Source organism: Streptomyces sp. HmicA12 (assembly GCF_000373565.1).
In the GTDB taxonomy this organism is placed as follows: Bacteria; Actinomycetota; Actinomycetes; order Streptomycetales; family Streptomycetaceae; genus Streptomyces.
The window spans coordinates 1-112,265 of sequence record NZ_KB891814.1 but is presented as its reverse complement, the minus strand read 5'-3'; the positions used below and the strand labels follow the sequence as shown (position 1 = coordinate 112,265).

Genomic DNA, 112,265 nt, shown 5'->3' with positions numbered 1-112,265 from the left:
ACGGGTTCCACGCGCCGACCATGTCGTTCCCCGTGGCCGGGACGCTGATGATCGAGCCGACCGAGAGCGAGGACATCGGGGAGCTGGACCGGTTCTGCGACGCGATGATCGCCATTCGGGGCGAGATCGAGCGGGTCGCTTCCGGTGAGTGGCCCGCCGAGGACAACCCGCTGCGGAACGCTCCGCACACGGCCGGGATGCTCGGTGCGGGCTGGGAGCACGCGTACAGCCGGGAAGAAGGTGTCTTCCCGGCCGGGGTGGTGCCTGCTGACAAGTACTGGCCGCCGGTGCGGCGGATCGACCAGGCTTTCGGCGACCGGAACCTGGTGTGTTCCTGCCCGCCTCTGGACGCCTACGAGGCGTGAGGGTTGGGGTGGCTGCGCGGCCGCCGGTTCGTTGCGGCCGGTCGCGCAGTTCCCCGCGCCCCTGACGGGCGCTGCTAGGCCGCCGTGACCACTGCGCCCAGTGGGCGGTGCGGGGCGATGATCGTGCCGTTGGGCAGCAGTTCGCCGGTGTCCTCGAAGAGCAGGACTCCATTGCACAGGAGGCTCCAGCCCTGCTCCGGATGATGGGCCACAGGGAACGCGGCCTCCCGGTCCGCGGACTCTGCTGTCGGGCACGAAGGCTGGTGCTGGCACATGGGTGGGATCTTTCGCTGCGTAGTGATGTCGATGACGGTGGCGTCGCTGTCCGTGCTGTCTGCGCTGCGGCTTGAAGACTCGTTCATGGCCGCCCCCCGTTTTCAGTCGGTCCGGAACCCAGTGTTGCCCTGTGGGCGTCAATCCGCAGGGATTTCGTAGCAGCGGTCCTCACAGGATGGAGACGCGTCACCCGTGCGGACGGTTCAGTTCAACTGCACTGTCCCTTCGGGTGGTTCGGGGTGACCGGATGGGGCTAGTCCGGTCGGGATGAGTGTGTATCGAGCACCTTGTATCGCGCGTACGGACAGGGCTGTGCCCCGCGACCGGACGGCGGACGGTGCGGGGCACAGGTCTTTTTCGCGGTGGTGCGGTGGTGCGGTCGTTTTCGGGTCCGGTCGCGTCAGGCGAGCAGGGTGGTCGCCCTGGCGGGCGTCAGGCGGTGGGTGAGGACCGGCAGCAGTTCGGCCACGCGGTGCGGCCGGTGGGCCGCGATGCCGGGCGGGGCCGGCGCGAGCGGTACCAGGATGTCGTCGGCCTCCGGGTGCCCGGTCGCGGCGTCGGCGGTGCAGTCGCCGTGCAGCCACAGGGTGAGCATGTAGAGCTCGGGTACCGAGAGCAGACGGGGCTGGTAGGGCTTGGTCAGGGTTTCCGCCTGGCGCAGGGCGCGCTCGGTGGACGCGACGTAGGGGCCCTCGAAGAAGTGCGAGAAGGCCCAGCCGTCGGGAGTGAGCATCGTGTCGGCGGCCGCCACCGCGCGTTCCCCGCAGCGGATCAGGAAGCGCCAGCCGGTGAGCCGGGCGCGGGAGGGGCCGGTGGTCTCGGTGATGTGGTCCAACACGTGGACGGGCAAAGGGAGTTCGGGGCTTGCCGGCCCTTGGGCGGCACGCAGTGACGGGGTGCGGGCCTCGCGGACGGCGGTGGGGGAACCGAGGGCCGTGAGGACGGTGCGCAGGGCGGGCGCGGGGGCCGGAGGGACATGCAGCGGCATGGTGGGTCGCCTCTCATTCGACAGGCACGTGGTGCTGGGGCGATGCGGGACGAGCGGACGGCGCTGTCTGCTGCGGGGGCACGTGAGTACACAAGGGATGCGCGACGGGCCAGAGGGGGCGGGGCCTCGGCCTCGAGTGCCAACTCTCTGTCTCGTTCGCGGAGTTTATACGACGTGTGTTCACACGGTGTTTCTGCTAGCAGTCCGAGATGTGACGGCAAGGCGTTATCCGGTCGTCGTTCCAGCGGTGTTTTGCGGGTGTCCTTCCCGATTTACCGGAGTCGCTCGTCCGTGACCTGCATGTCTTTAAGTCAAGCGGTCGGCTGAATCCAGTCGGTGTTTTTCACCAGGTGCTCGGTAGATAAATCTGCGAAGTGCCGCATGCCTAAGGAATGTGCCGCTGGGTAACTGCCTGGAGCGTACTGCTCCGCGGGCCCGCGCGGGGCGTTATCGATCACATTGCCTGGGCATCATCCACCGTGACATGCGGCCGGGTGGTCGGGTCGCCCGTGCGAGGAGGGACGCTTCCATGGGGGAGAAGGTCGTTGCCGGCAGGGTCGATCTGGCAGACAGGAGGCGCTACCGGGGCAAGCTCAAGGAGTGTCTGGAGGGGCTCCAGCGGTTGTTGGACGAGAAGCGGTTCGACCGGCCCAAGAATCTGATGGGGCTGGAGATCGAGTTGAATCTGGCCGGACCCGACGGCATGCCGAGAATGATGAATGCCGAAGTGCTGGAGCGCATCGCGAGCCGCGATTTCCAGACCGAACTCGCCATGTTCAATCTCGAAGTGAATATTGCCCCGCACCGGATCGGCGGGCGTGTTCTCGACCAGTTGGCGGAGGAGCTGCGGACCGGCCTCGGCTATGCGCACCGCAAGGCCAACGAGGTCGATGCGGGAATCGTGATGATCGGCATTCTGCCGACGCTCGGCGCGGAGGATCTCGTCTCCGCGAATCTGTCGGACGTCGACCGGTACACCTTGCTCAACGACCAGATCGTGGCCGCGCGCGGCGAGGAGTTCCAGCTCGACATCGACGGGGTCGAGCGGCTGACCTGCACGTCCTCGTCGATCGCGCCCGAAGCGGCGTGCACGTCCGTGCAGTTGCACCTCCAGGTGACGCCGGGGCGCTTCGCCGATGTGTGGAACGCGGCGCAGGCGGTCGCCGCCGTGCAGATTGCACTGGGTGCCAACGCGCCGTTCCTGTTCGGCCGCGAGCTGTGGCGGGAGTCGCGGCCCCCGCTGTTCCAGCAGTCGACGGACACCAGGCCGCCCGAACTCGCGGCGCAGGGGGTGCGGCCGCGGACCTGGTTCGGGGAGCGGTGGATCGATTCGGCGTACGACCTGTTCGAGGAGAATCTGCGGTACTTTCCGCCGCTGCTGCCCCTGATCGACGACGAGCGGCCGCTGGAGGTGCTCGACAAGGGCGGTGTGCCGAGCCTCGCCGAGCTGGTGCTGCACAACGGCACCGTGTACCGGTGGAACCGGCCGGTGTACGGAATAGCCGACGGAGTGCCTCATCTGCGGGTGGAGAACCGGGTGTTGCCCGCGGGGCCCACGGTCACCGACGTCATCGCCAACGCCGCCTTCTACTACGGCGTCGTACGCGCCCTGGCGGAGGACTCCCGGCCGGTGTGGTCGCGGCTCTCCTTCGACGCGGCGTCCCGGAACTTCGACACGGCGTGCCGGTACGGGATCGAGGCGCGCCTGGAGTGGCCGCGCCGGGGCCGGTTCGGTGGGACGGAACAGGTGCCGGCCGTGGCCCTCGTGCGGGACGAGTTGCTGCCGCTCGCCGCGGCCGGGCTCGACGCGTGGGGTGTCGAGCCCGCCGACCGCGACTTCTACCTGGGCGTGATCGAGGAGCGCTGCGCCCGGCGCACGAACGGGGCGCAGTGGCAGGCGGCGACGTACCACCGCGCCCGGGAGAGCGGCCTGGCCCGCGACGCGGCGCTGGCGGCGACCACGCGCCGGTACGCCGAGCTGATGCACCTGGGCGAACCGGTGCACACCTGGCCCGTCGGACTGCCGGAGCCGGCCGTGCCCCTGGGGTGATCAGTTGCTCTTGGCGCCGGCCTCGATGATGGCCTTGAGGATGACTTCCTGGATGTCGGCCGGGTCGCTGACCTTGTGACCCGAGCCGCCGGTGGCCTCGGCGATCTGCTCGATCTCGTCCTTGTCGGTGTCCGGGCCGACGGCGATGGCGATGAGCGGTACCGGGTGCTCGGGGTCCGTGAGCTCCTCCAACTGCTGGATCAGGCTGCTGCGGGAGATCGAGCCGGGGTCCTCGTTGACGCCGTCGGTCACCACGACGACGGCGTTGAACTTGCCCTTCTTGTACGTCGACGTGGCCTCCTTGTAGGCGGCGAGCGTCGTGTCGTACAGGCCCGTGGCACCGCCCGGCACCGGCTGCAGCGAGCGGAACGCGGACGACAGGCGGTCGCGCTGGGTGCCGGAGCCCTTGCGGTCGCCGAGGCGTGCCGTCGTGACGAGCTTCTTGTAGTCGCGGGTGCCGTCGAGGTGGGTCGAGAACTCCCACAGGCCGATGTCGTCCTCGTCGGTGAACGCCGTCGACAGGGCCGCCAGCATCGACGCCTTGGTCACCTCCATGCGGGACTCGCCGCGGCCCGGTACCAGGTTCGACATCGAGGCCGACGCGTCCACGACCGTGAGGACGCGGGCGCTCTGCACCGTGATCGTCCACATGCCGAGGGTCTGTTCCACCTGCTCGGCCGTGACCGGGTCCGAGGCGGGTGTGGCGTAGGGCTGCGGGGTGCGGGCGCCGGCGCCCTCGGCGACCGACTCCACCGCCGAGTCGTCCTCGTTGCGGAAGCCGTGCTTGCGCAGGATCTCGTGGCCCTCCGACGTGTTGAGCAGGGTCATGAACCGGACGGCCGCGCGGCTCTGCTCCGTGCTCAGCGAGGGCTCGTCGACCAGAGTGAAGGGGTAGGACAGCTCCGGCGAGCCGTCCTTCGGGTAGAAGAGGTCGAGGTCGCCCGAGTCGCCGACCTCGGCGTTGTGCGCGAAGGCGGCCTGCTCGGACAGGATCAGCGCCTGGTTGCGCTTCGGGTTGCCCTCTTCGGTGCCGGAGGAGTCGCGGGCCACCGTCTCCATCAACTGCGCGTCGCTGTCCGACGTGCGCTGCGAGAGGACCTTCGCCATGGCGGCGGCCTGGGTGCCGTCGCCGTCGCCCGCCTGCTTCGCGGAGGTGGCGAGCTTGGTGAGGGCGAGCAGCCCGGTGGCGCTGCGGGCCGGGTCGGCGGCGCCGAGGCGGAGCCGGTCGTCCTGCAGCGCGGCGCCCGCCAACTGCGTCCATCCGTACGTCTTCTTGGGCCAGCCGAACGACTTGGCCGCCGTCGGGACCATGCCCACGCCGATCGGGGACGTGGCGATGGTGCCCGTCGGTGTGACCTTGACGGCCTTGTCGTTCTGCCCGACCCGGTCGACCCAGAGGTCCGCGTCCGGCACCCAGACCTGGAAGTCCGGCTTGCCGGTCCCGGAGCGCAGCGTGTCGGCGACCTTGTACGAGTCGCGGGCGGAGACGGCCACGTCGATGCAGTTGCCGTCCGAGGTGAGGTCCTGCTTCCGGGCGCTGTCGGCGGCGGCGCGCAGCGCGGGAGCGATGTCCGGCGATGCGGCGACGGAGACGCGGACCGTGTTTCCGCAGGAGCCGCCGAGGCTGATGAGGTCGGTGCGGAGCGCCACGGCCGTGCCCGCCGCGACGACGAGGACGAGGGCGGTCGCGATGGCCACTGTGCGGCCGCGCGAGCGAGGTCGGTGGTCGGCCGTGGCCGTCCCGTACTCGTCGGGCGTGCTGCTGTGACGTCCCATGGCGGTGGTGCCCCTCCCTGAGCCATAAAGGCAGTTGCGATATAAGCGGTGAAGCAAGGGAGGGGAACGGTGCGCCGAACTGCGGCGCTCCGTCCCCCTCGGCCTGTCGCGCGCGATCTTCGTACTCGCATTCGAGACCATAGCGGGGTGGCGTGAGGGATGAGGCGCGATTACTGAAGTGGAGTCAGGTGTGCAGGTGGAGGCGGGGTCTGTGGCCGATTCTTTTCCCGAGGGAGGGCTTTCACGGCGATTTCTGCGGGACGAGACCTTGCTCGTTCTGGGGCTTTCGCTCGGTGCGAGTGGCGTGTCCGCGCTGATCAGCTTTGTCGGATCGGTCACCAAACCGGGGGGTCTGAAGGACCAGGCGGCGACCCTCAACGCCTCGGCGGCGCCGGGACGTCCGTGGCTGGATCTCGCGTGGCAGCTGTTCGGGATCGCGAGCGCGCTGGTGCCCGTCGCGCTCGTCGCACACTTCCTGCTGCGGGAGGGCGGGAGCCTGCGCACGCTCGGCTTCGACCGGACGCGGCCGTGGTTCGACTCGGCGCGCGGGGCCGCGATCGCGGCGGTGATCGGCAGCTGCGGCATCGCCTTCTATCTGGCCGCCCGGGGGCTGGGGTTCAACCTCACCGTGGTGCCGGAGGCGCTGCCCGACGTGTGGTGGAAATACCCGGTGCTGATCCTCTCCGCGGTGCAGAACGCCGTACTGGAGGAGGTCATCGTCGTCGGGTATCTGCTGCGCAGGCTGGGGCAGTTGGGGTGGACGCCGGGGACGGCGCTCGTCGCGTCGTCCGTGCTGCGCGGCTCGTACCACCTGTACCAGGGCATCGGCGGGTTCTTCGGCAACCTCGCGATGGGCATCGTCTTCGTCTATCTGTACCGGCGCTGGGGGCGGGTCGGGCCGCTGGTCGTGGCCCATTCCCTGTTGGACATCGGCGCGTTCGTCGGATACGCGCTGCTCGCGGGGAAGGTGGGCTGGCTGCCCACCGCGTGACCGGCACCCGCAGGGCACCGCACAGGAAGGGGTTTCATGATCGTGGAGGAGCGCGCGACGTCGGCCCGGGTGGTGGCCGCGGGGCGCATCGCGGCCGAGCTCGGGTTCGGGAAGAGCTGCATCCCTGAGGTGGGGCGACTGCTCGGGGCGGCCGCCGCTTCGAAGCCGGACGGGGTCGTCGCCGAGAGCGGTACCGGCTCGGGGGTCGGCACCGCCTGGCTGCACAGCGGGCTCGGGGCCGGGGCTCGCCTGGTCACCGTGGAGCGCGACGCGGAACTGGCCCGGCGGGCGGCCGGTGTCTTCGCGGACGACGCGCGGGTCGAGGTGCTGCACGGGGACTGGCGGCTCCTGGAGCGGCACGCGCCGTTCGACGTCTTCTTCTGCGACGGCGGGGGCAAGCGGGACGACGCCGAGCGGGTCGTCACACTGCTGGCTCCCGGCGGGCTGCTGATCATGGACGACTTCACCCCGTCGTCCGACTGGCCGCCCCGCTTCGAGGGCGAGGTCGACGCGTTGCGCCTGTTCTATCTCACGCACCCCGATCTCGCGGCGACCGAGGTGCTGACGACCCCCGCCAGTTCGGCGGTCGTGGCGACGCGCCGGTAGGGCCTGTCGCCGGTCCGCGCGCTCCCGTCGTCACCGGCGCGCCGAGTCGGCGTGCCTAGGGCCTGTCCGGCGGGTCAGGTCGCGTTCCGGGTGGCCCGCGTATTCCTGTGCTGGTGAGCGGTCTGTGGTGCGTGCGGCTGCAAGGCGGAGGAGGGCATCGACGCGGAGCGTTGGCGACCGACGACAACGCCGCAGCTGCGCGTGCCACAGACCGCGCCCGCGACAAGATCCGCCGGACAGGCCCTACTAGGGCTGTGCGTTCAGCTCGCCCTCGATCACCGTCACCGCGGTTCCGGTGAGCAGCGTGCGGTCGCCCTTCAGGGAGACGCGGACCAGGCCGGTGCGGGCGGAGGCCTGCAGGCCGGTGAGTTCGGTGCGGCCCAGGCGCTCGGCCCAGAACGGGGCGAGCGCCGTGTGCGCGCTGCCGGTCACCGGGTCCTCGTCGATGCCGACGTTCGGGAAGAAGCAGCGCGACACGAAGTCGTAGCCCCGGGCCGGGTCCTCGGCGGGGGCGGTGGCGATGACGCCGCGCGGGGAGTGCGCGGCGAGCGCCGTGAGGTCCGGAGTCAGGGCCAGGACCGTCTTCTCGTCGGGCAGCTCGACCAGCAGGTCGCCGACCGCGGGGCCGGTGTCGCGCACGGACAGAGGCCGCGCGCCGAGCGCCTCCGCGAGCTTGTCGGGCACCGGCTCCTCGGTGAGCGGGGCCGTCGGGAAGTCGAGGGTGAGCGAGCCGTCCGCGTTCGGCGTGGCCACGAGGACCCCGCTGCGCGTGGCGAACCGGACCGGGCCCCGCGTCGTCCCCGTGGAGTGCAGTACGTGGGCGGTCGCGAGGGTGGCGTGCCCGCACATGTTCACTTCGGTGGCAGGCGTGAACCAGCGCAGCGCCCAGTCCGCGGCGCCGCCCTCGGGGAGCGGGTGCGCGAAGGCCGTCTCGGCGTGGTTGACCTCCTTCGCGACGTCCTGCAGCCAGGTGTCGTCGGGGAAGGCGTCGAGGAGCAGCACGCCCGCCGGGTTGCCGGCGAAGGGGCGGTCGGTGAAGGCGTCGACGATACGAATACGCATGTCAGGAACGGTAGTTGAGCGCCGTCGGGCGCCACCAAGGCCAATTCGGCGCGGCTGGCATGGTTCCGCGCCCGCTGAGATGGCGTCGGGCGGCCCGGATCATGCCGGACGACCCCGTGATGGCCGCCTGACCTGCGCGGACGGGGAGAGTTCGGGGAGGTGTTGTCAAACGAACTGTTCCGATATATCGTTGAAGCATCGCGATCGGTCAACGATCGCGGCCAATGAAACCCCGATCGGTCACGAAAGGACTGATTCTCATGCGTACCCACGGACACGACCACGGACATGGACACTACGGACCCGGCCGCCGCGAAGGCCGGCCCGGTTTCGAGGGCGGCCCCGGATTCGAGGGGCGACGGGCGTTCGGACCCTTCGGGCCCGGCTTCGGCCCCGGCCCCGGCGGCCCCTGGGGCGGCCGAGGCGGTCGCGGTGGCGGCCCGCGCGGCCGGGCCCGGCGCGGCGATGTGCGCGCCTCGATCCTGGCGCTGCTCAAGGACCGCTCGATGCACGGCTACGAGATGATCCAGGAGATCGCCGAGCGCAGCGGCGGCGCGTGGAAGCCGAGCCCAGGCTCGGTCTACCCGACGCTGCAGCTGCTCGAGGACGAGGGCCTGATCGCCAGCGCGAGTGAAGGCGGCAAGAAGCTGTTCTCGCTCACCGACGCCGGGCGCACCGCCGCCGAAGAGGGGCCCGAGGCTCCTTGGGAGGAGGCCGGACGCGGCGTCGACTGGGAGGCCATGAACGAGATCCGGCAGGCCGGCTTCGGCCTGATGGAGGCGTTCGGCCAGGTCTGGAAGACCGGCAGCAAGGAGCAGCGCGAGAAGGCGCTCTCCGTCATCAACGACGCGCGCAAGAAGCTGTACCTGATCCTCGCCGACGAGGACTGAGCCCCGTGCGGGCCCAGGCAGAGGGCAGAGAAATGAAGAGGTGTCCCGTACTTCACGTACGGGGCGCCTCTTCGCGTGTGCGGCGGCACGGCGGGGTCAGGTGACCAGGCCGGCCAGCTTGCGCAGTGACTCGTTGAGCGCCGCCGTCGCCGAGTCCTTGAGCTTGCCCGCCATCAGGGAGACGGCCGCGCCCGTGAACTCGCCGTCGATGCGGACCGTCGTCGCGTCGCCGTCCGCCGTCACGGTGTACCGCGTGCCGACGTTCACGCCCATCGGCCCCTTGCCCCGGATCGCCAGCGTGCTGCCGTCCGTCAGGTCCTCGACGGTCCAGGTGACCTCGGCAGGGAAGCCCATCAGCTTCATGTTCTCCTCGAACTGACCGCCCACCTCCAGGGAGGTCGGAGCGCCCTTGGGGAAGCTGGTGTGGGTGGCGTTCCACTCTCCGTACGCGGAGAAGTCGGTGAGCTGGGCCCAGACCTTCTCGGCCGGTGCCTCGATGCGTGCTTCCGCGCTGACTTCGGCCATGCGGCCACCCCTTACGAGTAGTGAGCCATGACGGGCAGTGGTGCTGCGTCGTCGCGGAACGTAGCCGCATGGCCTCGAACATTCAATACTGATGAACCGTCAGAAATGCGGGGCGGAGTGCCTTGACCGTGCGCTCAGCTCTGCAGGTGGATCTCCGCCGCGTCGAACACGTCGTACGCGCGCGGGTGCGGCCCCTCGTCGTGGCAGTGCCAGGCCTCCCAGAACAGGTCCGCGGGCAGCGCGTCCTTGGGGGCGTACACCCGGTACACGTAGAGCCTGCCGTCTGTCGCGGGCAGGGCCACGAGCCAGCACCTGCTCTCCATGACTGTGACGGACGAGGGGCGCGGGGGCTGTGGTTGCGTGCGGGGCGCGGGGAGAAGGGTGCGCGCCCCTGGGGGTAAAGCCGCGGGTTCTCATCCGTAAGGAGGAGAAGCCGCTCGCCCGTGCCCAACTTGTGTCGGACGCGAAGATGCTTCCCGGTGGCGATGTTCCTGTGTATCGGGCCTGATGAGGTGGGGTACGTGCAGAGCCCTATCCCGTCGGACGCCAGCGCGTGCGGCCTCACCGGAGCAGATCCTGAAGACGCCCCGCTCAGCGACGAGCTGGCCCTGGTCGTCGCCGGGGCCAAGCGGCGTGCCGTGCGGGACGGGGACCGGCAGGTCGACTCCGCGCACCTGCTGCACTCCCTGCTCGAGGCCGACCCGGACGTGCGCGCGGCCTTCGCCGACACCGGACAGGTCGCGCGGCTGCTCGGCTATCTCGTGCAGCGCAGCATCGGCTACGGGCTGCGGTGGCAGGGCGCCCTGGAGGACTCGGGTGCCGTGCCCGTGGTGCGGGGCGCCCCCGGCTGGTCGCCCGTCGCGGCCGCCGCGATGGAGGCGGGCGCCCGACGGGCCGCGTCTCGCGGCGACGAGCGGGCCCGCGGAGTCGACGTCCTCGCGGCGCTCGCGGCGCCCGACGCATCGGAGGAGAACCGGGCCGTGCAGGTGCTTCGCCGAGCCGGGGTCGACGTGGAGAGGCTGCGTCAGCGACTGAATTGAGCGGGTATCGGCGGGTCTTGACGTCCAGGCCGCGAGACAGGGGTCATCGGGGGTGACGGTCATGACCGGCCCTGTCATGATGTGCCGATGCACGGGTCACAGGGATCTCAGGGATCCGCGGGGATACAGGCGACGCAGGAGAGCCGGGGAACGGCCGGGCGGGGATTCGGGCTCGGCCTCGCCCTGGTCTCGGCGCTCGCCTTCGGCGGTTCGGGGGTCGCGGCCAAACCGCTGATCGAGGAGGGGCTCGACCCGCTGTACGTGGTGTGGTTGCGGGTCGCCGGTGCCGCGCTCGTCATGCTGCCGGTCGCCTGGCGCCACCGTTCGCTGGTGCGTGAACGTCCCGTCCTGCTCGCCGGGTTCGGCCTGCTCGCCGTCGCCGGTGTCCAGGCCTGCTACTTTGCGGCGATCTCCCGCATCCCCGTCGGCGTCGCCCTGCTCATCGAGTACCTGGCGCCCGCGCTGGTGCTCGGCTGGGTGCGGTTCGTGCAGCGCAAGCCCGTGACGCGGGCCGCCGCGCTGGGCGTCGTCCTCGCCGTCGGCGGGCTCGCCTGCGTCGTGGAGGTGTGGTCGGGGCTGAGCTTCGACGCGCTGGGGCTGCTGCTCGCGCTCGGCGCGGCCTGCTGCCAGGTCGGCTACTTCGTCCTGTCCGACCAGGGCAGCGATGCCGCCGAGCACGGGCGGGCCGCGCCCGATCCGCTCGGCGTGATCGCCTACGGGCTGCTCGTCGGCACCGCCCTGCTCACCGTCATCGCGCGGCCCTGGGGCATGGACTGGTCGATCCTCGCGGGCAGCGCCGACATGAACGGCACATCGGTGCCCGCCTGGCTCCTGCTCTGCTGGATCGTGCTGCTCGCCACCGTCGTCGCGTACGTCACCGGGGTGGTCTCCGTGCGGCGCCTGTCGCCGCAGGTGGCCGGGGTGGTGGCCTGCCTGGAGGCGGTCATCGCGACCGTGCTCGCCTGGATCCTGCTGGGGGAGCACCTGTCGGCGCCGCAGCTGTTCGGGGGCGCCGTCGTGCTCGTCGGGGCGTTCATCGCGCAGTCGTCGAAGACGGCCGCGCCACCGGCCGCCGTCGAGCCGGAAACCGTGTTGTCCTCCCCGAAGAGTCCTGTCTAGGGTGGCGATCATGCACTCGCACTGGCTCGTTCTTCCGCCGCCGGCCGCCTAGGGCCTGTCCAGCCGTAGCGCTGGACCCGGGCGTCCTCGGCGATCCCGCCTCCGTGACCGTCACCGTCAGGTGCCGGTCCGTACGGTGCTGCCTGATCGGCCGGAGCGTTCGTGGGCGGGTGCCCCCTGGTTCTGTCCGTCGCTGATCGCGGGTGTACGCGGGTGACGGGCGGGCGGGGCGGCCCGCCGGGCCCCGACGCGGGCGGAGCGTGTTCTTCGAAGAGACCTTCCGGGGTCACGGCTGCCCGCTGACGACGGTCCGTGTCCTTCGGCCCCGCGCGCTGCGCGCGGGGGCCTTCTCCGTGGAGAACTACGTGTCGCATGTTGCCTCAGCGGCCGGCTCTGCCGTGCCCGCTGGTTCCGATCTGCCCGAAACCGTCCGACTGCCGGTCGCGCGCGCCCTGTTGTATCTGATCGTCGCCGGTGTCGCCTGGGGCACCGCGGGCGCGGCCGCCTCGCTGGTGTTCCAGGTGAGCGACCTGGGGGCCGGCGCCCTGTCGTTCTGGCGGTGCGCCGGCGGGTTCGTCCTGCTGCTCGTGGCGCGCCTCCTGCGCGGCCCCGCGCGACGAGCGGCGGTGCGCGAGCCGAGGGGTCGCGCGGCTCTCCGGCTCGGTGTCCTCGGGGTGTCGCTCGCCGTCTTCCAGACCGCCTACTTCGCCGCCGTGGAGGTGACCGGGCTCGCCGTCGGGACCGTCGTCACGCTCGGGGCGGGGCCCGTCCTGATCGCGGTCGGGGCGCGCGTCACCCTGGGGGAGCGGCTCGGCAGGGGCGGGCTGCTCGCCGTCGCCGGCGCGCTCGGCGGGCTCGCCGTGCTGGTCCTCGGCGGCGGGGGAGCGACCGTGCGCCCCTCGGGTGTGCTGTGGGCGCTCGCGTCGGCGGCCGGGTACGCCGTGATGACGCTGCTCACCCGCTGGTTCGGGCGGGGCGGCGGGGGTGGCGCCGGGCGCGGCACCACGGTCGGCACCTTCGCGGTCGCCTCGCTCGTGCTGCTGCCGCTCGGGGCGGCGGAGGGGCTGGTCCCGCACACCGTCCAGCTCGGGCAGGTCGTCGGCCTGTTGGCGTACATGACCTCCGTGCCCACCGCGCTCGCCTACGGCCTGTACTTCGCGGGCGCGGCCGTCGTACGGTCCGCCACCGTGTCCGTGATCATGCTGCTCGAACCGGTGGGCGCGGCCGTCATCGCCGTGACCGTGCTCGGCGAGGAACTGACCGCGACGACGGTGGCCGGTACGGGGCTGATGCTCGTCGCGGTGGCGGGTCTCGCCGTGGGGGAGGCCCGCACAGCCCGCTGACCCCGCCCGCTGGCCCCGCCCGGTGATCCGCCCCGTCAGGCCTCCTGGCGCCGCCGTCGCTGCACCGTCAGCGCGGCGGCGTCACGGGGGTCGCCACGTTCTGCGAGACCCTGGGCGATCCGGTCCTGCACCTCTTCCGGCTTGTGGCCCGCGTACTTGAACTTGGCCCGCACGTCGGTGACTTCGAGCCTGAGGCCGCGGATCCCGGAGAGCAGTCGCCCGTACGGTGCCTCGCCGACGGCCGCGTCGGCCGACATACCGGGCGGCTGGAAGTGGCCCACCTGGCGGTTGAGGAGGGCGGCCTTCTCCTCCGGGTCGTCCACGACGTGGGCGGTGCAACGGAGTTGGACGGCGGTGTAGACGCTGGTCGGCGTGCCGTGCTCGGGCGGGGCGCCGGGCAGCGCCTGCCAGGGGCCCTGTACGAACGCGTAGTCGTCGACGACGCTGAGCAGCACCTCGGGGTTCGCGTCGAGCGCGGGCCACACCGGGTTGGGGCGGGCCAGGTGTCCGAGGACCTCCGCGCGTTCCACGTCGTACGCGAAGTGCATCGGCTGGACGAACGGGGGCTCACCCGGGAGGCCGTTGACCGCGAGCTGCCCGAAGTCGTGGGCGGCGAGCCACTGTTGCCACTCGCCGTCGGAGCGCGCCGCGTCCCAGGGGTGGATCAGCATCAGAACTCCCGCAGGTAGGACGGGACGTCGATGCCGTCGGCGAGGTCGGTGGACGGGATCAGGGGGTCGTATCCCTTCTGCAGCGGGACGACGCCGGCCCAGTGCGGCAGGTCCATGTCCTCGGGCTCGTCGTTCGGGCCGCCGATGCGCAGCTTCGCCGAGACCTCGGTCAGGTCGAGGCGCAGCACGGCGGTCGCGGCGAGCTCCTTGGCGTTCGCGGGGCGCGAGTCGGCGGCGCGGCCCGGTACGACGTGGTCGACGAGCGCGTCGAGAGCGAGCCGCTTCTCCTCCGGGTCCGTGACCTGCCGCGCGGTGCCGTGGATGACGACCGAGCGGTAGTTGATGGAGTGGTGGAAGGCGGAGCGGGCCAGGACCAGGCCGTCGACGTGGGTGACCGTCAGGCAGACCGTGAGCCCCGGGTCCTGCTGCCCCGCCATGCGCAGCGGGCGCGACCCGGTGGAGCCGTGGACATAGAGGTGGTCGTCGACCCGGCCGAAGAGCGTGGGCAGCACTACGGGGGCGCCGTCGCGCACGAAGCCGAGATGGCAGACGTACGCCTCGTCGAGTATCGAGTGCACCAGGGTGCGGTCGTACGAGGCGCGTTCCTTGGACCGCGTCGGGACGGTGCGGTCCGTGGGGGTGTACGCGCCCTGCGGCGACTGCGACTGCTGCTCGGCGGCGACGCTCATGTTGCGAACTCCATTGCACTAGTGCAAACTACGGTTTGTGCTAGGAGAGTATCCGATCAAAGGGCGTGGCGCAGCGGAGATTGCCGCGAGCGTCGAGCGTGCGGTGGCCGACGGCGGCCTGGAGCCGGGGCAACTGCTGCCGCCGATGCGGGAGTTGGCGCAGCGGCTCGGCGTGAATCCCAATACGGTCGCGGCCGCGTACCGGACGCTGCGTGAACGCGGGGTCATCGAGACGGCGGGGCGGCGTGGCAGCCGGGTGCGCCCGAAGCCCGCCACCACCGCGCGCGAGCACATCCGCGTGGAGGTGCCGCCGGGGGTGCGGGACGTGTCGGACGGGAACCCGGACACCGCGCTGTTGCCGTCGCTGGCGGAGGTGTTCGCCGCCGCTGCCGCGGTGGGCGACGCGGAGCCGGTGCTGTACGGGAGCGATTCCCTGGAGCCGGAACTGGTGCGCCGGGCGCGGGAAGGGTTCGACGCGGACGGGGTGCCCGGTGGGCCCGTCGCCGTGACGTCCGGGTCGCTCGACGCCATCGAGCGGGTGCTCGCCGTGCACCTCAAAGCCGGGGACGCGGTCGCCGTCGAGGACCCGGGGTGGGGCAGCATGCTCGATCTGGTGCCCGCGCTGGGGCTGCGCGTCGTACCGGTCGGCGTGGACGACGACGGGCCGCTGCCGGACGACGTGGAGCGGGCGGTGCGGGAGGGCGCGCGGGCTGTCGTCGTGACCTGCCGGGCGCAGAATCCGACGGGGGCGGCCGTGGGCGCGGGCCGGGCGAAGGCGCTGCGCGAGGTGCTCGCCGGGCATCCGGACGTGCTGCTCATCGAGGACGATCACGGGCATGCCATCGTCGATCTGCCGTTGTGTCCGCTCGCCGGGGCGACGCGGCACTGGGCGTTCGTGCGGTCGGTGGCCAAGGCGTACGGGCCCGATCTGCGGCTCGCGGTGCTGACCGGGGACGCCGGCACCGTCGACCGGGTGCGCGGGCGGCAGCGGCTCGGGCCCGGGTGGGTCAGTCGCATCACGCAGCGGGCGGTGGCCGGGCTGTGGGCGGCCGGTGCCGTGGACTCGCGGGCGGTCGCGGCCTCGTACGGGGAGCGGCGCGACGCGCTGATCGCGGCGCTGGCCGAGCGGGGGGTCGCGGCGCGGGGGCGCAGCGGGATGAACGTGTGGGTCCCGGTGCCGGACGAGACCGGGGCCGTGGCGCGGTTGCTGCACGCGGGGTGGGCGGTGGCGCCGGGGGCGCGGTTCCGGATCGGGGCCGGGCCGGGGGTGCGGGTGACGGTGTCGCGGCTGGACGGGTCCGACATCGCCGGGGTCGCGGATGCGGTGGCTGCGGCGGTGGGGCCGGGGCCGGGGCGGTATTACGCCTGAGCCGGGGTGTGGGTGGGGCTGGGCCAGGCTCGGCGGGGCGGGGATGCGGGCCGGTTGAGCGCTCGCACCGGGCTGAGGGTGTTGTGGTGGGCCGGGCTGGGGTGCGGGCCGGTTGAGCGCTCGTCCCGCGCCGGGGTGCCGCCTTGCCCACCCTGCCGCCCAATGGGGTCTCCCCTGCTCGAGCGAAGTTCGAGCAGGGGAAGGCGGATTGCCAAGGCTCCGGCGGCGCCTATGACCTTGCCCGCGACTGCGTAAGGGCCGCGCCCGCCAGGACGATCGCCGCGCCGATCGGGGTCGACCAGGTCAGGGATTCGCCGAGCAGGGCGACGCCCGCGGCGGTGGCGATGACCGGGATGAAGTAGGTGACCATCTGGGCCGTCGTCGGGCCGACCTCGGCGACCAGGCCGTACTGGAGCAGCACCGCGAGGCCGGTGCCGAGGGCGCCCAGGGCCACGACCGCGAGCAGCGGGACGAGCGCGAAGTGCTCGGGCCAGGTGGTGAACAGCGGAGTGATGACGGCCAGTTGGACCGTCGCGAGCAGGAGCTGGGCGCCGGTCATCGACAGGTGCGAGTGGCCGGTGTGCGCCAGGGTGCGGCGGACGTAGATCCAGCCGACCGGGTAGCTGAACGACGCGAGCAGGGCCAGGGCCGTGCCGGTCACGTCCAGGCCGTGGAAGCCCTGCCAGACGCCGAGGACGGTGAGCACGCCGAGGAAGCCGATGCCCAGGCCCGCCACCCTGCGCCGCGTCGGGCGGTCCTCCGAGAGCGCCACCAGGGACAGCGCCATGCCCCACAGCGGCGACGTCGCGTTGCAGATGCCGGCCAGGGTGGAGGGGATCGTCCGCTCGGCGAACGCGAAGAGGGAGAAGGGCAGCGCGTTCAAAAGGAACGCCGCCACCGCGAGGTGCCCCCAGGTGCGGGCGCCGCGCGGCAGCCGCTGCCGCTTCACGGCCATCGCCGCGCCCAGCACCGCCGTGCCGAACAGCAGCCGCCCGAAGGTGACCTGGAACGGGGCGTAGCCGTTCGTGCCCACCTTGATGAGCAGGAAGCTGAAGCCCCAGATGAGGGAGAGCGCGCCGAACCGGATGCGCCAGTCCACGGTGCGGCGGACCGGGCTGGGGAGGGTGGGGGTCTGAGGCGCCCGGGAGGACGCGGTGACGGTGCTCATGCAGTCAGAGTGGCCGCCCGCATCCTCGTAGCACAAGCGAGACTTATTGCGAGGTAAGCCTTAGCATCGCTTACATGTTGAACTTGGAGCGGCTGCGCGTCCTCGACGCGCTCGCCCGGTACGGATCGGTCAGCGGCGCCGCCGACGCGCTGCATGTCACGACCTCCGCCGTCTCGCAGCAGATGACCAAGCTGGAGCGCGAGGCGGGCCAGCAGCTGCTCGCCAAGCACGGGCGCGGAGTGCGTCTCACGGACGCGGGGCGGCTGCTCGCCGACCACGCGGCCCGCATCCTGTCCCAGGTCGAACTGGCCCAGTCCGATCTGGAGGCGCAGCGCGGGCAGGTCGTGGGCGAGCTGCGGATCTCGGCGTTCCCGACCGCGGCGCGCGGCCTGTTCCCGGGCGCGCTGGCCGCCCTGCGCGTCGCGCACCCGCAACTGCGCGTGCGGTCGAGGGAGTTGGAGCCGGAGGCCGGGGTCGCCGCGGTGATCCGCGGCGATCTCGATCTCGCCGTCGTGCTCGACTGGTACAACAAGCCGATGCCCATGCCGGACGGGCTGGTCAAGGCGAGCATCATGGACGATCCCGCCGATGTCGCCCTGCCCGTCGGGCATCCCCTCGCCGGCCGCGCCGAGGTGGGCCTGGAGGACTTCGCCGACGACGAGTGGATCACCTGGGGCGAGGGCGAGTTCTGCCACGAGTGGCTGCTGTTCACGCTGCGCGCCAAGGGCGTCGAGCCGCAGGTCGGGCATCGCGCCGCCGAGACCCACACCCAACTCGGACTGGTGGCGGCCGGGTTGGGCGTGTGCGTCGCGCCGCTGCTCGGTCGCGACCCGATGCCGGAGGGCGTGGTGACCGTACCCGTTCGGCAGCAGGTGCGGCGCCACGTGTACGTGGTGTGGCGCGCGGACGCGGACCGGCGGCCGTCCATCCGGGCGGCCGTCGAGGCGCTGCAGAAGGTCGGAGCGGATCTCGGACAGGCCGCCGACGGGATTCTGTAAGGGGCGGTGCGGCGGGCCTACAGTTCGGCGAGCTTGCGGAAGTCCCAGGAGGCGATCTTCTCCGGGGTGAGCCGGGCCCAGGCGTGCCGTCCGTCGTGCACCATCGTCGTCAGGCCGAAGTTCTTCTCGAAGAACTTGACCTCCACCGGGTCGAGTTCGGGGCACGGCTCACCGGTGCGCGGCGACTCGCCGACGAACTCGATGCGCCCCGACAGCTCGACACCGCGCAGCTCCCCGTACTCCTCGCCCGCGTCGACCACCACGGCCACCCGCCCGTCGGCGCGCAGATCGGCCCAACGGCGGCTGCGGTCGAGGGAGTACAGCCACAGCGACGTGCCGTCCCACCAGAACCAGAGCGGACTGACGTGCGGCGTGCCGTCGGCCGACACCGTGGCCACGCGGCAGGTGCGCTGCTCGGCGAGGAACGCGTCCCGCTCGTCCGGCGACATCATGATCCTGCGGCCTCTGCGCTGGGTGACGGTCATGGGTACTCCTCCGCACACTTGCTGACGGTTCGTCAGAAATGCAGCATGAGGGCTCTTCCGTCGGCGCGCAATGGTGGCTACTCTCCAGCAGCCCGGACCGGTCGACGTCCAGAACGTACAGGGAGAAGCATGCCGACACCTGAGCAACTGGCCGAACTGCTCGCCCCGGCGACGACCGTGCTGCTGACCGTCGAGTGCCAGCAGGGTGTCGTCGGCACCGACAGCGCCCTGCCCGAACTCGCCCAGGAGGCACGGAAGTCCGGGGCGCTCGCCCAGGTCGCACGGCTCGTGGCCGCCGCCCACGAGAGCGGGGCGCAGGTGCTGCACGCGGTCGCGGAACGGCGCCCGGACGGACGCGGCGCCAACCACAACGGCCGCCTCTTCCGTGCAGCCGAACGCCTCCCCGTCCAGCAGCTCACCGGCAGCAAGGCCGTGCGGATCGCGCCGCCCATCGAGGTCGCGGACGAGGACCTCGTCGTGCGCCGGCTGCACGGGCTCTCGCCGATCGCGGGCACGGACGTCGATCCGCTGCTGCGCAACTTCGGCTGCCGCACCCTCGTCGTCACCGGTGTCTCGGCGAACGTGGCGATACCGAACGCCGTCTTCGACGCGGTCAACCTCGGCTATCAGGTCGTCGTCCCGAAGGACGCCATCGCCGGGGTGCCCTCCGACTACACCCCGGCGATGATCCGCAACACGCTCGCCCTGGTCGCCACCGTCACGACGACGCAGGACGTCCTCGCCGCCTGGAAGCGGCCTAGGCGAGGCTGATCGAGTCGCCGCTGACCGTGATCTGCTCGGCGGGCAGCGGCTTCGTCGCCGGCGGGTTCTTCACGCTGCCGTCCTCGATGGAGAACTTGCTGCCGTGGCACGGGCAGTCGATGGTGCCCGCCTCGACCTTCGTGACCTTGCAGCCCGAGTGCGTACAGGTAGAGGTGAACGCTTTGAACTCGCCCTTCTTCGGCTGTGTCACCACGACCCCCTGGTCGGCGAAGATCTTGCCGCCGCCCTCCGGGATGTCCGAGGTCTTGCCCAGCTCCTGACCGCCGCCCGCCGCCGAGGCGTTGCCCGCGGGCTCGGACCCGCCGTCGTCCTCCGAGCCGCACGCGGTCAGGGCCGCGGCGAGCCCGACCGCGCCGACCGCCGCGACGACGGTCCGGCGGGACGGGGCCGCGCGGTCGGGGTGCACGGGGCCGGTCTCCTGCGCGACGGCCGTACTGCCGGTCTCCTGCGAAACGGTCATGCTGCCGGTTCCTTTCGGTCGAGCGGGCCTGGATCCGTGGGGGGATTTCTCTTCGGTACGTGCCGTGATCCCGGAGCGTTCAACGCCCCGTCGATCTCATAACCTGGCCTCATGCTCACCGAAGTCACGGCGACCCGCTATGTCACCCCATTGAGGGAGGGCGGATCGCTGCCCGGCCTGGTCGAGGCCGACGATCTCCTCCCGTACGTCATGAAGTTCACCGGCGCGGGACAGGGCCGCAAGACGCTCGTGGCGGAGGTGATCTGCGGGCAGCTGGCGCGCCGGCTCGGTTTCCGGGTGCCCGAGCTCGTCGCCCTCGACCTCGACCCGGTGATCGGCCTCGGCGAGCCCGACCCGGAGGTGCAGGGGCTGCTCAAGGGGAGCGGCGGGACCAATCTGGGGATGCGGTTCCTCCCGCGGGCCCTCGGCTTCGATCCGCTCGCCTACGCCGTCGACCCGGTCCAGGCGGGCCGCGTCGTCTGGTTCGACGCCCTCGTCAACAACGTCGACCGGTCCTGGCGCAACCCCAACATGCTGGTCCGTGACGGCGGGCTGTGGCTCATCGACCACGGCGCCAGCATGATCTGGCACCACAACTGGCGCGGCGCCGCCGCCTGGGCCACCAAGCCCTACGACGCCACCGACCACGCCCTGGCCCGGTTCGAGCCCGACGTCGCGGCCGCCGCGGCCGAGCTCGCGCCGCGCGTCACCGAGGAGCTGATCGCCGAGGCCGCCGCCGACGTCCCCGACGTGTGGCTCGCGGACGAGCCCGGGTTCGACACGCCGGACGCGGTGCGACGCGCGTACGTGGAGACGCTCCTGGAGCGCGCGACGGGCATTCACGAACGGATCGAGCTGCCGAAGGCCGCCCCGCGGGCCACGGCCCGGACCAGCGGCTGGATCATGTACGAGGGAGCGGGCCGATGAGCGAGCGCGACGTCTTCGAGTACGCCCTGCTGCGCGTGGTGCCGAGCGTCGAGCGCGGCGAGCAGATCAACGCCGGAGTGGTCGTCTACTGCCGCGCGAAGTCCTACGTCACCGCCCTCACCCACCTCGACGAGGCGCGGCTGCGCGCGCTCGACCCCGAGGCCGACGTGGTCGGCGTCCGGGCGCTGCTCGGTGCGATCGAGCGGCACTGCGCCGGGGGAGACGCCGCGGGTCAGGCGGGGGAGGACGATGCCGGACGGCGCTACCGCTGGCTCGTCGCGCCGCGCTCGACCGTGGTGCAGCCGGGGCCCGTGCACACCGGTCTGACCGCCGATCCGGCCGCCGAGGCCGAGCGGCTCCTCGCCCTGCTGGTGCGCTGAGTGATCAGGGGCACCCGGTGGGTACGTTGACACCGGGTGCCAGGGCTTCTAGCGTCACCTGCACAGGGTACTAAGCGGTTGCTCAGCCAGCTTCGTGGCGGAGCGGCCGACCTCTAGGGCGAGGAGACCGAAGAGCATGTCCACCACTGAGCAGCGCGTAGCTATCGTCACCGGGGCCGCGCGCGGCATCGGCGCCGCGACCGCGATCCGGCTGGCCGAAGAGGGCCGCGCCGTCGCCGTGATCGACCTCGACGAGGCCGCCTGCAAGGACACCGTCGAGAAGATCACCGCCGCCGGCGGCAAGGCCCTCGCCGTGGGCTGCGACGTCTCCGACGAGGCGCAGGTCGAGGCCGCCGTCGCGCGGATCGCCGAGGAGCTCGGCGCGCCCACCATCCTGGTGAACAACGCGGGCGTCCTCCGCGACAACCTGCTGTTCAAGATGAGCGCCCTGGACTGGGACACCGTCATGAACGTGCACCTGCGCGGCGCGTTCCTGATGTCGAAGGCCGTCCAGAAGCACATGGTGGACGCCAAGTTCGGCCGTGTCGTGAACCTGTCGTCGTCCTCGGCGCTCGGCAACCGCGGCCAGGTCAACTACTCCGCCGCCAAGGCCGGTCTGCAGGGCTTCACCAAGACCCTCGCCAAGGAGCTCGGCAAGTTCGGCGTCACCGCCAACGCCGTCGCCCCGGGCTTCATCGTCACCGAGATGACCGCGGCCACCGCCGAGCGCGTCGGCATGGGCTTCGAGGAGTTCCAGGCCGCCGCCGCCACCCAGATCCCGGTGCAGCGCGTGGGTCACCCCGAGGACATCGCCAACGCCATCGCCTTCTTCACGGGCGACGCGGCCGGCTTCGTCTCCGGCCAGGTCATGTACGTGGCCGGCGGACCGCTCAACTAAGGCTGGGGGTACCAGACATGACCGCAGAACTCTCGGGCAAGGTCGCCCTCGTCACGGGCGCCAGCCGCGGCATCGGCTACGGCATCGCCGAGGCGCTCGTCGCCCGCGGCGACCGCGTCTGCATCACCGGCCGCGGTGAGGACGCGCTCAAGGAGGCCGTGGAGAAGCTCGGCTCCGACCGCGTCATCTACGTAGCCGGGAAGGCGCACGACGAGGCGCACCAGGCCGCCGCCGTCGAGCGCACCATGGAGGCGTTCGGCCGCGTCGACTTCCTCGTCAACAACGCCGGTACGAACCCGGTGTTCGGGCCGATCGCCGAGCTCGACCTGAACGTGGCCAGGAAGGTCTTCGAGACCAACGTCGTCTCGGCGCTGGGCTTCGCGCAGCAGACCTGGAAGGCGTGGCAGAAGGACAACGGCGGCGCGATCGTCAACATCGCGTCCGTGGCCGGTGTCTCCGCCTCGCCGTTCATCGGCGCGTACGGCATGAGCAAGGCCGCCATGGTCAACCTCACCCTGCAGCTGGCGCACGAGTTCGCGCCCACGGTGCGGGTCAACTCGATCGCCCCGGCCGTCGTCAAGACCAAGTTCGCCCAGGCGCTGTACGAGGGCCGGGAGGCCGAGGCCGCGGCCGCCTACCCGCTGGGCCGGCTCGGCGTGCCGGAGGACATCGGAGGCGCCGCCGCCTTCCTCACCTCGGCCCAGTCGGACTGGATCACCGGGCAGACGCTCGTCGTGGACGGCGGCATCTTCCTCAACGCGGGCGTCGCCTGACACCCGTGACACCTGTGAGGCCCGTGTGAGATTCCGGGCGTCGGATGACAACGTCTGACATACGTCCTCGCGCTTGAAGTACCCCGTCGGATCAGGCAGTTGAACCGGCGGGGTACTGCGATATGGTCGGCCGAATTCTTGGCATGTCCGATCGAGGAGCGTGCGCGTGTTCTGGAAGGTCTCCCTTGCTCGTGCGGTCGAGCTCGGGGCTGGATTGCGTCGGTTCGGCCGGGGGCCCGGAGCGCGTCCCCCGGGCGCGGGCGCCGTACGGTCGCTCGCCCCCCGCGCGTTGGCGGCGACGGTGACCGTGTCCCTGCTCGCCGGCTGCGGCCTGGTCCAGGCGAGTGACTCCGGGGACGAGGAACCGATCGTGGTGGGGACCACGAGTGCGCCGAGCACGCTGGACCCTGCCGCTTCCTGGGACGGCTCGTGGGAGCTGTTCCGCAACGTGTACCAGACCCTCGTCGCCTTCCCTTCCGGCGCTGCCGAGCCGGCGGCCGACGCGGCCGGGTGCTCCTTCAAGGACACCGACAACCGCGTCTACCACTGCAAGCTGCGTGCGGACATGACGTTCTCCGACGGGGACGCCCTCGACGCCGCCGCCGTGAAGTACTCGATCGACCGAATACGGAACATCGGGGTCAAGGGTGGCCCCGAAGGACTGCTCGGCAGCCTCGACCGGGTCACGACACAGGGCGACCGTGAGGTGACGTTCCATCTGAAGAAGGCGGACGCCACCTTCCCGTTCGTGCTCGCCACCCCGGCCATGTCGATCGTGGACCCCGACGAGTACCCGGCCAAGTCCGTGCGCGACGACGGCAAGGTGTCCGGCTCGGGCCCCTACGCCCTCAAGTCCTACAAGGCGGGCGACCGGGCCGAGCTCGTCAAGAACGACTCCTACAAAGGCTTCGCGGACCGCAAGAACGGTGCCGTGACGATTCGATACTTCAAGTCGTCGTCCGACATGGTCTCCGCCCTGAAGGCGAAGAAGATCGACGTCACCTTCCGCGGTCTCGCCTCCGACGACGTGGTGCGGCTCCAGGACAAGAAGGGCGCCGAGGGCCTCGAACTCGTCGAGGGAGCGGGCATGGAGACCAGCTACCTGGTCTTCAACCCCAAGGACCCGTGGGCGGGCAAGAAGGCGGTGCGTCAGGCGGTCGCCCAGGTCGTCGACCGCGGCGCCATCGCGCACAAGGTCTACATGGACACCGTCGACCCGCTGTACGCCATGGTCCCCGCGGGCCTCGCGGGCCACACGACCGACTTCTTCGACGACTACGGAGAGCCGAGCCCCGCCAAGGCCGCGGAGATCCTCTCCAAGGCGGGCATCACCGCGCCCGTTCCGCTCACCCTCTGGTTCACCACGGACCGCTACGGTTCAGCGACGGCACCCGAGTTCGCCGAGCTGAAGCGGCAGTTGGAGGCCTCGAAGCTGTTCAAGGTGACCTTGAAGAGCCGCCCCTGGAACACGTACGAGGCGGGGTACCGCAAGGGCGAGTACCCGGTGTTCGGGCGCGGCTGGTTCCCGGACTTCCCGGACGCCGACAACTTCATCGCGCCCTTCGTGGGCGAGGAGAACGCGGTGAGCACGCCGTACCTCTCGAAGGAGATCACCGACACGCTGCTCCCGCAGTCGCGCCGGGAGAGCGACCGGGGCACCGTGGTGCGGCAGTTCGAGCGGGCCCAGCAGATCATGGCGCAGGACGTGCGGCTGCTGCCGCTGTGGCAGGGCAAGCAGTACATCGCGGCCAGCGAGGAGATCGCCGGTGGCGAGCGGGCCCTCGACCCGTCGACGATCATGTTGATGTGGGAGCTGCAGCGCAAGACGAGCTGGTGACGGCACCGGCGGTCCGCGTTGTCAGTGGCCGCCGGTAGGTTCTGGGGTGTCGATGCGGCCGCACCCGCTCGCGTGGGTGGGAGCGGCCGTGGAAGTGCCCGTACCCCGGAGGTTGTTGACGTGACCGACACCGCGATGCTGCCCGAGTCCTGGAGCGGCGTCCTCGGCGAGGAGCTGCAGAAGCCCTACTTCAAGGAGCTCACCGAGTTCGTCGAGGACGAGCGCGCCAAGGGTCCCGTCTACCCGCCGCGGGACCAGGTCTTCGCCGCGCTCGACGCGACGCCGTACGACAAGGTCAAGGTGCTGGTCCTCGGCCAGGACCCCTACCACGGCGAGGGGCAGGGGCACGGCCTGTGCTTCTCGGTGCGGCCCGGTGTGAAGACGCCGCCCTCGCTGCGCAACATCTACAAGGAGATGCAGGCCGAGCTCGGCACCCCGATCCCGGACAACGGCTACCTGATGCCGTGGGCCGAACAGGGCGTGCTGCTGCTGAACGCGGTGCTCACGGTGCGGGCCGGCGAGGCCAACTCGCACAAGGGCAAGGGCTGGGAGAAGTTCACGGACGCGGTCATCCGCTCGGTGGCGGACCGGCCCGACCCGGCGGTCTTCGTCCTGTGGGGCAACTACGCGCAGAAGAAGCTCCCCCTCATCGACACCGACCGGCACATCGTCGTGAAGGGGGCGCATCCCTCGCCGCTGTCCGCGAAGAAGTTCTTCGGCTCACAGCCGTTCACGCAGATCAACGAGGCGGTCGCGGCCCAGGGGCACGAGCCGATCGACTGGCGCATCCCGAATCTCGGCTGAGGCCGCGCCTGCCCTGGATCACCGCCGACGGCGGTTAGCGTCGGGAGCCGTGACCGGCGGGGGTGCCGGTTCCCGAGCTTGGAGGAGCCAGTGGCACAGCAGCGCGAGCAGGCGGCGGACGACGCCCTGATGACCCGCATCGGGCAGGTGGTCATGCTGCATCACGCCGGTGACAGCGAGGAGGCCAGGGACCGTTTCCTCGGCCTGTGGTCGGAGGTCGGCGAGGACGGGGATCCGCTGCACCGCTGCACGCTCGCGCACTATCTGGCCGACACGCAGGCCGACCCGTCCGACGAACTGGCCTGGGACCTGAGGGCATTGTCCGCCGCGGACTCCTGCACGGGGCAGCGCTCCACGGAGCTGAGGGCCCTGTACCCGTCCCTGCATCTGAATCTCGCGGCGGACTACGTGAAACTGGGCCGCCCCGGCGCGGCCCGCAGCCATCTGACGCGGGCCCGCACGGCGGCCGGCGCGCTCGGCGACGGTGCCGCGGCGGACGGGTACGCGGCCGGCGTGCGGGCCACCCTGACCCGGCTCGAACGGCAGGTGGCGGGGTTGTCGGGGGAAGGCGAGGACGAGGCCGGAGGCCGGCCCGGTGGGGAACCGCTCGGGCCGCCGCGCAGCGGCTCCTGAGGCCGGGACGCCACCGGCCCGAGGCGCTCAACTCCCGTACGTGTCCTGGCAGATGACCGACTGAGGACTGTCCGGGTCCCAGCCGCCGTACTGGCGGCCGAGCGCGCAGACATCGGTGTGCGGGGGCGCGGGTACCGGGGCGGCGGGACGCTCGGCCTTCGGCGCGGTGGTGCGCCGGGGCGCGGCGGGTTTCGGCGCGGCCGGTCTCGGTGCCGTACGAGGTGGCCGCGCGGCCTCGTGGGCGGGCGCGGGGGGTGCTTCGGGGTGTGCGGCGGGGGAGCGGTGCGGGGTGGAGCCGGTCCGCCGCAGGGCCTCACGGGCGGGCCCCTGGACGAGCGGCCGGTCGTCGGAGTGGCCGTCGGGGCGCGGCTCCGGAGCGCTGACGGACGGCGAGGGAACGGCCGGCGGGGCGGGCGCACGGACGCTGACGCATCCGGACACGGTGGCGGCGGTGACGGCTGCCGCCGCCGTCAGCAGAAGCGTGGCTGAGCTGGTGGTTCTGAGCACCCGGGCAACTCTGGTGGACCGGACCCCGGCGGGGAACCGCAATCGGCGATGATGCCCCGCACGGGTGACGCGGGGCGGTGCCGTGCTGCCGATGGTGTCGCCCTCGGCAGGCTTCAGGTGTCCGCGGGGGATCCCGTGCGTGGCCCGGGGAGCGGGTGCGCTGACCGGGCCGGTGGCTCGTGTCCCCCGTATGCTGCACGGACGCGACGGGGGTCGGAGAGCAAGGAGTACAGGATCGTGAAGGTCGGCTGCATCGGACTCGGGGACATCGCGCAGAAGGCCTATCTGCCGGTGCTCGCCGCACAGCCCGGGATCGAACTGCACCTGCAGACCCGGACTCCCGCGACCCTGGCCCGGATCGCCGAGCAGCACCGGATCCCGGACGCGCAGCGCCACACCGATCTGGACGGGCTGCTCGCGCAGGGCCTCGACGCGGCGTTCGTGCACGCGCCGACGGTCGTGCACCCCGAGATCGTGACCCGACTGCTCGAAGCCGGTGTGCCGACGTACGTCGACAAGCCGCTCGCCTACGAACTCGCCGAATCCGCACGGCTCGTGGAGCTCGCCGAGGAGCGCGGCGTCAGCCTGGCCGTCGGCTTCAACCGCAGGTACGCGCCCGCGTACGCGCAGTGCGTCGAGCACCCGCGCGAGCTGATCCTCATGCAGAAGAACCGGGTCGGACTGCCCGAGGAACCCCGCCCGATGATCCTCGACGACTTCATCCACGTCGTCGACACGCTGCGCTTCCTCGTGCCGGGCACCGTCGACGACGTGAGCGTGCGCGCCCGGGTCGAGGACGGTCTGCTGCACCACGTGGTGCTCCAGCTCGCGGGGGACGGCTTCACCGCGCTCGGTGTGATGAACCGGCTCAGCGGTTCGACGGAGGAGATCCTCGAGGTCTCCGGGCAGGACAGCAAGCGGCAGGTGCTCAACCTCGCCGACGTCGTCGACCACAAGGGGCAGCCGAGCCTGCGGCGCCGCGGGGACTGGGTGCCGGTCGCTCGCCAGCGGGGCATCGAGCAGGTGGTGCTCGCCTTCCTGGACGCGGTGCGCGCGGGCAAGGTGCTGAGCGCTCGGGACGCGCTCGCCACGCATGAGTTGTGCGAGCAGGTCGTGCGTGAGGTGGAGCGCCGCGGGGCGTGAGAACTCCCCGCGCCCCATCGGCAAGCTGCGCGAAGAGCATGCTTCAGGGGCGCGGGGAACTGCGCGAGAAGCCCCACCGGCCCGCAGCCGGCGATGAGACCGACCGGCGCCGCAGCCACCGTGAAGCCTCCGCCGCCGCGAGCACCAGCAGTACGGCGGCAGCCGCGTGCACCGGCCAGTCGCCGAAGCGGGCGTACAGCGTCGTGCCGTGGGCGGTCGGAGTCTCGTAGACGCGGGTCGCGCTCGCCGACGTACCGAGCCAGGGGCCGGCGCGGGAGCCGTCCGGGCCGTACACCGCCGAGACGCCGGTGAGGGTCGCGTGCACCATCGGGCGGCCGGTCTCCGCGGCCCGGACCGCCGCGAGCGACGCGTGCTGCTCGGGTGCCCAGCTGTGCTGGAACGACGAGGTCGCCGACTGCGCGAGCAGCACCTGCGCGCCGTCCCGTGTGAGCTTGCGGGTCATGTCGGGGAACGCCGACTCGAAGCAGACCAGCGGGCCGATACGGAGCGACGTGCTGTTGTCCTTCGGTACGTCCATGACGACCTGGCGGGTGCCGCGCATCCGGTCCTCGCCCGCCGCCTTGCCGACCGAGGTCGCCCAGCCGAGCAGTGAGCGCGCGGGCACGTACTCGCCGAAGGGGACGAGCCGCATCTTGTCGTAGCGTGCGCCGGTCGGTCCTTCGGGGCCGATGAGGACCGAGCTCTTGTAGATGCCGCGGGCCGCGTCACCGCCCGCGCCGGCCGGGCGGCGCGCGTCCACATTGACCAGGATGTCCGCGTCGACCGCGCGCGAGAGCGCGGCGAGCCGGCGGGCCAGGTCGGGGCGTTCGGTCAGGTCGAAACCGACGCTGCTCTCGCCCCAGACCACCAGGTCGACGTCCCGCCCCGCCAGTCGACGGGTGAGCGCCTCCTCGCGGTCGAAGCGGCGCGTGGGACTGCCGACGCCGTCGATCACGCCCGGCTGGACGACGGCGACACGCGCCGTGCCGTCGGTCTGCGGGCGCGGTGCCCAGGCCCACGCCGTGCCGGTGACGGAGGCGGCGACGACGAGTCCCGCCACCGCCGGCGTACGGGCGCCCCGCGCGACCACGAGCAGTGCGACCCCGGTGTTCACGGCCACCACGACCAGGCTCACCAGCCACACACCGCCCACCGAGGCGAGCCGCAGCGCGGGCGTCACCTGCCACTGGCTGGAACCGAGCAGCCCCCACGGGCCGCCCAACCCCTCCCAGGAACGGACCAGTTCCACCATCAGCCACGCGGACGGGACGGCCACCAGCGCGGCCGCGGCCTGCCGGGGCGACGGGGAGCCGTGCAGCAGCCGGTGCAGCAGCCACCCCCACGGCGTCCACAGCGCGCCGAGCAGCGCCGCGATGACGATCGTGAACACGTTCAGGCTGGGCAGCAGCCAGTGGTGCACCGCCAGCATGAAACCGAGGCCGCCCAGCCAGCCGTCCAGGGCCGCGCGGCGCGGTGTCGCCGCCGAGCGCGCGAGCAGCATCCAGGGGACGAGGGCCACGAACGCGCACCACCACCACGACGGCGCGGGGAACGCGAGCGCGGGCAGGGCTCCCGCGCCGATCGCCGCGGCGCCGCGCCACCAGGGCGACGTGTCGATCCGCCGCCGCCATCCCGCCATGCGCCGTGCCTCCCACCTCGTGCGACGTCCGCGTCCGCCCGTTGTCACATGCCCTTTCAGTGTGCGCGCCGGTGGCGATCAACGACAGGGGGCACTGGGCGAGACGGCGCAGTGATCACACCCCGGCGGTGGATCGTTCCGGGGTGCGCCGCCACTTCTCGTGGACGGTCACCCGGTGCATCCGCCAGCCACTGTGGGTGCGGACCAGACCGAAGGCGTACCGGCCGCCGCACACGAAGTCCGGAGCCCCTCCTTCGTCCGTCCCCGTGAACCGCATCGGGTTGATGTAGTCGGCCTGGACGCGGGCCGTGTCGCCGATGTCCCGGTCGAGCGGGCCGAAACTGAGGCGCCGGTTGACGATCAGGTGCTGGCGCATCGGGAACAGCCCCATGGTTCGGGTCAGCCATTGGGCGATCTCCTCGGCGCCGCCCTCCACACCGCCCGCCGCCCGGTAGTCGGCGCGGCCGTCCGGCGCGAACAGGGCGCGGTACGCGGCCCAGTCCCCGTCGTCCACGGCCACGGCGTAGTCGGTCACCAGCTCGTCGATGGCGAGTCGGTCGAGGACGGTCGCGAGTTCCACACGCTGCGTCATCGGCCCAGTTTCGAGCCCCCGGTGCGCCCCGCCAAGAGTCGTGCGCACTCCGGCTGCACGTCAGTAGCATGCGGCCACCCGGGAATCGCCGGATCCCGGGCGATCCTCTCAAGTCGGCTTCCCCTGGAGGTGGTTGGTGAAGAACTCCGTACGCGAGGACATCTATCTGAAGCAGACGGGCCGCAAAGGCCTGACGCCCCGTCAACGCCGTCGGCTCGCCAAGAAGTCGGGTCAGGGCAAGGTCTGAGCCGGGGCGGGGCCCGGCGCAGGGCCCGAAAATCCGCGGGGCGGCCGGACGGTCGCTGTTACGGTCGCCCCATGTCAGCAGAGTCGAACACATCATCGGCCGGCGGGCCGGGGCCGGTCACCGCCGACGACGTCGCGCACGCCGTCCACCTCGCCGTCGCCGCCCTGGCCCCCGTGGTCAAGGGCGACTGGAGCGTCCCGGCCGGATCGCTGGAGTGGACGTGCTGGGAGACCGGTGAGCACCTCGCCGACGATCTGTTCGCGTACGCGGCCAGGATCGGCTCCCTCGCACCCTCCACGGACGAGCAGGAGCCGTACGGCTTCAGCAGGCGCCGCCCCCAGGGTCCCGCCAACACCATCACCGCCGACCTCGACGTCGGCACGGCGGGGCTGCTGCAGGTGATCGAGTCGTGCGGCGGACTGCTCGTCGCCGTCGTGCGGGCGACGCCGGCGAGTGCCCGCGCCCACCACGTCTTCGGCGTGTCCGACCCCGAGGGTTTCGGCGCGATGGGCGTCGTCGAGACGCTGCTGCACGCGCACGACATGGCGCTCGGCCTCGGCGTCCCCTTCGACCCGCCCGCCGGGCTGTGCGCCCGCGTTCTGCACCGCCTCTTCCCGGACGCCCCGGGCGACAGCGCGCCGTGGCCGACGCTCCTGTGGCTCACGGGCCGCGGTGAACTGCCGGGCAGGGAGCGGGTCGGGAAGTGGCGCTGGTACGGTGCGCCTCGCGCCACATGATCACTGCCAGGAGGCTCACTTGACCCGCCCCATCACCCTCGTCACCGGCGGCAGCCGAGGCATCGGCGCCGCCACCTCGCTGCGGCTCGCGCAGGACGGCCACGACATCGCCCTGTCCTACGTCCAGGACAAGGACGCCGCCGTACGCACCGCCGAGGCCGTGATCGCGGCCGGTGCCCGCTGCGTCGTGCTGCGCGGCGACACGTCCCAAGAGGCCGACGTGGAGCGGCTGTTCGACGAGGCGCAGGCCCAACTCGGCCCGCTCACCGGCCTGGTGAACAATGCCGGTGTCACCGGACCGTTCGGTCCGCTCGTCGACGCGCGCACCGAGGACCTGCGGCGCGTCGTCGACGTCAACGTCCTCGGCGTCCTGCTGTGCTGCCGTCGCGCCGCCCGCGACATGGCCGCCTCCGGTGGCGGCGCCATCGTGAACCTGTCGTCGGCCGCCGCGACCCTGGGCAGCCCCGGCGACTACGTCCACTACGCCGCGTCCAAGGGAGCCGTCGACACGCTCACCGTCGGCCTCTCCAAGGAGCTCGGTCCGGCCGGTATCCGCGTCAACGCGGTGGCGCCCGGCATCATCGACACCGAGATCCACGCCATGGGCGGCGACCCCGACCGGGCCGAGCGGATGGCCGGTGGTCTCCCGCTGCGCCGTGCGGGCACCGCGGAGGAGGTCGCCGCGGCGATCGCGTGGCTGCTCTCGGCGGACGCGGCGTACGCCACGGGCACCGTGGTGCGGATCGCCGGCGGCCGCTGAGCGAGGAGGAAGAGCTGTGGGGGAGACGGGGCCCGGTCAGGCCGCTTCGACGACCTGGGTGCGCATGGCCTGGGCCCATTCCGTCACCAGCAGCTCGTACACTGCGCGCTGTTCGGCCGTGAGGCGGCCGCCCGCGCGCAACCAGAGGCCGCGGATCTGCTCGTTCACTTCCTCGGCAGACCGCGGGGAGTCAGTCGTGACATGCGGCATGTGCCAAGGCTACGTGCGGCGTGACCGAATGTGAACCCTGGGCGAGCGGTCGACTGCGCCAAGTGATCGTCAGTGGCTGGAAGTTGATGATGGATCGAGCAGGTTCTTGCGGAGTCCGGCGGTCAACTCCAGGTCGGCGCCCAGGTGTTCGGACACGTATCCCTGGACGGAACCGAACCGTTCGGCCAGATCCGCGAGGAACAGCCGGATCACCGTCTCGGGTGCGCGGCCGTAACCGGGCCAGCCGGGCGTCCGGCCCGGATGGGCCGCCTTCCAGTCCGTGATCAGGCGCTCCGTGGCGAGTTCGGTGAGCGCGAAGTCGGCGGCGACGTCGTCCTCGTGGACGCCCAGGAGGGTCAGGACCAGCGCCGCGACCAGGCCGGTGCGGTCCTTGCCGGAGGCGCAGTGGAAGACCAGCGGCGCGTCCGTCGACGCGATGATCTCGAGCACCTGGCGGAGTTCGGCGGCCCCGTCGAGCGCGACCTCCATGTAGCGGTCGGCGAGATACCGCCACGGATCGAGGCCGGGATCGATCGCCGCCTGGTCGTACGGGCGGTGCTCCACGCTGAGATTGACGTACTCCTGGCCGGGAGCGTCCGGGACGCGGCCCTTCGCGTCGATCTCCCACGGATAGCGCAGATCGATCACGGTGCGTATGCCCAGGCCCATGTACCTTTCCCAGTCACCGTGTTCGTCGTGTTCGCCGTCCGCGGGGCTGAGCTTCGCCAGTGAGTCCGAGCGGTACAGGCGTCCCTGGCGGACCGTGCGGCCGTCGGCGGTGTGCCGGCCGCCCACGTCACGGAAGTTGTGCAGGCGGGCGAACGGGATGTGGCGTGTCATGCCCGTGAGGATACGAGCAGCTCCGGCACCACCCGCGTGGCCAGCAGGGCGAGGGCGTCCGCGTCCGGGGTGCCCGGCTCGGCCGTGTAGACCATGACCCGCAGATCGTCGCCCGCGACCGTGAGGATGTCGCAGTCCAGGGTGAGCGGGCCGACGTCCGGGTGGTCGACCGTCTTGCGGGCGGCCTCGTGCGGCTCCACCGTGCCGGACGCCCACAGCTCGGCGAACTCCGGGCTCTCGGCGCGCAGTTCGTCGATCAGGGCGTGCAGCACCGGGTCGGTCGGGTAGCGGCTCGCGGTCGCCCGCAGGTCGGCGGCGAGTGCCGCCTTCATCGCCCGCCGCTCCTCGGGGCTCTGCCGTACCCGGCCGTCCGGGCCGAGGAAGGTCCACCAGGCGCCGTTGCGCCCGTGCCCACGCCACCGCGGCCGCTCCCCGAGCAGCGCCGTGTACAGCGGGTTCGCGAGCAGCAGCGTCCAGGCCGCGTCGAAGACGGCGACCGGCGTCCCGGTGAGCCGCTCCAGGAGACGGTGCACACTCGGCGTGAGCGTGCCGGGCACCCGGTCGCGGCCCGGCGGCGCCAGGCCGGCCAGCCGGAACAGGTGCTCGCGCTCGGTGCCCGACAGGCGCAGGGCGCGGGCCAGCGCGTCGACGACCTGGTCCGAGGGGTGGCTCGCCCGGCCCTGTTCGAGCCGGGTCACGTAGTCGGCGGAGATCCCGGCCAGCAGGGCCAGCTCCTCGCGGCGCAGCCCGGCCGCGCGCCGCTGTCCGACGGCGGTGAGCCCGGCCGACTCGGGCGCGACCCGGTCCCGCCACCGGCGGACGGCATCCCCGAAGTCGTTGCTCATGCCCCTACTCTGCCCTCTCCGGTACGGATCTTCCTGGTACCGCGAGTCCCAGGAAGACGGGACGGCTGGCAGGCCGGGGCGGATCGCCGGACGCTGGGCGCATGACCACGACACTCATCACCGGGGCCAACAAGGGCCTCGGCCGCGAAACCGCCCGCCGCCTGATCGAGGCGGGTCACACCGTCTACGTCGGCAGCCGCGACCCCGGGAAGGGCCGCCGCGCCGCCGAGGAGCTCGGCGCCCGGCACGTCGTCATCGACGTCACCGACGAGGAGTCCGTCGCCGCAGCGGCCCGCACGATCGAGGCCGACGGCGGTCTCGACGTACTGATCAACAACGCCGGCATCGAGGGCCGCATCGCCGACAACGGCATCGTCGCCCCCGCCGACGAGACGGTGGACACGCTCCGCCCCCTCTTCGAGACGAACGTCTTCGGCACGCTCCGTGTCACCCACGCGTTCCTGCCGCTGCTGGAGCGCAGCGCGGCACCGGTCGTCGTGAACGTCGCGAGCGGCCTCGCGTCCCTCGCGGTGCTCAGCGACCCGGACTCGCCCGCGCACTTCTACCCGGGGATCGCCTACCCGGCGTCCAAGACCGCGGTGAACATGCTGACCGTCCAGTACGCGAAGGCGTTCCCGAAGATCCGGATCAACTCCGTCGAGCCGGGCTTCACCAAGACCGACCTCAACGGCAACTCGGGCGTCCAGACCGTCGAGGAGGGCGCCGAGATCATCGTCCGGATGGCCCAGGTCGGCCCCGACGGCCCGACCGGCGGATTCTTCGCCGCGTCCGGCCCCCTGCCCTGGTGACCGTCGAGCGGCGATCAGCAGGCGCGGCCGCGCCCCGACGAGCACGAGGTCGATCCGCGGATCGCGCGGGAGACGGGGCCGCCGGCGAGCTGGCGGCGGCGACGGGAATGGCCGGACTCCCCGGCCTGTTCGGCCAGTCATGACCACGGACCAGCGCACCCTCACCAACCCGGCCACGCTGCACGACCCGACCCCGTTCGGCTACAGCCATGCCGCGTCGGCCCCCGGCGAACTCGTCTTCATCGGCGGGCAGTACGCCTCCGACGCGACCGGCGCCCCGATCGACGCCGACTTCGCCTCTCAAGTGGACCTGGCCTTCGACCGGTTGAGGTCGGCCCTCGAAGGGGTCGGGCTCGCTTACGAGCACGTCGTCAGGCTCGGCACGTTCATCGTCGACCACGACCTCGGCAAGCTGGAGATCCTCGGCAAGGCCCTGCACGCCCGCTTCGGCGACTGCCTGCCCGCGCAGACCCTCAGCGGCGTCGCCTCGCTCGCGCTGCCGGGAATGCTGTTCGAGGTGGACGCGGTGGCCGTCCGCCCCTGACGCCGGGCCGGGGTCACGCCGTCGCGCGCAGGTACGTCTCCAGCTCGGCGGCCCCGGCCAGCATCGCGCGCCCGCGGGCCGACAGCCGCCCGTGCCAGTCGCGCAGCGTGGCCTCCAGCGGCTCGGGTCCCCCCGCCGCCCGTACGTGTGTGATCAGATCGGCGATCTGCTCCAACAGGTGGCCCCCGCGCCGGAGTTGGTGGGCCAGCCGGGCGTCCCGCACGTCGGCCTCGTCGTAGATCCGGTAGCCGGTCTGCCGGTCGCGGCGCGGCCGTACGATGCCGGCGCCCTCCCACTTGCGCAGTGTGGCGGGCCGCACACCGAGTTCCGCGGCCAGTGGCCCGATGAACCGGACGGCACGCCCCGACGCCTCCGCGACGGGCTCCAGCCCGCGCAGGGCGTGCTCGACCGACTGGAGGGTCCGGCGGTCGTCGAGCAGCTGGGCATGGCTCTCGTCGACCAGGCGCAGCGCCTCGTCGACGGTTCCCTCGTTCACCGCGCGCATGATCGCCGTCGCCGTCGCGTGACCGTGTCCGGGAACCAGGGCGAGGAACGCGCTCAGGGCGAGTGCGTGGCGCGGCGTGTAGGTGCGGTAGCCGTGCGGCGTGCGGGCCGCGGCCGGGAGGATGCCCGCCTCCTCGTAGTTCCTGACGGCCTGCGTGGACAGACCGTGCTCGCGCGCCAGATCGACCGGCCTGAGACGGTCTCTTCTTTGAAGCTTCGATGTCATGAATGCCTTGCCCTCAACGGTGAGTCCGCGAAAAGTTTCCACCGAAGGTTCAACGATAGCGTTGACGGCATGGCTGACACGAAGGCTCCGGACCTCACCGACATCACCCCCACCGTCCATGCCCTGGAGGCCGACACCGTGCTGGGGCTGCTGGCGTCCCGGCCCCGGCTCCTAGCCCTCGGCGAGCCGACCCACGGCGAGGACGCGCTGCTCGACGTCCGCGACGGTCTGTTCCGGCAGCTCGTCGAGGAGCACGGCTACCGCACGATCACGATCGAGAGCGACTGCCTGAAGGGCCTGATCGTGGACGACTACGTCACGTCCGGCACGGGCACCCTCGACGACGTCATGGCGCACGGCTTCAGCCACGGGTTCGGCGCCTCCGCGGCCAACCGGGAACTCGTGCGCTGGGCAAGGGAGTTCAACACCGGCCGGGCCGCCGCCGACCAGCTCCGCTTCGCCGGGTTCGACGGCCCGCTGGAGATCACCGGTGCCGAGAGTCCCCGCCAGGCCCTCACCGCGCTCCACGGCTACCTCGCGGACCACGTCGCCGCGGACCTGCTCCCGTGCACCGCGCGGACGCTCGACACTCTGCTCGGCGCCGACGACCGCTGGACCGAGCCCGCCGCGATGATGGATCCGGCCCGGTCCGTGGGGCGTTCGGCCGAGGCGTGCCGCCTTCGGCTGCTCGCCGACGACCTGGTGGCGCTGCTCGACGCACAGACCCCGCACCTGATCGAGGTCACCTCGCGGGGGGCGTGGGAGCGGGCCCGTCTGCACGGACGCAGCGCCGTCGGCCTGCTGCGCTACCACCACGGCATGGCCGACACCTCGCCGGGCCGGATGACCCGGCTCCTCGGCGTACGGGACTCGATGATGGCCGACAACCTCCTGGCCCTAGCCGACCGCGGCCCGACCCTGGTCTTCGCCCACAACTCCCACCTGCAGCGGCGCCGGAGCACGATGCGTATGTGGGACCACCCGCTGCTGGAGTGGTGGAGCGCGGGCGCACTCGTCGGCGCCCGCCTCGGCGCGGAGTACGCCTTCGTGGCCATGGCGCTCGGCACGATCCGGCATCAAGGCGTGGGCACTCCGCCGCCGGACACCCTCGAAGGACTCCTGTACGCGCTCCCGCAGGAGTGCGCCGTGATCGACGCCGGGCGCCTGGCCGCCGTTCTCGGCGAGACGCCGCCCGCGCTCCGCGAGTCGCCCTGGTTCGGCTACGCCTCGCTCGACCCGTCCCACCTGACGGACTGCGACGGGCTCGTGTTCGTCAAGGACGTCCCGCAGGTCCCGGGCGCCTGACGCACGTCCGGCTCGGGCGCCGGAAGCGCCTCACGAGCTTCTAGGCCGCCTCGTACCGATGGGCGTGCCCGCCCCGCCACTTCACCCAGGCCGGATCGTCGAGGAGCGCCCCCGCGTCGGCGAGCCCGGCGCGGCGCAGGAACTCCACCACCTCCGCGTCGGAGTGCGCGAGGCCGAGGATCTGCCCGTTCACGGTGACGCGGCGGCCGCCGGAGCCGAGCGGCGGGTGGACGACTATCGGGACGCTCGCCCCACGTCCAGGGCCGGCGTTCACCGGTTCCTGCGCGACTTCGAGAACCAGATGGCGGCGGCGACGATGACGACCAGGAGGATCAGTATCTTCATGGGTTCCTCGTGCCCAGGACGGGGCCGCTCATTCCGTCCGGACTCTCCGGCGACGCCCTCGGGCGTCACTCCCGGCCGTCCTGCGCGGGGGAGTCCCGACCGGACACGGCCTACCCGGCGGACTCGGCGGCGTGCGGGCTCAGGACACCGACGCTCACCAGCACGATCAGTGCGATGCCGAGCGCGATCCGGTAGTACACGAACGGCATGAAGCTCCGGGTCGAGATGAACTTCATCAGCCACGCGATGACCGCGTATCCCACCCCGAACGCGATCAGCGTCGCGAACACCGTCGGCCCCCACGACACGTGCCCGCCCTCCGTCGCGTCCTTCAACTCGAAGACGCCGGAGGCCAGTACGGCCGGGATGGCGAGCAGGAAGGAGTAACGGGCCGCCGATTCACGGGTGTAGCCGAGGAACAGGCCGCCGCTGATCGTCGCGCCGGACCGGGACACACCGGGGATCAGGGCCAGGGCCTGGCAGAGGCCGTAGATCAGGCCGTCCTTCACCGAGAGGTCCTTGAGCTCCTTGCGCGAGCGGGCGGCGCGGTGCTTGCCGCCCGTCTCGTCCCGGGCGGCCAGCCGGTCCGCGATGCCGAGCACGACGCCCATCACGATCAGGGTCGTCGCCGTCAGCCGCAGATCGCGGAACGGGCCCTCGATCTGGTCCTTGAACGTCACGCCCAGCACACCGATCGGGATCGAGCCGACGATGACGAGCCAGCCCATCTGGGCGTCGTGGTCGCCCCGCATCGTCTTGTCCGTCAGCGACCTGAACCACGCCGAGATGATCCGCGCGATGTCCTTGCGGAAGTAGATGACGACCGCGGTCTCGGTGCCGAGCTGGGTGATCGCGGTGAAGGCGGCGCCCGGGTCGCTCCAGCCCGCGAAGGCCGCGGTCAGGCGCAGGTGGGCGCTGGACGAGATCGGCAGGAACTCCGTGAGCCCCTGGACGAGTCCGAGAATGAATGATTCGAACCAAGACATGGAGGAGCACGCGATCCAGGGGCCGGGCGGGGACCGGCCGCGGGCGCGCGCCGGACATGCGGGGACGTGTGTGCCCCCGTCACGCGGGGCACTGTAGCGCCCGAAAGTGACGAACCTACGACGGGGCCGGGGGCGAGGCCGGGTCGGGGGCCCGGTCGTCCGTCTCCCGCTGGGCGTCGAGCAGGGTGTCCCCGGTCGCGGTGCGGAAGTACAGCACCGAGCGACCGGCCCGGCGGCGGCCGACGAGCCGGGCGTCGAGCAGCACCTTCAGATGGCGTCCCACCGAGCCGAGCCCCTGCCCGGTCAGGGCCACCAACTGGGTGGTCGTCAAAGGGCGTTCGAGCAGGACCAGCACCTGGGCGCGGGCCGTGCCGAGCAGGGTCGCGAGCGCGCCCGGTGGCGTCGACCGGTCCGCGTCGGCGAGCGCGCCCGCGCACGGGTACACCACCGCGTACCGGTCCGCCGGGGCGACCGACCCGGCCGGCGGCTCCGGCCAGGACACCCAGCCCTGCTGCGGTGTCACCGGAACGAACAGCAGCCGGGCCCCGGAGATGTCTCGTGGCGGATGGTCGTGGGCGTTGATCCGCAGCCGCCCGTCACCCAGCCAGCGCATCGTCGGCCGCATCGCGGCGAAGGCCGCCGCCCAGCCGCCGACCGTCAACTCCCTTGTACGGGCGACGACATCGGCCTCGATGACCCGTCGCCGCCGCGGCCACTCGGGCCGCACCGCCGTGCGCCACACCCACTCCAGGAGCGTCGCCGCGCGCTCCGCCAGGTCGTCGGCGCGGACGAGCGCGGAGGGCGGCGGGCCGGGGGACGAGACGGTGAGGTCGGCGCGTACGGCGTCCGCGGACGTGGCCCGGATCCGGCCGAGCCCCTCGTCGAGGTCCAGGTCCTGAACCCCGTACGGAGTGGGGGTGAGGAAGTCCGCGGTCCACGTCCTGCCGAGCGCGGCCCCGACGAGCGCGGCGGTCACCGGGTCCGCGGCGAGCCGGGCCCGGTAGGCGGGCAGATGGGTGTCGAGCCAGCGTCGTTCGCCGGGGTGCGCGGCCGTGGGGTCGGCGAGCTTCTTCAGGCTCGCCGTCGTCTCCGCGAGCGACGAGACGACGAACCGGCTGCCGGCGAGCGTGTCGGCGTCGACCTGCCAGATTCCCATGCCGCCTCCGTACCGGGATCGCTCGTTTCGCCGTGCCGCGAAACATTAACGCCCGGCCGCCGCGCCCCCGCAGCCTCCCCTCATGCGCACCTACCGGGACCTGTTCGCCGCGCCCCAATACTCGCCCTTCTTCGCCGCCTGCTCGCTCCAGGTCGCCGCCCAGACGGTCGGCGGCATCGCCCTCGGCTCGCTCGTCTACGCCTCGACCGGCTCGCCGCTGCTGTCCGCGCTCGCCATGTTCGGGCCGGCGCTCGCCCAGGTCGTCGGCGCGCTCACCCTGCTGTCGGCGGCGGACCGGCTGCCGCCCCGCGCGGCCCTCGCCGGACTCTCCCTGTTCCTGAGCCTCGCCACGCTGCTCCAGACCGTGCCGGGGCTGCCGACCGCGGCCGCGCTCGCCCTCGTCCTGCTCCAGGGCGTGCCCTCGGCGCTCGGCGGCGGGATCCGCTACGGCCTGCTCACCGACATCCTCGACAAGGACGGCTACCTGCTCGGCCGCTCCGTCCTCAACATGAGCACCGGCGTCTGCCAGATCCTCGGCTACGCCCTGGGCGGCATCCTGGTGACGGTGCTGTCCGCACGCGGCACGCTGCTGATCGCCGCCGGCCTGTACGTCCTGGCGGCGGCCGTGGCCCGGTTCGGCCTGACCGGCCGCCCGGCGCGGTCCGCGGGCCGACCGTCCCTGACCGCGACGATGCGCGGCAACGCCCGCCTGTGGTCCTCGGTCCCGCGCCGCTACGTCTATCTGGCGCTCTGGGTCCCCAACGGCCTGATCGTCGGCTGCGAGGCGCTCTTCGTCCCGTACGACACGGAACACGCGGGTCTGCTGCTCGCCGCCGCGGCCCTCGGCATGCTGGCCGGTGACATCCTCACGGGCCGTTTCCTTCCGCCGCGTTGGCGTGCCCGCCTCGCCGCCCCGCTCCGCCTCCTCCTCGCCGTCCCGTACCTGGTCTTCGCGGCCCGTCCACCGCTGCCGCTGGCCCTGTGCGCGGTGGCCCTCGCCTCCATCGGCTTCTCGGCGGGCCTGCTGCTCCAGGAACGCCTCGTGTCCCTGACCCCGGACGAACTCAGCGGCCACGCGCTGGGGTTGCACACGGCCGGCATGCTGACGATGCAGGGCGTGGGCGCCGTGCTGGCGGGCGCCCTGGCACAGGTCACCTCCCCGGCCGCGGCGATGGTGGTGTTCGCGGTGATGTCGGTGGGGGTGACATCGGTGCTCGGGCCGGGGCTGCGAGGGCCGGTGGCGGCGCGGCCCGCGGTCGGCGCGTGAGCCCAACTGCGTTGTCACAGGCCGCTGTTACGGTTCCGGGCGTGATGAACGACGACGGAATCTCATGGCTCGGCGAGCGCTGGCCGCACGACGACAAGGACCCGCTCCTCGGCACACAGGCCGGTCTCGTGTTCGCGGAGGGCATCGCGCCCCAGGACCTGGCGGTGATCTTCGGCGCCGTCCCCTGGGAGCTGCCGGAGCGGGTGGGCGACGAGGCCAAGGAGGTCTACGACCGCACGCATCCGCGGACACGGGTTCCGGACGACCCCGACGTCACCGCGTACGGAAAGGAGGGCGACTGGTCCTTCCTCGCCGGGAAGTTCGACTTCCTGCTCCACTTCCGGCCGGGATTCGCGTTCCCGCCCGGCACCGGCCGGGTCGTCCTCCTCTACAACATCCACGCGCGCGGCATGTACTGCATGGTCTATTTCGAGGACGGCCGACGCGTGTGGCAGGACGAGATCCAGGGCCGAGTCGACCCGGAGAGCGCCCTCGCCGGCGGAGGCGTCCTCGACCACGCGCCCGAGATGTCCTTCCTCGCCCCGGCGATGGAAGAGGCCGGGTGCCGTCCGGAGATCCGGTACGTCGACGGGGATCCGGTCGTCGTGGACGAGGGCTTCATCCCCGACTGGCGGGCGCGCCTGCTCAGAGGCCTGGAGATCGCGTTCGGCATGTCGGTGGACCGGGAGACCTTCGACGCGGGCGGGTACCCGCTGGCCGAGGTGTACACGACCTGACGGCGGGCCTCCGGGGACCCGCGGTGCGACCTCCGGTGCGATCCCCGTCCCGACCTCGGTGTTGACCCCCGGATCCTCGGCCGCTTAGTTTCGACGGCGAGGGGGAAAGCGCTTTCTCCCCTTCCTGTCCGACACCGCCCCACCGATGGAGTGCTGATCGCGCCCATGCGCAACGCCCCCGCACCGGATCGCTCCGGCCCCCGTACCCACCGCCTCAAGGCCGCCGTCATCGGCACCGGCGGGATCGCCCGGGGCAGCCATCTCCCCGCCCTTCAGCAGCTCGCCGCGGAAGGCGAGGTGGAGGTCGTCGCCGCCGTCGACATCGACGACGACGCCGTTCGCCGGTTCTGCGCCGACGGCGGTGTGCCGCATCCGTACACCGATCTCCGGCGGATGCTCGACGAGCAGCGGCCCGACCTCGTCACCATCTGCACCCCGCCGACCCTGCACCGCGAACAGACCGTCGCCGCGCTGAACTCCGGTGCCTGGGTGTGGTGCGAGAAGCCGCCGTGCCCGTCGCTGGAGGAGTTCGACGCGATCGAGTCGGCCGAGGGGAAGGACGGCGGACCGTACGCCGCCATCGTCTTCCAGCACCGGTTCGGGTCCGGCGCCCGGCACGTGCGCGAGCTGCTCGCCAAGGGGGAGGTCGGACGGCCGCTCGTCGCGCACTGCCAGACCACCTGGTACCGGGACACCGCCTACTACTCCGTTCCCTGGCGCGGCCGTTGGGCCACGGAGGGCGGCGGTCCCGCGATGGGGCACGGCATCCACCAGATGGACCTGCTGCTCGACATCCTCGGGCCGTGGACCGAAGTCCGGGCCATGGCGGGCCGGTTGGTGCACGACGTGGAGACCGAGGACGTGTCGACCGCCCTGGTGCGGTTCGAGAGCGGCGCGATGGCCACCGTCGTGAACAGCGTCCTCAGTCCCGACGAGGTCAGCCGCATCCGCATCGACTGCGAGCGCGCCACGCTCGAGCTGACGCACCTCTACGGATACGGGAACGAGGACTGGGTCGTCACCCCCGCACCCGGCGTGCCCGACGAACTCGCCGCCGCCTGGCGGGACTTCGGCACCGACGTGCCCAGCTCGCACCTCGCCCAGCTGCGCGATCTCGTCGCCTCGATGCGGGCGGGCGAGCGGCCGCGCAGCAGTGGACCCGACGGGCGCACCAGCCTGGAGCTGATCTCCGCCCTGTACAAGTCCGCGTTCACCGACGTCACCGTACGCGCCGGCGAGATCGGCGCGGGCGACCCGTACTACACCGCCCTGCACGGCGACGCCCCCGGCTGGGCACCCACCCCGGAGGCGACCCATGGCTGAGGCACTGCGCGTCGTCCACGCCCACGGCGACCGGATCACCGTCACCGAACCCACCACCGGCGTCGAGCTGTTCGCCTACGTCTACAAGCCGGAAGCGGCATGGGAGGCGCCCAAGCCGTACCTCCACCCGATCAGGACCCTCGCGGGGAACGCCGTCACCGACTACCGGCCGAACGACCACCGCTGGCACAAGGGCCTCCAGATGACCGCCTCGCACCTGTCGGGGCAGAACCTGTGGGGCGGCAACTCCTATGTCCACGGCGAGGGTTACCTCGCCCTGCCCGAGCGCGTCGGGTCCATGGCGCACGTCGCCTTCGACGAGGTGAGCGCCGACGGCGACGGCGGTTCGGTCATCGCCGAGCGCCTCACCTGGCACCCGCACGACGGCGAACTCTGGGCCGACGAGGCGCGCCGCATCGAGGTGCGCGACGTCGACCCGGTCGCCGGCTCCTGGACCCTGACCTGGACGAGCGCGATCACCAACCGCCGCACGGAGCCCCTGCGCTTCGGCAGCCCCACCACCCACGGCCGCGAACTCGCCGGCTACACAGGGCTGTTCTGGCGCGGGCCGCGCGCCTTCCGCGACGGCCGCGTACAGACCGCCGACGCCGAGGGCCCGCAGATCATGGGCACCCGGGCGCCCTGGCTCGCGTACAGCGGCGAGCACGACGGCGCCGACGGGCACGCCACGCTCGTGTTCCAACACGCCCCGGAGAACGACCACTCGGGGCAGAACGGCGCCCACCCCGCGCACTGGTTCGTGCGCAACGACCCGTTCGCCGCCGTGGCCCCCTCCCTCGCCTTCCACGACGAACTGGTCCTGGAGCCCGGCGACACCCTCACCCGGCGCTACCGCGTCGTCGTCGCCGACGGCGCGTGGGAGCGGGAGGAGATCGCCACGTACCTCGCGGAGCACCCGTGGTGAGCCCCGACGCGACCTACGCGGGCCTGCCGGGCGGCGTCGCCGTCTCCCACCTGTCCGTCTACGACTGGCCCGCCGCCGACGGGCTCTGCGGCGGCACCCCGCACCTGCACCTGACGTGCGGCGAGGGGTACGTCGTCACGGCCGGCCGCGGCGCCGTGCAGACGCTCACCGCGTCCGGGTTCAAGGAGACCGCGCTCGGCGGCGGCAGCGTCGCCTGGTTCACGCCGGGGACCATCCACCGCCTGGTGAACGAGGACGGCGGCCTGCGCATCGTCGTCCTCATGCAGAACAGCGGGCTCCCCGAGGCCGGCGACGCCGTGCTCACGCTGCCGCCCGCGTACCTGACCGACCCGGACACCTACGCGGCCGCCACCGCCATTCCCGCCGACGCCCCCGAGGCCGAGCAGGAGCGGGTGGCGCGGGCCCGCCGCGACCTCGCCGTCGAGGGGTACCTGCGGCTGCGCGGGCACCCGGAGGAACTCGCCGCCTTCCACGAGGCGGCGGCCGCCCTCGTGCGGCACCGGCTGGACGCCTGGCGCGAACGCTGGGAGCGCGGGGCAGCCGCCGCGTCCGCCGCGACCGGACGGCAGCTCGACCGGCTCGCCGCGGGGGACGCCGGGCATCTCAAGGACGCGGACGTGCGGTCCGAAGTACCTTCCGCGCGTGGCAAGTTCGGGATGTGCGGTCGGCTGGACGTGTACCGGACCGACTGAACCGCACGTGCTAAGCCGCGGCCTCCGGGCCCGACGTCGTCCAGCCCGGAGACTGGGGGTGCGCCCGGAGATCCTCGTGGCGCACCTCCTCGCCGCACGCCGCGCACCTCACCGAGGGCACCAGATCGTGCCCGCACCTGTGCTCGACCACCATGGGGCGGTCGCCGTCGCGCAGATGGCGGTCGCCCCAGGCCATGAGCGTCATCAGCACCGGTTCCAGTTCGAGTCCCGCCGCCGTCGGCCGGTACTCGAAGCGCTGCGGCCGCTCCTGATAGGCGACCTTCTCCAGGATTCCCGCGTCGACGAGCCGCCGCAGCCGGCCGGCCAGGATGTCGCGCGGCGCCCCGATGTTGCGCACCAGCCGGTCGAACCGGCCGTTGCCCAGGCACACCTCGCGCAGCACGAGCAGCGAGTACTTCTCGCCGATGACCGCCAGAGTGTCGGCGATCGAGCAGGGGCGGGGGTCCTTCGCGGCAGCAGGCATGCGCCCAGTGTAAGGACCGGGACCAGGGAGGGTTTGTTTTTCAAACGCACCGAGCTATGGTGAGTTCGAAATTCCTACTCGCACGTAACCTCCGCAACCCTCACCTGCCATGGAGGCCCGCGCCATGCGTGACGCAGTGATCGTCGAAGCCGTACGCACCCCCGTCGGCAAGGGCAAGGCGGCCGTCGGCGCCCTGTCCGGCACCCACCCCGTCTCCCTCCTCGCCCACACCCTGCGCACCCTCGTCGACCGGGCCGGAGTCGATCCCGCGCTCGTCGACGACGTCATCGGCGGCACCGTCGACCAGGTCGGCGAACAGGCCATGAACACCACCCGGTACGCGGTCCTTTCCGCCGGATTCCCCGAGTCCGTGCCCGCCACGACCGTCGACCGGCAGTGCGGCTCCTCCCAGCAGGCCGTGCACTTCGCCGCGCAGGGCGTCCTGTCCGGCGCGTACGACCTGGCCATCGCCTGCGGAGTCGAGTCGATGAGCCGGGTGCCGATGTGGTCCAACGTGCCGGCGGGCGCCGACCCGTTCGGCCCGGGGATCGCCGCGCGCTACCCGGAGGGCCTGGTCCCGCAGGGCATCAGCGCCGAACTCATCGCCGCGAAATGGTCGCTGTCGCGCGAGCGGATGGACGCGTACGCCGTCGAGTCCCACCGCAAGGCCGCCGCCGCGTGGGACGCCGGGCTCTTCGACGCGGAGGTCGCCCCGCTGGAGGGGCTGACACGGGACGAGTCGGTGCGGCCCGGGACGTCGCCGGAAGTCCTGGCCGGACTGAAGCCCGCGTACTACGACCCGGCCTTCGCCGAACGCTTCCCGCAGATCGAGTGGAACGTGACCGCGGGCAACGCCAGCCCGGTCAACGACGGCGCGTCCGCCGTGCTCGTCACGACGAGCGAGTACGCGGCCCGGCTCGGCCTGCGCCCGCTCGCCCGCCTGCACTCCTTCGCCGTGACCGGGTCCGATCCGCTGCTCATGCTGACCGGCGTGATCCCGGCGACCGAGAAGGTGCTGCGCAGGGCCGGGCTCGGCCTCGGCGACATCGACCTGTTCGAGGTCAACGAGGCGTTCGCGGCGGTGGTCCTCGCATGGCTGCGGGAGACCGGGGCGGATCCGGCCCGGCTGAACGTGCACGGTGGGGCGATCGCGCTCGGACATCCGCTCGGAGCCAGCGGCACGCGGCTGATGACGACGCTGGTGCACGCGCTGCGCGCGGGGGGCGGACGCTTCGCCCTGCAGACCATGTGCGAGGCCGGCGGCCTCGCCAACGCCACGGTGCTGGAAGCGCTCTAGCGCGGCGAGGAGGCGGACACCGGTTCCTGCGCCGCTGTGTCGTGGGTGCTCGCGTCGCCGGCCCGGCCCGTCAGCTTGTGCCGCTTGAACCAGGCGACCAGGACACCCGCCAGGCCCGTGATCGCGATGAAGCCCATCGCGATCAGGAACGCGGGGGACGTTGGCGTCGACGCCCTGGCGCCCGCGACCACGTACGCCGCCGTGTTCGGGATCGAGCCGAGCGCCGTGGCCAGCAGGAACGGGGCCCAGCGCATCCGGGAGATCGACGCGCAGTAGTTCGCCGCCCAGAACGGGACGCCGGGGAAGAGGCGGGCCGCCAGCATCGAGCGGAAGCCGTGTCTGCTCAGCTGGCCGTCCGCCGCCCGCAGCATGCGACCGCGCAGCAGTGGACGCAGCGCGTCCTGGCCGAGCATCCGGCCCAGACCGAACGCGACACCGGCGCCCACCACCGTGCCGCCGATCGCGCCGAGCAGGCCGAGCTGTGAGCCGAACAGGGCACCCGCCGCCAGATTGAGCAGGGGTCTCGGCACGAACGCCACCGTGCACAGGCCGTACGCCACCGCGAACGCGACGACGGCGAACGCCCCGGTCATCTGCTGCGGCCAGCCGTCCTCGAGCAGCCGCTGCGGCTCGAAGAGCAGCACGCACGTCGCACCCGCGGCCAGCAGCATCACCAGGAGCGACAGCCGTGACCAGGGGGAGACCAGCACCCTGGTGCAGCGTGCGGCGAGCCCGGCGGGACGGGCGGGGACGGTGTCGAGCATCCGGGGAGACTAACCGACACCTACGTAAGATCGCCGTAGGTTGTGTCTCACATTTCCGGCAGATCCGGTACTGCGCGCGGTTCCCGCAGCTCGCGGAGGAGAGAGGGGAAGCGATCGTGGCCGTCATCACGCCACCGCCCAGCGCCTACGCCGACACCGTCCTCGGCCGGTTGCCCGCCGTCTACGGCGCCGCGGCCGATCCGGAGCGGGCCGCGCAGATGCGTGCGTACATGAAGGACGTCGCCCCCTTCCTCGGGCTCACCTCACCCGTACGGAGGGGGCTGTCGCGCGAGGTACTGGAGGGAACCCCGCGGCCCGACGAGACCGACCTCACCGCCCTCGCGCTGCGCTGCTGGGCACTGCCCGAGCGCGAGTACGCCTACTTCGCCATCGACTGTCTGCGCCGCCACGTCCGTCTGCTGTCGTCGGGCTTCCTGCCGGTGGCCCGGCATCTGGTCACGACCGTGCCCTGGTGGGACACCGTCGACCACCTCGCCGCCCATGTGGTGGGCGGGCTCGTCGCCGCCGATCCGAAGCTGACGGCCGACATGGACGCGTGGATCGAGGACGACGACCTGTGGGTCGCCAGGACCGCTCTGCTCCACCAGCTCCGCCACAAGGAGGAGACGGACACGGAGCGGCTGTTCGCCTACTGCCTGCGGCAGGCCGGTCACGGCGACTTCTTCATCCGTAAGGCGATCGGCTGGGCGCTGCGCGAGTACGCGAAGACGGACGCGGACGCCGTACGGTCCTTCGTCGCCGCCCACCGCGACGTGCTCGCCCCGCTGTCGGTGCGGGAAGCCCTGAAGAACGTAGGGCCGTGACCGGCTGAGAGACGCCCGTGCCGGGCGCGGAAAATCGTTCGACGTGCGGCGCTCCGTGGGCGAAGATCTGCCTCATGTTCCGGCACGCCTTCCTCGCAGCTCCGTCCGCAGTCGCGGACGCAGCTCAGGCTGCCGCTTTCCTGGCCGCCGCAGCAGACGGCGCGCGAAGCTGACCCTCTCCGGACATTCCGGCGGACCCCGCAGGGGGAGGGTCGGTCCGGCTCAGGGGTCCCCGCCTCCCGCAGGAGGCCACCACTTTTCCTGAAGTTCCGGAAGGAACCAGTCAGCCATGCCCAAGACGGCATACGTGCGCACCAAGCCGCACCTGAACATCGGCACCATGGGCCACGTCGACCACGGCAAGACGACCCTGACCGCCGCCATCACCAAGGTCCTCGCCGAGCGCGGCGGGGGCACCTTCGCCACCTTCGTCCCATTCCACCGCATCGACAAGGCCCCCGAGGAGGCGCAGCGCGGCATCACCATCAACATCGCGCACGTCGAGTACGAGACCGACACCCGGCACTACGCGCACGTGGACATGCCGGGCCACGCCGACTACGTCAAGAACATGGTCACCGGCGCGGCCCAGCTCGACGGGGCGATCCTCGTCGTCTCCGCGCTCGACGGGATCATGCCGCAGACGGCGGAGCACGTGCTGCTCGCCCGGCAGGTCGGCGTCGACCACATCGTCGTGGCCATCAACAAGGCGGACGCCGGTGACGAGGAGCTCACCGACCTCGTCGAGCTGGAGGTGCGCGACCTGTTGTCCGCGCACGGGTACGGGGGCGACTCCGTCCCGGTGGTCCGGGTCTCCGGTCTGCGGGCGCTCGACGGGGACCCGCGGTGGACCGCGTCCATCGAGGCGCTGCTCGACGCGGTGGACACGTACGTGCCGATGCCGGAGCGGTACGTGGACGCGTCGTTCCTGCTGTCGGTCGAGAACGTCATGACCATCAGCGGGCGGGGGACCGTCGTGACCGGCGCGGTCGAGCGCGGGCGCGTGCGCGTCGGTGACCGGGTGCGGGTCTACGGCACGGCCGAGGACGTGGAGACCGTCGTCACCGGCGTCGAGACCTTCGGCAAGCCGATGGACGAGGCGCAGGCCGGCGACAACGTCGCGCTGCTGCTCCGTGGCGTCGCCCGTGACGCGGTCCGGCGCGGGCACGTCGTGGCCGAGCCCGGCAGCGTGCGGCCCGCGCGGCGCTTCACCGCGCAGGTCTACGTCCTGTCGGCGAAGGAGGGCGGCCGGTCGACGCCCGTCGCGACCGGCTACCGGCCGCAGTTCTACCTGCGCACCGCGGACGTCGTCGGCGACGTCGACCTCGGTGAGACGGCCGTCGCGCGGCCCGGCGACACCGTCACCATGACGGTCGAGCTGGGGCGTGACGTGCCGCTGGAGTCGGGGCTCGGCTTCGCGATCCGCGAGGGCGGGCGGACCGTCGGCGCGGGCACGGTGACCTCCGTCGAGTGAGGCGGGTCGGGCCCGGGACCTCCATGTCCCGGGCCCGCTCCCGTACGTCACACTGACCGCTGACAACGGGGCGGGAACGGACCGGCGGAGGTCGCGGTGGCGGGCAGGGCACTCGTACTCGGGGGCGGCGGGCTCGCCGGCATCGGCTGGATGTCCGGCGTGCTGTACGGGCTCGCCGAGGCGGGCACCGACCTGTGGGACGCCGACACCGTCGTCGGCACCTCGGCGGGCGCGGTCGTCGGCGCCCAGCTCACCTCGGGAAAGCTGACGCCTGCGACCCTGTACGAGCGTCAACTCGCATCCTCCGCAGGGGAGATGACGGGCCACCTCGGTTCCACGGCGATGTTCCGGTACGCCCGCGCGGCGCTCTCCTCCCGGAGCATCGAGTCGTACGGGCGCAAGCTCGGGCGGATGGCCCTGGCGGCCCGCACGCCCGGCGAGGCGGAGCGCCGCGCGGTGATCGCGGGCCGGCTGCTCTCGCACGACTGGCCCGGGCGTCGCCTCCTCGTCACCGCCGTGCGGGCGGACACCGGTGCGTTCCGGGTCTTCGACGCGGCCTGCGGGGTCGGCCTGGTGGACGCCGTCGCGGCGAGCTGCGCCGTGCCGGGCGTGTGGCCCCCGGTGACGATCGACGGCGACCGCTGGATCGACGGCGGCACCCGCTCCCCGGCCAACGCCCAGCTCGCCGAGGGGCACGACCGGGTCGTCGTCATCGCGCCCATCGCCGCGGGCGGCGGCGTCCTGCACGCGGCCCGCACCCAGGCCGCCCGGCTCGCCGACGCGGGCGCCCACGTCACCCTCATCACCCCGGACCGCGCGGCCCGCGCCGCCTTCGGCCGCAACGCCCTCGACCCGTCCCGCCGCGCACCGGCGGCCCGCGCGGGCCGCGAACAGGCCGCGGGGCACCATGCGGAGGTCGCCCGGACGTGGAGCGGCGGACCGTCGTCGGCCGGACCGGGCCTCGAGACCTAGGAGCGCGGGTGGGCAGGGGCGCGGCCCGGCGGGCCCCCGGCACAATGGGCGTGTGAACGCACCCGACCCCGAGCCGATACCCGTCACCCGCGCCGTCGACCACGGCACGGCCAAGCTGCTGCCCGACGTGGACCGGCGCCGGGCCTGGCTGCTCACGGTGGACGGGGCGCCGCAGTCGTACGTCGACCTCGACGACCCCGCGTACCTGGAGTTCGAGTACGCGCGGCGCCTCGGCCACGTACTCGACTGCGCCGGCGAGGAGGGGCGGCCGCTGGACGTGCTGCATCTCGGCGGCGGTGCCCTGACCCTGCCCCGGTACGTCGCCGCGACCCGGCCCGGCTCCCGGCAGGACGTCGTCGAGGCCGACCGGGGGCTGCGCGCCCTCGTCGCCGAGCATCTGCCGCTGCCGGACGACGGCGCGGGCATCGACGTGCACGGCGGGGACGCCCGCGCCTGGCTGGAGGCGGCTCCGACGGACAGCGCGGACGTGCTCGTCGCCGACGTCTTCGGCGGCTCCCGGGTGCCCGCCCACCTGACGACCGAGGCGTACGCGCGCGAGGCGGACCGGGTCCTGCGCCCCGGCGGCACCTACGCGGCGAACCTCGCGGACAGCGCGCCCTTCGCCTTCCTGCGCTCCCAACTGGCCACGTTCTCCGCGGTGTTCGCCCATGTCGCCCTGGTCGCCGAGCCCGCGGTGCTGCGCGGACGGCGGTTCGGCAACGCCGTGCTCGTCGCGTCCCGGACCGACTTCGACGTGGTCGAACTGGCCCACCGCACCGCACGCGACGCGTTCCCCGCCCGGGTCGAACACGGTGCGGCGCTACGCCGTTTCGTGGGCGACGCCCGACCGGTGACCGACGCGGACGCGGTGCCGTCGCCGGTGCCGCCGGGGGGATCGTTCAGCGTGGGGTGAGGTCGGGGCAGGGTCCGAGGCCGCCCCTGCTTGAACGTGTTCAAAAAATCTGGGAGGCTGGCTGCCCGGCGAACGGGACGGGGGCAGGCCATGGTGAGCGCGCTGTTGATGCCGCGGGGAAGAGTGCGCCGGGCGGGGCCCGACGAGTCCGAGGCGCTCGGGGGCACGGCGCCGACGCGGATTCTCGACCTGCACCATTCACCCGTGCGCGCCGCCGTGCGGAACATCGGCAGGGCGGGCCAGGACGGGGAGCGCGGCGCGGACACGGTGGCTGATCTGCGCCGGGCGCACCGGTGGATCTGCGCGGAGGTGCGGCCCGTGTACTCGGTCGAGGAGATCCGGCCGGTGTCCGCGATCCTGCGGCGCGGCCGGGGCTCCTGCAGTCAGCGGATGGCCGTCCTGGAAGCTGTCGCGCGCGTGTGGGGCGTGCCCACCCGAGTGCGTGGCCTCGTGGTGGACGGCTCCTTCTGGTACCCGCGCTTCCCTCGACTGCGTCGACTCGTCCCGCGCCACGTCGTCCTGGCCTGGCCGGAGTTCCGCGTCGACGGTCTGCCGGAGGACGGCCGTGCCGCCGCGCGCTGGCTGCCCGTGTCTGAACTGTTCGCGGAGGCAGGCACCTCGGCGGGCCACGTCGGTGGCGGCTTCACGAACGCCGGGCCGGAAACGCTCTTCGAGGCGCTGTCCAGGACCGCCGTCGACTGGGACGGAGCCGCGCCCTGCTCGGCCTCGGCCGGTGCGTGCGACCTCTCGGCCTACGTGCTCACGGATCTGGGGCACTTCGACTCGCGCGACGACCTCTTCGACCGCCATGGCCAGACGCTGTGCGCCACCGCCCGGCTCGTGGCCGAGCCGGTGCTCGGGCGGCGGGCGGCCGGGTTCTAGCGGGCGGGCCATGGAATCCGTCCTGGGCCAGGCGTCCGGTCTGGTCTTGGGGAAGCCGGCGCTCGGGCGACCGGTGGCCGTGCCCGGTGTTTCGGCCGGGGAGTGGCATTAGGCCCGGTGTCCGGCGCACGGCCGGGGTGTCGGCCCCGCCCGGAGGTGAAGGGCGAACGCCGCGATCACCTGCGCGACATGCCCGGCGTCAAGGTCGGGCGCGAGACGTCCTCAGCGCGGCGGTGTGGCGTCCCGGGTCGCGGCCGCTCCGATCTCGGCGCCCATCACCGAGTCGACCACGCCGACCACGTCCGCGCGGCCCGCGGCCGGGTCGCCCGTGATCGGGGTGGACTCGCGGCGTCGTAGACGGCGTACGTCCGGGACGAAGAGCACCGCCGTCGTCGCCACGACGACCAGCGCCGCGCAGCCCCACAGTGACGCGGACCGTCCGAACGCCGACTCCGCCGGACCCGCGAGCGCCGTCGCGATCGGCACCATCGCCACCGAGCCGAACCAGTCGTAGGCGGAGACCCGGGACAGCTTCTCCTCCGGGATCTCCTGGTGCAGTGCGGTGATCCAGGACACGCCGAAGATCTCGATGGTGACGCCGCTGACGAACATCACCGCCACCAGCGCGGGCAGCGGCACCGGGACGGCGAGCGCCGCCGACGGCAGGGCGAGGGAGAACACCGAGAGCGTCGCCGCGAACAGCAGGCGCTTCGGCTTCCAGCGCATCATCAGCAGCCCGCCGAGGATCGTGCCGACGCCGAACGCGCCCAGCGCGAACCCCCACGGCCCGGCCCCGCCGAGCTCGTCGCGCGCCACCAGCGGCCCGAACACCGCCTCGGCGGCGCCGACCACGGCGACCACCACCGAGAACTGGGCGACGATGCCCCACAGCCAGGGCCGCGAGACGAACTCCCGCCAGCCGTCGCGCATGTCGGAGAGCAGCCCGCCGCCCGGTTCCCGCGGCGCGATGTGGCTCACGTCGAGGAAGCAGCGCAGCGCGCCGGCCACCGCGAACGCAGCCGCGTCCACCGCGAGCACCCAGCCGGGACCGAACGCGGCCACCAGCGCACCGCCGAGCGCGGCACCGGCCACCGCGGCGCCCGACATCGCCATCCGGAACAGCGCGAACGCGCGGCTCGCCTGTTCACCGGTGACCGACGCCATCAGCATGCCCTCGGCCGCCGGGCTGAAGAACGCCTGCCCCATGCCGCCGAGCGCGCTGAGCACCATCATCTGCCACAGCTGCGGGTCGCCCATGAGAACGAGGAGCGCGAAGGCGCCCTGCGAGAAGAAGTTCAGGGCGTTGGCAGCGACCATCACGTGGTGGCGCGGCAGCCGGTCGGCGACGGCGCCGCCGACCAGCAGGAAGATCACCAGGAACAGGGTGCGGGCCGCGGCCACCAGACCCACGTCGCCGCCGTCGCCGCCCGACTCCAGGACGGCGAACGCGGACGCGATCAGCGCCCCGTTCGCCCCGAGGGCGGTGATGAACGCCGACGTGGCGAGCAGTGTGTAGTTCCGCCCGGCCCACGCGGGGCGGCGCGGGCTCTTCGACGGGGTCGACGGGGCGTCGGCTGAGGAGGTCACTGAGGGACTATCCCTGGTGAGCGCCCTTCCTGCCAACATTCGGGCGATCTCGGATGCCGGGGCCAGGGGGATGGCCAAGCTTGCTACTCGTGGGTAACCTTCGCGGTATGAGCGCAGACCAGATGTCCATCGGCGAGATGCTCGCCGCCACGGTGCCGATGGCCCGCACCCTGAACCTCGAGTTCCACGAGACCACCCCCGAGAAGGCCGTCGTCGCCCTGCCCGATCAGGGCGAGTTCCACAACCACGTGGGCGGTCCGCACGCCGGAGCGATGTTCACGCTCGGCGAGTCCGCGAGCGGCGCCATCGTGCTCGCCGCCTTCGGCGACCAACTGTCGCGCGCGGTGCCGCTGGCCGTCAGCGCCGACATCGCGTACAAGAAGCTGGCCATGGGCCCGGTCACCGCCACGGCGACGCTCGGCCGCCCGGCCGCGGACGTCGTCGCCGAACTGGACGCGGGCGAACGCCCCGAGTTCCCGGTCGCGATCGAGATCCGGCGCGAGGACGGCGCCGTGACCGGCGAGATGACCGTCGTCTGGACGCTGCGTCCCAACAACTGACCGGTCCGTGAACCGCACGAACCCCGGACGCCACGCGGCGTCCGGGGTTCGCCGCATCCGGGTTCCCGGCCGATTCGCAGCGCGCACCGATGCACCTTCCGAGGCTCGGTGGCGTCATAGGGAACAGGTAGGCTGCCCGGCGTGCGCGGCCAGACGGGGAACGCGCACGCCGAGCACACGGTTCGCATCAGGAGGCGGCGGCTTTGCACGTCCAGGAGTGGCTCGACACGATTCCGGCAGTCGCCATCTACGCCCTGGTGGCGGGGGTCATCGGGCTCGAGAGTCTCGGCATCCCGCTGCCCGGCGAGATCGTGCTCGTCTCCGCCGCGCTGCTGTCCTCGCAGCACGGCGACGTCAACCCGATCGTCCTCGGCGCCTGCGCCAGCGCGGGTGCCGTCATCGGTGACTCCATCGGGTACGCGATCGGGCGCAAGGGCGGACGGCCGCTGCTCGCCAAGCTCGGCGCCAAGTTCCCACGCCACTTCGGGCCCGCCCATGTCGCCACTGCCGAGCGCTCCTTCGAGAAGTGGGGCATGTGGGCCGTCTTCTTCGGGCGGTTCATCGCGCTGCTGCGCATCTTCGCCGGACCGCTCGCGGGCGTGCTGCACATGCCGTACTGGAAGTTCCTCATCGCGAACTTCCTCGGCGGCGTGGTCTGGGCCGGCGGCACCACCGCCGTCATCTACTACGTGGGCGTCGTCGCGGAAGACTGGCTGAAGCGGTTCTCGTACGTGGGTCTCGGCGCCGCGGTGCTGGTGGGGCTCGCGTCGATGCTCCTCGTGAAGCGGCGGGCCGCCAAGGCCGCGGCGGAGCACGAGGCGGCCGAGGCGGAGGCGGCGGTCGTCGCGGCCGAGTGAGGCCGCGGGGCGCGGGTGGTCGACCGCGCCCCGGCCCCGGTGGCTAGAGGGCGCGGTGCATCTTCGCCAGCTCCACGTAGTGCGTGCCGTTGAGGGTCACGCCCTCGCGCTCCTCCTGGGTCAGCTCGCGCTTCACCTTGGCCGGGACGCCCGCCACCAGGGAACCCGGCGGGACCACCATGCCCTGCGGGACCAGGGCCTGGGCCGCCACCAGGGAACCCGCGCCGATCACCGCGCCGTTGAGCACCGTCGCGCCCATACCGATCAAGCAGTCGTCCTCGATGGTGCAGCCGTGCAGCACCGCGTTGTGACCGACCGAGACGCGCTCGCCGACCGTCACCGGGAACCCGAGGTCGACGTGGACCGTGCAGTTGTCCTGGATGTTGCTGTCGGCGCCGAGCACGATCGGCTCGAACTCCGCACGCAGCACCGCGCCGTACCAGACGCTCGCGCCCGCGTGCAGGGTGACGTCGCCGATCAGCGCGGACGTCGGCGCCGCGAACGCGTCCTGGTCCAGCTTCGGTTCCTTGTCCCCGAACCCGGTGACGAGTGCCTCGTGGGCCATGGCTGCTCCTGACTGTCGAACTCTCGATGGTGGTGCGTCGCGCCTGAGCGAACCGTACCCGTGGACCCTTGGGGTGAAGATCACAGGGCGGTGAGGTGGGGGCGGACGGTACGGATGAGTAACGTAGCGGCGTGCCGATGAATGGGAACGTGTTCTCGTCCGAGGACGGGGTCAAAGGGCGGTCCAAGGGCGGGCTCGCCCACCGCGCCGTCCACGCGTGCTGGCGCTGGGCCCAGGGCAAGGGCGCTGTGACGGCCGCGCAGCCCGGCGGCCACCGGTTCGGCGCGATCGGCGCCGGCACGAGGCTCGCCTTCCCGCAGGGCACCCTGTTCGGCGAGCCGTGGATCCGGCTCGGCGAGCACTGCATCATCGGCGAACAGGTCACGCTGACGGCCGGAATGATGCCGGACCTGGACCTCGGCCCCGACCCGATCCTGACCATCGGCGACGGCGTCGTCATCGGGCGCGGCAGCCACGTCATCGCCGACACCACCGTGACCGTCGGGCGCGACGTCTACATGGGCCCGAACGTCTACATCACCTCGACCAATCACTCCTACGACGACCCGGACGAGCCCATCGGCAAGCAGTGGCCGCGGATGGAGCCGGTGGAGATCGGCCCCGGCTGCTGGATCGGGACCAACGCCGTGATCCTGCCCGGCGCCCGCATCGGCCGGAACGTCGTGGTCGCGGCGGGCGCCGTCGTGCGCGGCGAGATCCCGGACCACGCGGTGGTGGCGGGGGCACCGGCCCGCGTCGTGCGCACCTGGGACAAGGAGGCGGGCTGGCAGCCACCGCTGCGCACGCCCACGCCGCAGCCGATCCCCGCGCACGTGACGCCGGAGCAACTGCTGGCGCTGGCCGACCTGGAGGACACGCCCTAGGTCGTGTCCGGTTCGATAGGAACCGCAACGTACGTTCTTCTTGCCCTGGTTGGCGGCGCGGGCGTGCGACGTAGCGTCAAATGAGCATCACTGCACGTGAGTTGTGCATAAAGATTGCAGACGCGGCCGAGATTTTGCACGTCAAACTTTGAAATGGTCACAGGAAGGTTACTAAGGTCAGGGCTCGAACCTCCGCTCGGGCGATCATTCACATCAGGTGAGTGACGGTGGAGGGGCGCCGCCCATGCGTCTTTGTTCTGCGGGCGGTTGGAGGAAGAGGAGCTCGCCTTCGTGGCGTCCCACCGTCGACCCAAGCAGTCGAGCCGCACCCGCGTGACCGTGCTCACCGTGACCGCGGCCGCTGCCGTGGCCCTCACCTCGCAGGCCGCCAACGCGGCCCCGAAGCCCACGAAGAGCGAGGTCAAGGCGAAGGTCGACAAGCTCTACGAAGAGGCGGAGCGGGCCACCAACCAGTACGACGGGGCCAAGGAGAAGCAGAAGAAGCTGGAGAAGGAGATAGACCAGCTTCAGGACAAGGTCGCCCGCGAGCAGGACGAGCTCAACGAACTGCGGTCGGGCATCGGCGCGATGGCCAGTGAGCAGTACCGCTCCGGTGGCATCGACCCCTCGGTACAGCTCTTCCTCTCCGCGGACCCGGACGACTACCTCGACAAGGCGTCCACCCTCGACTCGCTGTCCGAGCAGCAGTTGGACTCGTTGAAGAAGGTCCAGGCGAAGCAGCGCACGCTCGCCCAGGAGCGCTCCGAGGCCTCCGAGAAGCTCAAGGACCTCGCCGACACGCGCACCGAGCTCGGCAAGCGGAAGGACGAGATCCAGGGCAAGCTCAGCAAGGCGCAGAAGCTGCTCAACTCCCTGACGGCGGCCGAGCGTCAGGAGATGGCCGACGAAGAGGCGCGTGCCAGCCGCTCCTCCGCGGGCCGCGTCGACCTCGGCAACGAGGCGGCCGCCTCCCGGTACGGTGCCGCCGCCCTGAGCGCGGCCGCCTCCCAGATCGGCAAGCCGTACGTCCGTGGCGGCACGGGCCCCAACTCCTACGACTGCTCGGGCCTCACGCAGTGGGCCTACGGCCAGGCCGGTCTCCAGATCTCACGGGTCACCTACACCCAGGTCAACGACGGCACGAGGATAGGCATGAGCCAGCTCAAGCCCGGTGACCTGGTCTTCTTCAACAACACCGAGCACGTGGGCCTGTACGCGGGCGGCGGCCAGGTGCTGCACGCGCCGTACCCGGGTGCCGTCGTCCGGTACGAGTCGATGAGCACGATCGGCAGCTTCCAGTTCGGCGTCCGCGTCGCGGGCTGAGCGGAGAGACTCTGCGCTCTAGGTCCGGCCGCGCAGCGCACCGCTCGCGGCCGTGGCCACCGCCTCCGCCACCACCGCGAGCGCGGGGGAGTCGAGTTTCCACTGCTGCCAGTAGAGCGGGACGTCGACCGGGCGCTCCGGCGCCAGTTGGATGAGACGGCCCGCCTCCAGCAGGGGCTGTGCCTGGATCTCGGGGAGCATGCCCCAGCCGAGACCGAGGGCGACGGCCTCGACGAAACCCTCCGACGTGGGCACCGCGTGCCGGACCGCGCTCGCCGCGCCGCGGCCCCGGCGCAGGGTGCGGACGAACGCGTCCTGGAGGTCGTCGCTGCGGTCGAAGGTCATGACCGGGGCGTGCGGGAGCGTGTCGCGCAGGGGGCCGTCGAGGTGGCGCCCGACGAAGTCCGGGGTCGCCGCCGCCAGATAGCGCATCCGCCCGAGAGGACGCACCGAGCAGCCCGTCACGGGTTCCGGCGACGAGGTCACCGCGGCCATCACCCGCCCCTCGCGCAGCAGTTCGGCGGTGTTGGTCTCGTCCTCGCGGTGCAGTTCGAAGCAGAGCAGCGGCGTCCGCTCCACCCGCGTCAGCGCGTCGAGGAACCAGGTGGCCAGCGAGTCCGCGTTCACCGCGACCGAGACCCGGCGCGGCTTCTCGTCCTCGGCGCCCAGGCCCAGTTCGGCGTACGCGTCCCGCTCCAGGCGGGCGAGCTGACGGGCGTACCGGACCACGACCGCGCCCGACTCGGTGGCCCGCACCGGTTTCGTCCGGACGAGCAGGACCCGTCCCGTGCGCTGCTCCAGGGCCTTCACGCGCTGGCTGACCGCGGACGGCGTCACATGCAGCGCGGCCGCCGCCGCGTCGAACGTGCCCTCGTCGATCACGGCGAGCAGGGTCCTGACCTGGTCGAGCGGCAGCTCCGGAGTCATCACGAGCGCTAATGTTACGTAAGAATCTTTAGCTGTACGTGCGGTGATCGCTTCCGTAGCTTCAGAGGCATGAACGCTTCGCTCGCCGCCGCGGCCGCAGGATTCGGCACCGGCCTCTCGCTCATCGTCGCCATCGGAGCCCAGAACGCCTTCGTGCTGCGCCAGGGTGTGCGACGGGACGCCGTGCTCGAGGTCGTCGGGATCTGCGCGGTGTCCGACGCCGTGCTCATCGCGCTGGGCGTGGGCGGCGTGGGAGCTCTGGTGGTCGCGTACCCGCAGGCGCTGACCGCGGTCGGCTGGATCGGCGGCCTGTTCCTGCTCGCCTACGGCGCGTTCGCCGCACGCCGGGTGATCAAGCCGGTCGGCGCCCTGCGGGCCGAGGGCGAGGCGCCCGGGTCGCGGCGGCGGGCGGTGCTCACCTGTCTCGCCATGACCTGGCTCAACCCGCACGTCTATCTCGACACCGTGTTCCTGCTCGGCTCCGTCGCAGCCGGCCAGGGTTCGCTGCGCTGGACCTTCGGGCTCGGCGCGGCCCTCGCCAGCCTGTGCTGGTTCGCCGCGCTCGGCTTCGGGTCCCGGCTGCTCGGCCGCTTCCTCGCCAGGCCCGCCGCCTGGCGGGTCCTCGACGGGCTGGTCGCCGCCACCATGGTCGCGATGGGGACCCTGCTGATCGCCGGAAGCTGAGACGCTGTTCCGGGGCTCGGCCGGTACTGCGATAGTGAACCCTGCAGCCGATAGATGTAGCGAGCAAGCAGGAAGTACGTGGACACGAGCGAGAGCAGTAGCACCAGCGGTTCCGGCACCGAATCCGAGCCGGAGCGACCCCAGGACCCGCAGGCGTCCGGCGAGGCGCGACGCGGCTGGCGCCGTTTCGCGATGGACACCCGGCCGCTGCGCATCCCCGCGTACCGCAGGCTGTGGACCTCGACCATCGTCACGGCCGTGGGCAGTCAGCTCACGGCCGTCGCCGTGCCGAAGCAGATCTACGACATCACCGGCTCCTCGGCATGGGTCGGCGCCGCGAGCCTCGCCGGGCTCGTGCCGCTGATCGTGTTCGCGCTGTGGGGCGGCGCGGTCGCCGACAGCGTGGACCGCAGGAAGCTGCTGCTGATCACCAACTGCGGCATCGCCGTCACCTCGGTGCTGTTCTGGCTGCAGGCCGCGAGCGGGCTCGACTCCGTCGCCGTACTGATGGTGCTGCTCGCGATGCAGCAGGCGTTCTGGGGTCTCAACGCCCCGGCGCGCAACGCCTCCATCGCCCGGCTCGTGCCCGAGGGGCAACTCCCCGCGGCCAACGCGCTCGGCTCGACCGTCATGCAGACCGGGCAGGTCGTCGGACCGCTGCTCGCCGGCGTCCTCATACCGGTCATCGGGCTGCCCGAGCTGTACCTCATCGACGCCCTCGCGCTGTGCGTCACCGTCTGGGCGGTCTACCGACTGCCCGCGCTGCCGCCGCTCGTCGCCGCGGCCAAGCGCCGCGCGGGCGTGCGCGAGATCGCCGAGGGCTTCCGCTACATCTCGGCGCACAAGGTGCTGCTGCTCTCGTTCCTGGCCGACATCATCGCCATGGTCTTCGGAATGCCGCGCGCCCTGTTCCCGCAGCTCGCCTCGGAGACGTACGGCTCGTACGGGGAAGGGCTCGCCCTGGGTCTGCTGTTCGCGGCGATCCCCATCGGGGCCGTCGTCGGCGGGCTCTTCTCCGGCACGTTCTCGCGGGCCCGACGGCACGGCTGGATGGTGATCGGCGCGGTCGTGGCGTGGGGCGCGGCGATCGCCGGGTTCGGGCTGAGCGGAAGTCTGTGGCTCGCCGTGGTCTTCCTCGCGGTGGCCGGGGTCGCCGACATGGTCTCGATGGTGTTCCGCGGGGCGATCCTGCTGTCCGCCGCCACCGACGAGATGCGCGGCCGCATGCAGGGCGTCTTCACCGTCGTCGTCGCGGGCGGCCCGCGGCTCGCCGACGTCCTGCACGGCGCGGCCGGCTCCGCGTTCGGCGCCCGCCAGGCCGTCGTCGGGGGCGGACTCCTCGTGGTCGTGGCCATGCTGGGGCTCGCGTTCACGGTGCCGGCGCTGCGCAAGTACCGGATCTGAGCGGGCGGTCGGGGCGGGCAGCCGGTTTCCGCCGCACCCGAGGGCCGTTGTCAGTGGCTGCCTCTACTCTCTCGCCATGGACGAGGAGCCCGGTCAGGACGGTGGACACCGCTACGCGTGGCGGGAGTTGCTGCAGCGGTGGAGCGACGAGTGGCTCGATCCCGTACTGCACGAGCAGGAGCGCGCCGAGCCGTTCCCCGAGGCGGTGCGCAGGGCGCGCTGGCTGGGCACCGCCGGTGTCACCGACGAGGAACTCGCCGCGCAGGAAAAGCGCTTGGGTGTGGCTCTGCCGCCGAGCTATCGGCAGTTCCTGCGGGCGAGCGACGGTTGGCTCGACACCACCGACAGCATCGACCGGCTCCTGTCGGCCCGGGAGGTGGGCTGGACCCGCGACCTGGAGCCGGATCTCGTCTCCGGCTGGGACGGGTACGTGCAGGTGGACGACGAGGAGTACTTCGTCTACGGCGAGGCCCAGGACCCGCTCTCGTTCCGCCCCGCATATCTGCCGGACACCTTGAAGATCAGCCACACCCCGAACGCCACGGACGTCTATCTCCTCAACCCCCACGTCGTCGGTGCGGACGGTGAGTGGGAGGCCTGGCACCTCGCCCACTGGCTGCCGGGCGCCGTTCGCCACCGGTCCTTCTGGGATCTGATGAACGACGAGTACAGAAGCTTCCGAGGCGAGGTGTGATCCTCCCGGGACACCCCGATGCCGCTCAGCCCGTCGCCAGCAGCAGCGTGCCGACCAGGGCGAGGCCCGCGCCCGCCGCCTGCACCCCGCGCAGCCGTTCCCGCAGGATGCCGCGGGCCGCGAGGGCGGTGATGACCGGGTAGAGGTAGGCCAGCACCGCGGCCACCGTCACCGGGCCGCGCTGCACCGCCAGTGAGTACGTTCCGTTGGCGGCCACGTCCGCCAGGCCGACGAAGGCGAGGGCGGGCAGGGACGCCCGGAGCAGGCGCAGGCCGCCGCCTTCGGGCAGCACCGGGGCCCCGCGCCGCGCCGAGGCGTACAGCGCGGCACCACCCGCCACCACGTTCGTCACCCGCTGCACCAACAGGGCGAGGAACAGGCCGGGCAGCGTCGTCGACGCCTCCGCGATCAGCGCCATCACCGCGCCGAAACCGAAGGCGGCGACCAGCGTGAGCAGCACCGTTTGCCGCTGCACCGGAGCGCCCCCGAACTGCGGGCCCCCGGCGAGCAGGACCCCCACGACCGCGACCAGGATGCCGGCGGCCTGCAGCAGCCCCGGCCGCTCACCGACCGCCAGCCCGACGCCCACCGGGACGGCGACACCGACCGTGCTGAGCGGGGAGACCACGCCCATCGGGCCGAGGGCGAGCGCCTTGTAGAAGGCGAGCATGGCGAGCGGGCCGACCAGGCCCGCGACGACGGCGAGCCACAGCCGCGGTTCCGCGGCGTGCCAACCGCCCGTGGCCACGACGATCACCGCGAGAACGGCCGCCGCGATGGACTGCGAGACGACCACCACGGTGAGGGCGGGGGTACGTCGTGTCAGCACCCCGCCGCCGAAGTCGGCCAGGCCGATGAGCAGGCTGGTGGCCAGGGCGAAGAGTGCTGTCATGGCGGGCCTCGCAGTACAGTTCGGTGAACGCTGAAGTGCACCACACCGTAGTTCAGTGAACTGTACGCTGTCATTCAAAATATTGGACTGCGACCTTTCTCGCTCGCTCACCCATGGACGGAACGTGTCGGACCTCGACCTGCTGACCCAGTCGCTCGCGCGCAACGTCAAACACTGGCGCTCCGAGCGCGGCTTCACCCTGGACGCGCTCGCCGCCCGGGCCGGTGTCAGCCGCGGCATGCTCATCCAGATCGAGCAGGCCCGCACCAACCCGAGCATCGGCACCGTCGTCAAGATCGGCGACGCGCTCGGCATCAGCATCACCACGCTGCTCGACTACGAGCAGGGGCCCAAGGTGCGGATCGTGCCCGCCGAGCAGGCCGTGCGCCTGTGGTCCACGGAGGCGGGCAGCTATCACCGGCTGCTCGCCGGAACCGAGGCGCCGGGCCCGCTGGAGATGTGGGACTGGCTGCTGCAGCCCGGCGAGGGCAGCGCCTCCGACCCGCACCCGCAGGGCACCGTCGAGCTCCTCCACGTCACCGAGGGCGAGTTGACGCTGGCCGTGGACGGCGTCCCGCACCGGGTGCCGCAGGGGGCGAGCGTCACCTTCGAGGCGGACGTACCGCACGAGTACCGCAACGACGGCGACGTCCCGGCCCGGATGGTGATGGCGGTCTCGGTGCCGTTCGAACGCTGAGACACCCGACTCCGGGGCGCGCGCTGGCTGTTAGCGTGCCGCCATGCGCGCACCCATCGGAGATTTCGACCACGTCCGCCCGGCTCCGGAAGCCCTCGACGTGCTCACCCGTCCCGTCGCCGACGCCGTCCGACACTGGCGCGGCACGGTGCCTGCGCAGGACCTGATCCACGTCGACACCGACCCGCAGTGGGCCGACACTGCCACGTTCGTCGAGCACTACGGCCCCGAGATCCTCGCGCGGTCCGCGAACTGCGTCGTCGTCGCGGGCAAGCGCGGCGGCGAGTCCACCCTGGCCGCGTGCGTCGTGCTGTCCACGACCAAGGTCGACGTGAACGGGGTCGTGCGTCGTCAACTCGGCGCCCGCAAGGCCAGGTTCGCGGACATGGACATCGCCGTCGGCGAGACCGGCATGGAGTACGGCGGCATCACCCCGATCGGGCTGCCCGCCGACTGGTCCGTCCTCGTCGACGCGGCCGTCGTCGACCTCCCGTACGTCCTGATCGGCAGCGGCACCCGCCGCGGCAAGCTGATCGTGCCCGGCAAGGCGCTCGCCGAGGTTCCGGGCGCCGTCGTCATCGAGGGGCTGGGCGTGGCGGGTTAGCCGCCCGACGCTGCCGGGCGGCTGCTCGCATCGCGGGCGCTCCTCGCGTCGTGGCTGGTCGCGCAGTTCCCCGCGCCCCTGGAGGTGCGCACTTCGTGCGCCGCCTCCTTCGGGGAAGGCGGCGCGGAGCGCATGCCTTCAGGGGCGCGGGGAACTGCGCGAGAAGCCCCAGGCACCCGCACCCGGCGACAAACACGCGCCCGCACCCGCACCCGCCGACAAACACGCACCCGCACCCGCCGACAAAACCGCCACGCACCCGACGCCGGGCCAGCCCGAGCCGAGTCAGCCCGGAGGGACAGGCGCCGGACCCGTGCTGTCCCGCACCACGAGCCGCGTCGGCACCAGCGTCGTGCCCCGCTCGGCCGCGCCCTGCCGCACCTGTCGCAGCGCGCTCTCCACGCACCGCCGGCCGACCTCGGCGAAGTCCTGGTGCACCGTGGTCAGCGGAGGCAGGAACGAGCCCGACTCCGGGATGTCGTCGAAGCCGATCACTGACACATCGTCAGGAACCTTGCGGCCGCGCTCGTTCAGCGCCCGCAGCAGACCGAGCGCCATCTGGTCGTTGGCCGCGAACACGGCGGTGCAGTTCGGGTCCGCGGCCAGTTCGAGCCCCGCGCGGTACCCCGACTCCGCCGACCAGTCACCCCGCGCCGGCACCGGAACCGCGCGGCCCGCGTCCTCAAGTGCCGTGCGCCAGGCATCCGTTCGGCGCTGGGCCGCGAACGAGTCCGAGGGCCCGGCCAGGTGCCAGACCGTCTCGTGGCCCAGGTCGAGCAGATGGCGTACCGCGTCGCGCGTGCCGCCCGCCTGGTCCGTGTCCACCACCGCGAAGCGGTCGCCCGCGTCCGAGTCGACGACCACGACCTGGACGTGCGGGGGCAGGGTGAGCCGGCCCGAGTCGAGCAGATGGACCTCCATGATGACGATCACGGCGTCCACGGCCAGTTCCCCGAGCCGCGAGAACGCGCCGCGCACCTCGTCCTGCGTCGGCACCGCGACCGGCATCAGCGTGACCGCGAAACCCTCCTGGGCCGCCGACGTCGCGATGCCCTCCAGGGTGCGGACGTTGCCCGTCGTCGAGAGCGTGAAGGTGATGACGCCGATGGTGTGGAACTTGCCGCGCTTCAGGGCCCGCGCCGCACTGTTGGGCCGGTAGTCCAGCTCCCGCATGGCGGTGAGGACGCGCTCGCGGGTCTCCTCGTTGACGCCGGAGAACCCGTTCGAGACGCGGGAGACCGTCTGCGAGGAGACCCCCGCGACCCGCGCGACGTCCGCCATCGAGGCGCCGCGCCCGCGTCGCCCGCCGCCCGGGGCGGGGACGTCGCCCGTTGTTGCTGTCACCGTGTGCCTCACCCGTCGCTGTATCCGTTCACCGGCCGACTCTTGACCGTCTCCCGTGGGCAGTGTAGACATTCCGCCACCGGATGTTTACGTAAACATAACAACACACGGGGCGCTCACGCCCAGCGATGTTTGCGTAAACATCGAGGGCCGCCCGCGAGGACGCACGAGCGAGGGACGCACGATGACGACGCTTCAACCGTCGGCCGCCGCAGGCCGGCGCCCGGCCGGGCCACCGGCACGCAAGGCGCGCCGCTCGTGGACGGGGTGGGGGTTCATCGGCCCCTTCGCCCTCGTCTTCGCGCTGGTCTTCCTGGCGCCGCTCGTGTACTCGATCTACCTGAGCCTGTTCCGTACCCAGCTGATCGGCGGGACGACGTTCGTCGGCCTCGACAACTACCAACAGGCCTTCCAGGACCCGAAGTTCTGGGACGGCGTGCTGCGGGTCGGGCTGTTCCTGCTGATCCAGGTGCCCATCATGCTGGGCCTCGCCCTCCTCGTCGCGCTCGCGCTCGACAGCGGACGGCTGTACGGCAAGGACTTCTTCCGGATATCCGTCTTCCTGCCCTACGCGGTCCCCGCCGTCGTCGCCTCCCTCATGTGGGGCTTCATCTACGGCACCCGCTTCGGCCTGGTCGGCGACATCAACGACGCCCTCGGCGTGAGCCTGCCGAACCCGCTCTCCCCGGACCTGATCCTCGCGTCCATCGGCAACATCGTGACCTGGGAGTTCGTCGGCTACAACATGCTGATCTTCTACGCGGCGCTGCGCGTCGTCCCGCACTCGCTCTACGAGGCGGCGATGATCGACGGCGCGGGCCAGTGGCGCGTCATCGCCTCGATCAAGCTGCCCGCGATCCGCGGCGCGCTCGTCATCGCCACGATCTTCTCGATCATCGGCAGCTTCCAGCTCTTCAACGAGCCGGCCATCCTGCAGAAGCTCGCGCCCAACGCGATCACGACCGACTACACCCCGAACTTCTACACGTACTCGCTGTCCTTCTCCGGCCAGCAGCAGAACTACTCCGCGACGGTCGCCATCGTCATGGGCGTGATCACGATGATCGTCGCCTACGTGGTCCAGCTGCGCGGCATGCGCAAGGGAGCGTGAGCGCGATGACTACCACCACCCCGCCGCGGCCGAAGGCACCGGCCGGTCCGGCCGTCCCGCGCCTGCGCACCCCGCGCCGCGCGCACAGCCCCGGCCGCCCGCGCCGCAGCGTCCTGCTCACCGTGCTCACCTTCGTCGTCCTCCTCTACAGCCTGCTGCCGCTGGTGTGGCTGGTGATCAGCGCGACCAAGTCCCAGGCAGGGCTGGCCCGTTCGTTCGGCCTGTGGTTCGACGGCGACTTCCAGCTCTGGCACAACATCACCGAGACCTTCACCTACCAGGACGGCGTCTTCGGCCGCTGGCTCCTCAACACCCTGCTGTACGTCGTGGTGGGCGCGGGCGGCGCCACGCTCCTCGCCGTTCTCGGCGGCTACGCGCTGGCCAAGTTCGACTTCCCCGGCAAGCGCGCCGTGTTCGCCGTCGTCATCGGCGCGGTCGCGGTGCCGACGACGGCGCTCGCCGTCCCCACGTTCCTCATGTTCAGCAAGATGGGCCTCACCGACACCCCGTGGGCCGTGATCCTGCCGTCGCTGATCTCCCCGTTCGGCCTGTACCTGATGTGGGTGTTCGCCGCGGAGGCCGTTCCCGTCGAGCTGTTGGAGGCCGCGCGCATCGACGGCGCGGGGGAGCTGCGCACCTTCTTCCGGGTCGCCCTGCCGCTGCTCGCCCCCGGCACCGTCACCGTCCTGCTCTTCACCACGGTCGCGACGTGGAACAACTACTTCCTGCCGCTGATCATGCTGAAGGACCCGGACTGGTACCCGCTCACCGTCGGCCTCGACGCCTGGAACAAGCAGGCCTACGCGGCCGGTGGCGAGGTCGTCTTCAACCTGGTCATCACCGGCTCGCTCATCACCATCGTGCCGCTGATCGCCGCGTTCCTCATGCTCCAGAAGTACTGGCAGTCCGGGCTCGCCGCCGGAAGCGTCAAGGAGTAGGCGCAGTACCGCAGTTCACCCTCCGCAGCACCGTCTCCCTTCACCACCCCCGTTCAACCACGACGAAGTGGAAGCATCCCCATGCCCAAGCACTCCCGCCGCCTGCTCGGCGGCATAGGCCTCGTCTGCGCCCTCGCCCTCGGAGCGACCGCCTGCGGCGGCTCCGACGACGACAGCTCCAGCGACAGGAAGGTCAGCTCGGCCGACATCCAGTCCGCCCTGAAGAAGGGCGGCACGGTGACCGTGTGGGCGTGGGAGCCCACCCTCAAGCAGGTCGTCGCCGACTTCGAGAAGAAGTACCCGAAGGTCGACATCAAGCTGGTCAACGCGGGCACCAACAACGACCAGTACAAGGCCCTGTCGAACGCCATCTCGGCGAAGAAGGGCGTCCCGGACGTCGCGCAGATCGAGTACTACGCGCTCGGCCAGTACTCCCTGACCAAGCAGGTCACGGACCTCACGCCCTACGGCGCCGAGAAGCTGGCCGACTCGTACTCGCCCGGCCCCTGGAACTCGGTCAAGGCGGGGGAGGGCGTGTACGGCCTGCCGATGGACTCCGGCCCGATGGCGCTGTTCTACAACAAGAAGGTCTTCGACAAGTACAAGATCGCCGTCCCGAAGACCTGGGACGAGTACGTCGAGGCCGCCCGCAAGCTGCACAAGGCGGACCCGAAGGCGTACATCACCAGCGACGTCGGCGACGCCGGGCTCACCACCAGCCTTCTGTGGCAGGCCGGTTCGCACCCGTACAAGGTGGACGGCACCAAGGTCGGCATCGACTTCACCGACGCGGGCGCCGAGAAGTACAGCGACACCTGGCAGAAGCTCATCGACGAGAAGCTGGTCTCGCCCGTCGCCGGCTGGAGCGACGACTGGTACAAGGGCCTCGGCGACGGCACCATCGCCACCCTGCCGATCGGCGCCTGGATGCCCGCCAACTTCGCCTCCGGCGTGAAGAACGCGTCCGGTGACTGGCGCGTGGCCCCGCTGCCGCAGTGGACCGCGGGCCAGACCGCGTCGGCCGAGAACGGCGGCAGCTCCCTCGCGCTGCCCGCCCTCGGCAAGAACAAGGAACTCGCCTACGCCTTCGTCGAGTACGCGAACTCCGGTGCGGGCGTGCAGACCCGGATCGAGAACGGCGCTTTCCCCGCGACGTCGAAGGACCTGAACTCGAAGTCCTTCCAGGACACCGCCTTCCCCTACTTCGGCGGCCAGAAGGCCAACAAGATCTTCGCCGAGTCCGCGAAGAACGTACCCACCGACTGGAAGTACCTGCCGTACCAGGTCTACGCGAACTCGATCTTCAACGACACCGTGGGCAAGGCGTACGTCTCGGGCACCAAGCTCTCCGCCGGTCTGAAGTCGTGGCAGGACGCCTCCGTCAAGTACGGCTCGGAGCAGGGCTTCACCGTCGAGAAGTAGCCCGCCCGCAGCATCACCCCGCACCAGTGGAAGGACCCCGATGACCTCCCCCGCCTCCCGTTTCCCGTACGCGAAGGGCTCCGACGGCTCCCGTCGCCTCGGCTACGGCGCCGACTACAACCCCGAGCAGTGGCCGCGGGAGGTGTGGGAGGAGGACGTCCGGCTGATGCGCGCGGCCGGGGTGAACGTCGTCTCCCTGGCGATCTTCTCCTGGGCCCGGCTCCAACCGACCGCCGACACCTGGGACTTCGGCTGGCTCGACGAGATAATGGACCTGCTGCACGCGAACGGCGTCGGCGTCGACCTGGCCACCGCCACCGCGTCGACGCCGCCGTGGCTGACCACCGCGCACCCGGAGATCCTGCCGGTGACGGCGTCCGGCGAGACGCTGTGGCCGGGCGCGCGCCAGCACTGGCGGCCCACCTCGCCCGTCTTCCGCGAGCACGCGCTGCGTCTCGTACGGGAGTTGGCGACGCGGTACGCCGATCACCCGGCCCTGGTCGCCTGGCACGTCAACAACGAGCTGGGCTGCCACAACGTCTACGACTACTCGGACGACGCCGCCCACGCGTTCCGTACGTGGCTGCGGCGCCGCTACACCACGCTCGACGCCCTCAACGACGCCTGGGGGACGGCGTTCTGGTCGCAGCACTACAGCGCCTGGGAGCAGATCCTGCCGCCGCGGCTCGCCGCCTCGCACCCCAACCCCACCCAGCAGCTCGACTTCAAGCGGTTCTCGTCGGACGCGCTCAAGGAGCACCTGGTCGCCGAGCGCGAACTGCTGCGCGAGCTCACCCCCGAGGTGCCCGTCACCACCAACTTCATGGTCATGGGCGGCACGAAGGGCATGGACTACGCGGACTGGGCGGGCGAGGTGGACTTCGTCGCCAATGACCACTACGTCATCCCCGGGCCGCAGGACCGCGACGAGCTGTCCTTCGCCGCCAACCTGACGAGCGGCATCTCGGGTCACCGCCCGTGGTTCCTGATGGAGCACTCCACGAGCGCGGTGAACTGGCAGCCCGTCAACCTGCCGAAGCTGCCGGGGGAGTTGGCGCGTGACTCGCTGCTGCACGTCGCGCACGGCGCCGACGCCGTCTGCTTCTTCCAGTGGCGGCAGTCCCGGGCGGGCGCCGAGAAGTACCACTCGGCGATGGTGCCGCACGCCGGCGAGGACAGCGAGCTGTTCCGGTCCGTCGTCGCGCTCGGCCACACCCTGGAGCGGCTCGCCCCGATCGCGGGCAGCGAACGCGAACCCGCCCGCGTGGCCGTCCTGTTCGACTGGGACTCCTGGTGGGCCGTCGAGCAGGACTCGCACCCCACCTCGCGCCTCGACTACCACCGCGAGGCCCTCGACTGGTACTCGGCGCTGCTCCGCCTCGGCATCCGCGCCGACATCGTGCCCGCCCGCACCACCGACCTGTCCCCGTACGACGTCGTCGTCGCGCCCGTCCTGCACGTGATGCCGCAGCCGCTCGCCAAGGAGCTCACCCGGTACGTCGAGGGCGGCGGCCACCTCGTCACGACGTACTGCTCCGCGATCGTCGACGAGAACGACCACATCCACCTCGGCGGCTATCCGGGCGCCCTGCGCGACCTGCTCGGCATCCGCGTCGAGGAGTTCGGGCCGCTGCTCGACGGCGTCGCGGTCGACCTCGACAACGCGACCACCGGCAGCCTGTGGACCGACCGGATCGACGTCGAGGGGCCGGACGTCGAGGTCGTCGCCCGCTACCGCACCGGCGCCTACGCCTCCCGCCCGGCGGTCACCCGCCGTACGACGGGCCGGGGATCGGCCGCGTACGTCTCGACCCGCCTCGGCGTCGAGGGGCTCACCACGCTGCTGCCCGAACTGCTCGCACCCTCCGGGGTGAGCAGTGAACTCCCGGCGCAGGCGCGGGGGTTGGTGGAGCGCGTCGTACGCAGGGACGCCGGGCACCGCTACGTCTTCCTGGTCAACCGCAGCGAGGAGTCCGTGACGCTGCCGGGAGTGACCGGTGACGTGCTCGTCGGCCCGGCGGTCACCGGCGACGGGATCGTGCTGCCGCCACGCGAGGTCGCGGTCCTGCGCACGCCCGCCGTCTGACCGTCGGCCGCCCCCTGCTGTTCCAACTCACCACCCACACGCAGAAGTTGGGAGAACACGTTGGCACGCCTCACCCGCAGAGGTTTCCTCGGTGTCGCCGCAGCCACGGCGATGGCCGCGGGGACCCAGCTGTCCCTCGTACGTCCGGCGGCCGCCGCCACCGCCACGGTCACGGTCACCCCCGACCCCTCCTACCAGCACGAGAAGTTCGAGGGCTGGGGCACCAGCCTGGTCTGGTTCGCGAACGCCACCGGCCACTACCCGGACGAGATCCGTGAGCGGATCGCCGATCTGGTCTTCGGCCGCGACGGGCTCGCCCTCAACATCGCCCGCTACAACGTCGGCGGCGGCAACGCCCCGGACGTTCGGGACTACTTGAGACCCGGCGGCGCCGTCGAGGGCTGGTGGAAGGCTCCCGAGGGCACCACCCGCACCGACACGGACTGGTGGGACCCGGCGAACCCGGACCACTGGAACGAGGACGCCGACGCGACCCAGCGCTGGTGGGTGGACCGGATCAAGAAGGACATCACCCACTGGGAGACGTTCTCCAACTCGGCGCCGTACTTCATGACGGTGAGCGGGTACGTGTCCGGCGGCTTCGACGCGTCGAAGGACAACCTCAAGGAGGACTCCGTCGAGGAGTTCGCCGCCTACCTCGCCGGAGCGACCAGGCGCCTGGAGCAGGCCCACGGGATCAGGGTCAGGACCGTCGATCCGTGCAACGAGCCCAACACCAGTTACTGGGGAACCCAGTTGGGCGCCGACGGCGAGCCGACCGGTGGACGGCAGGAAGGCTGCCACATCGGCCCCGGCCTGCAGCAGAAGATCGTGCCGGCGCTGCACGACGCGCTGCGGAAGGTGCGGACCGGTGCCGTCGTCTCGGCGATGGACGAGACCAACCCGACCACCTTCGCCACGAACTGGGCCACGTACCCGGACGCCGTGCGGGACGTCGTCGGGCAGATGAACGTCCACACGTACGGCACCGGCGGCCGCACCACCGTCCGCGACCTCGCCAAGGCGGCCGACAAGCCGCTGTGGATGAGCGAGGTCGAGGGCGACTGGGGCGACGGGCAGTCCTTCACCGACATGCGCCCGGGTCTCGGCCTCGCCCAACACATCGTCGACGACCTGCGTGAACTGGAGCCCACGGCCTGGGTGTTCTGGCAGCCGGTCGAGGACTACGACAACATGAAGCCGGGCGGCGAGTCGGGCAAGGGCGGCAACTGGGGAGAGATCCAGGTCTCGTTCAGCGCCGGGCCCGACGACACCCTGGAGACCTGCCCGGTCCACACGAACACGAAGTTCGACACCGCACGGAACTTCACCCACTACATCAGGCCGGGCGACCGGCTGATCAACGTCGACGACACGAGCAGCACCGCCGCCGTCACCCGGTCCGGGCAGGGCGCCACCGTCGTCCACGTCAACAGCGCCACCGACGCGCGCACGGTCACCCTCGACCTGTCCAAGTTCGCCGCCGTACGCGGCGACGCGACCGTCACCCCGGTCGTGACCAGCGCCGACGGCAAGCTCGACACGCGGCCCGCGATCCGGGTCAGCGGCCGACGGGCCACGTTCACGGTGCCGGCGCAGTCCGTGACCTCGTTCGTCATCAAGGGCGTCTCCGGGGTCGCCAAGGACGCGGCCACCCTGCGCAGGGGCCGCACCTACGAGCTGACCGGTGTGCAGAGCGGCAAGGACGTCACCGTCGCCGACGACGGCAGCGGGCTCGTCGTCAAGACCGGCGCGGGCACGGCCGGGCAGCGCTGGCAGGTCCTGGAGACCGGCTCCAACGGCCAGGACAACCGCAGGAGTTACGTGTTCGGCAGCGCGGCCGGCGGCAAGCGGCTCGCCGTCCGCGACGACGTACCGGTCGTCGAGGCGGACCACGGCCGGCGCGACGCGGCCACCCGGTGGATCGCGTCGACGACCGGCGACGGCACGTACACCTTCGTCAACGCCGCCACCGGCAGGCTGCTGGAGGTCGGCGGACAGGCCACCGCCGACGGATCGGCCGTCACCACCTGGCAGCCCAACTCCGGTGCCAACCAGCGGTGGAGGGTCACCGACGTGACCGCGTAGCAAGGTCACCGCACGGCAGGACGGTCCGGCTCCCGCGGCAAACTGCCGCGGGAGCCGGACCGTCCCGCCGTCACAGGTGCCGCGCCCTGCGCTCCCGCAGCAGCAGCCACGCCAGGTACAGGCCGCCCCCGACACCGGTCACGACCCCCACCGGCATCAGCGCGCGCCCCGGCCGCCCGCGCCGGGCTGCTGGACTCCATCGGCGACCTCATCGACCGCTCGTACGGCGGCACGGTCACCAAGCGCTACCTGACCGAGCTCCGGGTGGCCCGCCGCACGGCCTGAACAGACCCACCCCGCAGGAACAGATTCCGCGGGAGAGGAGTTGACGCCGCCATGAGTGAGAAGCTGACCGTGAGTGTCCTCGGCACCGGGATCATGGGCGCCGCGATGGCCAGGAACATCGCGCGGGCCGGGCACACCGTCCGCGCCTGGAACCGCAGCCGCGCCAAGGCCGAACCGCTGACCGCCGACGGCGTCCGCGTCACCGACACCCCGGCCGAGGCAGTGACCGGCGCGGACGTCGTCCTGACGATGCTGTACGACGGCCCGGCCGCCCTGGACGTGATGGAGCAGGCGGCGGGAGGGCTGCGCCCCGGCACGGCCTGGATCCAGTCCACGACGGCCGGCATCGACGCGATCGGCGACCTGGCCGCCTTCGCCGCGCGGCACGAGCTGACCTTCTTCGACGCGCCGGTGCTCGGCACCCGCCAGCCCGCGGAGGCCGGCCAGCTGCTGATCCTCGCGGCGGGCCCGAGCGAACGCCGGGACGCCGTGCACCCGGTCCTCGACGCGGTCGGCGCCCGCACCGTGTGGACCGGCGAGGACGGCGCGGCGGGCAGCGCCACCCGTCTCAAGCTGGTCGCCAACAGCTGGGTGCTCGCGGCGACGAACGCCGCGGGCGAGGTCCTGGCCCTCTCCGAAGCTCTCGGCGTCGACCCCCAGTCCTTCTTCGACGCCATCGCCGGCGGCGGCCTCGACATGCCCTACCTGCACCTCAAGGCGGGCCTGGTCCGCGACGGCAACCTCACCCCGGCCCAGTTCGCGGTCTCCACCGCCGCGAAGGACGCCCGCCTCATCGTGGAGGCGGGCCGCGCGCACGGCGTCCGCCTGGACGTGGCCGAGGCGAGCGCGGCCCGCCTGGCCCGCGCCGAGGAACAGGGTCACGGGGACGAGGACATGGCGGCCGCGTACTACGCGTCGTTCGACGAGGTGTGATCAGCCGAGGCGCGGGATCTCGATGGCCGGGCACTTGTCCATCACCATCGCGAGCCCAGCCTCCCGCGTCCGCTCCCACGCCTCGTCGTCGACCACGCCCAGCTGGAACCACACCGCCTTCGCGCCGATCGCCACGGCCTCTTCGGCGACCGGGCCCGCGAGGTCGCTGTTGACGAAGACGTCGACGACGTCGACGGGGAAGGGGATGTCGGCGAGCGAGGCGTAGCCCTGCTCGCCGTGGACGGTCTCCGCCTTCGGGTGGACCGGCACGATCCGCTTGCCGAAGCGCTGCAGGACCTCGGCGACGCCGTACGCGGCCCGCGCCCGGTTGGAGGAGAGGCCGACCACGGCCCAGGTGTCGCCGGACTCGGTGAGGATCGTGCGGACCGTGGACTGGTCGCCGTACATGGTCGCCTCCTGGAGACGGGAACGAAGACGGGAACGAGGGAACGCTCCCGATGACGTAACTCCCCGCGCCGCACGGGGATTCCGCGCGGGCGTGTCAGCCGACGTGCACCCGGGGCCGTCGGTCCGGGTCGGGCTCCGCGCGGCGCAGGACCTCGCGGGTCACCGGGGCCACCTCGCCGTCGCCGAAGACGAGGAAGCGGAGCAGGTGGCTGACGGGGTGGCCCTCGGTCCAGTTGAAGTAGGCGTGCGGGACCTCGCCGGTGCGGTCGCGGAGGTTCATCAGGACCGCGGCCACCGTGTTCGGGACGCCCGGGCCGTGCACGCGCAGGCGGCGCACGCCGTGCTTCTCGTCGCCGTGCACGGTCAGGTCCTCGGTGAAGTCGGAGGAGTCCTGGATGAAGACCTCCAGGAAGAGCAGGGCTCCGTCGTCGGGGATGTGCGTGTCCTCGCGCTGGCAGGACTCCTTGGCACGGTACTCGGCGGTGGTGTGCTCCTGCGGCTCGTTGGCGATGATCCGCAGCGGGCCGCGCGCCGCCGCCTCGTCGATCAGGCGGACGGCCGCCTCGTCGTACGTCACCGCGTTCGCGCGCAGTTCGAAGGCGCGGTGGACGCGGGACGCGAAGGAGGAGACCAGGATCGCCACGATGAAGATCAGGGCGATCTTGATGCCGTCGGGGCGTTCCACGACGTTCGTGACGAGCGTGTAGGCGAAGACCGCCGTGATCGCGCCGAAGCCGATCGCCGCCTTGCGGTGGCCGCGCCGGTGCACCGCGACCGTCGAGGCGAACGAGGCGGAGAGCATCAGGACGAGGACGCCGGTCGCGTACGCGCCGGACTGGTCGTCGACGTTCGCGTTGAACCAGACGGTGATCACGACGGCCGCCGCCATGAAGACCAGGACCAGCGGGCGCACCGCCCGCGTCCACTCGGGGGCCATGCCGTAGCGCGGCAGATAGCGGGGGACCAGGTTGAGCAGGCCCGCCATGGCGGAGGCGCCCGCGAACCACAGGATGGCGATGGTCGAGATGTCGTAGACCGTGCCGAAGCCCTCGCCGAGGTAGCCGTGCGCGAGGTACGCGAGCGCGCGGCCGTTCGCCGAGCCGCCCGCCTCGAACTCGTCCTGCGGGATCAGGATCGTCGTGGCCAGGCTGGACAGGAGCAGGAAACAGCTCATGATCAGCGCGGCCGTGGTGAGCAGCTTGCGGGTGTCGCGGATCCGGCCGGCAGGCTTCGCGTACGTGTCCGAGGAGTCGCCCCGCACCTGCGGCATCACCGCGACGCCGGTCTCGAAGCCGGACATGCCGAGGGCCAGCTTCGGGAAGACCAGCAGCGCTACGCCGATCATCATGAACGGCGAGGAGTGCTCGGCCGTCATCGCGTCCCACCAGTTGGTGATCTTGACCGGCTGGGTGAAGACGTGGGCCGCGGCCGTGATCAGGACGACCACGTTCATCGCGAGATAGGCGCCGACCAGGACGACGGCGACCCGGATCGCTTCCTGGAAGCCTTTCAGGAAGACCGCGCCGAGCGCCGCGAGCAGCACGAGCGTGATCCACAGGTTGGCGTCGTGCAGCCAGTGCGGCGCGAACGGGTTCTCCACGACGTGCGCCGCCGCGTCCGCCGCCGACAGCGTCATGGTGATCATGAAGTCGGTCGCGGCGAAGCCGAGGAGGACGAGGACGAACAGCTTCCCCGCCCACCAGGGCAGCAGCCGCTCCAGCATCGCGATCGAGCCCTCGCCGTGCGGCGACTCCTTGGCCACCCTGCGGTACACGGGCAGCGCGCCCAGCAGGGTGAGTGCGATCAGGACGAGGGTCGCGAGCGGCGACAGCAGACCGGCGGCGAGGGCCGCGATGCCCGGCTGGTAGCCGAGCGTGGAGAAGTAGTCCACACCCGTCAGGCACATCACGCGCCACCACTTGTGGCCCTTGTGCTCCTGCGGGGCATGCCCGTGCGGGCCCTGATGGCGGGCCGTCTGCTCGCTCAGGCCCTCCAGCAGCCAGGATCGCCAGCGGTGGGCGCGGGCGGGCGCGGCGGCCGGGGTCTCGGCCTGGGTGCCGGTCATGTGCGGCGACTTTCTGTCGGGCGGCTCGGTCTCGTCGCCGCGCGCGTACGGCCCCCTCATGATGCCGGTGGCGGCCGGACGCGTGTGCGACGACGTGCGAGTATCCACCACATCGTCACCTGCGCACCGGGCGGGGGCGACCGCTGCGCCACCTGCGAATACGCTGGCCGGATGCAGGACGAGTACCGCACGGTGTCCCGCGAGGGCGTGCACGAGACAGAGATCAACCGTTCCCGGTTCCTGTGCGCGCTCGCGCCCGCCGCGACCGAGGAGGAGGCGCAGGCCTTCGTCGCGCGCATCCGCAAGGAGCACCCGACGGCCTCGCACAACTGCTACGCGTACGTCATCGGCGCCGAAGCCTCGATCCAGAAGGCGAGCGACGACGGCGAGCCCGGCGGCACGGCAGGCGTGCCGATGCTCCAGATGCTCACGCGCCGCGAGATGCGGTACGTCGTCGCCGTCGTGACCCGCTACTACGGCGGAGTGAAGCTCGGCGCGGGCGGGCTCATCCGGGCGTACGGCGGCGCGGTGGGCGAGGCGCTGGACGCGCTCGGCACCGTCACGCGCCGCCGCTTCCGGCTCGCCACGGTGACCGTCGACCACGGCCGGGCCGGAAAGATGGAGAACGATCTGCGGGCGACCGGACGCGAGGTGCGCGACGTCCGCTACGCGGAGGCCGTGACCATCGAGATCGGTCTGCCCGAGGGGGACGTGGAGCGGTTCCGGGCGTGGCTGGCGGACGTCAGCGCGGGGACGGCGGGCTTCGAGCTGGGCGGAGAGGCGTACGGCTGAGCCGTCCACGGTGTGGGCGGCTCTCGACGGATGTACGTGGCACCTGATTCAATCGGCGCATGGACACAGGACGGCACGACCTCACGCGGCGACGTCACGTCGACCTCGCACGGGTCAACAGCACCTCCTGTCGCATCTCGCGCTGAGCCGGTCGCCGCGCCGCCCGGCCCGCATCTGACATCCGCCGCACTCAACTGCCGCTCCCTCGCGCCCTGTTCCGGGACGCGGATCACGCCTCTCGTCCGCCGGGTCGCTGTTTCGTCGGCGAGCGCGGGCCGGTAGGGCTTCTCGCGCGGTTCCCCACGCCCCTGAAGGGCTGCGGCTTCGCCGCTCGCCTTCATCGGGGAGATGCCGCCCGAAGGGCGTGCATCTCAGGGGCGCGGGGACCTGCCCGACAAGCCCCACCGGCCCGTACCCGGCAACGAACCCCCTTCCCGCGGCGATGCGTCCCAGCCGAACCCACCCCCGCAAAGGAGTCCTCGTGGCCCTCCTCCTCACCGTCACCGGCAGTGCCTCCGCTCCCGGCACCTCCCGCACCGCCCACCTCGTGCGCGACCTCGGTCGTCAACTCGCAGGCCACGAACACGAGATACGCCATCTCGACGTCCGCTCCCTGCCCGCCGAGGGACTGGTGTCCGCCGACACCGCGGATCCCGAAGTCGCCGCGGCCGTCGACCTCGTGGCCCGCGCCGACGCCCTGATCGTCGCCAGCCCCGTCTACAAGGCCGCGTACTCCGGTGTCCTGAAGGCGTTCCTCGACCTGCTGCCGCAGTACGCCCTGCGCGGCAAGCCCGTGCTGCCGCTGGCCACCGGCGGTTCGCCCGCGCACGTCCTCGCCGTCGACTACGCGCTGCGGCCCGTCCTCACCTCGCTCGGCGCCGACGTCGCGCAGGGCTGGTTCGTCCTCGACCGGCACATCACCGTCGGCGCGGACGGTGGCGTGACTCTCACCCCGGAGACACGGGAGGCGCTCGCCCCGGTCCTCGGCCGCTTCCGCGACGCGCTGCCCACCGCGTCCCGGCTCGCCGCCGCCTGAGCACTGGACCTGGACCCCGGCCCCGGCCCCGTCCCCGGACCCGTCCCTGTCCCGGAGAGGACCCAACATGTCCCTGACCTTCCACTGGTTCCTGCCCACCAACGGCGACAGCCGCTCGATCGTCGGCGGCGGCCACGGCGTGCCCACCGGCTCGGCCGGCGGCGACCGCCCCGCCTCGCTCGCCTACCTCGGCCAAGTGGCGCGCACCGCCGAGCAGTTGGGCTTCGAGGGAGCCCTCACCCCGACCGGCGCCTGGTGCGAGGACGCCTGGCTCACCACGGCGATGCTCGTGGAGCGGACCGAGCGGCTGAAGTTCCTCGTGGCGTTCCGTCCGGGATTGATCAGTCCCGCGCTCGCCGCGCAGATGGCCGCCACCTACCAGCGCCACTCCGGCGGCCGGCTGCTGCTCAACGTCGTCACCGGCGGCGAGGACCCCGAGCAGCGGGCGTACGGGGACTTCCTCGACAAGGAGGGCCGCTACGCCCGTACCGACGAGTTCCTGCACGTCGTCCGCGCCCTGTGGCGCGGGGAGACCCTCGACTTCCGAGGGGAGCACGAGCGGGTCGAACAGGCCCGCCTCACGCGGCTGCCGGACCCCGTGCCGCCCGTCTACTTCGGCGGCTCGTCCGCGGTGGCGGGGCCGGTCGCCGCCCGGCACAGCGACGTCTATCTGACCTGGGGCGAACCGCCCGCGCAGGTCGCCGAGAAGATCGACTGGATCCGTACGCTCGCCAAGGCCGAGGGGCGCGAGGTCCGCTTCGGGATCCGGCTGCACGTCATCGCGCGGGACACGGCGCAGGAGGCGTGGGCGCAGGCGGAGCGGCTGCTGGCCGGGATCGACCCGAAGGTCGTCGCCGGCGTCCAGGAGGGCCTGGCCCGTTCGGGCTCCGAAGGGCAGCGGCGGATGCTCGCCCTGCACGGCGGCAGCGCCGACAGCCTGGAGATCTACCCCAATCTGTGGGCCGGGGTCGGCCTCGTGCGCGGCGGCGCGGGCACCGCTCTCGTCGGCTCGCACACCGAGATCGCCGACCGGATCGCCGAGTATCACGCCCTGGGAATCGACGAGTTCGTGCTCTCCGGCTATCCGCACGTCGAGGAGGCGTACTGGTTCGGCGAGGGTGTGCTGCCGGTGCTCGCCGCGCGCGGACTGTGGCAGCACCCTTCTTAACACGCCTTGAATTAAGTACGGTTGAAGCCCCCGGTGCGCTGACCGGGGGCTTTGCTGTGTTCAAGTCCTTGTGGGCGTAGATCCGTTGATGGCCATCTTGGTTTCATCTCTTGACGGCCCTGGTGCAGACCTTTAGGTTCCCGTTCGCCACAGCTTCATGAATGCACCCGCTGTTCATCTCCATGAACACCCGCACCCCCCATCGACGGCCTCCCATGAAGGGCTGTGAACCCCCTATGTCCCCCCTGCCCAGACCCGCCCCTGCGCGCTCGACCGTGCTGCGCGGCGCGCTCGCCACCGCCATGCTCGCCGCGTCGGCGAGCGCCCTCGCCGTGACACCCGCCGCCGCGGCCACCGGCACCATCACCGGACTCGGCGGCAAGTGCCTCGACGTGGCGTCGGCGAGCTCCGCCAACGGCACGGCCGTACAGCTCTACGACTGCAACGGAACCGCCGCGCAGCAGTGGACCGTCGGCACCGACGGCACGATCCGCGCTCTCGGCAAGTGCCTTGACGTCACCGGCAATTCGACCGCCAACGGGGCCAGGCTCCAGCTGTGGGACTGCGCCGGCGGCACCAACCAGAAGTGGACCGTCTCCGCCGCCCGCGACCTCGTCGGCCAGCAGTCCGGCAAGTGTGCCGACGTCACCGGCAACACCTCGGCGAACGGCACCGCCGTCCAGATCTGGAGCTGTACGGGCGCCGCCAACCAGAAGTGGACCGTGCCCAGCGGCGGCGGCACGCCTCCGGTGTCGGCGCCGATGGCCGTCGCCCCGTACCTCTACAACGGCTGGGGCAACCCGCCCAGCCCGACCACGATCATGAACGCCACCGGCGTCAAGTGGTTCACCCTCGCCTTCGTCCTCAGCAACGGCACCTGCAACCCGCAGTGGGACGGCGGCCGCCCGCTCACCGGCGGCGTCGACCAGCAGACGATCAACACCGTGCGGGCGAACGGCGGCGACGTCGTCCCGTCGTTCGGCGGCTACAGCGGCAACAAGCTGGAGAGCTCCTGCACCAGCGCCGGTGCGCTGGCGGGCGCCTACCAGAAGGTCATCGACGCGTACGGGCTCAAAGCGATCGACATCGACCTGGAGGCCGACGCGTACAGCAACGGCACCGTGCAGCAGCGCACGGTGGACGCGCTGAAGACGGTCAAGGCCAACAACCCGGGCATCAAGGTGTACGTCACCATCGGCACCGGCCAGTCGGGACCGGACACCAGCCTGATCAACCGCGCCGCCAACTCCGGTCTCACGGTCGACAGTTGGACCATCATGCCGTTCGACTTCGGCGGCGCGGGACAGAACATGGGCACGCTGACCACGAAGGCGGCCGAGGGGCTCAAGAACGCCCTCAAGAGCGCCTACGGCTACAGCGACGACCAGGCGTACCGGGGCATGGGCATCTCGTCCATGAACGGGATCACCGACGACAACGAGACCGTCACCCCCGCCGACTTCCAGACCATCCTCGGCTACGCGCAGCAGCACCACCTCGCGCGCCTCACGTTCTGGTCCGCCAATCGCGACCGGCCCTGCTCCGGCGGCTACCCGAACGACGACACCTGCTCGGGCGTGTCCCAGAGCGCCTGGCAGTTCACCGGCATCTTCGCCAAGTACACCGGCTGACGGTCCCCCCACCCCTCCAGGACACAGGAGATCTCCGTGTTCAGATCCGTCCCCGGGTCCGTGCGAAGGCGCCGGATACCGAGAGTTCTCACCGCGGTCGCGCTCGTGGCGACGACCGTGACCGGAATCGAGATCGCGGCGCAGACGCCGGCGAGCGCGCAGACCGAGGCGGTCGCCGCGCTCCCGGCCGGCCCCACCACCGTGGTCAACAAGGGCAGCGGCAAGTGCGTCGACGCCCGCGCGGCGGCCAGTGCCGACGGCACCGCCGTCCAGCAGTACAGCTGCAACGCCAGCACCGCCCAGACCTGGCGACTCGTCGCCACCAGCGGCGGCTACTACCGGGTGAACAGCGGCCTCGACGCCACCAAGGCGTGGGACGTCACCGACGTGTCCACCGCCGACTCCGCCGCCGTCCAGCTCTGGACGTACTCCAGCGGTGCCAACCAGCAGTGGCTGCCCGTCGCCGAGGCCGACGGCGCGTACCACTTCGTGAACCGCAACAGCGGCAAGTGCCTGGACGTGCCCAGCGCCTCCACCGCGGACAGCGTGCAGCTCGCGCAGTACACCTGCAACGGCACCGCCGCGCAGTCCTTCACGCTCGGCGGTGGCACGACGAACCCGCCCGGCACCCCAGACTTCGGCCCGAACGTGACGGTGTTCGACCCGTCGATGTCCGCCTCCAGCATCCAGTCCAAGCTGGACACGGTCTTCGCGCAGCAGCAGACCAACCAGTTCGGCGCGGCCCGCCAGGCACTCCTGTTCAAGCCGGGTACGTACAGCGCCAACGCCAACGTCGGCTTCTACACCCAGGTCGCGGGGCTCGGCCTCTCCCCGGACGACGTGACCGTCAACGGCTCCGTGCACGCGGAGGCCGACTGGTTCCAGGGCAACGCCACGCAGAACTTCTGGCGCGACGCCGAGAACCTGTCGGTCAACCCGACCGGCGGCACGGACCGCTGGGCCGTCTCGCAGGCCGCCCCGTACCGGCGCATGCACGTGCGCGGCAACCTCGCGCTCGACGACGGCGGCTGGTCCAGCGGCGGCTTCATCTCCGACACGAAGGTCGACGGGCAGATCCGCTCCGGCTCGCAGCAGCAGTTCCTGACCCGCAACTCCCAGATGGGCAGCTGGTCGGGGTCCAACTGGAACATGGTCTTCGTCGGCGACCAGGGTGCACCCGCCCAGTCCTTCCCGACGTACACCAACGTGGTGAGCACCCCGACGATCCGCGAGAAGCCGTTCCTCTACGTGGACGGGGCGGGCGCCTACAAGGTGTTCGTGCCCGCGCTGCGGTCGAACGCCGTCGGCACCACGTGGAGCGGCAAGACCCCGGCCGGTACGTCCCTCCCGCTCGACCAGTTCTTCATCGTCAAGCCCGGCGCCACCGCGGCCGACATGAACGCGGCCCTCGCGGCGGGCAAGAACCTGCTGGTCACCCCGGGCGTCTACCACCTCAATCAGACGCTGAACATCACGCGCCCCGACACGGTCGTGCTCGGCATGGGCCTCGCCACCCTCGTGCCGGACGGCGGGATCACCGCGATCAGCACCGCCGACGTGGACGGCATCCAGCTGGCGGGCCTGCTGATAGACGCGGGCACCACCAACTCCCAGACGCTCGTACGGATCGGGCCGGACGGCTCCTCCGCCAACCACGCCGCCGACCCCATCCAGCTGTCCGACTTCTTCGTCCGGATCGGTGGCGCCACCGTCGGCAAGGCGACCAACTCCCTGGTCGTCAACAGCGCGAACACGGTCATCGACCACACCTGGATCTGGCGCGCCGACCACGGCAACGGCGGCACCGTCGGCTGGACCAGCAACACGGCCGACACCGGGCTCGTCGTCAACGGCGCCAACGTGACCGCGTACGGCCTCTTCGTCGAGCACTTCCAGAAGACCCAGGTCATCTGGAACGGCAACGGCGGCCGCACGTACTTCTTCCAGAACGAGATGCCCTACGACCCGCCGAACCAGGCCGCCTGGATGAACGGCAGCGGGAAGGGATATCCCGCCTACAAGGTCGCGAATTCCGTCACCAGCCATGAGGCATGGGGACTCGGCAGCTACTGCTACTTCAGCACCAACTCCAGCGTGGTCGCCGACCGCGCCTTCGAGGTGCCGAACGTCTCCGGGGTCAGGTTCCACGACATGGTGACCGTCTCGCTGGGCGGCACCGGCACCATCAGCCACGTCATCAACAACACCGGGGGACCGTCCAACTCCAGCTCCAACGTCGCGTACCTGACCAACTACCCGTAGACCGCAGGGAAAGGAACGACCGGCAGATGCACACCATCAGATCCGGATCCGCCCGCACGGCCCTGCGGATCCTCCTCCTGCTCGCCGCCCTGTTCGGGCTCGCGGCACCGCCCGCCGCACAAGCGAGCGCCACGGCGGCGGCCCCCTTCAAGGTGCTCGGCCTCTACAGCGGCACCTGGGACGCGGCGCACATCGACTTCGAGAAGGAGGCCAACGACTGGCTGCCGAAGCAGGCCGCCGCGAACGGCTTCACCTACACCGCCAGCAACGACTGGAACCTGCTCGCCAACGGCGGCGTCAACGCCTACCAGGTCGTCCTGTTCCTCGACGACCTGCCGCAGACCGCCGCCCAGCGCACCGGATTCGAGCAGTACATGCGCGGCGGAGGCGCCTGGATGGGCTTCCACGTCTCCGCGTTCACCACGGACGCGGCGAGCTGGTCCTGGTACCACAACCAGTTCCTGGGCAGCGGCACCTTCAAGTCCAACACCTGGGGCCCGACCTCCGCGACCCTCAAGGTCGAGGACCGCACGCACCCGTCCACCGTGAACCTGCCCGCCACGTTCACGTCGTCGGTCAGCGAGTGGTACAGCTGGTCCAACGACCTGCGGCAGAACCCGGACATCAAGATCCTCGCCTCGGTCGACCCCAGCAGCTTCCCGCTGGGCACGGACCCGAACCAGTCCTGGTACAGCGGCTACTACCCGATCCTGTGGACCAACACGAAGTACAAGATGCTGTACGCGAACTTCGGCCACAACGCGATGAACTACGACACGAACACCCGTACGTCGTCGACGTTCGCCAGCGCGACGCAGAACCGGTTCCTGCTCGACGGGCTGAAGTGGCTCGGCGGCGCCGGCGGCACGACCCCGCCGGACGACACGCTCTCCGAGACGGCCTGGTACTCCCTGAAGAACATCGGCAACGGCACCTGCGTCGACGCCCGCGCGGCCGCCACGGCCAATGGGACCGCGATCCAGCAGTACGCCTGCAACGGCACCCAGGCGCAGCAGTTCCGGCTCGCCGCGACGGACGGCGGATACCGGCGCGTCGGAGTGCGCCCGAATCCGCAGCAGGTCATCGACGTGACCGGCGTCTCGTCCGCCGACAACGCGCCGCTCCAGCTGTGGGCGTACACAGGCGGGCAGAACCAGCAGTGGCTCCCCGTCAAGGAGGCCGCCGGGAGGTATCACCTCACCGCCCGGCACAGCGGCAAGTGCCTCACCGCGGCGGCCGCCGCCACGAACAGCGCGCAGCTCACCCAGCGCGCCTGTGACGGCTCGGCCGCGCAGAGCTTCACGGCGACCACCGGCTGACGCGTGACGCACATCACGGTGCGGGGCGCCTGATGAGGGCGTTCCGCACGTGATGTCCGACCCAACGGTTAGCCTCGTGTGTCATGAAACTGCTGCACACGTCCGACTGGCACCTGGGGCGCGCGTTCCACCGAGTGAACATGCTCGGTGCCCAGGCCGCGTTCATCGGCCATCTCGTCGACACCGTGCGCGAGCACGACGTCGACGCGGTGGTCGTGTCGGGCGACGTGTACGACCGGGCGGTGCCGCCGCTCGCCGCCGTGGAGCTGTACGACGACGCGCTGCACCGCCTCGCCGACCTCGGCGTACCGACCGTGATGATCTCCGGGAACCACGACTCGGCGCGCCGCCTCGGCGTCGGCGCCGGACTGATCGGCCGCGCCGGGATCCACCTGCGGACCGAGCCGAGCAGGTGCGGCGACGCGGTCGTGTTGAGCGACTCCCACGGGGACGTCGCGTTCTACGGGCTGCCGTATCTCGAACCGGCCCTGGTGAAGGACGAGTTCGGGGTCGCCAAGGCCGGGCACGAGCAGGTGCTCGCCGCCGCCATGGACCGGGTCCGGGCGGACCTCGCCGAGCGCCCGGCCGGGACCCGCTCCGTCGTCCTCGCGCACGCCTTCGTGACCGGCGGCGCGCCCAGCGACAGCGAGCGCGACATCACGGTGGGCGGCGTCGCCGCGGTCCCGGCCGGGATCTTCGACGGCGTCGACTACGTGGCGCTCGGCCACCTGCACGGCAGCCAGCGCATCTCCGAGCGGGTCCGCTACTCGGGCTCCCCGCTCCCGTACTCGTTCTCCGAGGCCGACCACCGCAAGAGCATGTGGCTGATCGACCTGGACGGCGACGGCGCGGTGACCGCCGAGCGGATCGACTGCCCCGTGCCCCGGCCGCTCGCCCGGATCCGCGGCGACCTGGACGACCTGCTCGCCGACGCCTCGCTCGTCGGGCACGAGGAGTCCTGGGTCGAGGCGACCCTGACCGACGCGATCCGCCCCGACGACCCCATGGCGCGCCTGTGCGAGCGGTTCCCGCACACCCTCAGCCTGCTCTTCGACCCGCGCAGGACCGAGACCGAACCGGACGCCAGCTACGCCGAGCGCCTCAAGGGGCGCGACGACCACGAGATCGCGGAGGACTTCGTGACCCATGTCCGGGGCGCCGGGCCCGACGAGGACGAGCGGGTGGTGCTGCGCGCCGCGTTCGACGCCGTGCGCACGGACGATGTGGTTCGCGAGGTCGCCCGGTGAGGCTGCACACTCTCCACATCACGGCGTTCGGCCCCTTCGGCACGACCCAGGAGATCGACTTCGACGCGCTGTCGTCGGCCGGCCTCTTCCTGCTGCACGGCCAGACCGGCGCCGGGAAGACCTCCGTCCTCGACGCGGTCTGCTACGCCCTGTACGGGTCCGTGCCCGGCGCCCGGCAGAGCGCGGCCGGGCAGGGGCAGAGCCTGCGCAGCGATCACGCCGAGCCCGGCGTGCGCACCGAGGTCCGCCTCGACCTGACCGTCGCGGGGCGCCGCCTCGAACTGACCCGGCAGCCGCCGTTCGCCCGCCCCAAGAAGCGCGGCACGGGATTCACCACGGAGAAGGCGCAGAGCTGGCTGCGCGAGTACGACGCCGTGGCCAAGGAGTGGAAGGACCTCAGCCGCTCCCACCAGGAGATCGGCGAGGAGATCACCCAGCTGCTCGGCATGAGCAAGGAGCAGTTCTGCCAGGTCGTGCTCCTGCCGCAGGGAGACTTCGCCCGCTTCCTGCGCGCCGACGCCGAGGCCCGCGGCAAACTCCTGGGACGGCTCTTCGACACGCGCCGGTTCGCCGCCGTGGAGCAGCGGCTCGCCGAGGACCGGCGTGCCGCGGAGAAGCAAGTGACCTCCGGTGACGCCGAGCTGCTCGCCGACGCGCACCGGATGCAGCAGGCCGCGGGAGACCTGGTGGAGCTGGCGCCGGTCGACGCGGCACCCGGCGACCCCGGCGTGGCGGAGGCGGTCCTCGGCTGGGCCGCCGTCGCCCGCTCGACGGCACGCGAGTCCTACACGCACGCCCATCTCGCCCTGGGCGCCGCAGAGTCGGCGCGCGTGGCGGCACAGGGCGACCTGACCGACGCCCGCGAGACGGAGCGCCTGCAGCTCCGCTTCGCCCAGGCCGAGGCCAGGGCGGCCGCGCTCGCCGCGCAGGAGGACGAACTCGGCGCGGTCCGGGAGCGGATGGAGCGCGCACGGAAGGCCGAGACGGTGGCCCCCGCCCTCGACCTGCGCGAGGCCGCGCAGGCGGAGCACCGGGAGGCGCTGCGCGAGGAGACACGGGCGCGCGGCGAGCTGCGGGCGGAGAGCGGCGACGGCGCGGGGATGCTCGGAGGTCCGGGCCTGATCTCGGGTGCCGACGCCGAGCCGATGGCGGGGACGCTCGGGGACGTGAGGTCCGGGGTGCCGGGCGGGCCCGGAGACGCGGCGCCGGGCGACACAGGTGCCCCCGCGGCGGAGGCGAGCGCCGACCCGGCCCCCGGGGCGCCCGCCGAACCTCCGGCGGAGGCGCTCGCCGACGCCGGTCCCGGGGTTCTCGCCGAGGCCGCACGGCGTGTCGCGCAGGAGCTCGGGGGGCTCGACGCGGCGCGCCGGGCCGAGCGACGGCTGGCCGGGCTCGCCCAGGAGCGCGCGGGCGTCGACCGCGAGGAGCGCGCCGACACCGAGCTGATCGACGAGGCCGAGCAGTGGCTCGCCCAGTGGGACGGCCGCCGCACGGACCTGCAGGCCGGCGTCGACGGCGCCCAGGAAGCGGCGACCCGGGCCGAGCACCTCGCGGGACAGCTGGAACCCGCGCTGCGGCAGGCCCGCGCCGCACGCGAGCGCGACCGGCTCACCGAACAGGCCGGCACCGCACGGGCCGAGGCCCTGCGCACCCGGGAGGAATCGGCGCACGCCCACGAGCACTGGCTCGGCCTGAAGGAACAGCGGCTGCGCGGCATCGCCGCCGAACTCGCCGAGGACCTCCAGGACGGCGCTCCGTGCGTCGTGTGCGGAGCCACCGAACACCCGGCGCCCCAGCGGAAGTCGGCCGGCCACGTCGACCGCGCCGCGGAAGAAGCCGCGCTCGCCGCCTACCGCGCGGCGGAAGAACGCCACACCGACGCCGAGCGCCGCTCCGGTGTCGTCCGCGAGGAACTGGCAGCGGCGAAGGCCGCGGCCGGAGATGCCCCGGCCGGCCAACTCGCCGACGCGGCGAGCGCGTTGCAGGAGCGACACGCCGAGGCCCGCACCGAGGCGTCCACCCTGCACGCCGCCCGCGAGACACTCGCCCGCGCCGAGAGCGAGCACGAGCGCAGGCTCACCGCCCGCCAGGAAGCCGCCACCCGCGCCGCGGCCCGGAGCTCCCTGCGCGACGCGCTGGAGCGCGAACAAGCAGGCCTGCAGAGGGAGTTGGCGCAGGCGCGGGGCACGGCGGCCAGTGTCGAGGCGCGCGCCGTCCAGCTGGAGCGGCTCGCCGAGCTGCTCGGCACGGCGGCCGAGGCGGCCCGCGCCGTCGAGGACACGGCGCAGCGCCTGAAGGTCGCGGACGCGCGACTCGCCGACGCCGCGTTCCGGGCCGGCTTCGACACGCCGCAGGCCGCGGCCGCCGCCCAGCTCGACGACGTACGGTACCGGGAGCTCCAACACCGCCTGGACGCATGGCAGTCGGAGCGGGCGACGGTCCGCGCGGTCCTCGCCGAGGAGGACACCGCCGCGGCCGCCCGCGGGCCCGCCGCGGACGTCACCGCCGCGCACACCGCCGCCGAGGCCGCCGACGCGCGCGTCCGGGCCGCGGGCTCCGCGCGGGACGCGGCGCAGCGCCGCTGCGCCGAGCTCGACCGGCTGTCCCGGCGCGCCGCCACCGAGGCCCGCCGCCTCGGCCCGCTGCGCACCACGTACAACCGGGTGGCCCGCCTCGCCGCCCTCGCGGCGGGCACCTCCGCGGACAACGAACGCAAGATGCGTCTGGAGTCGTACGTACTCGCCGCGCGCCTCGAACAGGTGGCGGCCGCTGCGACCGCGCGCCTGCGCCGCATGTCGTCCGGGCGCTACACCCTCGTGCACTCCGACTCCCTCGCCGGGCGCGGCCGTTCCGGCCTCGGCCTGCACGTCGTCGACGCGTGGACGGGCCGCGAGCGGGACACGGCGACGCTCTCCGGCGGCGAGACGTTCTTCGCCTCCCTCGCCCTGGCCCTCGGCCTCGCCGACGTCGTCACGGACGAGGCGGGCGGTGTCCGCCTCGACACCCTTTTCATCGACGAGGGCTTCGGCAGCCTCGACGACCAGACCCTCGACGACGTCCTCGACGTCCTCGACTCCCTGCGCGAGCGGGACCGCAGCGTCGGCATCGTCAGCCACGTCGGGGACCTGCGCCGCCGCGTCCACGCGCAGCTGGAGGTCGTGAAGGGGCGGGACGGATCGGTGGTGCGACAGCGGGGGACGGGTGACGGGTGACGGCTGAGGGAGCGGGGGGCCGCTGATGTCCCCGGCCGGGGCCTCAGTGCCCGAGCGCCCGCCGGGGCAGCGGTGACGAATACACCACGCTCGTCGTCACCGAACCGAGCGTGCCGATCTTCCCGGACACCTGCTCCAGGTGACTCATCGACCGCGCAGCGACCTTGATGACGAAGCAGTCGTCACCGGTGACGTGATGGGCCTCCAGGATCTCCGGCGTCGCCTCGACGAGGTCGTGGAACGGCTTGTAGTTCCCGTTGGGGTACCTGAGGCGCACGAACGCCAGGATCGGCAGCCCCAGCCGCTCCGGCACGACCACGGCGGAGTACCCCGCGATCACCCCCGCCTCCTCGAGCCGGCGCACCCGCTCCGTCACGGCGCTCGCGGACATGGACACGGCCCGCGCCAGCTCGGCGTAACTGGCGCGGCCCTCGCGCTGGAGGACCTCCAGAATGCGCCAGTCCGTGGCATCGGGAACGTACGACGGTGACCCGGCAGGGGAATCGGCGGTCATGAGCGAGAGCTAACAGGGAAATCCCCGGCCGATCAAGAGGGACGCCGGGGATCGCCCCTTCAGGAAGGCGATCGACGACCGTAGATTTCTGGTCAGGGAGAGCGGGCCGGATCGCACCGGCACCGGAACCCGCCCGCCCCATCGCTCCAGGGAGGCCACCATGAGCACCACGACGACGATCACGACGACCACTACGGCTACGGCCGCCACGACGACCGCCGCCACGACGACCGCCGCCACGGCGACCGGCAACCCGGTCCTGCGCGTAGCCCCCGCGTCGCCCGCCGCCGCGGCCGCGTACTTCGGCGCCGGTCTCGCCTTCCACGCCGACGTGTCCGACGTCGCCGCCGCCCTCGCCGCCGACGGCGACCCGGGGTTCGTCGTCGTCGACTCGCGCTCCACCGCCTCCTGGGACCAGGGGCACGTCCCCGGCGCGATCCACCTGCCGACCGCGCTCATTCCCGAGCAGGCCGAGCGGCTCCTCGACCGGTCCGTGCCCGTCGTCACGTACTGCTGGGGACCGGGCTGCAACGGCGCGACCCGCGCCGCCCTCGCCCTCGCCGAACTCGGCTTCCAGGTCAAGGAGATGCTCGGCGGCTTCGAGTACTGGGCGCGCGAGGGCTTCGCGTACGAGACGTGGGAGGGGCCCGCACAGAAGACGGCGGACCCCCTCACGGCGCCGGTCGACGCGGACGACTGCGGCTGCTGAACCGGTGAGCTGCGGCTACAGCTTCGAGAGCTCGTCCACCAGGTCGTCGAGCCCCAGCGACCCCTGGGACAGCGCCGCCATGTGCCACGCCTTCGCGTCGAACGCGTCACCGTGCGCCGCCTGCGCGTTGGCACGGCCGAGCAGCCACGCCCGCTCGCCCAGCTTGTAGCCGATGGCCTGCCCGGGGATCGACAGGTAGCGGGTCAGCTCGCTCTCCACGAAGTCCGCGGGACGGCTGCTGTGCGCCCCGAAGAACTCCTGCGCCAGCTCCGGCGTCCACCGCTCACCCGGGTGGAACGGCGAGTCCGCCGGGATCTCCAGCTCCAGGTGCATGCCGATGTCGACGATGACCCGGCAGGCACGCATCATCTGCGCGTCGAGGTAACCGATCCGCGTCTCGGCGTCCGTGAGATAGCCCAGTTCGTCCATCAGACGCTCCGCGTACAGCGCCCAGCCCTCCGCGTTGGCCGAGACGATGCCGACCGTCGCCTGGTAGCGCGACAGGTCACCGGCGACGTGCGCCCACTGCGCGAGCTGAAGATGATGGCCGGGCACGCCCTCGTGGTACCAGGTCGACACCAGGTCGTAGACGGGGAAGCGGGTCTGCCCCATCGTGGGCAGCCAGGTGCGGCCCGGCCGCGAGAAGTCGACCGACGGCTCCGTGTAGTACGGCGCCGCGGGGCTGCCGGCGGGCGCGATGCACGACTCCACCTTCCGTACCCGCTCGGCGAGTTCGAAGTGGGTGCCGTCGAGCGCGTCGATCGCCTCGTCCATGAGGTCCTGCAGCCACTGCCGGACCTCCTCGACGCCCTCGATGTGCCGCCCGTGCTCGTCGAGATGCGCGAGCGCCACCCACGGCGTCCCGGCGCCCGGCAGGATCTTCTCCGCTTCCGTGCGCATCTCGGCGAGCAGCCGGTGGAACTCGCTCCAGCCGTACGCGTACGCCTCGTCCAGGTCGAGATCCGTACCGTTGTAGTAGCGCGACCAACGCGCGTAGCGCTCGCGGCCCACCACGTCCGGCGCGCCCTCGACCGCGGGCGCGTACACGTCCCGCATCCAGTCGCGCAGCTCCACGGTCGCGGCGTCCGCGGCGCCCGCCGCCTCGACGAGCGACCCGCGCAGCGCCTCGGGTCCCGCGGCCACGAACTCCCCGAACCAGCCCTCCCATTCGGCGAGCTGCCCGATGAACGTCCGCGTCGGCCGCGGCCCGCCGTGCAGCTTGCGGTCGAGGCCGAGCGCCAGCGTCTCCCGGTACCCGGCGAACGCCGCCGGGACCGCACGCAGCCGCTCGGCGACCGCCGCCCAGTCCTCCTGCGTCCCGGTCGGCGTGATCGTGAAGACGTCGCGTACGTGATGGACCGGCGACCCCAGGTTGGAGACGGCGCGCAGCGGCTCCTCGGCGTCGTGCACGGCGAGCTCGGCGGTCAGCCGCTCGCGCAGCAGCCGGGCGCAGCGCCGCTCGACGTCGCTGTCGGCGCCGGGCAGCCGCTCCGCCGCGTCGAGCCGCGCCAGCGTCTCCCGGGCCAGCGCCGCGAGCGCCTCCACGCCCGCGGGGGAGAGATCGGGCAGTTTGCTGTGGGAGGCGGGGACGCCGAGGTACGTGCCGGTGACCGGGTCGAGAGCGACCAGGGCGTCGACGTAGGCGTCGGCGACCTGCCGGGGCGTGTGCGAGATGTCTGACATGCGGACATCCTCGTACGGGTCAGGGGCCCGCGTCACCAGGGTGCGCCGGGGGAGTGCCGCCCGGCGGCAACAACGGGCCGCACTCCCACTGCTGGAAGATCAGCCGGGTCTCCACCCGCGCCACCTCGCGCCGTGACGTGAACGCGTCGAGGACGAGCCGCTGCAGATCCGCCATGTCATGGACGGCGACATGCACCAAGTAGTCGTCGGGGCCGGTGAGATGGAAAACGGTGCGCGCCTCGGGCAGCGCCCGGATCCGCTCCACGAACGGCCCGACCAGCTCCCGCCGGTGCGGCCGCACCTGCACGGAGAGCAGGGCCTGCAGCCCGCGACCCAGCTTCGCCGGGTCGACGCGCAGCGCATGCCCGAGGATCACACCGCACCGGCGCAGCCTGCTCACCCGGTCCAGACAGGTGGAGGGCGCGACACCGACCTGCGCGGCGAGATCCCGGTACGTCGTACGGGCGTCGTTCTGCAGCAGCCTCAGGATGTCGAGATCCACCGGATCGAGTACGACGGAATCGGTCATCCGCCGAACGTAGCACGGGAGTTGAACCGCATCCCCGGGCTGTTGTTCAGTCTGCTGCCCATGGAGCACACCATGGACCACGACGAGAACGTGTCGTACCCCCGCGCCCGGGCCCTCGCCACCGAAGCCGTGCACGCCGGCCGTGACGACCTCGCCGCCCTCGGCCTGCACGCCCCGCCCATCGATCTGTCGACCACCTATCCGTCCGCCGACAGCCGGGCCGAGGCGGCGCGCGTCGACGCGTTCGCCGCCGACGGTGTCCTCGACGGCGGCCCGCCCGTCTACGGCAGGCTCGGCAACCCCACCGTCGCCCGCTTCGAGACGGCGCTCGCGCGCCTCGAAGGCACGGACGCGGCGGTCGCGTTCGCCAGCGGCATGGCGGCCCTGACCGCGGTGCTTCTCGTACGCCGTGCAGCGGGCCTGGGCCATGTCGTCGCGGTCCGCCCGCTGTACGGGTGCAGCGACCATCTGCTCGACGCGGGCGTGCTCGGCACCGAGGTGACCTGGGTAGATCCGGCCGGGATCGCCGACGCGATCCGTCCCGACACCGGCCTCGTGCTGGTCGAGTCGCCCGCGAACCCGACACTCGCGGAGGTCGACCTGCGGGCCGTGGCCCACGCCTGCGCGGCCGTGCCGCTGCTGGTCGACAACACCTTCGCGACGCCCGTGCTGCAACGGCCCGTCGAGAGCGGGGCCCGGATCGTGCTGCACAGCGCGACGAAGTATCTGGGCGGGCACGGGGACGTCCTGGGCGGAGTCGTGGCCTGCGACGAGACCTTCGCGCGGCAGCTGCGCAAGATGAGGTTCGCGACGGGCGGCGTCCTGCATCCGCTCGCGGGCTACCTGCTGCTCCGCGGCCTGTCGACCCTGCCCGTACGGGTGCGGGCCGCCTCGGCGACCGCGGCGGAACTGGTGCGGCGCCTGACCGGCGACCCGCGCGTCACCCGCGTCCACTATCCGCGCGTCGGCGGCGCGATGGTCGCCTTCGAGGTCGCAGGGGATCCGCACGCGGTGACCGCCGGGGTCGAACTGATCACTCCGGCGGTCAGTCTCGGCAGCGTCGACTCGCTGATCCAGCACCCGGCGTCCATCAGCCATCGGGTGGTGGCCGAAGGTGATCGGCGCGCGGCCGGGGTGAGTGACCGGCTGCTGCGGCTCTCGGTCGGTCTGGAGGACGTGGAGGACCTGTGGGCGGACCTCGACCGGGCGCTGGGAGAGGCCGGGCCTCGTAGACTCGCCGTATGTTCAAGTCACGCAAAGCAGGACGAGACGATTCCTGGGACGGGGTCGTCGTCGACAAGTCCCGCGGGATGACCGACGGGTCGAACATGTACCACTACGTCGAGATCCGCTTCGCCGACGGTGCGTCCGACAAGGTCCGGATCGACCGCCAGCTGTGGAAGTCGGTCGAGGCCGGCGACCGGATCGTGAAGCGACCCGGCGCCGACCCCGTCAAGGAGTAGCTACGCCTGCGCGTCCTGCTCGTACGGCAGCCGGGACGCCACCGGTGTCGCGTCGAGCCGCGCCGTGATCACGAGGGTGCCCTCCTCGATCTGGTAGTCGAGCGGCAGGCCGAGGCCGCGCATCGCCGCGACCATCCCCGTGTTGGACGCCTGCGTCACCGCGTACACGCTCTCGCAGCCCGCCTCGACCGCCATCGCGACCAGGCGGCCGAGCAGTTCGGAGCCGACACCGCGGCGCTGCCAGCCGTCCTCGACGAGCAGCGCGATCTCGGTCTCGTCGCCGTCCCAGAGCAGGTGGCCGAGGGCGGCGATCCGGCCCGAGGCGGTCTGCGCCGCGAGCGTGCGGCCGAAGCGCGGGCTGAGCAGGTGGTTCAGGTAACGGTCCGCGTCGCCGACGGGACCGTGGTAGCGCATGCTCAGCGTGCGCTGCGAGCACCGCTCGTGCATCTCCTTGGCCGCCGCCACGTCGGAGGGGTCGGCGCGGCGCACCGTGATCTCGTTGCCCTCGGGGAGCGTCAGGACGTCCTGTCCGCGCGGGACCCGCGGGCCGAGCCGCGTGTCGAGTTCCACCAGGGCGCGGGCGCGCGCGAACTCGGTCGGGGTGAACGGCAGATACGGCCGCTCCACCGTGATGAGGCCGCCCTCCGGCGTGCGCAGGCGCAGCTCCGTGTCGTCGAAGCCGCCCTCGACCGGGGCGGCGCCCGCGGCCTTGGCGGGCAGCGACCTGATGGTGCAGCGGCCGAGCAACTGGCGCAGTGCCAGCGGGAGTTCGGCCGCGTCCAGCGCGGTGCGCGTGGCGAGGCCCAGGATGCGGGTCGGGGCGTCCACCAGATCGTGGGTGTCGGCCCGCTCGATCCAGGTGTCGCAGCCGCCGGCTCGTGCGATCGCCCGGGTCAGCTCGGCCGCGGTGGCTTCCTGCGGGGCGCGCAGCAGGAACTCGTCGACGGTGCCGTCGGCCAGCGGGTGCGTCTGCAGGCTGAGGATGTCGACCCGTCGGTGGGCCAGTGCCGTGCACAGTGCCGCGAGCGTGCCGGGCTCGTCGCGCACCGTCGTCCGCATCCGCCACAGCACGCTCTGCTCGGGGCGCAGCGGTGCCGCTTCCTGCCGCCCGGTCGCCGCCCCGTCCTCGTCGGGGCCGGTCGGCCGGGCGCCGGTATCCGCTGTCGGTGGAGCGTGCTCGTGGCGGCGTGGCCGCCACGAGGCGGCACGGGTGACGAGGCCCTTGATCCGGGCGCGGGCCGGGCGGTCGTGGTTCACGGGCGTCACATCAGACATGTCTGGACTCATGCATCCACTGTGAAGGAGTGGTGTTGCGTGATCACGAACGATGTGTGTCCGATGGGTAAAGACTACTTATGCCGGGTTTGTCGTCCGCTGACCTGGGAGGATCCAGGTGTTCTACTGCCCGACCCGGCCCGGCTGCAGCGTCTGCGTGAACAGAACGTTCCCGCCCTCCTGGCGCAGCCGCACCGTCAGCTCCCCGCTGCCGCCGTCGATCTCGACCTCGCCGAAGTACGGCGGCGTCTCCATGGGGGAGGTGTTCGCCCGCGACGGCGCCTTGATGAACACCTGCCGCGGACCGAACGTGCCGTCCAGCTTCGTCGCCTGGAACCCGCCCGCGGCCAGGGGTCCCGACACGAACTCCCAGAACGGCTCGAAGTCCTGGAACGCGGCCTTCGACGGCTCGTAGTGCTGCGCCGACGTGTAGTGCACGTCCGCCGTCAGCCACAGCGTGCCGGTGATCCGCCGGTGCTTGATGTGCCGCAGCAACTCGGCGATCTGCAGCTCGCGGCCGAGCGGCGCACCCGGGTCGCCCTGCGCGACCGCCTCGAAGTTCGTGGCGCCGTCCGCCACCACGAGCCCCAGCGGCATGTCCGATGCGATCACCTTCCAGGTCGCCCGCGACCGCGACAACTCCCGCTTCAGCCACGCCAGTTGCTCCGCGCCGAGGATGCCCGTCGTGTCGTCGGGCTGCCGGCCCGGCGAGTTCGCGTTGCGGTACGCGCGCATGTCGAGCACGAACACGTCGAGCAGCGGCCCCTGGTGCAGGACCCGGTACACCCTCCCCTCCGAGTCCCCGGGCGGCAGCGTCGAGACGGGGAAGTACTCGCTGAACGCGCGCAGGGAGCGTCCCGCGAGCACGTCCGCGTTCTTCTCCGTGTAGCGGTCGTCGGCGAGGATCTGGCCCGGGTACCAGTTGTTGTGCACCTCGTGGTCGTCCCACTGCGTGATGGTGGGGACCTGGGCGTTGAAACGGCGCAGGTTCTCGTCGAGGAGGTTGTAGCGGAACGCGCCGCGGAACTCCCCGAGCGTCTCGGCGACCTTGGACTTCTCCTCGGTCGTCACATTGCGCCACACCCGTCCGTCGGGCAGCGTCACGCTGGGCAGGATCGGACCGTCGGCGTAGATGTTGTCGCCGCTGCAGAGGAAGAAGTCGGGGTCGAGGGCGCGCATGTCCTCGTAGACCCGGTAGCCGCCCCGGTCCGGGTTGATGCCCCAGCCCTGGCCGGCGATGTCGCCCGACCACAGGAACCGCACCCCGCCGCGGCGCCCGGCGGGCGCGGTGCGGAACGTGCCCGGCACGGGCTCACCCGTGCGCCGAGGATCGTCCGGGTCGGCGAGCACCACCCGGTAGTGGACCTGCTCGCCCGGCGGCAGGCCGCGCAGCCGCGTCGTCCCCGTGAAGTCGGTGTCCGGGCCGACCAGCGGCCCACGCCATCTGGTCACCTTCTTGAACGACTCGGTGGCGGACGTCTCCACGACCATCCGCGCGGGCCGGTCCGCGCGCACCCACACGAGACCCGAGTGCGCGCCCACGTCACCGACCTGCACCCCCCAGCCGGCCTCAGGACGCCCCGACAGGGCGAACGCGGGCGCCGCGACGCCGCCGACCGCCGGCAGGGCGAGCCCCGCCGACGCGGCGAACGCGCCGCGCAGCACTCCTCGGCGGCCGGGCAGGGGACGTGACGGACGGTGCGACATGGACGCCTCCAGTGACGGCTTCGACGGCGGTGCGGTGCCATGGCCACACCTACGGTGACGTCACGACGCGCACACGAACCCCAAGTGAACAACTGCCCCCGCTGTCAGGGGAACCGGGCGCGCGCAACTGGGTCGGTGGTCCTGGGCCGCAAGGAGGATTCCGGCCGGGGCTGCCGCCCGATGCGCCGCGGATCACTGCCCTCTAGCGTCGGGCGCGACGACGAAAGGATCCCCGATGAGTGTCGTGACACCGCCCGCCTCCGCGCACCTCCGCATCGCCCGGCCGTCCCTCGATCTGGCCGCGGCCGAGGAGTTCTGGGCGCAAGGACTCGGCCTGGACGTGGTCTTCCGGGCGTCCGGGGCGCTTCCCGGGGAGCACGACCTGCTCATGCTCGGGTGGCCCGAGGCCTCGTGGCACCTCGAACTCGTTCATGCGCGTGAAGCTCCGGTCGTCCCGCGGCCGACGGAAGAGGATCTGCTCGTCGTCTATCTCGACGGGCCCGTCCCCGACGAGCTCGTCAGCCGCCTGGAACTACATGGTGGCAAGCGCGTCGAGTCCCCCAACCCGTACTGGAACGAGTGGGGCGTCACGGTCGAGGACCCCGACGGCTACCGCCTCGTGCTGTGCACGCGCGCGTGGTCCAACTCCTGAGCGGCCCGTGCCAGAAGACGTACGCCTTCGGTGATGCGGCCGGGGGAGAGGTGCGCGTAACCGAGGACCAGGGACACCCCCTCGCCGGTGGCGCTCCCGTAGTGGCCGAGCGGGCGCACGGCCACTCCGGTGGCGGCGCACCGTTCGACCAGCGCCTCCGGCGGGCCGTAGCGGTCCGGCAGCGTGGCGATGGCGTGCAGGCCCGCCGCGATCCCCGAGACCTCGGTCCCCGGCAGGTGGGCGCGCAGCGCGGCGACCAGCGCGTCCCGCCGCTCCTTGTAGGCACGCTGGCAGCGCCGCAACTGCCGGTCGTAGTCGCCGCGTTCGACGAGCCGGGCGAGCGTCGCCTGGTCGAGCGCCGGATTGCCCAGGTCCATGTACCGCTTGCGCGCCACGACCTCGTCGGCGAGAGCGTCGGGCACGACCATCCAGCCGAGGCGGAGCCCGGGCACCAGTGACTTGCTCACCGAGCCCGTGTAGGCGACGTGTTCGGGGTCGAGTCCCTGGAGCGCGCCGACAGGTGCTCGGTCATAGCGGAAATCGCCGTCATAGTCGTCCTCCACCACGAGCCCGCCCACCTCGCGCGCCCAGTCCAGGAGTTGCGCCCTGCGCGCGGCAGAGTAGGCGATACCGGACGGGAAGTGGTGCGAGGGCGTCGTGACCACGGCCCGCACGCCCGAGGCCCGCAGCGGCCCCAGGGCGAGCCCCTCCGCGTCCAGGGCGAGCCGCACGGCCGCCGGTCCCGCCGCCGCGAACAGCTCCTCGTACTGCGGGCTCCCGGGATCCTCCACGCCGATGCCCCGCTGCCCGCGCGCGTGGAGCACGAAGCCGAGCAGCGTCACCGCCTGGGTCACCCCGGAGCACACGATGATGCGCTCGGGGTCGGTCACCACGCCCCGGCGCCGGGCCAGCAGTTCGGCGAGGACGGTCCGCAGCCGGGGCAGCCCGCGCGGGTCCGGGTAGCCGAGCCCCTGGTGCGGCAGCGCGGACAGGACGTCGCGCTGTGCGGCCGCCCATGCCGTGCGCGGGAAGAGCGACAGATCGGGGCTGCCCGCCCGGAAGTCGACCCGGATCCCGTCGGCGGTGCGCGGCGCCAGATCGCGGGCCCCCGGCGCAGCGGCCCGCGCCGCCTCGCCCACCCAGGTGCCCGCGCCCCGGCCGCTGCGCAGATAGCCCTCGGCGGTCAACTGCTCGTAGGCCTCGGTGACCAGGCCCCGTGACACCCCGAGGTCCCGCGCGAGATCCCGGCTCGACGGCAGCCGCGTGCCCGGCGCGAGCCGCCCCGCACGCACCGCATCCCTGAGCGCGGACCGCAACGAACGGCCACGCGCGCGTGCCGGAGCGGCCGCGGCCGGCAGCAGTAACTCCCAGGCGGCGGACGGCGGAGGGGACTCGGACGTCATACGGGTGGACCCTAATGCGCGTACCCGCACCGACACCGATTGGTCCAGGAAGGAGCCCTTCAAGTGGTCCTCCTGCCGGTCCACTCCCGCTCCTAGCGTCGACGGCATGAACGCCACATCCCTTCGCGGCTCCTTGCTCGCCGCCTTCGCCTGCGTCCTGGTGGGCGGCTCCTTCACGGCCAACAGCGTCCTGGGCGCGTATCCGTACGCAGGCGGCCAGTTCCTGCGCTACGGCGCCGCGTGCCTGCTGCTCCTGCCCTGGGTGGGACGCGCGGGCGTGGCGCCCCTGCGCGTCCTGAAGCGGGGGCAATGGGGGCGTCTCGCCTTGCTCGCCGCCGTCGGGATGGTCGGCTTCAACCTCGCCGTGCTCGCCGCCGAACGCTCCGCCGAACCCGCGGTGCCCGGCGTCTTCGTGGGCTGTGCGCCCGTGGTCGTCGCCGTCCTGGTGCCGCTCCTGTCCGGACGGCGGCCCCGACGGGCGGTGTTCTACGGTGCGTTGCTCGTCGCCGCGGGCGCGTTCACGGTGCAGGGGTGGGGCCGCACGGATGTCCCCGGAATCGCTTTCTCCGTGGGCGCACTCGCCGGAGAGGTGGGCTTCGCGGTGCTCGCCGCGCCCGTGCTGCGGCCGCTCGGCCCGCGCCTGCTGTCGTGCGCCGTGTGCGGCATCGCGGCGCTGGAGTCCGCGGCCGTGGGCCTGTCGGTCGACGGCGCCTCCTGGTTGCGCGTCCCGGACGGCGCGGAGACCGCGGCACTGGTGTGGCAGGCGGCGATCGTCACGGTGATCGGCTTCGTGTGCTGGTACATGGGGATGCAGCGGATCGGCGCCGAACGCGCCACGCTGTTCTCCGGCCTCATCCCGGTCGCGGCCGCCTGCACGGCACCCCTGATCGGCACGGGGACGTACGGCGTCGCCCAGGGCGTCGGCAGCGCGCTCGTCGGCGCCGGCGTCGCCCTGGGCTCGGGGGTGCTGGGCGGGCGCCGGTCAGCGGCTCGTGTCGAGGACGACGCGCGCCACGAGCGCGGGGTCGTCGTTCATGGGGACGTGACCGCAGCCGGGCAGCTTCACGAGCCGCGCGCCCGGAAGGACGTGCTTGGCCCGGATCCCCTGGCGCCGCACGAGAAGCCGGTCACGGGTGCCCCAGGCGACCGTGACGGGGACCTCGGACACGTCGTCCCGGAACAGCACGCCGCGGCCCGCCTCGAGCGTCTGCCGGAACCCGGTCGCGTCCCGCAGCGCCAGCGTCTCGGCGACCACGGCCTCCGCTGAACGGCGCCCGGGGCGGGCGTAGATGGTGCTCGTCAGCGCGGCCCGCCCGGCCGCGGACCGGGACAGCCGCTCGATCATCGGCAACGGGAGTGCCCGCGCCCCCTGCCGCATCGCCAGCAGCGTGCCGAAGGCGTACCGGCGCTCGGCCTCCGTCCAGAACCCGGCCGGGGACAGCGCCGTGACCGACCGTACGAGCTTCTCGCGGCCCAGCTCCAGGGCGAGCAGCCCGCCCAGCGAGTTCCCGGCCACATGCGGCCGTTCGATCCCCAGGTGGCGGCAGAACGCGTCCAGGACGGGCACCACCCCCGACAGGTCGTACGCGATCCCTTCCGGCAGCGCGGGGGATGCGCCGAAGCCCGGCAGGTCCACGGCGATGACGTCACGCTCCGCGGCCAGGATCGGCAGCACCGGCTGCCAGGCCTGCCAGTGATGGCCTATCCCGTGCAGCAGGAGCAGGGGCTCACCGGCGCCCGCGCGCTCGTACGTGAGCGTCACCTCGCGTGGTCCGCCGGGGCTCTCGATGGTGAAGGACGCCTGTTCCGCCATGTCGCTCGCTCCCTGTCCCCGCCACGCCTCGACGGTTCCCTAGACTCCTTGTCAGCAACAATTACCGCTCAGTAGCGTCCAGTTCAAGGGGCTGTGCCGCTCGTGACCGGCATGCAGTCCTCGGATGCCCGCCCATTGCGCGGCGGACGTCCCGGTTCCGTCTGGACAGTGCCGGATCCGTCGGGTGGGATGGAGAGGTGGCCGCCGAGACGCAGACCGACGACTCCGTCGACGACTTCGAATTCGAGGAGCACCGTCCCGTGCTGATGGGGGTGGCCTACCGCATGCTGGGCCGGGTCGCCGACGCCGAGGACGTCGTCCAGGACACGTGGCTGCGCTGGTCCCAGGCCGACCGGACCGATGTCCGCCGGCCGCGCGCCTACTTGGTGCGCGTCACCACGCGCCTCGCTCTCGACCGGCTCCGCCAGGTGCAGGCGCGGCGCGAGTCCTACGTGGGCCCCTGGCTGCCCGAACCGCTCGTCACCGACTTCGGGCCCACCGTGCCCGACACCGCCGAGCAGGCCGTGCTCGCCGACTCCGTCTCGCTGGCCGTGCTCGTCGTCCTGGAGTCGCTCTCGCCGCTGGAACGCGCGGTGTTCGTGCTGCGCGAGGCGTTCGGGCTGCCCTTCGCGGAGATCGCCGCCACGCTGGAGCGCGGGGAGAGCGCGGTGCGCCAACTCGCGACCCGCGCGCGCAAGCATGTCGACGAGCGCCGCCCCCGGTTCGACGTCGACCCGGCCCAACAGCGCGATCTGACCGAGCGGTTCCTCGCCGCGGCCACCGGGGGCGACCTGGACGGCCTGATGGAACTGCTCGCTCCGGACGTGCGCCTCGTCGGCGACAGCGGGGGCAGGTCCAAGGCGCCCCTGCGGGTCATCGAGAGCGCCGACAAGGTGGGGCGGTTCATGCGCGGGGCCGCGGCGAAGGGCGAGGGCGTCGCGTTCGAGTTCCGCATCGCGGAGATCAACGGCGTGCTCGGCCTGCTCGCCTATGCGGAGGGCAAGCCCGACGCGGTCTTCCAACTCGGCATCTCCGAAGGGAAGATCCAGCACATCTATATCGTGCGGAACCCGGACAAGCTGCGGTCGCTCCTTTAGGCGACGCGTCACCCCTGGCTTCGCTCCCTCCGCGGGCTGTCCACGCGCTGTCCGCCCGCTGTCCGCGCCTCACGAACGCCGTGTGAACGCATTGCGGCGCTCCATGAACGCTGCGCTGCGGAGCCCTCCTGTGCGCCGCAACCGATCGATGATTGGTCTTGACCAAGTCCGGGGGCGGGCCTACGCTCGCAGAGATAGTGCAGGAACCTTTAATAAACAAGGGCGCTAAAAAGCCGCCAGGGCACGGCTGTTGCGGAGGACAGGGTGGGGACCACGCAGTTGGAAGCGGCACCGGAGCCGAAGTACTGGCACCTGAAGACCGTGCTCAGCGAGGCGCTCGACTCCGAGTTCGCCGTGGGGGAGATCCTGCCGAACGAGCGGGACCTCGCGGCTCGCTTCGGTGTCGCCCGCGCGACGCTCCGTCAGGCCCTGGAGCAGCTTGAGCTGGAAGGCCGCCTGCAGCGCCGTCGCGGCGTCGGCACCACGGTCGCGCCGCCCCGTATGGGCGTCGACGTCTCCGCCACCGGCCAGGACTGGCCGGGCGCGAGCGGCGACGCGTGGCAGGCCGTCGACTGCACTCTCGACGTGCCTCCGGCCGCCGTGGCCGACGCGCTGGAGACCGCGCCCGGCGAGACGGTGCACGTGCTGCGCCGTACGCGCGTCTCGCACGGGCAGCCGGTGGCCGCCGAGCTGCTCTACATTCCCGCGGCCTCGGTGCCCGACCTCACCGCCATAGACGCCCCGTCCGGCGCCGCCCGCGCGCGTGCCGTGCTGCGTGAACTGCAGCGACTGGGCCTCGACGGTCAGGACCGCGCGGTCGAACTGGGCTCGGCCCGAGCCGACGACGCCAAGGAACTGGACCGCCTCCCCGGCGCTCCCGTCCTCGTGGTGACGACCCGCTACTTCAGCGAGGGCCTCACCGCGGCGGTCTCCATGGCCACGTACCGAGCGGACACCTGCCGCCTGACCTTCGGCGACGCCCCGGACGTGGAGATCCACCACACACCCCACACCCAGGCTTCCTGAGCGCCTCGCGGAGAACGGCGCGAGCGACGCCTCGCGCCGGTGCGCCCTGAAGGGGCGCGGGGAACTGCGCGAGCAACCACGCGCGGCGGTCAGCCGCGAGGCGGCACTCGGGGTGGGCGCGCCCTGACGAGGCGCGGCAGCGTGGGTAACCACGCGTGGCGGTCAGCCGCGTGGCAGCACAAGGCGGCAGTCGGCCTGGGCGTGCCCTGAAGGGGCGCGGGGAACTGCGGGAGCAACCACGCGCGGCGGGCAGTCGCGAGGCGGCACTCGGGGTGGGCGCGCCCTGACGAGGCGCGGCAGCGTGGGTAACCACGCGTGGCGGTCAGCCGCGCCGCAGCACAAGGCGGCAGTCGGCCTGGGCGTGCCCTGAAGGGGCGCGGGGAACTGCGCGAGCAACCACGCGCGGCGGGCAGTCGCGAGGCGGCACTCGGGGCGGGCGCGCCCTGACGATGCGCGGAAGCGTGGGTAACCACGGCGCGGCGGTCAGCCGCGCCGCAGCACAAGGCGGCAGTCGGCCTGGGCGTGCCCTGAAGGGGCGCGGCAGCGTGGGCAACCACGGCGCGGCGGTCAGCCGCGTGGCGACATAGGCGGCAGTCAGCCTGGAGGTGCCCTGAAGGGGCGCGGCAGCGTGGGTAACCACGCGTGGCGGTCAGCCGCGCCGCAACCACAAGGCAGCGCCCGCGAAAGGCCGGTCCCAAGCGGCGCGGGGCGGCGCGTTCGGCCCCCACGACAGTCACCCGCCCGACGACCACGCGCGGCACGGGCAGCCAAGACTCAGCCGCGCCGACACACCGGCCCCTGGCACAGCCCCGCTCACCGTCGGGCCGTGACCGTCTCCTCCGTGGCGAACAGCTGCTCCTCCACGTGGTCCAGCGCCAGCCGCAGGGCCCCCGTGGCGACGGCGGCCTCACCGAGCAGGGACAGAGCCACCCGAGGCGGCCGCAGACAGTACCGCTCCAGCTCCCGCCGCAGCGGGTCCAGCACACCGTCGAGCCCCGCGGCCCAGCCCCCGACGACGACCAGTTCCGGGTCCAGCGCCAGCACCAGCGCCGCGACATCGTGCACGAGCCGCTGGATGAACCGCTCCATCGCGGCCCCGGCCTGCTCGTCACCGTCCCGCGCCAGCGCGAACACCTTCGCCACGGCCAGTTCGTCCAGCGGATGCAGCGGCTCGTCCGTCGTCGACAGGAGCGTCTCGGGCCGCACCTCGCGGCCCAGCAGATGCAGCGCCCCGATCTCGCCGGCGGCGCCCCCGTACCCCCGGTGCAGCCGCCCGCCGATCAGCGCCCCGGCCCCGGGGCTCAGCCCGGCCATGACGAACACCATGTCGTCCGAGTCGACCCCGGCACCCTTCCAGTGCTCGGCCACGGCCGCCGTGTTGGCGTCGTTCTCCACGATCACCGGGCACTTGAAGGAGCGCCTCAGCCGCTCGCCCAGCGGCAGCCCCGTCCACCCGGGCAGCGCCGTGCCGAGCCGTACCGTCCCGTCCGCCTCGACGATCCCGGGGCTGCCCACGCCGACCGCGCGCAGCGACCCGCGCGGCACCCCGGCCCGCCGCAGCAGATCGGCTACGGCGCCGCGCAACCGCTCGATGCGCTCCTCCGCCGGCGCGGCCTCGTCGACGTCCTTGGAGGCCGAGCCGAGGATCCTGCCGTCGAGCGCGGAGAGCACCGCGGCGACCCGGTGCGCCCCGATCTCCAGGCCCAGCAGATGCCCCGCCTCGGCCCGGAAGCGGAACTTCCGCGCGGGCCGTCCCTGACGCCGCGCACCCGGCTCCTCGACGGACGTCTCCACGACGAGTCCGCCCTCGATGAGCCCCTCGACCACGCCCTCGACGGTCGGCCGGGACAGGCCCGTCACCCGGGTGATCTCGGTGAGCGTCGCGAAATCCGTGGCACGCAGCGCGTGCAGCACCACCGCGGAATTGATCCGCCTGAGCAGAGAGGGATCCCCGCCGGTCAGCCGCCCCAACGTCAGTCCTCCCAGCTAGTGCGCGTGTTCGCCGGATCGTACTCGCCACAGCCGACAGCGGCGAGAGCCGGGTGCACTTCTGCGGCGGCGGCCGCTCACCCGGGCGGCAGGCGAAACAGACACAACGGACCTCAGCTCGGCGCGACGAAACCGGATTCGTACGCGGCGATCACCGCCTGGGTGCGATCGCGCGCCCCCAGCTTGGCCAGCACGGCGCTCACGTGCGACTTCACCGTCTCGGTGCCGACGACGAGATCCGCTGCGATCTCCGCGTTCGACAGGCCGCGCGCCATCAGCCGCAGCACCGCGGCCTCCCGCTCGGTGAGCGCCGCGCGCTCCATGGCGGCCCGCGCCGACGGATTGCCGTACTCCGCGGCCAGTTTGCGTACGGCGGACGGGAAGAGGAGCGACTCGCCGGCCGCGACGAGCCGCACGGCGTGCACGATCTCGGCGGGCCGCGCCCGCTTCAGCAGAAACCCGTCGGCGCCCGCGCGCAGCGCCCCGTACACGTACTCGTCGTTCTCGAAGGTCGTGATCACGAGGATCTTCGGCGGGTCCTGCACGGATCGCAGCACCGCGCGCGTGGCCTCGATCCCGTCGAGCAGCGGCATCCGTACGTCCATGGCGACCACGTCGGGTCGCAACTGCCGCACCAGCGGCACCACGGCCGCGCCGTCCGCCGCCTCGCCGACCACCGTGATGTCGGACTGTGCCTCCAGGACGGCGCGCAGACCCGCGCGGACCAGGGGTTCGTCGTCGACGAGGAGGACAGTGAGCGGCACGGCGCCAGCCTAGATCACGTCACGGGCAGCTCGACGTGAACCTGCCATTCCTCGCCGAGGGGGCCGGTGCGGGCCTGCCCGCCGAGCAGCGCCGCCCGCTCCCGTACGCCGCGCAGCCCGCTGCCCGTACCGCCGGGGCCCGACGCGTGGCCCGTGGGCAGCGGATTGCGCACCTCCAGGGTGAGCCGTTCGTCCGCTACCGCGAGGGCCACCGTCACCGGCACGGTTCCGCAGTGCCGGAGCACGTTCGTGAGCGCCTCCTGAAGGATGCGGTAGCCCTCGCGGGACACCGGCCCGGGCACCGTCTCCAGCGGCCCCGCCACCGTCACCTCGACCTTCGCGCCGGACGCCCGCGCCGAGTCGAGCAGCCGGTCCGCCTCCTGGAGCGTCGGCCGGCCGCTCACCGGCTGCTCCGCCTCCCGCAGCACCACGAGGACCCGCTCCAGGTCCTCCAGGGCGGCCCTGCCCGTCTCCTCGATGGCGTCGAGCGCCCGCTCCGTGAACGCCGGGTCGCCCGCCGCCCGCGCCGCTCCCGCCTGCACGACCGCGACCGTCAACGCGTGCCCGATCGAGTCGTGCAGCTCGCGCGCGATGCGATTGCGCTCCAGAAGCCGCTCGGTGCGCGCCTCCAGCGAGGCGAGCCGCTCGGCGGCCGACGGTCCGAGCAGCACCGGGGCGGCCCGCGCCATCAGCCACCCCGTGCCCACGACCATGAACAGCAGGGCGAGCAGCACGACCGGGATCAGCAGCGCGTTCGCCCGGCCCCAGTCCGGCAGGGGCACCGGGGACAGCGTCTCCACCGGCCGGCCGGCAGCGGCCCCGATCAACTCCAGGACCAGCGCCATCAGTTGCCCCGTCGCCAGCGCCACGGACAGCCCGAGGACCACCCGCAGCACCAGCCACAGCGCGGTCCGCCCCCGGTCCCGCCACGACGCGGACGGTGCGACGGAGACACGGTCCTCCTCGCCGCCGCCCGCCACGCGCGCGTGCCCACCCGGGAACAGCATCAGCCGCGCCTGCAACCCCTCCGCGCGCCGGGCCGCCGGCACCAGGGCGAACGCCACGAGGAACGGCAACGGCACCACGTAGACGAGCAGCCATTCCCGCACCGACGGCGAGGAAAGGCCGGGGTAGACCGCGCCGCACACGAACGCGAACGCCGCCGCGCTCAGCAGATGGAGCCAGCGGGTGTACGTGACCGTGCGCGCGAGCGGTCCCAGGAAGCGGGGCATGCCGCCATCGTGCCAGTGGGCCGGTGCCGGGCGGCTCCCCCGAGCGGGGGAGACGAACTCCACCGGCGGGGGAGGACCCCGGCCCCGGATCCCGCGAGGCTGGCGTCATGACCAGCATCGACGTCAAGGACCTCACCAAGGAGTACGGCGCGACCCGCGCCGTGGACCGGCTGACCTTCCGGGTCGAGCCCGGCCGCGTCACCGGATTCCTCGGCCCGAACGGCGCCGGAAAGTCCACCACCATGCGGCTCGCCCTCGGCCTCGACCGCCCCACGGCAGGGACCGCGCTCATCGGCGGCCGCCCGTACGCGGCGTACGGCGAACCGCTGCGCACCGTGGGCGCGCTGCTCGACCCGCAGGCCGCCCACGGCGCCCGCACCGCCCGCGACCACCTCTTGGCGCTCGCGGTCAGCAACCGCATCCCCGCGGGCCGCGTCGAGGAAGTGCTGGAGCAGACCGGTGTCGCCGCCGTGGCGAAGCGCAGGGTCAGGACCTTCTCGCTCGGCATGCGGCAGCGGCTCGGCATCGCGGCGGCCCTGCTCGGCGACCCCGAAGTGGTGCTGCTCGACGAGCCGTCGAACGGGCTCGACCCCGAAGGCATCATCTGGATCAGGGAGTTGCTGCGCGACCTCGCGCGCGCCGGCCGTACGGTGCTGGTCTCCAGCCACCTCATGAACGAGACCGCGACCTTCGCCGACCACCTCGTGATCCTCGGCCGCGGACGGCTCCTCGCCGACACCCCGATGCCGGACTTCATCGCCGCGCACAGCGCCCGCAGGGTGCGCGTCCGCACCACGGACCCGGCCCGGCTGCGCGCCACGCTCGCGCGCGCGGGCGTGACCGTCACGCCGGCCGACGACGGCCGCTGCACGGTGGACGGCGCCACCGCCGCCGAGGTCGGCGTCCTGGCCGCCGCCGACGGTGTCCCCGTCCTCGAACTCGCCGACGAACAGGCATCGTTGGAACAGGCCTATCTCGCCCTGACCGCGGACGCCGCCGAGTTCGCCGCCACACCCCTTCAGGAGGCCCGACCGTGACCGCCACGTCCACCACCGCCGTGCTGCACTCCGAGTGGATCAAGATCAGGTCGCTGCGCGGCAGCTTCGGGTCGCTCATCGCCGTGTTCGTGGCCACCGTGGCCGTCACGGTCCTCGTCTTCGCCACCATCGGCCGCTCCGAGGCCGAAAGCGGCGACGACCTCCTCCACGGCGCCTTCTACGCACTCAACTTCGGACAGATCGCGGCGCTCGCCTTCGGCGCCACGGCCGTCTCCTGCGAGTTCCTCGACGGGGCGCTGCGCGTCTCCCTGTCCGCCGTCCCGCGCCGCGGCCTCTTCTACGCGGCGAAGACCGCGGTCATCGGCGGCGGCGCGTTCGCCGTGGGCACGGGCACCACCTTCACCGCGTTCCTCGCCGGACAGGCGTTCATGGGGGCCGACGCGTTGAGTCTCGGCGATCGGGGAGCGGTGCGGGCCTGCGTCGGCGGCGGCGTCTATCTCGCCCTCATGGCACTGTTCGCGGCCGGCCTGACCGCCGTACTGCGCAGCGCGGTCGCCGTACTGAGCATCCTCGTGCCGTTCCTGCTGATCGTGTCGTTCGTCATCGGCGACGTGGCGGGCTCGGCCGCCGACTACCTGCCCGACCGGGCCGGTCAACAGGTGCTGCGCCAGGCCGCCGTGGGATCCCTGGGCCCTTGGACAGGGCTCGCTGTGACCGCGCTGTGGGCTGCGGCCGCCGTGCTCGCCGGGTGGTGGAGCGTGCGGCGCAGGGACGCCTGACGGGCAGTCGGCCCGTTGTCAGTGGCGGGCGCTTTACTGGATCCATGAACACCGCGGAGCAACTCGCGACGATCGACCAGTTGTGGTCCGGCCCCTTCCCGGCCGACCACGGCAGGTCCACCGCGGGATGGGGCGGGCCCGGATACGTGGTGGCGGAGCTGACGCGACGGCACGGCGTGCGCGAGGAGGCGGAGGACCAGGCGGAGGCGGACCGCGACGGCCTGTCGGTTCTCCTCGCCGTGCACTGGGGAGAGCCGTACCGGTTCAGTCTGTGGAGCGTGCACACCGCCGCCCTTGAGCACGGCGAGGCGATACCCGAGCCCTGGGACTGGCTCAGCGCCTGTGCCCAGGACCTGTACCTGTGGAGCGTCGGCGAGCGCTGGGTCGCCCTCGCCGTGGCGCACCAGGGCGACGACCAGCCGTACCAACTCCTCGCGATCGTCACGGATGTGGCGCCTCCGTAACGCGGGCGTTAGGACGCGTGTGCGGAACTCCCGTGCCACCATGGGATCTTGAGCATCAGCTGCACCCTCATCACCACCGCACGCGGCACCCCGCAGGAATGGAGAGCACATGAGCGACGACAGCGCGCAGCAGCCGGAGGCGGCCGAGGGGCGGATCGCCTCCCACATCGCGCACAACGCCCGTGTGTGGAACTACTGGCTCGGCGGCAAGGACCACTACGAGGTGGACGAGCAGGTCGGCGACATGGTCACGTCCATGTACCCGAGCATCGGCGAGGTCGCCCGCGCCGACCGCGCGTTCCTCGGCCGCGCCGTCACCTTCCTCGCCGGTGAGGCGGGCGTCCGCCAGTACCTCGACATCGGCACGGGCCTGCCGACCGTGGAGAACACGCACGAGGTCGCCCAGCGCATCGCCCCCGACTCCCGCGTCGTCTACGTGGACAACGACCCGATCGTGCTCACCCACGCGCGTGCGCTGCTCACCAGCTCCGCCCCGGGCGCCACCAGCTATGTCGACGCGGACGCGCACGACCCGCGGGCGATCGTCCAGGCCGCGTCGCGGACGCTCGACCTCGACAAGCCCGTCGCGATCATGCTCCTCGGCATCCTGAACTTCGTCCTGGACACCGACAAGGCCACGTCCATCGTGCGCGACCTCGTCGCCGCCGTCCCCTCCGGCAGCTACGTCGTCCTGACCCACCCCACTCTGGAGCTGGGCGGGGACGGCAACGAGGAGGCGATGAAGTTCTGGAACGAGAACGCGACGCCGCCCATCACCGCCCGCACCGGTGCCGAGGTGAAGGCGTTCCTGGACGGTCTGGAGATCCTGGAGCCGGGCCTCGTCTCCTGCGCGCGCTGGCGCACCGAAGGCACCGAAGAGGGGCCGCTGGTCGCACAGTTCGGGGTCGTGGCCCGCAAGCCGTAGAGACAGGCCTCCGGGCTCCGAGACCCTGTTGATCTATGGCTCTTGGACGGCGGCGGCGCGCAGCCGCGCGAACTCCTCCGCCATCGTCGCCGCCGTCCAATGCGCGTTCAGACCACTGGGATTGGGCAGCGCCCACACCCGGGCGCCGCCGACGGTCCGCTCCTGCGGCCCGATCTTCGCCTTGGGGTCGTGGAAAGCCGCCCGGTACGCGGTCACGCCCACGACCGCGAGCCACGCGGGCCGCAGCCGCGCGACCTTCTCCTCCAGGAGCCGGCCGCCCTCCCGGTACTCCTCGGCGCTCAGCTCGTCGGCGCGCGCCGTGGCCCGCGCGACGACGTTCGTGATGCCCAGCCCGTACGCGAGCAGTTCCTCCTGCTCGGACGGCGCGAGCTGCCGCGGCGTGAAGCCGGACAGGTGCAGCACCGGCCAGAACCGGTTGCCCGGCCGCGCGAAGTGATGCCCGGTCGCGGCCGTCATCAGCCCCGGATTGATCCCGCAGAAGAGAACCCGAAGGCCGCTCGCGACGACGTCCGGAACCAGACGGTCGCGAGCGGCCTCCAGGTCCGCTGCGGTGAGCCGCGTCAGAGGATCGCCCCCGGCGTGTAACCGGCGGCCTCCGGGTGCTGCTTCACGATCTCCTCGACCCGGGCGAGGACCTGGCCGACCTGACCGGCGGCGGCGCCCGTGAACGACAGCTTGTCCGCCATCAGCTCGTCGAGCTGCGCCCGGTCCAGCGGGATACGCGAGTCGGCGGCCAGCTTGTCGAGCAGCTCGTTGCGCTCCGCGCCCTGCTCGCGCATCGCGAGGGCGGAGGCGACGGCGTTCTCCTTGATGGCCTCGTGGGCCTCCTCGCGGCCGACGCCCGCGCGCACCGACGCCATGAGCACCTTGGTCGTGGCGAGGAACGGCAGGTAGCGGTCCAGCTCGCGGGCGACGACGGCGGGGAACGCGCCGAACTCGTCGAGCACCGTCAGGAACGTCTCCAGCAGACCGTCGAGCGCGAAGAACGCGTCCGGCAGCGCCACGCGACGCACCACGGAGCAGGACACGTCGCCCTCGTTCCACTGGTCGCCCGCGAGCTCGCCGGTCATCGACGCGTAGCCGCGCAGGATCACCATCAGGCCGTTGACGCGCTCGCAGGAGCGGGTGTTCATCTTGTGCGGCATCGCGGACGAGCCGACCTGGCCCGGCTTGAAGCCTTCGGTGACCAGCTCGTGCCCGGCCATCAGCCGGACCGTCTTGGCCAGAGAGGAGGGGGCCGCGGCGAGCTGCACCAGCGCGGTGACGACCTCGTAGTCGAGCGAGCGCGGGTAGACCTGGCCGACGGAGGTGAACGCCTGCGAGAAGCCGAGGTGCCCGGCGATCCGGTCCTCGAGCTCGGCCAGCTTGTCGGAGTCGCCGCCGAGCAGGTCGAGCATGTCCTGCGCGGTACCGACCGGGCCCTTGATGCCGCGCAGCGGGTAGCGGCCCAGCAGCTCCTCGACCCGGCCGTACGCGACGAGCAGCTCGTCGGTGGCGGTCGCGAAGCGCTTGCCGAGGGTGGTGGCCTGGGCGGCGACGTTGTGCGAGCGGCCCGCCATGACCAGCTCGGCGTACTCCCCGGACAGCTTCCCGAGGCGCGCGAGGACGGCGACGGAACGGTCCCGGACCAGCTCCAGCGAGAGCCGGATCTGCAGCTGCTCGACGTTCTCCGTCAGGTCGCGGGACGTCATGCCCTTGTGGACCTGCTCGTGCCCGGCGAGCGCGTTGAACTCCTCGATACGGGCCTTCACATCGTGCCGCGTGACCTTCTCGCGCTCGGCGATGGAGGCGAGGTCGACCTGGTCGAGGACGCGCTCGTAGTCGGCGATCGCGGTGTCCGGCACCTCGATCCCGAGATCCTTCTGCGCCTTGAGCACGGCGAGCCAGAGCCGACGCTCCAGCTTCACCTTCTCCTCGGGCGACCAGAGGGTGGCGAGTTCGGCGGAGGCATAGCGTCCGGCGAGAACGTTCGGGATACGGGGCTTTGCAGGCGCAGTCACGTGTACGAAGCTTACCGGGCGTCCATACAGGTTCCCAACCGTCCACCTGATGTAGGAACCTCCAGGTCAGAGGCTGCTGGATCACTCTTTTGTGTTCGGGACCAATCCATGTCGCGCCCCGTGCCGGATTACCGGCGCTGGGGGCAGAGGGCCCTCACGCATCCGATCGCTGAGGGATTGCCATGCAGACTCGAGTCCGTCGTGTTGCCGTTGTCGTCGCTGCCGCCGCCATGCTGCCGCTGGCCCTGACCGCCTGCTCCGACAGCGACTCCAAGGACAAGGCCTCCGACACCGCGTCGTCCGCCGCGTCGAAGGGGTCGG

110 protein-coding genes and 1 pseudogene (1 of these 111 running past the window's edge) are annotated in these 112,265 nt (G+C 72.1%); 69 read left to right on the top strand and 42 right to left on the bottom strand.

Annotated features, from left to right (window positions below; all coding sequences use genetic code 11):
- Positions 1-365, top strand: partial view of an aminomethyl-transferring glycine dehydrogenase gene (gcvP, locus tag B072_RS0124135; protein ID WP_018532558.1) — the 3' portion only. It extends 2,524 nt beyond the left edge of the window; 365 of the gene's 2,889 nt are visible here — the last part of the coding sequence; its start codon lies beyond the left edge, outside the window; its stop codon occupies positions 363-365.
- A 74-nt stretch (positions 366-439) separates the two neighbouring features.
- Here the strand turns inward: gcvP and B072_RS0124130 are convergent, their stop codons facing one another.
- Together B072_RS0124130 and B072_RS0124125 are read right to left on the bottom strand one after the other, a co-directional pair.
- Complete coding sequence (locus B072_RS0124130) at positions 440-640, bottom strand: DUF5999 family protein (protein ID WP_026246233.1); 201 nt, start codon at positions 638-640, stop codon at positions 440-442.
- Positions 641-1,041: 401 nt separating this feature from the next.
- Positions 1,042-1,629 carry a hypothetical protein gene (locus tag B072_RS0124125; RefSeq protein WP_018532556.1) on the bottom strand — a complete coding sequence of 196 codons (588 nt, stop codon included), beginning with the start codon at positions 1,627-1,629 and terminating at the stop codon, positions 1,042-1,044.
- 529 nt (positions 1,630-2,158) lie between these two features.
- Between B072_RS0124125 and B072_RS0124120 the strand changes: the two genes are divergently transcribed.
- Positions 2,159-3,679 carry a glutamate-cysteine ligase family protein gene (locus B072_RS0124120; RefSeq protein ID WP_018532555.1) on the top strand — a complete coding sequence of 507 codons (1,521 nt, stop codon included), beginning with the start codon at positions 2,159-2,161 and terminating at the stop codon, positions 3,677-3,679.
- Here the strand turns inward: B072_RS0124120 and B072_RS0124115 are convergent, their stop codons facing one another.
- A complete protein-coding gene (locus B072_RS0124115; RefSeq protein ID WP_018532554.1) occupies positions 3,680-5,455 on the bottom strand; it encodes a substrate-binding and VWA domain-containing protein in 1,776 nt (591 codons plus the stop codon).
- Positions 5,456-5,645: 190 nt separating this feature from the next.
- On the opposite strand from B072_RS0124115, the gene B072_RS0124110 reads away from it, so the two are divergent.
- The gene (locus B072_RS0124110) at positions 5,646-6,446 is read left to right on the top strand and encodes a CPBP family intramembrane glutamic endopeptidase (RefSeq protein WP_026246232.1); all 801 of its coding nucleotides are present in this window, start codon (positions 5,646-5,648) and stop codon (positions 6,444-6,446) included.
- Between the two features lie 36 nt (positions 6,447-6,482).
- Entirely contained in the window at positions 6,483-7,052 is a 570-nt protein-coding gene (locus B072_RS0124105; protein ID WP_018532552.1) for an O-methyltransferase, read from the top strand.
- Between the two features lie 246 nt (positions 7,053-7,298).
- Here the strand turns inward: B072_RS0124105 and B072_RS0124100 are convergent, their stop codons facing one another.
- Positions 7,299-8,114: a PhzF family phenazine biosynthesis protein gene (locus B072_RS0124100; RefSeq protein ID WP_018532551.1), complete on the bottom strand. Its 816-nt coding sequence runs from the start codon at positions 8,112-8,114 to the stop codon at positions 7,299-7,301.
- A 260-nt stretch (positions 8,115-8,374) separates the two neighbouring features.
- Here B072_RS0124100 and B072_RS0124095 point away from each other — a divergent pair, with 260 nt between their 5' ends.
- The gene (locus B072_RS0124095) at positions 8,375-9,004 is read left to right on the top strand and encodes a PadR family transcriptional regulator (RefSeq protein ID WP_018532550.1); all 630 of its coding nucleotides are present in this window, start codon (positions 8,375-8,377) and stop codon (positions 9,002-9,004) included.
- 96 nt (positions 9,005-9,100) lie between these two features.
- Here the strand turns inward: B072_RS0124095 and B072_RS0124090 are convergent, their stop codons facing one another.
- Complete coding sequence (locus tag B072_RS0124090; protein WP_018532549.1) at positions 9,101-9,529, bottom strand: SRPBCC family protein; 429 nt, start codon at positions 9,527-9,529, stop codon at positions 9,101-9,103.
- Between the two features lie 134 nt (positions 9,530-9,663).
- Complete coding sequence (locus B072_RS48315) at positions 9,664-9,852, bottom strand: hypothetical protein (protein WP_158689237.1); 189 nt, start codon at positions 9,850-9,852, stop codon at positions 9,664-9,666.
- Positions 9,853-10,050: 198 nt separating this feature from the next.
- Here B072_RS48315 and B072_RS0124080 point away from each other — a divergent pair, with 198 nt between their 5' ends.
- The 3 genes from B072_RS0124080 (at position 10,051) to B072_RS0124070 (ending at position 13,031) form a co-directional block, all read left to right on the top strand.
- Positions 10,051-10,569 carry a Clp protease N-terminal domain-containing protein gene (locus B072_RS0124080; RefSeq protein WP_018532547.1) on the top strand — a complete coding sequence of 173 codons (519 nt, stop codon included), beginning with the start codon at positions 10,051-10,053 and terminating at the stop codon, positions 10,567-10,569.
- A gap of 87 nt (positions 10,570-10,656) precedes the next feature.
- On the top strand, positions 10,657-11,688 hold the full coding sequence (locus B072_RS0124075) for an EamA family transporter (protein WP_018532546.1): 1,032 nt from the start codon (positions 10,657-10,659) through the stop codon (positions 11,686-11,688).
- Between the two features lie 398 nt (positions 11,689-12,086).
- Positions 12,087-13,031, top strand: a complete 945-nt coding sequence (locus B072_RS0124070; RefSeq protein WP_420707568.1) for a DMT family transporter — start codon at positions 12,087-12,089, stop codon at positions 13,029-13,031.
- Positions 13,032-13,066: 35 nt separating this feature from the next.
- On the opposite strand, the gene B072_RS0124065 is transcribed toward B072_RS0124070, so the two are convergent.
- Together B072_RS0124065 and B072_RS0124060 are read right to left on the bottom strand one after the other, a co-directional pair.
- Positions 13,067-13,702: an FMN-binding negative transcriptional regulator gene (locus B072_RS0124065; protein ID WP_018532544.1), complete on the bottom strand. Its 636-nt coding sequence runs from the start codon at positions 13,700-13,702 to the stop codon at positions 13,067-13,069.
- Positions 13,702-14,391, bottom strand: a complete 690-nt coding sequence (locus B072_RS0124060) for a pyridoxamine 5'-phosphate oxidase family protein (protein ID WP_018532543.1) — start codon at positions 14,389-14,391, stop codon at positions 13,702-13,704. The genes B072_RS0124065 and B072_RS0124060 overlap by 1 nt, the downstream gene beginning before the upstream one ends.
- Positions 14,392-14,428: 37 nt before the next feature.
- On the opposite strand from B072_RS0124060, the gene B072_RS0124055 reads away from it, so the two are divergent.
- Positions 14,429-15,760 (top strand): aminotransferase class I/II-fold pyridoxal phosphate-dependent enzyme, encoded by a 1,332-nt coding sequence (locus B072_RS0124055; protein WP_026246229.1) that lies wholly within the window; start codon positions 14,429-14,431, stop codon positions 15,758-15,760.
- A 229-nt stretch (positions 15,761-15,989) separates the two neighbouring features.
- Here the strand turns inward: B072_RS0124055 and B072_RS0124050 are convergent, their stop codons facing one another.
- Entirely contained in the window at positions 15,990-16,928 is a 939-nt protein-coding gene (locus tag B072_RS0124050) for a DMT family transporter (RefSeq protein ID WP_018532541.1), read from the bottom strand.
- A 74-nt stretch (positions 16,929-17,002) separates the two neighbouring features.
- Here B072_RS0124050 and B072_RS0124045 point away from each other — a divergent pair, with 74 nt between their 5' ends.
- Positions 17,003-17,926, top strand: a complete 924-nt coding sequence (locus B072_RS0124045) for a LysR family transcriptional regulator (RefSeq protein ID WP_018532540.1) — start codon at positions 17,003-17,005, stop codon at positions 17,924-17,926.
- A 17-nt stretch (positions 17,927-17,943) separates the two neighbouring features.
- Here B072_RS0124045 and B072_RS0124040 read toward each other — a convergent pair whose 3' ends face one another.
- A complete protein-coding gene (locus B072_RS0124040) occupies positions 17,944-18,411 on the bottom strand; it encodes a pyridoxamine 5'-phosphate oxidase family protein (RefSeq protein WP_018532539.1) in 468 nt (155 codons plus the stop codon).
- A 129-nt stretch (positions 18,412-18,540) separates the two neighbouring features.
- Between B072_RS0124040 and B072_RS0124035 the strand changes: the two genes are divergently transcribed.
- Entirely contained in the window at positions 18,541-19,182 is a 642-nt protein-coding gene (locus tag B072_RS0124035) for a cysteine hydrolase (protein WP_018532538.1), read from the top strand.
- Here the strand turns inward: B072_RS0124035 and B072_RS0124030 are convergent.
- Positions 19,169-19,654 carry a Rieske (2Fe-2S) protein gene (locus B072_RS0124030; RefSeq protein ID WP_018532537.1) on the bottom strand — a complete coding sequence of 162 codons (486 nt, stop codon included), beginning with the start codon at positions 19,652-19,654 and terminating at the stop codon, positions 19,169-19,171. The genes B072_RS0124035 and B072_RS0124030 overlap by 14 nt on opposite strands.
- Positions 19,655-19,765: 111 nt before the next feature.
- Between B072_RS0124030 and B072_RS0124025 the strand changes: the two genes are divergently transcribed.
- The 7 genes from B072_RS0124025 (at position 19,766) to B072_RS0123995 (ending at position 25,906) form a co-directional block, all read left to right on the top strand.
- Positions 19,766-20,581 (top strand): HipA family kinase, encoded by an 816-nt coding sequence (locus B072_RS0124025; RefSeq protein ID WP_018532536.1) that lies wholly within the window; start codon positions 19,766-19,768, stop codon positions 20,579-20,581.
- Positions 20,578-20,961 (top strand): DUF3037 domain-containing protein, encoded by a 384-nt coding sequence (locus B072_RS0124020; protein WP_018532535.1) that lies wholly within the window; start codon positions 20,578-20,580, stop codon positions 20,959-20,961. Before B072_RS0124025 ends, B072_RS0124020 begins: the two co-directional genes overlap by 4 nt.
- Before the next feature lie 136 nt (positions 20,962-21,097).
- Positions 21,098-21,859: a 3-oxoacyl-ACP reductase FabG gene (fabG, locus tag B072_RS0124015; protein WP_018532534.1), complete on the top strand. Its 762-nt coding sequence runs from the start codon at positions 21,098-21,100 to the stop codon at positions 21,857-21,859.
- Positions 21,860-21,876: 17 nt separating this feature from the next.
- Positions 21,877-22,632, top strand: coding sequence for an SDR family oxidoreductase (locus B072_RS0124010; protein ID WP_018532533.1), 756 nt, complete (start codon positions 21,877-21,879; stop codon positions 22,630-22,632).
- Positions 22,633-22,933: 301 nt separating this feature from the next.
- The gene (locus tag B072_RS0124005; RefSeq protein ID WP_018532532.1) at positions 22,934-24,469 is read left to right on the top strand and encodes an ABC transporter substrate-binding protein; all 1,536 of its coding nucleotides are present in this window, start codon (positions 22,934-22,936) and stop codon (positions 24,467-24,469) included.
- Between the two features lie 120 nt (positions 24,470-24,589).
- The gene (locus B072_RS0124000) at positions 24,590-25,273 is read left to right on the top strand and encodes a uracil-DNA glycosylase (protein ID WP_018532531.1); all 684 of its coding nucleotides are present in this window, start codon (positions 24,590-24,592) and stop codon (positions 25,271-25,273) included.
- A 90-nt stretch (positions 25,274-25,363) separates the two neighbouring features.
- Complete coding sequence (locus B072_RS0123995) at positions 25,364-25,906, top strand: hypothetical protein (RefSeq protein ID WP_018532530.1); 543 nt, start codon at positions 25,364-25,366, stop codon at positions 25,904-25,906.
- Positions 25,907-25,933: 27 nt separating this feature from the next.
- Here B072_RS0123995 and B072_RS47425 read toward each other — a convergent pair whose 3' ends face one another.
- The gene (locus B072_RS47425) at positions 25,934-26,413 is read right to left on the bottom strand and encodes a hypothetical protein (protein WP_086020395.1); all 480 of its coding nucleotides are present in this window, start codon (positions 26,411-26,413) and stop codon (positions 25,934-25,936) included.
- 237 nt (positions 26,414-26,650) lie between these two features.
- On the opposite strand from B072_RS47425, the gene B072_RS0123990 reads away from it, so the two are divergent.
- Positions 26,651-27,556, top strand: coding sequence for a Gfo/Idh/MocA family protein (locus B072_RS0123990; protein ID WP_018532529.1), 906 nt, complete (start codon positions 26,651-26,653; stop codon positions 27,554-27,556).
- 43 nt (positions 27,557-27,599) lie between these two features.
- On the opposite strand, the gene lnt is transcribed toward B072_RS0123990, so the two are convergent.
- Together lnt and B072_RS0123980 are read right to left on the bottom strand one after the other, a co-directional pair.
- A complete protein-coding gene (gene lnt / locus B072_RS0123985; RefSeq protein ID WP_018532528.1) occupies positions 27,600-29,195 on the bottom strand; it encodes an apolipoprotein N-acyltransferase in 1,596 nt (531 codons plus the stop codon).
- Between the two features lie 115 nt (positions 29,196-29,310).
- The gene (locus B072_RS0123980; RefSeq protein ID WP_018532527.1) at positions 29,311-29,787 is read right to left on the bottom strand and encodes a nuclear transport factor 2 family protein; all 477 of its coding nucleotides are present in this window, start codon (positions 29,785-29,787) and stop codon (positions 29,311-29,313) included.
- 318 nt (positions 29,788-30,105) lie between these two features.
- Here B072_RS0123980 and B072_RS0123970 point away from each other — a divergent pair, with 318 nt between their 5' ends.
- On the top strand, positions 30,106-30,771 hold the full coding sequence (locus B072_RS0123970) for a hypothetical protein (RefSeq protein WP_018532525.1): 666 nt from the start codon (positions 30,106-30,108) through the stop codon (positions 30,769-30,771).
- A 19-nt stretch (positions 30,772-30,790) separates the two neighbouring features.
- Entirely contained in the window at positions 30,791-31,531 is a 741-nt protein-coding gene (locus B072_RS0123965; protein WP_018532524.1) for an SDR family oxidoreductase, read from the top strand.
- Between the two features lie 36 nt (positions 31,532-31,567).
- On the opposite strand, the gene B072_RS48770 is transcribed toward B072_RS0123965, so the two are convergent.
- From B072_RS48770 to B072_RS43935, 3 genes are all read right to left on the bottom strand, one after another.
- A complete protein-coding gene (locus tag B072_RS48770) occupies positions 31,568-31,741 on the bottom strand; it encodes a hypothetical protein (RefSeq protein WP_199791091.1) in 174 nt (57 codons plus the stop codon).
- A 69-nt stretch (positions 31,742-31,810) separates the two neighbouring features.
- Positions 31,811-32,581 carry a tyrosine-protein phosphatase gene (locus tag B072_RS0123955; protein ID WP_018532522.1) on the bottom strand — a complete coding sequence of 257 codons (771 nt, stop codon included), beginning with the start codon at positions 32,579-32,581 and terminating at the stop codon, positions 31,811-31,813.
- Positions 32,578-33,426 carry a helix-turn-helix transcriptional regulator gene (locus tag B072_RS43935; RefSeq protein WP_018532521.1) on the bottom strand — a complete coding sequence of 283 codons (849 nt, stop codon included), beginning with the start codon at positions 33,424-33,426 and terminating at the stop codon, positions 32,578-32,580. The genes B072_RS0123955 and B072_RS43935 overlap by 4 nt, the downstream gene beginning before the upstream one ends.
- Positions 33,427-33,527: 101 nt before the next feature.
- On the opposite strand from B072_RS43935, the gene B072_RS0123945 reads away from it, so the two are divergent.
- Together B072_RS0123945 and B072_RS0123940 are read left to right on the top strand one after the other, a co-directional pair.
- A complete protein-coding gene (locus tag B072_RS0123945) occupies positions 33,528-34,235 on the top strand; it encodes an SDR family NAD(P)-dependent oxidoreductase (RefSeq protein WP_018532520.1) in 708 nt (235 codons plus the stop codon).
- 139 nt (positions 34,236-34,374) lie between these two features.
- Positions 34,375-34,779 (top strand): RidA family protein, encoded by a 405-nt coding sequence (locus tag B072_RS0123940; protein WP_018532519.1) that lies wholly within the window; start codon positions 34,375-34,377, stop codon positions 34,777-34,779.
- A gap of 13 nt (positions 34,780-34,792) precedes the next feature.
- On the opposite strand, the gene B072_RS0123935 is transcribed toward B072_RS0123940, so the two are convergent.
- Positions 34,793-35,509, bottom strand: a complete 717-nt coding sequence (locus tag B072_RS0123935; protein WP_018532518.1) for a TioE family transcriptional regulator — start codon at positions 35,507-35,509, stop codon at positions 34,793-34,795.
- Positions 35,510-35,578: 69 nt separating this feature from the next.
- On the opposite strand from B072_RS0123935, the gene B072_RS0123930 reads away from it, so the two are divergent.
- Entirely contained in the window at positions 35,579-36,814 is a 1,236-nt protein-coding gene (locus tag B072_RS0123930) for an erythromycin esterase family protein (RefSeq protein ID WP_018532517.1), read from the top strand.
- Positions 36,815-36,854: 40 nt separating this feature from the next.
- Here B072_RS0123930 and B072_RS0123925 read toward each other — a convergent pair whose 3' ends face one another.
- The 3 genes from B072_RS0123925 to B072_RS0123910 form a co-directional block, all read right to left on the bottom strand.
- Positions 36,855-37,088, bottom strand: a complete 234-nt coding sequence (locus tag B072_RS0123925) for a hypothetical protein (RefSeq protein ID WP_018532516.1) — start codon at positions 37,086-37,088, stop codon at positions 36,855-36,857.
- 181 nt (positions 37,089-37,269) lie between these two features.
- Complete coding sequence (locus B072_RS0123915; RefSeq protein ID WP_018532514.1) at positions 37,270-38,145, bottom strand: undecaprenyl-diphosphate phosphatase; 876 nt, start codon at positions 38,143-38,145, stop codon at positions 37,270-37,272.
- 115 nt (positions 38,146-38,260) lie between these two features.
- Positions 38,261-39,301: a helix-turn-helix domain-containing protein gene (locus B072_RS0123910; RefSeq protein ID WP_018532513.1), complete on the bottom strand. Its 1,041-nt coding sequence runs from the start codon at positions 39,299-39,301 to the stop codon at positions 38,261-38,263.
- An 82-nt stretch (positions 39,302-39,383) separates the two neighbouring features.
- Here B072_RS0123910 and B072_RS43930 point away from each other — a divergent pair, with 82 nt between their 5' ends.
- The 5 genes from B072_RS43930 to B072_RS0123885 all read left to right on the top strand — a co-directional run bounded on the left by B072_RS43930 (position 39,384) and on the right by B072_RS0123885 (position 44,266).
- Positions 39,384-40,568 carry an MFS transporter gene (locus B072_RS43930; RefSeq protein ID WP_018532512.1) on the top strand — a complete coding sequence of 395 codons (1,185 nt, stop codon included), beginning with the start codon at positions 39,384-39,386 and terminating at the stop codon, positions 40,566-40,568.
- 44 nt (positions 40,569-40,612) lie between these two features.
- Positions 40,613-41,305 carry a hypothetical protein gene (locus B072_RS0123900; protein ID WP_018532511.1) on the top strand — a complete coding sequence of 231 codons (693 nt, stop codon included), beginning with the start codon at positions 40,613-40,615 and terminating at the stop codon, positions 41,303-41,305.
- A 165-nt stretch (positions 41,306-41,470) separates the two neighbouring features.
- Complete coding sequence (locus tag B072_RS0123895) at positions 41,471-42,628, top strand: Gfo/Idh/MocA family protein (RefSeq protein WP_018532510.1); 1,158 nt, start codon at positions 41,471-41,473, stop codon at positions 42,626-42,628.
- Positions 42,621-43,553: a PmoA family protein gene (locus tag B072_RS0123890; RefSeq protein WP_018532509.1), complete on the top strand. Its 933-nt coding sequence runs from the start codon at positions 42,621-42,623 to the stop codon at positions 43,551-43,553. The genes B072_RS0123895 and B072_RS0123890 overlap by 8 nt, the downstream gene beginning before the upstream one ends.
- Positions 43,547-44,266 (top strand): cupin domain-containing protein, encoded by a 720-nt coding sequence (locus B072_RS0123885; protein WP_018532508.1) that lies wholly within the window; start codon positions 43,547-43,549, stop codon positions 44,264-44,266. The genes B072_RS0123890 and B072_RS0123885 overlap by 7 nt, the downstream gene beginning before the upstream one ends.
- Positions 44,267-44,276: 10 nt before the next feature.
- Here the strand turns inward: B072_RS0123885 and B072_RS0123880 are convergent, their stop codons facing one another.
- On the bottom strand, positions 44,277-44,750 hold the full coding sequence (locus B072_RS0123880) for a winged helix-turn-helix transcriptional regulator (RefSeq protein WP_018532507.1): 474 nt from the start codon (positions 44,748-44,750) through the stop codon (positions 44,277-44,279).
- 124 nt (positions 44,751-44,874) lie between these two features.
- Here B072_RS0123880 and B072_RS0123875 point away from each other — a divergent pair, with 124 nt between their 5' ends.
- The gene (locus tag B072_RS0123875; protein ID WP_018532506.1) at positions 44,875-46,047 is read left to right on the top strand and encodes a thiolase family protein; all 1,173 of its coding nucleotides are present in this window, start codon (positions 44,875-44,877) and stop codon (positions 46,045-46,047) included.
- Here the strand turns inward: B072_RS0123875 and B072_RS0123870 are convergent.
- On the bottom strand, positions 46,044-46,811 hold the full coding sequence (locus B072_RS0123870; protein WP_018532505.1) for a TVP38/TMEM64 family protein: 768 nt from the start codon (positions 46,809-46,811) through the stop codon (positions 46,044-46,046). The two genes, B072_RS0123875 and B072_RS0123870, sit on opposite strands and share 4 nt — an antisense overlap.
- Before the next feature lie 116 nt (positions 46,812-46,927).
- Here B072_RS0123870 and B072_RS0123865 point away from each other — a divergent pair, with 116 nt between their 5' ends.
- The 5 genes from B072_RS0123865 to B072_RS0123845 all read left to right on the top strand — a co-directional run bounded on the left by B072_RS0123865 (position 46,928) and on the right by B072_RS0123845 (position 51,876).
- Complete coding sequence (locus B072_RS0123865; RefSeq protein ID WP_018532504.1) at positions 46,928-47,635, top strand: DNA alkylation repair protein; 708 nt, start codon at positions 46,928-46,930, stop codon at positions 47,633-47,635.
- A gap of 289 nt (positions 47,636-47,924) precedes the next feature.
- Complete coding sequence (gene tuf, locus B072_RS0123860; RefSeq protein WP_018532503.1) at positions 47,925-49,109, top strand: elongation factor Tu; 1,185 nt, start codon at positions 47,925-47,927, stop codon at positions 49,107-49,109.
- 96 nt (positions 49,110-49,205) lie between these two features.
- Positions 49,206-50,081, top strand: coding sequence for a patatin-like phospholipase family protein (locus B072_RS0123855; protein WP_018532502.1), 876 nt, complete (start codon positions 49,206-49,208; stop codon positions 50,079-50,081).
- 52 nt (positions 50,082-50,133) lie between these two features.
- On the top strand, positions 50,134-50,994 hold the full coding sequence (locus B072_RS0123850; RefSeq protein ID WP_018532501.1) for a spermidine synthase: 861 nt from the start codon (positions 50,134-50,136) through the stop codon (positions 50,992-50,994).
- A gap of 90 nt (positions 50,995-51,084) precedes the next feature.
- Positions 51,085-51,876: a transglutaminase domain-containing protein gene (locus tag B072_RS0123845; protein ID WP_026246225.1), complete on the top strand. Its 792-nt coding sequence runs from the start codon at positions 51,085-51,087 to the stop codon at positions 51,874-51,876.
- A gap of 222 nt (positions 51,877-52,098) precedes the next feature.
- On the opposite strand, the gene B072_RS43925 is transcribed toward B072_RS0123845, so the two are convergent.
- Positions 52,099-53,502, bottom strand: a complete 1,404-nt coding sequence (locus B072_RS43925) for an MFS transporter (RefSeq protein WP_199791089.1) — start codon at positions 53,500-53,502, stop codon at positions 52,099-52,101.
- Between the two features lie 83 nt (positions 53,503-53,585).
- Between B072_RS43925 and B072_RS0123835 the strand changes: the two genes are divergently transcribed.
- Both B072_RS0123835 and B072_RS0123830 read left to right on the top strand, forming a co-directional pair.
- Positions 53,586-54,023 carry a DUF4442 domain-containing protein gene (locus tag B072_RS0123835; protein WP_018532498.1) on the top strand — a complete coding sequence of 146 codons (438 nt, stop codon included), beginning with the start codon at positions 53,586-53,588 and terminating at the stop codon, positions 54,021-54,023.
- Between the two features lie 203 nt (positions 54,024-54,226).
- Positions 54,227-54,880 carry a DedA family protein gene (locus tag B072_RS0123830; protein ID WP_018532497.1) on the top strand — a complete coding sequence of 218 codons (654 nt, stop codon included), beginning with the start codon at positions 54,227-54,229 and terminating at the stop codon, positions 54,878-54,880.
- Between the two features lie 43 nt (positions 54,881-54,923).
- Here the strand turns inward: B072_RS0123830 and B072_RS0123825 are convergent, their stop codons facing one another.
- Positions 54,924-55,445 (bottom strand): gamma carbonic anhydrase family protein, encoded by a 522-nt coding sequence (locus B072_RS0123825; RefSeq protein WP_018532496.1) that lies wholly within the window; start codon positions 55,443-55,445, stop codon positions 54,924-54,926.
- 131 nt (positions 55,446-55,576) lie between these two features.
- Here B072_RS0123825 and B072_RS0123820 point away from each other — a divergent pair, with 131 nt between their 5' ends.
- Together B072_RS0123820 and B072_RS0123815 are read left to right on the top strand one after the other, a co-directional pair.
- The gene (locus tag B072_RS0123820; RefSeq protein WP_420707567.1) at positions 55,577-56,329 is read left to right on the top strand and encodes an acyltransferase; all 753 of its coding nucleotides are present in this window, start codon (positions 55,577-55,579) and stop codon (positions 56,327-56,329) included.
- A gap of 291 nt (positions 56,330-56,620) precedes the next feature.
- The gene (locus B072_RS0123815) at positions 56,621-57,652 is read left to right on the top strand and encodes an NlpC/P60 family protein (RefSeq protein ID WP_026246224.1); all 1,032 of its coding nucleotides are present in this window, start codon (positions 56,621-56,623) and stop codon (positions 57,650-57,652) included.
- Positions 57,653-57,670: 18 nt separating this feature from the next.
- Here the strand turns inward: B072_RS0123815 and B072_RS0123810 are convergent, their stop codons facing one another.
- Positions 57,671-58,579, bottom strand: coding sequence for a LysR family transcriptional regulator ArgP (locus B072_RS0123810; RefSeq protein ID WP_018532493.1), 909 nt, complete (start codon positions 58,577-58,579; stop codon positions 57,671-57,673).
- A gap of 69 nt (positions 58,580-58,648) precedes the next feature.
- On the opposite strand from B072_RS0123810, the gene B072_RS0123805 reads away from it, so the two are divergent.
- The 3 genes from B072_RS0123805 (at position 58,649) to B072_RS0123795 (ending at position 61,361) form a co-directional block, all read left to right on the top strand.
- Entirely contained in the window at positions 58,649-59,263 is a 615-nt protein-coding gene (locus B072_RS0123805) for a LysE/ArgO family amino acid transporter (RefSeq protein WP_018532492.1), read from the top strand.
- 78 nt (positions 59,264-59,341) lie between these two features.
- Positions 59,342-60,667, top strand: a complete 1,326-nt coding sequence (locus B072_RS0123800) for an MFS transporter (protein ID WP_018532491.1) — start codon at positions 59,342-59,344, stop codon at positions 60,665-60,667.
- 76 nt (positions 60,668-60,743) lie between these two features.
- Entirely contained in the window at positions 60,744-61,361 is a 618-nt protein-coding gene (locus B072_RS0123795) for an SMI1/KNR4 family protein (RefSeq protein ID WP_018532490.1), read from the top strand.
- A 25-nt stretch (positions 61,362-61,386) separates the two neighbouring features.
- Here B072_RS0123795 and B072_RS0123790 read toward each other — a convergent pair whose 3' ends face one another.
- Positions 61,387-62,253 carry a DMT family transporter gene (locus tag B072_RS0123790; protein ID WP_018532489.1) on the bottom strand — a complete coding sequence of 289 codons (867 nt, stop codon included), beginning with the start codon at positions 62,251-62,253 and terminating at the stop codon, positions 61,387-61,389.
- A gap of 124 nt (positions 62,254-62,377) precedes the next feature.
- Between B072_RS0123790 and B072_RS0123785 the strand changes: the two genes are divergently transcribed.
- Positions 62,378-62,950 (top strand): helix-turn-helix domain-containing protein, encoded by a 573-nt coding sequence (locus B072_RS0123785; RefSeq protein ID WP_018532488.1) that lies wholly within the window; start codon positions 62,378-62,380, stop codon positions 62,948-62,950.
- 43 nt (positions 62,951-62,993) lie between these two features.
- Entirely contained in the window at positions 62,994-63,554 is a 561-nt protein-coding gene (locus B072_RS0123780) for a YbaK/EbsC family protein (protein ID WP_018532487.1), read from the top strand.
- A gap of 285 nt (positions 63,555-63,839) precedes the next feature.
- Here the strand turns inward: B072_RS0123780 and B072_RS0123775 are convergent, their stop codons facing one another.
- On the bottom strand, positions 63,840-64,835 hold the full coding sequence (locus B072_RS0123775; protein ID WP_018532486.1) for a LacI family DNA-binding transcriptional regulator: 996 nt from the start codon (positions 64,833-64,835) through the stop codon (positions 63,840-63,842).
- A 247-nt stretch (positions 64,836-65,082) separates the two neighbouring features.
- Between B072_RS0123775 and B072_RS0123770 the strand changes: the two genes are divergently transcribed.
- From B072_RS0123770 to B072_RS0123740, 6 genes are all read left to right on the top strand, one after another.
- Positions 65,083-66,009, top strand: coding sequence for a carbohydrate ABC transporter permease (locus tag B072_RS0123770; RefSeq protein ID WP_018532485.1), 927 nt, complete (start codon positions 65,083-65,085; stop codon positions 66,007-66,009).
- Between the two features lie 5 nt (positions 66,010-66,014).
- On the top strand, positions 66,015-66,947 hold the full coding sequence (locus B072_RS0123765; RefSeq protein WP_018532484.1) for a carbohydrate ABC transporter permease: 933 nt from the start codon (positions 66,015-66,017) through the stop codon (positions 66,945-66,947).
- 81 nt (positions 66,948-67,028) lie between these two features.
- A complete protein-coding gene (locus tag B072_RS0123760; protein ID WP_018532483.1) occupies positions 67,029-68,369 on the top strand; it encodes an ABC transporter substrate-binding protein in 1,341 nt (446 codons plus the stop codon).
- 40 nt (positions 68,370-68,409) lie between these two features.
- Positions 68,410-70,455: a beta-galactosidase gene (locus B072_RS0123755; RefSeq protein WP_018532482.1), complete on the top strand. Its 2,046-nt coding sequence runs from the start codon at positions 68,410-68,412 to the stop codon at positions 70,453-70,455.
- 60 nt (positions 70,456-70,515) lie between these two features.
- A complete protein-coding gene (locus B072_RS0123750; RefSeq protein ID WP_018532481.1) occupies positions 70,516-72,543 on the top strand; it encodes an RICIN domain-containing protein in 2,028 nt (675 codons plus the stop codon).
- A gap of 336 nt (positions 72,544-72,879) precedes the next feature.
- Positions 72,880-73,761 (top strand): NAD(P)-dependent oxidoreductase, encoded by an 882-nt coding sequence (locus B072_RS0123740; RefSeq protein WP_018532480.1) that lies wholly within the window; start codon positions 72,880-72,882, stop codon positions 73,759-73,761.
- Here the strand turns inward: B072_RS0123740 and B072_RS0123735 are convergent, their stop codons facing one another.
- Both B072_RS0123735 and B072_RS0123730 read right to left on the bottom strand, forming a co-directional pair.
- Positions 73,762-74,169, bottom strand: coding sequence for a CoA-binding protein (locus B072_RS0123735; RefSeq protein ID WP_018532479.1), 408 nt, complete (start codon positions 74,167-74,169; stop codon positions 73,762-73,764).
- A 94-nt stretch (positions 74,170-74,263) separates the two neighbouring features.
- A complete protein-coding gene (locus B072_RS0123730; protein ID WP_026246222.1) occupies positions 74,264-76,234 on the bottom strand; it encodes an APC family permease in 1,971 nt (656 codons plus the stop codon).
- 171 nt (positions 76,235-76,405) lie between these two features.
- Here B072_RS0123730 and B072_RS0123725 point away from each other — a divergent pair, with 171 nt between their 5' ends.
- The 8 genes from B072_RS0123725 (at position 76,406) to B072_RS0123690 (ending at position 88,901) form a co-directional block, all read left to right on the top strand.
- On the top strand, positions 76,406-77,026 hold the full coding sequence (locus B072_RS0123725; protein WP_018532477.1) for a YigZ family protein: 621 nt from the start codon (positions 76,406-76,408) through the stop codon (positions 77,024-77,026).
- Between the two features lie 481 nt (positions 77,027-77,507).
- Positions 77,508-78,062, top strand: a complete 555-nt coding sequence (gene ssuE, locus B072_RS0123720) for an NADPH-dependent FMN reductase (protein ID WP_018532476.1) — start codon at positions 77,508-77,510, stop codon at positions 78,060-78,062.
- 67 nt (positions 78,063-78,129) lie between these two features.
- Positions 78,130-79,230: an LLM class flavin-dependent oxidoreductase gene (locus B072_RS0123715; protein ID WP_018532475.1), complete on the top strand. Its 1,101-nt coding sequence runs from the start codon at positions 78,130-78,132 to the stop codon at positions 79,228-79,230.
- A 236-nt stretch (positions 79,231-79,466) separates the two neighbouring features.
- Positions 79,467-80,861 carry a ricin-type beta-trefoil lectin domain protein gene (locus B072_RS0123710; RefSeq protein WP_018532474.1) on the top strand — a complete coding sequence of 465 codons (1,395 nt, stop codon included), beginning with the start codon at positions 79,467-79,469 and terminating at the stop codon, positions 80,859-80,861.
- A gap of 105 nt (positions 80,862-80,966) precedes the next feature.
- Positions 80,967-83,123, top strand: a complete 2,157-nt coding sequence (locus B072_RS0123705) for an RICIN domain-containing protein (RefSeq protein ID WP_018532473.1) — start codon at positions 80,967-80,969, stop codon at positions 83,121-83,123.
- A gap of 26 nt (positions 83,124-83,149) precedes the next feature.
- Positions 83,150-84,442 carry a ThuA domain-containing protein gene (locus tag B072_RS0123700; protein WP_018532472.1) on the top strand — a complete coding sequence of 431 codons (1,293 nt, stop codon included), beginning with the start codon at positions 83,150-83,152 and terminating at the stop codon, positions 84,440-84,442.
- A gap of 83 nt (positions 84,443-84,525) precedes the next feature.
- Positions 84,526-85,689 carry an exonuclease SbcCD subunit D gene (locus B072_RS0123695; RefSeq protein ID WP_018532471.1) on the top strand — a complete coding sequence of 388 codons (1,164 nt, stop codon included), beginning with the start codon at positions 84,526-84,528 and terminating at the stop codon, positions 85,687-85,689.
- Positions 85,686-88,901 (top strand): AAA family ATPase, encoded by a 3,216-nt coding sequence (locus tag B072_RS0123690; RefSeq protein ID WP_018532470.1) that lies wholly within the window; start codon positions 85,686-85,688, stop codon positions 88,899-88,901. The genes B072_RS0123695 and B072_RS0123690 overlap by 4 nt, the downstream gene beginning before the upstream one ends.
- Positions 88,902-88,944: 43 nt before the next feature.
- Here the strand turns inward: B072_RS0123690 and B072_RS0123685 are convergent, their stop codons facing one another.
- The gene (locus B072_RS0123685; protein ID WP_018532469.1) at positions 88,945-89,415 is read right to left on the bottom strand and encodes an Lrp/AsnC family transcriptional regulator; all 471 of its coding nucleotides are present in this window, start codon (positions 89,413-89,415) and stop codon (positions 88,945-88,947) included.
- Positions 89,416-89,575: 160 nt separating this feature from the next.
- On the opposite strand from B072_RS0123685, the gene B072_RS0123680 reads away from it, so the two are divergent.
- Complete coding sequence (locus B072_RS0123680) at positions 89,576-90,124, top strand: rhodanese-like domain-containing protein (RefSeq protein WP_018532468.1); 549 nt, start codon at positions 89,576-89,578, stop codon at positions 90,122-90,124.
- A gap of 15 nt (positions 90,125-90,139) precedes the next feature.
- Here B072_RS0123680 and B072_RS0123675 read toward each other — a convergent pair whose 3' ends face one another.
- Both B072_RS0123675 and B072_RS0123670 read right to left on the bottom strand, forming a co-directional pair.
- A complete protein-coding gene (locus B072_RS0123675) occupies positions 90,140-91,807 on the bottom strand; it encodes a DUF885 domain-containing protein (protein WP_018532467.1) in 1,668 nt (555 codons plus the stop codon).
- A 19-nt stretch (positions 91,808-91,826) separates the two neighbouring features.
- Complete coding sequence (locus tag B072_RS0123670; RefSeq protein WP_018532466.1) at positions 91,827-92,336, bottom strand: Lrp/AsnC family transcriptional regulator; 510 nt, start codon at positions 92,334-92,336, stop codon at positions 91,827-91,829.
- A 60-nt stretch (positions 92,337-92,396) separates the two neighbouring features.
- On the opposite strand from B072_RS0123670, the gene B072_RS0123665 reads away from it, so the two are divergent.
- Both B072_RS0123665 and B072_RS48765 read left to right on the top strand, forming a co-directional pair.
- Positions 92,397-93,650, top strand: a complete 1,254-nt coding sequence (locus B072_RS0123665) for a trans-sulfuration enzyme family protein (protein WP_078506565.1) — start codon at positions 92,397-92,399, stop codon at positions 93,648-93,650.
- Entirely contained in the window at positions 93,647-93,799 is a 153-nt protein-coding gene (locus B072_RS48765) for a DUF7489 domain-containing protein (RefSeq protein WP_018532464.1), read from the top strand. The genes B072_RS0123665 and B072_RS48765 overlap by 4 nt, the downstream gene beginning before the upstream one ends.
- Here the strand turns inward: B072_RS48765 and B072_RS43920 are convergent, their stop codons facing one another.
- Entirely contained in the window at positions 93,800-95,086 is a 1,287-nt protein-coding gene (locus B072_RS43920; RefSeq protein WP_051127280.1) for a GNAT family N-acetyltransferase, read from the bottom strand. It abuts the gene before it with no gap.
- Positions 95,087-95,197: 111 nt separating this feature from the next.
- Complete coding sequence (locus B072_RS0123650; RefSeq protein WP_026246218.1) at positions 95,198-96,781, bottom strand: alkaline phosphatase D family protein; 1,584 nt, start codon at positions 96,779-96,781, stop codon at positions 95,198-95,200.
- 235 nt (positions 96,782-97,016) lie between these two features.
- Between B072_RS0123650 and B072_RS0123645 the strand changes: the two genes are divergently transcribed.
- Positions 97,017-97,433: a VOC family protein gene (locus B072_RS0123645; protein WP_018532461.1), complete on the top strand. Its 417-nt coding sequence runs from the start codon at positions 97,017-97,019 to the stop codon at positions 97,431-97,433.
- On the opposite strand, the gene B072_RS43915 is transcribed toward B072_RS0123645, so the two are convergent.
- A complete protein-coding gene (locus B072_RS43915) occupies positions 97,391-98,836 on the bottom strand; it encodes a PLP-dependent aminotransferase family protein (protein WP_051127279.1) in 1,446 nt (481 codons plus the stop codon). The two genes, B072_RS0123645 and B072_RS43915, sit on opposite strands and share 43 nt — an antisense overlap.
- A 106-nt stretch (positions 98,837-98,942) precedes the next feature.
- On the opposite strand from B072_RS43915, the pseudogene B072_RS0123635 reads away from it, so the two are divergent.
- A pseudogene (locus B072_RS0123635) lies at positions 98,943-99,779 on the top strand (DMT family transporter); the annotation flags it as partial.
- Between the two features lie 39 nt (positions 99,780-99,818).
- Here the strand turns inward: B072_RS0123635 and B072_RS46755 are convergent.
- Positions 99,819-100,649, bottom strand: a complete 831-nt coding sequence (locus B072_RS46755; RefSeq protein WP_026246216.1) for an alpha/beta fold hydrolase — start codon at positions 100,647-100,649, stop codon at positions 99,819-99,821.
- Between the two features lie 197 nt (positions 100,650-100,846).
- Between B072_RS46755 and sigJ the strand changes: the two genes are divergently transcribed.
- Together sigJ and B072_RS0123620 are read left to right on the top strand one after the other, a co-directional pair.
- On the top strand, positions 100,847-101,746 hold the full coding sequence (gene sigJ / locus B072_RS0123625; protein WP_018532457.1) for an RNA polymerase sigma factor SigJ: 900 nt from the start codon (positions 100,847-100,849) through the stop codon (positions 101,744-101,746).
- Positions 101,747-102,010: 264 nt separating this feature from the next.
- Positions 102,011-102,772, top strand: a complete 762-nt coding sequence (locus B072_RS0123620; protein WP_018532456.1) for a GntR family transcriptional regulator — start codon at positions 102,011-102,013, stop codon at positions 102,770-102,772.
- Positions 102,773-103,585: 813 nt separating this feature from the next.
- Here the strand turns inward: B072_RS0123620 and B072_RS0123615 are convergent.
- The 3 genes from B072_RS0123615 to B072_RS0123605 form a co-directional block, all read right to left on the bottom strand.
- Positions 103,586-104,743, bottom strand: a complete 1,158-nt coding sequence (locus tag B072_RS0123615) for an ROK family transcriptional regulator (RefSeq protein WP_026246215.1) — start codon at positions 104,741-104,743, stop codon at positions 103,586-103,588.
- A 131-nt stretch (positions 104,744-104,874) separates the two neighbouring features.
- Positions 104,875-105,525, bottom strand: a complete 651-nt coding sequence (locus B072_RS0123610) for a response regulator transcription factor (RefSeq protein WP_018532454.1) — start codon at positions 105,523-105,525, stop codon at positions 104,875-104,877.
- A gap of 14 nt (positions 105,526-105,539) precedes the next feature.
- Positions 105,540-106,757, bottom strand: coding sequence for a sensor histidine kinase (locus B072_RS0123605; protein WP_018532453.1), 1,218 nt, complete (start codon positions 106,755-106,757; stop codon positions 105,540-105,542).
- A 107-nt stretch (positions 106,758-106,864) separates the two neighbouring features.
- On the opposite strand from B072_RS0123605, the gene B072_RS0123600 reads away from it, so the two are divergent.
- The 4 genes from B072_RS0123600 (at position 106,865) to B072_RS0123585 (ending at position 109,923) form a co-directional block, all read left to right on the top strand.
- Positions 106,865-107,794 carry an ABC transporter ATP-binding protein gene (locus tag B072_RS0123600; protein ID WP_018532452.1) on the top strand — a complete coding sequence of 310 codons (930 nt, stop codon included), beginning with the start codon at positions 106,865-106,867 and terminating at the stop codon, positions 107,792-107,794.
- Positions 107,791-108,534: an ABC transporter permease gene (locus tag B072_RS0123595; protein ID WP_018532451.1), complete on the top strand. Its 744-nt coding sequence runs from the start codon at positions 107,791-107,793 to the stop codon at positions 108,532-108,534. The genes B072_RS0123600 and B072_RS0123595 overlap by 4 nt, the downstream gene beginning before the upstream one ends.
- Positions 108,535-108,578: 44 nt before the next feature.
- Positions 108,579-108,998, top strand: coding sequence for a hypothetical protein (locus tag B072_RS0123590; protein ID WP_018532450.1), 420 nt, complete (start codon positions 108,579-108,581; stop codon positions 108,996-108,998).
- A 109-nt stretch (positions 108,999-109,107) separates the two neighbouring features.
- The gene (locus tag B072_RS0123585) at positions 109,108-109,923 is read left to right on the top strand and encodes an SAM-dependent methyltransferase (RefSeq protein WP_018532449.1); all 816 of its coding nucleotides are present in this window, start codon (positions 109,108-109,110) and stop codon (positions 109,921-109,923) included.
- 33 nt (positions 109,924-109,956) lie between these two features.
- Here B072_RS0123585 and mug read toward each other — a convergent pair whose 3' ends face one another.
- Together mug and purB are read right to left on the bottom strand one after the other, a co-directional pair.
- Positions 109,957-110,508, bottom strand: a complete 552-nt coding sequence (gene mug / locus B072_RS0123580) for a G/U mismatch-specific DNA glycosylase (RefSeq protein WP_078506564.1) — start codon at positions 110,506-110,508, stop codon at positions 109,957-109,959.
- Positions 110,505-111,944 carry an adenylosuccinate lyase gene (gene purB, locus B072_RS0123575; RefSeq protein WP_026246214.1) on the bottom strand — a complete coding sequence of 480 codons (1,440 nt, stop codon included), beginning with the start codon at positions 111,942-111,944 and terminating at the stop codon, positions 110,505-110,507. The genes mug and purB overlap by 4 nt, the downstream gene beginning before the upstream one ends.
- Between the last annotated feature and the right edge of the window lie 321 nt (positions 111,945-112,265).

Bases quoted from the DNA above. Each gene is read 5' to 3' on its own strand.
- B072_RS0123700 (WP_018532472.1), top strand. From the start codon at position 83,150: ATGCACACCATCAGATCCGGATCCGCCCGCACGGCCCTGCGGATCCTC.
- B072_RS0123760 (WP_018532483.1), top strand. From the start codon at position 67,029: ATGCCCAAGCACTCCCGCCGCCTGCTCGGCGGCATAGGCCTCGTCTGC.
- B072_RS0123795 (WP_018532490.1), top strand. From the start codon at position 60,744: ATGGACGAGGAGCCCGGTCAGGACGGTGGACACCGCTACGCGTGGCGG.
- B072_RS0124090 (WP_018532549.1), bottom strand. From the start codon at position 9,529: ATGGCCGAAGTCAGCGCGGAAGCACGCATCGAGGCACCGGCCGAGAAG.
- B072_RS0123650 (WP_026246218.1), bottom strand. From the start codon at position 96,781: ATGTCGCACCGTCCGTCACGTCCCCTGCCCGGCCGCCGAGGAGTGCTG.
- B072_RS0123835 (WP_018532498.1), top strand. From the start codon at position 53,586: ATGTCCATCGGCGAGATGCTCGCCGCCACGGTGCCGATGGCCCGCACC.
- B072_RS0123685 (WP_018532469.1), bottom strand. From the start codon at position 89,415: ATGACCGCCGATTCCCCTGCCGGGTCACCGTCGTACGTTCCCGATGCC.
- B072_RS0123900 (WP_018532511.1), top strand. From the start codon at position 40,613: ATGAACGACGACGGAATCTCATGGCTCGGCGAGCGCTGGCCGCACGAC.
- B072_RS0123895 (WP_018532510.1), top strand. From the start codon at position 41,471: ATGCGCAACGCCCCCGCACCGGATCGCTCCGGCCCCCGTACCCACCGC.
- B072_RS0123680 (WP_018532468.1), top strand. From the start codon at position 89,576: ATGAGCACCACGACGACGATCACGACGACCACTACGGCTACGGCCGCC.
- B072_RS43930 (WP_018532512.1), top strand. From the start codon at position 39,384: ATGCGCACCTACCGGGACCTGTTCGCCGCGCCCCAATACTCGCCCTTC.
- B072_RS0124125 (WP_018532556.1), bottom strand. From the start codon at position 1,629: ATGCCGCTGCATGTCCCTCCGGCCCCCGCGCCCGCCCTGCGCACCGTC.
- B072_RS0123715 (WP_018532475.1), top strand. From the start codon at position 78,130: ATGTCCCTGACCTTCCACTGGTTCCTGCCCACCAACGGCGACAGCCGC.
- B072_RS43935 (WP_018532521.1), bottom strand. From the start codon at position 33,426: ATGAGCAACGACTTCGGGGATGCCGTCCGCCGGTGGCGGGACCGGGTC.
- B072_RS0123915 (WP_018532514.1), bottom strand. From the start codon at position 38,145: ATGTCTTGGTTCGAATCATTCATTCTCGGACTCGTCCAGGGGCTCACG.
- B072_RS0123730 (WP_026246222.1), bottom strand. From the start codon at position 76,234: ATGACCGGCACCCAGGCCGAGACCCCGGCCGCCGCGCCCGCCCGCGCC.
- B072_RS0124105 (WP_018532552.1), top strand. From the start codon at position 6,483: ATGATCGTGGAGGAGCGCGCGACGTCGGCCCGGGTGGTGGCCGCGGGG.
- B072_RS0124065 (WP_018532544.1), bottom strand. From the start codon at position 13,702: ATGCTGATCCACCCCTGGGACGCGGCGCGCTCCGACGGCGAGTGGCAA.
- B072_RS0123735 (WP_018532479.1), bottom strand. From the start codon at position 74,169: ATGTACGGCGACCAGTCCACGGTCCGCACGATCCTCACCGAGTCCGGC.
- B072_RS0124030 (WP_018532537.1), bottom strand. From the start codon at position 19,654: ATGACCGTTTCGCAGGAGACCGGCAGTACGGCCGTCGCGCAGGAGACC.
- B072_RS0123600 (WP_018532452.1), top strand. From the start codon at position 106,865: ATGACCAGCATCGACGTCAAGGACCTCACCAAGGAGTACGGCGCGACC.
- B072_RS48770 (WP_199791091.1), bottom strand. From the start codon at position 31,741: ATGCCGCATGTCACGACTGACTCCCCGCGGTCTGCCGAGGAAGTGAAC.
- B072_RS0123695 (WP_018532471.1), top strand. From the start codon at position 84,526: ATGAAACTGCTGCACACGTCCGACTGGCACCTGGGGCGCGCGTTCCAC.
- B072_RS0123955 (WP_018532522.1), bottom strand. From the start codon at position 32,581: ATGACACGCCACATCCCGTTCGCCCGCCTGCACAACTTCCGTGACGTG.
- B072_RS0123810 (WP_018532493.1), bottom strand. From the start codon at position 58,579: ATGACTCCGGAGCTGCCGCTCGACCAGGTCAGGACCCTGCTCGCCGTG.
- B072_RS0124040 (WP_018532539.1), bottom strand. From the start codon at position 18,411: ATGACCGTCACCCAGCGCAGAGGCCGCAGGATCATGATGTCGCCGGAC.
- B072_RS0123935 (WP_018532518.1), bottom strand. From the start codon at position 35,509: ATGACATCGAAGCTTCAAAGAAGAGACCGTCTCAGGCCGGTCGATCTG.
- tuf (WP_018532503.1), top strand. From the start codon at position 47,925: ATGCCCAAGACGGCATACGTGCGCACCAAGCCGCACCTGAACATCGGC.
- B072_RS0123870 (WP_018532505.1), bottom strand. From the start codon at position 46,811: ATGCTCGACACCGTCCCCGCCCGTCCCGCCGGGCTCGCCGCACGCTGC.
- B072_RS0123665 (WP_078506565.1), top strand. From the start codon at position 92,397: ATGGAGCACACCATGGACCACGACGAGAACGTGTCGTACCCCCGCGCC.
- B072_RS0123725 (WP_018532477.1), top strand. From the start codon at position 76,406: ATGCAGGACGAGTACCGCACGGTGTCCCGCGAGGGCGTGCACGAGACA.
- B072_RS0124035 (WP_018532538.1), top strand. From the start codon at position 18,541: ATGCCGACACCTGAGCAACTGGCCGAACTGCTCGCCCCGGCGACGACC.
- B072_RS0123880 (WP_018532507.1), bottom strand. From the start codon at position 44,750: ATGCCTGCTGCCGCGAAGGACCCCCGCCCCTGCTCGATCGCCGACACT.
- B072_RS46755 (WP_026246216.1), bottom strand. From the start codon at position 100,649: ATGGCGGAACAGGCGTCCTTCACCATCGAGAGCCCCGGCGGACCACGC.
- B072_RS43920 (WP_051127280.1), bottom strand. From the start codon at position 95,086: ATGAGTCCAGACATGTCTGATGTGACGCCCGTGAACCACGACCGCCCG.
- B072_RS0123910 (WP_018532513.1), bottom strand. From the start codon at position 39,301: ATGGGAATCTGGCAGGTCGACGCCGACACGCTCGCCGGCAGCCGGTTC.
- B072_RS0123755 (WP_018532482.1), top strand. From the start codon at position 68,410: ATGACCTCCCCCGCCTCCCGTTTCCCGTACGCGAAGGGCTCCGACGGC.
- B072_RS0123770 (WP_018532485.1), top strand. From the start codon at position 65,083: ATGACGACGCTTCAACCGTCGGCCGCCGCAGGCCGGCGCCCGGCCGGG.
- B072_RS0123780 (WP_018532487.1), top strand. From the start codon at position 62,994: ATGCGCGCACCCATCGGAGATTTCGACCACGTCCGCCCGGCTCCGGAA.
- B072_RS0124045 (WP_018532540.1), top strand. From the start codon at position 17,003: ATGTTGAACTTGGAGCGGCTGCGCGTCCTCGACGCGCTCGCCCGGTAC.
- B072_RS0123790 (WP_018532489.1), bottom strand. From the start codon at position 62,253: ATGACAGCACTCTTCGCCCTGGCCACCAGCCTGCTCATCGGCCTGGCC.
- B072_RS0124020 (WP_018532535.1), top strand. From the start codon at position 20,578: ATGAGCGAGCGCGACGTCTTCGAGTACGCCCTGCTGCGCGTGGTGCCG.
- B072_RS0123645 (WP_018532461.1), top strand. From the start codon at position 97,017: ATGAGTGTCGTGACACCGCCCGCCTCCGCGCACCTCCGCATCGCCCGG.
- lnt (WP_018532528.1), bottom strand. From the start codon at position 29,195: ATGGCGGGATGGCGGCGGCGGATCGACACGTCGCCCTGGTGGCGCGGC.
- B072_RS0123675 (WP_018532467.1), bottom strand. From the start codon at position 91,807: ATGTCAGACATCTCGCACACGCCCCGGCAGGTCGCCGACGCCTACGTC.
- B072_RS0124060 (WP_018532543.1), bottom strand. From the start codon at position 14,391: ATGAGCGTCGCCGCCGAGCAGCAGTCGCAGTCGCCGCAGGGCGCGTAC.
- B072_RS0123980 (WP_018532527.1), bottom strand. From the start codon at position 29,787: ATGACGCAGCGTGTGGAACTCGCGACCGTCCTCGACCGACTCGCCATC.
- B072_RS0124010 (WP_018532533.1), top strand. From the start codon at position 21,877: ATGACCGCAGAACTCTCGGGCAAGGTCGCCCTCGTCACGGGCGCCAGC.
- B072_RS0124050 (WP_018532541.1), bottom strand. From the start codon at position 16,928: ATGAGCACCGTCACCGCGTCCTCCCGGGCGCCTCAGACCCCCACCCTC.
- B072_RS43925 (WP_199791089.1), bottom strand. From the start codon at position 53,502: ATGTTGGCAGGAAGGGCGCTCACCAGGGATAGTCCCTCAGTGACCTCC.
- B072_RS0123710 (WP_018532474.1), top strand. From the start codon at position 79,467: ATGTCCCCCCTGCCCAGACCCGCCCCTGCGCGCTCGACCGTGCTGCGC.
- B072_RS0123875 (WP_018532506.1), top strand. From the start codon at position 44,875: ATGCGTGACGCAGTGATCGTCGAAGCCGTACGCACCCCCGTCGGCAAG.
- B072_RS0123970 (WP_018532525.1), top strand. From the start codon at position 30,106: ATGTCAGCAGAGTCGAACACATCATCGGCCGGCGGGCCGGGGCCGGTC.
- B072_RS0123670 (WP_018532466.1), bottom strand. From the start codon at position 92,336: ATGACCGATTCCGTCGTACTCGATCCGGTGGATCTCGACATCCTGAGG.
- B072_RS0123940 (WP_018532519.1), top strand. From the start codon at position 34,375: ATGACCACGGACCAGCGCACCCTCACCAACCCGGCCACGCTGCACGAC.
- B072_RS48315 (WP_158689237.1), bottom strand. From the start codon at position 9,852: ATGGAGAGCAGGTGCTGGCTCGTGGCCCTGCCCGCGACAGACGGCAGG.
- B072_RS0123930 (WP_018532517.1), top strand. From the start codon at position 35,579: ATGGCTGACACGAAGGCTCCGGACCTCACCGACATCACCCCCACCGTC.
- B072_RS0123845 (WP_026246225.1), top strand. From the start codon at position 51,085: ATGGTGAGCGCGCTGTTGATGCCGCGGGGAAGAGTGCGCCGGGCGGGG.
- B072_RS48765 (WP_018532464.1), top strand. From the start codon at position 93,647: ATGACCGACGGGTCGAACATGTACCACTACGTCGAGATCCGCTTCGCC.
- B072_RS0124095 (WP_018532550.1), top strand. From the start codon at position 8,375: ATGCGTACCCACGGACACGACCACGGACATGGACACTACGGACCCGGC.
- B072_RS0124130 (WP_026246233.1), bottom strand. From the start codon at position 640: ATGTGCCAGCACCAGCCTTCGTGCCCGACAGCAGAGTCCGCGGACCGG.
- B072_RS0123765 (WP_018532484.1), top strand. From the start codon at position 66,015: ATGACTACCACCACCCCGCCGCGGCCGAAGGCACCGGCCGGTCCGGCC.
- B072_RS0123890 (WP_018532509.1), top strand. From the start codon at position 42,621: ATGGCTGAGGCACTGCGCGTCGTCCACGCCCACGGCGACCGGATCACC.
- B072_RS0123805 (WP_018532492.1), top strand. From the start codon at position 58,649: ATGAACGCTTCGCTCGCCGCCGCGGCCGCAGGATTCGGCACCGGCCTC.
- B072_RS0123605 (WP_018532453.1), bottom strand. From the start codon at position 106,757: ATGCCCCGCTTCCTGGGACCGCTCGCGCGCACGGTCACGTACACCCGC.
- B072_RS0123590 (WP_018532450.1), top strand. From the start codon at position 108,579: ATGAACACCGCGGAGCAACTCGCGACGATCGACCAGTTGTGGTCCGGC.
- fabG (WP_018532534.1), top strand. From the start codon at position 21,098: ATGTCCACCACTGAGCAGCGCGTAGCTATCGTCACCGGGGCCGCGCGC.
- B072_RS0123945 (WP_018532520.1), top strand. From the start codon at position 33,528: ATGACCACGACACTCATCACCGGGGCCAACAAGGGCCTCGGCCGCGAA.
- B072_RS0124120 (WP_018532555.1), top strand. From the start codon at position 2,159: ATGGGGGAGAAGGTCGTTGCCGGCAGGGTCGATCTGGCAGACAGGAGG.
- B072_RS0124115 (WP_018532554.1), bottom strand. From the start codon at position 5,455: ATGGGACGTCACAGCAGCACGCCCGACGAGTACGGGACGGCCACGGCC.
- B072_RS0123775 (WP_018532486.1), bottom strand. From the start codon at position 64,835: ATGGCGGACGTCGCGCGGGTCGCGGGGGTCTCCTCGCAGACGGTCTCC.
- B072_RS0123740 (WP_018532480.1), top strand. From the start codon at position 72,880: ATGAGTGAGAAGCTGACCGTGAGTGTCCTCGGCACCGGGATCATGGGC.
- B072_RS0124025 (WP_018532536.1), top strand. From the start codon at position 19,766: ATGCTCACCGAAGTCACGGCGACCCGCTATGTCACCCCATTGAGGGAG.
- B072_RS0124075 (WP_018532546.1), top strand. From the start codon at position 10,657: ATGCACGGGTCACAGGGATCTCAGGGATCCGCGGGGATACAGGCGACG.
- B072_RS0123825 (WP_018532496.1), bottom strand. From the start codon at position 55,445: ATGGCCCACGAGGCACTCGTCACCGGGTTCGGGGACAAGGAACCGAAG.
- B072_RS0124100 (WP_018532551.1), bottom strand. From the start codon at position 8,114: ATGCGTATTCGTATCGTCGACGCCTTCACCGACCGCCCCTTCGCCGGC.
- B072_RS43915 (WP_051127279.1), bottom strand. From the start codon at position 98,836: ATGACGTCCGAGTCCCCTCCGCCGTCCGCCGCCTGGGAGTTACTGCTG.
- B072_RS0123585 (WP_018532449.1), top strand. From the start codon at position 109,108: ATGAGCGACGACAGCGCGCAGCAGCCGGAGGCGGCCGAGGGGCGGATC.